This window comes from Bacillus cereus group sp. Bce041, assembly GCF_052646455.1.
In genome coordinates this window covers 400,924-492,376 of the sequence record NZ_JBQXON010000004.1, presented here as the reverse complement: position 1 = coordinate 492,376, position 91,453 = coordinate 400,924, and the positions used below count along the sequence as shown (strand labels likewise).

Here is a 91,453-nt window from a genome sequence, read left to right as displayed (position 1 = left end):
AGAGAAAGCAAGAGAAATAGCAAAAGCTAAAGAAGAAGAGAAAGCAAGAGAAATAGCAAAAGCTAAAGAAGAAGAGAAAGCAAGAGAAATAGCAAAAGCTAAAGAAGAAGAAAAAGCAAGAGAAATAGCAAAAGCTAAAGAAGAAGAAAAAGCAAGAGAAATAGCAAAGGCTAAAGAAGAAGAGAGAGCGAAAGAAGTATCTAAAAACAACATACAGTCTGCTAAACGTGAATTAACGGTAGTAGCGACAGCGTATACTGCTGATCCAAGTGAAAATGGTACATATGGTGGACGCGTATTAACTGCGATGGGGCATGATTTAACGGCAAATCCGAATATGAGAATTATTGCAGTTGACCCGAAAGTAATCCCATTAGGATCTAAAGTATGGGTAGAAGGCTATGGAGAAGCGATCGCTGGTGATACTGGAAGTGCAATTAAAGGTAATCGTATTGATGTTTTAATGGGTTCAAAAAGTAAAGCTATGAATTGGGGAAGACAAACTGTTAAAGTGAAAATTTTATAATAACAATAATTATCCAAATAGAAGTCAGTTCTCTTTATTGAGGCTGGCTTTTATTTTTTTAGTAGAAGGATAATAGGATTTTTAAAGGGCTTATTACTAAATCTGTAATTAAGTTACCAGCTTCATTACCAAAAACAACGGTAAAGCTTATAAATATGAAAAATGAAGATATACCTACAGATGAAGATAGTTACTGGGAAGCTTTTGACTTGTTCGGTTCTGAATATGTATGTAGATTATTAGGGGTACCGTTATATGATAATCTTCCAAAGGATTTGGCGTGTCCAACTTGTGCGAAAGAGATGAAATATGTTGCTACAATTACTCAAGATATTGAGGAACGTGGACTTATTTCAGTAGTTGATTTCCAGTTTGGGGAAATGAATATATACTATTATTTATGTATAGATTGTTCAATTATAAAAACGGAAACACAAAGTACATAACAAGACTAACATATTATATTAGTCTTGTTTTTGTATCGCAACATCATTAAGAATCGCATCAAATATATCTTTTTGCGTAAAGTTATCTGTAAAAATAGTTTCTCTGGCAACCTCAATTGTATCGTGCGGATTATACCATTTTTGTAGGGAATCCTCACCAAATTCATGTCGTTTGTCTCTTGTGTTATGTCGTCTAATAGTTTCCTCTAATGATAAATCAAAGTAATATGCAAGTGCATTTTCATCAAAATAACGAATTAATTCTTTTAACATCTCACCATACCTATGACTGTTCAATATACCTTCTAAAATAACAAATTCACATTTTCCTTTTCCGTACTTCGTAATTTCAAATAGTAAATCATGTGATAAATTACCCATTGTGTCGTGTACTCTAAGCATATCTCTACGTACAACATCCTGTGATACTAAAAGTGTTCCTTGTCCGAAATGTTCTTGTAGTTGTTTTGCAATCGTTGTTTTACCACTTGCGGAGTTTCCTCTAAGAATGATTAAAGTGGATGTAAGTATAGGATTAGACATAATGTATTTCCCCCCAACAGCATTAATTATATAGAAAATTTTAACAAATAAAGTGAGGAAAGTGTATAATTAATATGATGGATATTTAAGGAGGGGGTAAGATGGGAGATATATTAAAAAATGCACAACCTATATGGAAACGGACTTGGTTTCGTTATCTAGGGGCATTTTTTATTGTTCAGTTACTGTTTACCCCGCATTAAAGGGCAGTAAGACCCCCACCTCAAAATTCAGCGAAAGCGAAGAAGTTAGGTGGGGGGATCAACTGCCCGTAAAAGCCCGATTGGTTCAACTAATAATCAGTGGGGGATGAACAAAACCCCCACTGATTAAAGTTTCACTTTATTTTGTGTGAAATCACTGCGTGGGCGCCAAACTTTAGGCCAGGCGGAGAGTTTTTTAATAGAATATTAAATTCTCAATTTTTCACTGAATGGTTCACACTCTATACAATCCCGCAACTTAACGTATTTACAGCATTTTTTGCGATTACATTACTACCATATGCATTAGTAGGTGCAATGAAAGATGTAACAGCAAGAAAAAATATAAAGAAATAATAGAGGTATAATATGCTTTTTCAAAAAGAAGGTTTATTGATTAGATACGTAATGGAAGATGATGCATCTATCATTTCTAAATGGTTAACGGACCCAGCAGTCCTGCGGTATTACGAAGGACGAGATAATCCGCAATCTGTAGAAAAGGTGCTTGATCATTTTATACATAGTCCAGACAGTAATGAAAAAAGATGTTTAATAGAATTTGATACCATTCCGATTGGTTACATACAAATGTACCCAGTGGATTCAGAGTGGAAAGCGTTATATGGCTATAAAGAATCACAAAATGTATGGGGTATGGACCAATTTATCGGTGAACCAGCCTATTGGGGAAAGGGAATTGGAACAAAACTCGTTCAGGCAGCAATTACATATATTATGGGTGAAATGGGAGCAGAAGCAATTGCAATGGATCCGAAAGTAAATAATGAACGAGCAATAAAGTGTTATGAAAAAAGTGGATTTAAAAAAGTAAAGATTTTAAAGGAACATGAGTTGCATGAGGGGAAATTAGAAGATTGTTGGATGATGGAATATAAACAATAATAATGGCTTATACAAATAAAGGGGGATGTGTGAAATGAAAAAAGCATTAATCGTAATTGATGTGCAAGCGGGTATGTATACAGCTGGAATGCCAGTACATAATGGGGGAAAGTTTTTACAAACATTGCAAGAGCTTATTAGGGAATGTCGTTCAAATGATATTCCAGTTATTTATATCCAACATAACGGTCCTAAAGACCATCCGTTAGAAAAAGGTACGGATGGATGGCGAATCCATGCGGCCATCGCTCCGCAAGAAGGAGATAATATAGTTGAAAAGACAACTCCAGATTCATTCCATAATACAAACTTAAGCGAAGTGTTACAAGAGAAAGGAATTGAACATGTTATTCTTTCGGGAATGCAAACAGAGTATTGTGTAGATACGACAACGCGCAGAGCATGTAGTGAAGGGTATAAAGTAACGTTAGTGAGTGATGCGCATAGTACATTTAATACAGAAGTGTTACGTGCTGAAGATATTGTGAAACATCATAACGCAGTATTGGGAGCGTTTGCGGATGTTGTTGCAGTAAAAGACTTAAAAGTGGCTGCCTCTAAATAAGAGGCAGTTTTTTATTAGAAAAAATAGCGTCAAATATTGTTAGTAAGTCGGTATTTTGAAATAATCACTTATATAATTTCACGTACCATAATGAAAAAATACAAAAAAGGAGCACCACATAATTAAAAAGGGCGCTCCTGCATTAAAACGTTACTTTTTCTTATCTTTATCCAATATATTTTGTTCTTCAGCAAACTCTGTACCATATGCAAAGCGGCGATTAATACGAATGTTATCATTGTTGTGCCTTGTATGAGAGTTAGAGAAGCGATGAACGATTACTTCAGATAAAGTGAAGACGATGGCAGAAAGGATACTGCCCCATGCAATTTGCATATAGTTGTCTAATAAAATATTACCGAAAATCCATACGCTTAAATATGTTAATAAGAAATCCGACATAATGGCACCAGTATTGCCAATTCGATTTAAAATAATTTTATCAACGAACATGTAGGATACGATTGTAACAAAGAGACTGAATGAAATAATTTGAACAAACGTTGCAGGGAAAAATAAAGCAAGCCCAATGCTAAATGCGATAATGCACGATATAAACTTGATAAGCACTACTGTGAAATCATTCAAAATTTACACCTCCGATTTATACATAGTTTTTCAATAAATTCTGGAGTTCATACATTGTAACGGATTTATTTACATAAAACTTTTTCATGTTCGGAATTTAGTCTAAATATTATAAAAACAATGAAAAAATGTTATAGTAAAATGAGAGTGTATGACATTTTTAGGTAAGGGGGAATCCAAGATGTGGATTACTTCAGAAGTAGAAATTCCAGATGAGTTAATTGATCACCTTGAGCAAGGAAAGTTAGTGTTATTTGTTGGAGCGGGAGTTTCTATGAAAGGGAAATCAAACTTACCGAATTTTGATGATTTAGTTGATGAAATTGCAAAAACGTTATATGTCGAAAAACGTGAAATAACAGAGCCACATGATTATTATCTTGGCAAAATTGCGAAAACAAAAGATGTACATCAAGTCGCAAGAGATCTCGTTCATATAGAGAAATCAAAACCGAATCCATTGCATTATGCAATTCCAAGGTTATTTCCTTTAGATACAGATATCCGCATTGTAACAACAAATTTTGATCAACATTTTACAACTGCAATTAAAGAAATAAATAGAGATATCAATGTTTATTACGCTCCAGCTTTACCGACTGGGAGAGCTTTTAAAGGTCTTGCTTACATACATGGTAATGTAGAACAGGAGAAAGAGGCTTTAATTTTAACAGATGGTGATTTTGGAAGGGCTTACTTAACGGAAGGGTGGGCGAGAAGGTTTTTAGTTGATCTATTCTCAAATTACACCGTTTTATTCGTTGGATATAGTCATAATGACCCAGTAATGAAATATTTAGCAACTGGTTTACCACCAAGTACAAGACGATTTGCTTTTGTCGCACAAGGAGAAAATACATACCACTGGGAACATTTAGGGATAAGACCAATTGTGTATCCGAATAAGGTGAATAATCATCAATCCCTTGTAAAAGCGGTAAAACGCTGGGCTGAATTAATGGGTGATAATTATATTACGAAAAGAATGCGTATTCGGGATATTGTAACGGTTCCCCCGTCAGTAGAACAGGAACAATTATCATACATAAAGCAATCAATTAAAAAAATTGAAACAGTACGTTACTTTGTGGAATTTGCTCATGATTATGAATGGGTCGAATGGTTAGAAGCAGAAGGTAAATTACAAAATTTGTTTATGTTTACGCCAAACTATAATGAAGTAGATGAATTACTTGCAGAATGGTTAGTGGAACAATTTCTTTTTAGTCATCAGAAAGAATTATTTCAATTAATTTATAAAAACTATTCTAAAATATCACCGTTATTATGGAGAACAATTTGTAACTACTTAAACGAAACGAAGAGTAAGATGGACCCGTTGTTGTTTGCAAGGTGGACACTCCTTTTATTAGAAACAGCTGAAAAAGATAGTAGCTCTATAGAAAAGATTTCTAAGTTACTGCAAAAATGTTCTTTTCCTGAGCATAAAGAAATTGCCTTATTGTTACTAACTTTTATTTTAGACGGAAAACTGAAGTTGAAACGTGTAAGGAAATGGGGAAATGATACGCAAGAATCAATAGAACTCGAGGAATCGAGTCGCTTACCAGTATCTACATTTTCTCATGTGGAGCAAATTTGGAACGAAAAGATGAGGCCATATATCGCTTATTATGCTGTTCCAATTATGATGATTGGATTAGAAAAATTGAGAATGTTGTCGTTAAGACAAACGGCACTGAAAAAAAGAAATAAGGAAAATGTAGAGAAAGAGTTTCATCAAAATGACCTTGCATTTTTAATACGAATTGTAAAAGAGTGTCTAACTTATTTATGCGAAAACAATGAGAAAAAAGCGGATTATTATATTACAGAAATGATAGAAGCAAATAGTGTACTTCAAAAGCGAATTGCAATTGATGCGATGAATAAAAATATTTTTGTTCGTGTAGATGACAAAATGAAATGGTTGTTACATGAAGGACTTCTTTTAGATTTCACTTATAAACACGAAGTTTTTCAACTTTTAAAAAGGCATTATGCACATTGTTTAGAAAAAACAAAAGAAGAAGTCACTCGAACTGTAATAAAGCATCTTACAGAAGAGAGGGTATTTGATGCATGTCTCGTATTAGACTTATTATTCAAGTGTGATTCGAATAGCCCATCTACGGCAAATGGGTATGAGTTAATGAAGCAAAAGCATCCTCATTTTCATTCTGAACGATACAGTGTACAAAAGAAAGAGGATACAGCAGAAAGCATTACTTGTAATGTAACTGCTGACGGATTATTGCAGCTGAAAGATGTTGAAATTATGAAGCAAGTTCAGCAATTTTCGCAAGATGGTGTTTTTGAACAACGCCATTTTTTAGAGATGTTATCAAAAGCATGTAAATTAAACACAGAGTGGAGTATTTCATTTGCATACCAATTAGTAGGAGTGCAAGAAATAAGTAATGAAGTATGGTTTGTTTGTATTAGAGAATGGCGAAATAATCGGGGATTGACGAATGAGCAAATCCAAAAAATTATTCCGCTATTGCAGAAATTTGTTAGAAATACTGCTTTTCATTGGTTAATTAGTAGTTTTCTATATGAAATTAGTAATCGACTAGAAGAGTTAGAAGAGAATAGTATACGTGTTGTAAAACGATTTGCTTTTTCAGTGTTTCCTCAAGTTATGAAGAGTGATACAGACTTTAAGCTTGGGAAACAAGATTTTTATAATGAATCAATTCAGCATCCAGTTGGAAAAATGACGGCTGTATTATTAAAGTTGTTATCATATGATCATTTATACGATCGTAATGTATATGAATATTTATTTTTATTTGAAGAACAAGTAAGAGTTAATTCGGAACGAACAAACTTTATGTTTGCTCGTTTAATAGCAGATATTACATTCCTATATCATATTGAAAAACAATGGTGCCGAAAATATTTGTTACCATACTTAGATTTAAAAAAACAAAATGAGATTACGGAATATGCATGGGCCGGCTTATGTTACACGCAAATAAATCTACCTTTATTTACAGAAATGAAGCGATTTATTAAGTATGCGATAGAACATTTGGAAGTATTACATCCGAATACGAGAGAAGCTTTCTTGAAATGGCTTAGCTTTGTATTTATTAAATGTGTACTATATTGGGAGCAAAAAACAGATTGGTTATACCCGTTACTCATACTAGAAAATGAAGAAAATAAAATTAAGTTTATGCAGTTTTTATGCTATTACGTCAAAACATTAAGTGTAAAAGAACAACAAAAATTTTGGACAGCTTGGCTCAGTGTATTTTTGCGAGAACGACCAAAAATGGGTGAGATAACTGCAAGAGAATATGTAATGCTTTTACGTATTATTTTATACATGGATGAAATATTAGAAAAAGGATTATGTATTATGTCTCGTGCATTTTCAAGTGTACATGGTAAATGCGCAGGTGAGGAAATGAAGCAGTTATTGATTGAAATGCTTCATAAAAAAGAAAGTATGAAAGCGCATAAAGAAATATTTGCAAATGTGTTTTTTATTTTACTACAAACATGTCACGAAGCCGTTTTATTTGAAAAAGAAATCATAAAAATAAAAGAATTATTAGTTCAGTATGAAGTAGAGGAATATGTTTTACATTTACTAGAAAATGAAATAATTCGCATAGGAATTGTAATGGGTGATTTACAAAAAGAATTATAGGACGAAAGTGGAATTTTAAAAAATATATAAAAAGTTGTTGACAGTGTTTTGAAAAGCGTTCTATAATACGAATCATACTTATTCAATTTCAAAAACATTTGAATAAACAAAGTGCAATGAAGAGATCACAGTAGTGGTTAGTCTTACTGTAACAGAGAGCTGGTGGTTGGTGTGAACCAGTACAGGGATAATCATGAATTACAGTCTTGGAGCATCTTTTTCGTAATAAAGATAGTTTTTCTTTATGAGGAAAAAGCGGTCAATTGATCGTTAACAGTGAAGAGAGGTAGACGGAAAGTTAGTCTACAACTAGGGTGGTACCGCGATAAATATCGTCCCTACTGATTTATTCAGTAGGGACTTTTTGTATTTTAGTGGTCCAACTTGAAAATTAAATAGTCATGCATTGAAAGGAAAAGCAGTAGTTGTTGTTTCCCTGTAACAGAGAGCTGGTGGTTGGTGCGAACCAGTACATAAACAAGAGCGAATTACAGTCCTAGAGCATCTTTTTCGTAGTAAAGATAGTATTGTCTTTATGAAGGGAAAGACGGTCAGATGATCGTTAACAATGAAGAGAGGTAGACGAAAGAAGTCTACAACTAGGGTGGTACCGCGATAAATATCGTCCCTACTGATTGGATCAGTAGGGCTTTTTTGTACAAAAAAGTGGATTTTTAACTAGTAGTTTATGTCTGTGTACGAATTATTAGTTTAAAATAAGAAGAGGTATCGATTCCACTATAAATTTGTATAATTAGTCAGTTCAGAAAATAGAGAATTTTTTATTCTCTTACTATACTTTTAAAACATTAGAGGAGGATTTCCAAATGGCAAATCATGAATTAGATCAATTACGTAAACAGGTAGATGAAATTAATTTACAACTATTACACCTTTTAAACAAACGTGGTGAAATTGTTCAAAAAATTGGAGAGCAAAAGCAAGTACAAGGCACGAAACGCTTTGATCCAGTACGTGAGCGTGAAGTACTTGATATGATCGCAGAGCATAACGAAGGACCATTCGAAACATCAACAGTTCAACATATTTTCAAAACGATTTTCAAAGCAAGCTTAGAGTTACAAGAAGATGATAACCGTAAAGCGTTACTAGTATCACGTAAAAAGAAACAAGAAAATACAATCGTTGATGTAAAAGGTGAATTGATTGGAAACGGAACACAAACGTTCATCATGGGACCTTGTGCAGTAGAAAGTTTAGAACAAGTTCGTCAAGTAGGGCAAGCGATGAAAGACCAAGGCTTAAAATTAATGCGCGGTGGTGCATTCAAACCGAGAACTTCTCCATATGATTTCCAAGGTTTAGGAGTAGAAGGACTTCAAATTTTACGTCAAGTAGCAGACGAGTTTGACTTAGCAATTATTAGTGAAATTTTAAATCCGAACGATGTTGAAATGGCATTAGACTACGTTGATGTAATTCAAGTTGGCGCACGTAACATGCAAAACTTCGATTTATTACGAGCTGTAGGTAAAGTTAACAAACCAGTATTATTAAAACGTGGATTAGCAGCAACAATTGATGAGTTCATTAACGCAGCGGAATACATTATCGCGCAAGGTAACGATCAAATTATTCTTTGTGAGCGCGGTATCCGCACATACGAAAGAGCAACACGTAACACATTAGACATTTCTGCAGTACCAATTTTAAAGAAAGAAACACATTTACCAGTTATCGTTGATGTAACACATTCAACTGGACGCAGAGATTTATTATTACCAACAGCGAAAGCGGCACTTGCAATTGGCGCAGATGCAGTAATGGCTGAAGTTCATCCAGATCCAGCAGTTGCATTATCAGATTCTGCACAACAAATGGACATTCCAGAATTCCATAGATTCATGGATGAGTTAAAAGGTTTCAAAAATAAATTATCTTAATTCCATATCATATATGCGTTGAAGAGGAAACAGTAGTGCTTATCTCACTGTTAAAGAGAGCTGATGGTCGGTGTGAATCAGTACAAAGGTAAGCATGAATTACAGCCTTGGAGCATCTTTCCCGACAACTTTTGGAGGGGAAGACGGTCAAACGATCGTTAAAGAAGAAGAGAGGTAGACGAAAGAAGTCTACAACTAGGGTGGTACCGCGATAAACATCGTCCCTACTGAGCGCTCAGTAGGGACTTTTTTGTACAAAAAAATAGTAAAGGGGCAAGAGAAATGAGATACATTACAGCTGGAGAATCACATGGACCGCAGTTAACAGTTATTTTAGAAGGTGTACCAGCAGGTTTGACACTTACGGCGGAACATATTAATAAAGAATTATTAAGAAGACAAAAAGGTCATGGACGCGGAAGACGTATGCAAATTGAAACAGATACAGTTGAAATTGTAAGTGGTGTTCGTCACGGAATGACACTTGGATCACCGATTACGTTAATTGTAAAAAATGATGATTTCAAACATTGGACGAAAGTAATGGGTGCAGAGCCAATTTCGGAAAAAGAAAGTAAAGACATGAAACGTACAATTACAAAACCACGACCCGGACATGCAGATTTAAATGGAGCAATTAAATATGGTCATCGTGATATAAGAAACGTATTAGAGCGGTCATCTGCAAGAGAAACGACAGTTCGTGTAGCTGCTGGTGCAGTTGCAAAACAAATTTTAAGCGAATTAGGCGTGGAAATTGCAGGACATGTTCTTGAAATTGGTGGAGTAAAAGCAAAACATATTTCAAACTTATCAATTGAAGAAATTCAAACAATTACTGAAAACTCACCAGTTCGATGTTTAGATAAAGAAGTAGAGCAAGAAATGATGAATGCGATTGACAACGCAAAGAGTAGTGGAGATTCAATCGGTGGTATTGTGGAAGTCATTGCAGAAGGTATGCCGATTGGCGTCGGTAGTTACGTCCATTACGATCGTAAATTAGATGCAAAACTTGCTGGTGCAATTATGAGTATAAATGCATTTAAAGGTGCTGAAATCGGCGTAGGTTTTGAAGCGGCACGACAACCAGGAAGCAAAGTGCATGATGAAATTCTGTGGGATGAAGAAAAAGGATACACGAGAAGAACGAATAATGCCGGCGGTTTAGAAGGCGGTATGACAACAGGTATGCCAATTATCGTAAGAGGCGTGATGAAGCCAATTCCTACTTTATACAAACCGTTAGCAAGCGTTGATATTGATACGAAAGAAGCATTCCAAGCGAGTATTGAAAGATCTGATAGTTGCGCAGTACCAGCGGCGGGTGTAGTAGCTGAATCTGTTGTGGCATGGGAACTTGCAGATGCACTAGTCGAACAATTCGGAAAAGATCGTATGGAATTATTAAAACAAAACATTATGCAACACAATAACTACGCAAAAGAATTTTAATAAAAAGGTGGGTTTAACGTGCAAGTAAAAGATCAACTATCATCATTACAACCATATAAACCAGGTAAATCACCAGAACAAATGAAAGAAGTGTACGGAGATCATTCGTTTGTGAAATTAGCATCGAATGAAAATCCATTCGGCTGTTCGCCACGTGTTTTAGATGAGCTGCAAAAATCGTGGTTGGAACATGCTTTATATCCTGACGGAGGTGCTACAACGCTCCGTCAAACAATTGCAGATAAGTTGCATGTGCAAATGGAACAAGTACTTTGTGGTAGTGGTTTAGATGAAATCATTCAAATAATAAGCCGCGCCGTATTACGAGCGGGAGATAACATTGTAACAGCAGGTGCAACATTCCCACAGTATCGTCATCATGCCATTATAGAAGGTTGCGAAGTGAAGGAAATTGCGTTAAATAACGGTGTATACGACTTAGAAGAAATTTCTTCAGTAGTAGATAACGATACAAAAATTGTATGGATTTGTAACCCGAACAATCCAACAGGCACATATGTGAATGACCGAAAATTGACTCAATTCATTGAAGGTATTAGTGAAAATACGTTAATTGTCATTGATGAAGCGTACTATGAATACGTAACAGCAAAAGATTTCCCTGAGACATTACCGCTTTTAGAAAAACATAAAAACATTCTTGTACTTAGAACGTTTTCTAAAGCATACGGATTAGCTTCTTTCCGCGTTGGATATGCGATCGGACAGGAAGAGCTAATTGAGAAATTAAATGTCGTGCGTTTACCATTTAACGTATCTTCATTAGCGCAAAAAGCAGCTACGATTGCTTTTGGTGATAACGAGTTTATTGAAGAAATAGTTCGTGTGAATACAGAGGGATTACAACAATACGAAAGCTTTTGTAAGGAAAATGAAATTCCATTTTATCCATCGCAAACAAATTTCATCTTCTTGCCAGTTGAGAATGCAGGAGAGATTTATGAAGCTTGTGCACATGCAGGGTTTATTATTCGTCCATTCCCAAATGGTGTCCGTATTACAGTTGGAACAAAGGAGCAAAATGAAGGGGTGATTTCAGTGTTACAACAACACTTTGAAAATAAAAAAAGAAAGTCTCGAGATGAGGAAAATGCGTAAAAAGGTAGTATTAATTGGAACTGGTTTAATCGGAGGCTCTCTCGCATTAGCAATTAAGAAAGAGCACGATGTAACGATAACAGGTTATGATATATTTCAAGAACAAGTAGAGCGTGCAAAAGAATTACATGTAGTAGATGAAATAGCAATTAATTTACAGCATGCATGTGAAGAGGCACATTTAATTATTTTTGCTTCTCCAGTTGAAGAAACGAAGAAGCTATTACACAAACTTGCGTCATTCCGTTTACGAGAAGATGTTATAGTGACTGATGTTGGTAGTACAAAAGGCACGATTATGAATGAAGCAGAAACTTTATTTTCAAAGGAAGTATCTTTCATTGGTGGACATCCAATGGCAGGTTCTCATAAAACGGGAGTTGAAAGTGCAAAAGCGCATTTATTTGAAAATGCATTTTACATTTTAACACCTATGCATCATGTGCCAAATGAACAAGTGGAAGAGTTAAAAGATTGGTTAAAAGGAACGGGATCACATTTCCTTGTTTTAAATACAGAAGAACATGACTATGTAACAGGGATCGTTAGTCATTTCCCGCACCTTATCGCAGCAGGTTTAGTGAAGCAAGTAGAGAAACATGCAGGAGATAATCCGCTCATTCATCAGCTAGCTGCTGGAGGGTTTAAAGACATTACACGTATCGCATCTAGTAGTCCGAAAATGTGGAGTGATATTGTAAAGCAAAATCGAGAGCATTTAATGGTATTATTAAAAGAGTGGATCTCTGAAATGGAAGATTTATATAAAACAGTTTCTACCGGAGATGCAGGCGAGATTCAAAACTATTTTGCAGATGCGAAAGAATACCGTGATTCTTTACCAGTAAGAAAGAGAGGGGCAATTCCTGCCTATCACGACTTATACGTCGATGTATTAGATAAGGTGGGGGCATTGGCTCATATTACGAGTATTTTAGCGCGCGAGGAAATTAGTATTACGAACTTGCAAATATTAGAAGCGCGTGAAGGACTGCTTGGGGTATTACGTATTAGCTTCCAAAGGGAAGAAGATCGTATGAAAGCAAAGCTAGCGCTTGGAGAAGAAGAATACCAAACTTATGAAACAATTTAAATGAGAAGGTGAAAAACGTGAAAGAAAGAACAATACAACCTGTTAATAACGGATTGAATGGCAATATTACAATCCCAGGTGATAAATCCATTTCACACCGTGCTGTTATGTTCGGTTCTATTGCAGAAGGGAAAACAACAATTAAAGGTTTCTTGCCCGGTGCAGACTGTTTAAGTACGATTTCATGTTTTAAAGAAATGGGAGTAGAAATTACGCAAAACGGTGATGAGGTTACTGTAGTTGGTAAAGGATTAGAAGGTTTACAAGAACCGAAAGCTGTATTAGATGTTGGTAATTCTGGTACAACAATCCGATTAATGTCAGGTATACTAGCTAACACACCATTTTTCTCTTGCGTACAAGGTGATGAATCTATCGCAAAAAGACCGATGAAGCGTGTAACAAACCCATTAAAACAAATGGGCGCAAACATAGACGGCCGAGAAGAAGGAACATTTACACCGTTAACAATACGTGGCGGAGATTTAAAAGCAATTGAATATATTTCTCCTGTTGCAAGTGCACAAGTAAAGTCAGCTATTTTACTTGCAGGTCTTCGTGCAGAAGGTGTAACAGCTGTTACAGAACCACATATTTCACGCGACCATACGGAAAGAATGCTCGAAGCATTTGGTGTTAAAGTAACTCGCGAAGGGAAAACAGTGAAGCTGTCAGGTGGACAAAAATTAACAGCAACAGATATTCAAGTGCCCGGTGACGTATCATCAGCAGCATTTTTCTTAGTAGCAGGTGCAATCATCCCAAATAGTAAACTAGTATTACAAAATGTAGGAATGAATCCAACCCGTACAGGTATTATTGATGTTTTAGAAAAAATGGGTGCTACGTTCACTGTAGACCTAATTAACGAAGGGGCATCAGAACCAGCTGCAAATATTACAATCGAAACATCTTCATTAAAAGGAATTGAAATTGGCGGAGATATTATCCCTAGATTAATCGATGAGATTCCTGTAATCGCATTAGCGGCAACGCAAGCAGAAGGAATTACAGTAATTAAAGATGCACACGAATTAAAAGTAAAAGAAACAAACCGTATTGATACAGTAGTTGCTGAGTTAACGAAACTAGGAGCTCGCATAGAAGCAACTGATGACGGTATGATCATTTACGGAAAATCAGCTCTAAAAGGCAATACAGTAAATAGTTATGGTGATCACCGTATCGGAATGATGCTTGCAATTGCTGGCTGCCTAGCAGAAGGAAAAACAATTATTGAAGATGCAGAAGCAGTAGGTGTATCATATCCTACATTCTTTGACGAACTTCAAAAGTTAGCTAAATAAAAAGGGTGGAAAGCAGATACGTGATGTATCTGCTTTTTTGTTAAAACGTCCTTGTAATTTCACTTACCGAACTATAATAGTGAGAATTATGATACAATTCAAAAAGGGAATGGAGGAGAATTATATGAATGTCATACAATTAAAAGAAGATAAATTCAGAGAAGCATTACGTTTATCAGAATACGCTTTTCAATATAAAGTAGATGAGGAACGATTACAGCAGCAACTTACAAAAATGAAGGAAAGTCATGAAATATACGGCATTATGGAAGGGAAAGACTTAGCTGCAAAACTACACCTCATCCCGTTTCATATTTACATAGGTAAAGAAAAATTTAAAATGGGTGGCGTTGCAGGAGTAGCGACGTATCCAGAGTACAGAAGAAGTGGGTATGTAAAAGAGCTACTTCAACATTCACTTCAAAGAATGAAAAAAGATGGCTATACAGTCTCTATGTTACACCCATTTGCTGTTTCATTTTACCGTAAATACGGCTGGGAACTTTGTGCGAATCTACTCAAATGTCATATAAGTAAGAGCGATTTAGTGATGAAAAAACAAGTAAATGGTACTGTGAAACGTTTTAATAAAGAAAATCATCCAAAAGAAGTCGAGAAGCTCTATGAAGCATTTGCAGAACGTTTTTCATGTATGTTAGTTCGAGAGAAGAACTGGTGGTTACAAGCGGTTTATGATGATTTAACATTAGCGATTTACTATGATGAAAATAAAAAGGCAGCAGGTTACATGTTATACAAAATAGAAAACTATAAAATGACAGTAGAAGAATTTGTACCACTGCATAATGAAGTACGAAATGGTCTATGGAATTTTATTTGCCAGCATGATTCTATGATTAAAGAGCTTGAAATGACAGTAAGTGAAAACGAACAGTTGTTATATACATTGCAAGAACCACGTGTGAAAACAGAAATAAAACTATATTTTATGGGAAGAATTGTAGATGTAGAGCAGTTCTTAAAACAGTATGAGTTAAACTGGAACAATGTACAACAAGAAGTCATTTTACATATTACAGATTCATTTGCACCGTGGAATAATGTATCGGTGAGACTTGCAAATTATGAAATAGCAATTATAGAAGAACCAATGGATAAAGGGATCAAGCTAGATATAAATGCACTATCTACAATACTGCTTGGATACAAACGCCCATTAGAACTAAATGAATTAGAATTAATTAGCGGAAGCGAAGAGGAAATACGGGCATTTGAGAATGTAGTACCAGTGCGCAAGCCGTTTATTTATGATTTCTTTTAATTTGCATATAAGATGGAGTTGTTTCGAACAAAATTTTGGGATAGCTCCATCTCATTGTATTAATTTTTGTCGGTAAGTTGATATATCCTGAAAATCGCTGATATAATTTTATTCACATACAAGAGAATAGAATCGCAACTATACGTTGTCACGCACTTGACTTTTATTCCCTGTAATTTATAATTAAAAACGGAATGAATTTTCATTCCTGAAAATAGAGGTGGAAAAAATGGCTAAAAACAAACAAGAGGATATTTTTGATGCTGCGATGCAACTTTTTGCAGAGCGTGGTTACGATGGTACGACAATTCCAATGATCGCTGAAAAAGCAAATGTCGGTGCGGGTACTATTTATCGCTATTTTGAAAATAAAGAGGCGCTTGTTAACTCATTATTTTCAAAAAGTATGTTACAGCTTTCTGAAATGATAAAAACGGATTTTCCTGTTGAAGCAAATATTCGTGAACAGTTTAGTCATACGTATAAACGTTTATTTGAATTTGCGAGAAACAATGTGGATGCTTTTTTATTTACAAATTCTCACTGTGATAGTTATTTTCTTGATGAGCAGAGTAAGAAAATATTTGACGATTTTATAGGCTTCTTTATGAATATTATTGAAGATGGAATCGCAAAAGGTTTACTTCGTCCATTGCCTCCAGTTGCTTTAATTATTATTGTATATCAACCGTTAGAAAAATTAACGAAAGTAATTGCAACAGGGCAATTAGAATACTCGAAAGAGTTAGTAAAAGAATTGGAAGAAAGCTCTTGGAACGCTATTAGAATCATTTGATTCTATAGCTTTATAAGGACAGGAATGAATATTCATTCCTAAATAGAATTAAAAAATGAGAGTAGGAGAGGGTATTTGTGCAACTAAAGGAATGAATATTCATTCCGGAAAGACTAGTTTAATAGAGTTTACAAAATAATGTAATAGAATAATAGGAATGAATATTCATTCCGTAACTAACGTAAATTTTAATCGCGGGAGATGATGCAAATGAGCAAGCTGAAAAATTGGAGAAGTTTATCTTTTCTATTATGGATAGTTATTACCATTACAATGATTGTAACGATGCCTAATATGGATAAATTAGTGAAAGAAAAAGGGCACATTACGATTCCTAATACAGAACAAAGTAGTATTGCTGACAAAATGATAAAAGAAATGGATAAAGACGGGACAGAAAAGTATGACATTATAGTTGTTTTTAATAGTGACAGTAAAACAGCTTTAACGACTGAGCAAAAAGAGGAAATAATAAAAACAATCAACGCTTTGCAAAATGAAAAAGAACAATTAGGAATTAAAGAAGTTGTTTCACATTTAGATAATAAAGAATTAGAGAAACAATTAGTTTCTAAAGATAATACGACTATTTTAACGCAAATATCGATAGATAAAAAGCATGGTGAAATATCGAAAGTTACAAATAACCTTCATAATAAAGTGAAAACGAAAGGGGTAACAACGTACTTAACAGGAAGTGATTTAATAGCAGGAGATTTCCTTACATCTTCTCAAGAGGGAGTGAAAAAGACTGAAGTTATTTCAATCATTTTCATTCTTGTAATATTAATCATTGTATTCCGTTCACCTATTGTTCCAATTGTTTCTCTTCTTACTGTTGGGGTATCATATTTAGTTTCAATGGGGATTATTGCTCATTTAGTAGATCAATTTAATTTTCCATTTTCTAACTTTACACAAGTGTTTGTCGTTGTTGTCCTGTTTGGGGTTGGAACAGACTATAACATTTTATTATTTACGAGATTTAAAGAAGAATTAAGTAAACAAGAAAACGCATTTTTGGCTACGAAAGAAACATTTAAATCGGCAGGGAAAACCGTTTTATATAGCGGGATAGCAGTACTAATTGGTTTTGCATCTCTTGCTTTAGCGAGTTTTAAACTATATCAATCTACTTCAGCGGTAGCAATTGGTGTCGCAGTTTTATTACTAGTATTAACTACGTTAAATCCGTTTTTTATGGTGCTTTTAGGAAAAGGGATGTTTTATCCCGTTAAAACATTTAAAGGTCATGAAGACAGTCGTCTATGGGGATTCTTTGCGAATAACTCAGTAGTGAGACCATTTGTAGCTTTAATTATTGTATTCGTGATATCAATTCCTTTCATATCAAAGTATTCTAATACACTTAATTACAACGATTTATTTGAAGTAGACAATAAATATGAGTCGAAAATGGGGATTAACGTAATAGAAGAACATTTTCCACCTGGTTTTTCTTCACCAAGTACGTTAGTCATTCAATCGAATAACAAGTTAGATGAGGCGAGTTCGCTTCAAACTTTAGATGAACTAACTGATAAGATTTTGAAAGTAAAAGGTGTTTCAGAAGTATATTCACCGACACGTCCAACTGGTGATAGGATTAAAGAACTATATATAAATAAACAAGCGGGTGAACTAAATACAGGTTTAGGAGATGCCAATGGTGGTATAAAGGAAATTAATGATGGATTAACTACTGCGAAAGATAAGATGGGTAATAAGGACTCAAATAGTCTTGCGAACGTTCAAAAGTTAATTGATGGAACAAATGAAGCGAAAAGTGGTGTATCAGCATTAGGAACAGCTTTAAATCAACTATCCAATGGCATAAATGACGGAGCACAAGGTGCGCGGCAAATTGAGAGTGGGTTAACTTCAGTAAATGAAAATATAAGTGTATTATCTCAAGCAACTTCACAACTTCATGCTGGCTATACACAGTTAGAAAAAGGTTTAAGTTCTTACGATCAATACTTCGGAAGTATTTCTCAAGCGATTGACGGTGCGAAGAAAGGTTATGAACAAATTGAAATGTTAATGACCAATTTCATTCAAACGAAACCAGAATTAGCAAATGATCCTAACATTCTGCAGACGTTAGGAATTGCTAAAGAGGCTCAAAAGCAATTAGGTGGGCTTTCAAATGAATTAAATAAATTGAAAGCGCAGCATAATGCGGCGATGGGATCATTTAAAGAAGCGAATCAATCGTTATTGAAAGTGGATAATGGCTTAAAAGAAATGAACAATGGAGTTACTAAGTTACAAAAAGGAGCAGCTGATCTTAAAAATGGATTAAATGAAGGTGCTTCAGGTTCAAAACAAATTGCGAACAAGTCATCTGAGTTACAAACCGGATTAACGAAAATAAACGATGGGCAAGGTCAGCTATTAACCGGACTGAAAGACTTGCAAGAACAGATGGGTCAATTACAATCCGGACTAACTAAAAGTACAGAAGGCCTTGAAAAGGTAAGTAATGGCCTAGGGGATGCTCAGAAATATTTAGGAGAACTGAACGAATCAAAAAGCTCTGAGAAATTCTATATTCCAAAAGAAGTTTTGGAGGGAGAAGATTTCCAAAAAGCTTTGAATACGTACATGTCACATGATAGAAAGACTGCTAAAATGACAATCATTTTAGACGTAAATCCGTATTCAAAAGAAGCGATGCCAATTATTCAAGAAATCAATAACACAATAGATGGTACTTTGAAGGGGTCGGAATTAAATCATGCGAAAACAGCAATCGGAGGAACGACAGCTAGAAACGTTGATTTAAAAGAAGTAACTGGGCAAGATTTCTTACGTACAGCTACAATTATGTTAATTGGAATCGCGATTGTATTAATTGTGATTACACGTTCATTATTAAACACCATCTTTATTATTGGATCGTTACTATTAGCTTACTTTGCATCATTAGGGATAAGTGAACAAATTAGTACGCATATTTTACATGTAGATTCATTAAGCTGGAATGTTCCATTCTTTAGTTTCATAATGATTGTCGCTTTAGGAGTGGATTATAGTATTTTTGTAATGATGAGATACAATGAGTTAGAAGGGGACCCAGCGACGAAAATTGTAACTGCTTCTCGTCATATCGGAGGAGTCGTATTATCAGCGGCACTTATTTTAGGTGGTACATTTGCTGCATTAATCCCTTCAGGTGTATTAACGCTTATACAAGTAGCATCCGTAGTTGGCGTTGCACTTCTTCTATTAGCTTTAATTGTGATGCCGATATTATTACCGGCGTTAATAGGGTTAACGAGTAAAATGAAGAATTATGCAAAGAAATTAAGTGAAAGAAAATAAAAGAATCCCCTTTTAAAAGTAACTGTTTCAGTTATGGGAGAGAACATATAAAATAACACACAAATTAGGGATGTAAATCACATATGATTTAGAATCCCTTTTTTAATTGTTATTGCATTGTTTAAGTACTTTTATATAGTTAAATTGCAAAGGAAGAGAAAAAGAAAACAGTAAAAACACCAGCGCAACGATTGGGGATTACTGACAAAGTATTTGATTTAAAAAATATAATTTACTTTAGATAGTTCACTCAAATAATGGTGGACTATCTTTTTTAAAAGGTAAATGGAAATTTATGTTAAAATAATGATAGAGATTGTGAAAAAATGTTCTTAAACTAACGGTCAGGTTACTTTAAGAAGGATTTTTCAAAGGAAATGTTGAATATCGTATTTTGAAGGAGTGATTGCAGTGGAGTAAGTAATTTTTTAAATCTTGGTTAAATACTTTGAAGGAAGGGATTTATAAATATGAATACAAAACTAATAATAGTAGAAGGTTTACCTGGATTTGGAAAATCGACCACTGCAAAGCTAATAAATGAAATTCTAAGCCAAAATAAAATTGAAGTTGAACTATTTTTAGAGGGGAATTTGAATCACCCCGCCGACTATGATGGTGTATCTTGTTTTAATAAATTTGAATTCGATAGATTAGTATCTAACAGTGGAGATTTTAAAGAAGTGCTTCTTAAAAGAGTTTTAAAAAAAGGAAGCAATTATTTATTACCATACAGAAAGATAAAAAATGAGTTTGGTGACCAGTTTTCGGACGAATTATGTAATGATATTTTTAAAAACGATATATATGAATTGCCATTCGATAAAAATGTTGAATTAATTGCTGACAAATGGAATGACTTTGCTGAAATTGCTCTAGAAGATAATAAGGTTTATATTTTTGAATGTTGTTTCATACAAAATCCATTAACAATTGGGATGATTAAATACGGTGAACAAAAAGAAAAAATAATAAATTATGTAATGAAAGTTGCAAAAATCATAGAGAATTTAAATCCAATGTTATTTTATGTAGAACAAGATGATCTTGAATTTTCATTTAGGAAGGCATTAAAAGAAAGAAATCCAGAATGGTCCACAGGAATTGTCGACTATTACACGAACCAAGGCTATGGGAAAGAACATAACCATTCAGGGGTAGAAGGAGCGATAAAAGTTCTTGAAGCTAGAAGGAATTTAGAGTTAGAAATATTCGATATGTTAAAAATGAAAAAAGAAAAAATCAATAATACAAAATATGAAATTGACTCATATAGGTCAATGTTAAAAGATAAGTTAACAATACAAATGGTGAAATAGCTTTTTACACTACCTGGTGCTTTAGTTGGAGAAGGAAATGAAAACGCTCAGAATATTTTCTGAGCGTTTTAGTTTGCTATTTATAATGCGAAATGCATACAAATTATTGTGTTATTTCAATTGATAAACATAATGCTCCAATTATAAATGTTTTTTCAAAATGAATCCTCTTTAAAACGTGTATGTAACTTTAATCTAATTAAAAACAAAGGTTTTATTCGAGTTTGGAAAGAAATGAATAGCAATCAACCGTTGCTATTCATCCAGCTTCTACTATATAATAGCTATAGTCTACAATAATTGAGTCGTAATATGCGATTTTTTAAGACAATCGGTGAGAAAACGCTGAAATAAGCGGTATTAGTAGGAGGACACAAATGATTACAGTAAGTAACGTTAGTTTGCGTTTCGCGGATCGCAAATTATTTGAAGATGTTAACATAAAATTCACGCCAGGTAACTGCTACGGTTTAATCGGAGCAAACGGTGCTGGTAAATCTACATTTCTAAAGATTTTATCTGGAGAAATTGAACCATCAACAGGTGACATACATATTACGCCAGGTGAGCGTCTAGCAGTATTAAAACAGAACCACTTCGAATATGAAGAGTTCCCAGTATTAGAAACAGTAATTATGGGTCACACGCAACTTTACAAAGTAATGCAAGAGAAAAATGCTATTTACATGAAAGAAGACTTTAGTGATGAAGATGGTATGCGTGCTGCTGAACTTGAAGGTGAGTTCGCTGAGCTTAACGGTTGGGAAGCTGAGTCAGAAGCTGCAATCCTTCTTAAAGGTTTAGGTATTGGTGAAGATCTTCATGATAAGAAATTGTCAGAATTAACTGGTGCAGAGAAAGTAAAAGTATTACTTGCTCAAGCTTTATTCGGTCAACCTGACATTCTATTATTAGATGAGCCTACCAACCACTTGGACTTAAAAGCGATCCAATGGTTAGAAAACTTCTTAATGAACTTTGAAAACACAGTTATCGTAGTATCCCATGACCGTCACTTCTTAAATAAAGTATGTACGCACATGGCTGACCTTGATTTCGGTAAAATTCAACTTTATGTTGGTAACTATGACTTCTGGTATGAGTCAAGCCAATTAGCTTTAAAATTAACACAAGATGCTAATAAGAAAAAAGAAGAGAAAGTAAAAGAGTTACAAAACTTCATTGCACGCTTTAGTTCAAACGCTTCTAAAGCGAAACAAGCAACTTCTCGTAAAAAATTATTAGACAAAATTACATTAGATGATATTAGACCGTCATCACGTCGTTACCCATTCGTTGGCTTCACACCTGAGCGTGAAGTAGGAAATGACTTATTAACTGTTGAAGGTCTTTCTAAAACAATTGATGGTGAAAAAGTGTTAGATAATGTGTACTTCACTTTAAATAAAGGTGATAAAGTTGCATTTATCGGCCGTAACGATATTGCGATGACAACATTATTTAAAATTCTTATGGGTGAAATGGAGCCTGATAGCGGTTCATTCAAATGGGGTGTTACAACCTCTCAGTCTTACTTCCCAAGAGATAACTCTAAGTACTTTGAGAATAGTGATTACAACTTAGTTGAATGGTTACGTCAATTTTCTCCACAAGATGAGTCTGAAAGCTTCTTACGTGGTTTCTTAGGCCGTATGTTATTCTCAGGTGAAGAAGTTAAAAAGAACGTTTCTGTATTATCTGGAGGCGAAAAAGTTCGTTGTATGTTATCTAAAATGATGTTAAGTGGTGCGAACGTAATCACACTTGACGATCCAACGAACCACTTAGACCTTGAGTCAATCACAGCATTAAACAACGGTTTAATTGCATTCAAAGGTACAATCTTATTCACATCTCATGACCATCAGTTCGTGCAAACAATTGCAAACCGCATTATCGAAGTAACACCAAACGGTGTAATCGATAAAGAGGCTACTTATGATGAGTTCTTAGAAAATGAGGAACTTCAAAAACAAGTAGATGCAATGTACAAAGGTCAATAATATATAATGAAAAAACTCGCTCTTTTTAGAGCGAGTTTTTTTGTCGAGAAAACGTAACATCGCTGGTCGGTCAAATGAATAATTATTCAAATATAATATTAATGAACAGGAGAATTTTTTCATGTATGAAGGGATGTAATGACTTTAAGATTTAAAGAGTTAGTTGAAGAAGGGAAATGTAAGTGGAGTAATATAATCAAATCGTATTATTTTGTCATGTGAAATATGTACCAAATTTGGAGATAGAATAGTTTGCGAATGAGTTTATAAAGGTATATAGTATGGGGTGTCATAATTAGTGGATGAATCTTGGGAGAAAACAGGAAATGTTACAAATTTATTTTGTTAAATAGAAACCAAGGTCAAAATGTCTAGAAAGAAATAGTTGAATAAATACTAGCTTCAAATTATAATTACTAATATTCTTCATATAGTTAAATAAAGATAATCTATTTGAAGAAGAAAATTTGAATAGAGAGACAGACTTATAAAAAAATAAGCCTTGGATGATCAAAAGAGGTGGAGAAATGAAACAGTTCTTATTAAAGAGCAAAAGTGTGTTAAGCAATCATTTTGGATTCTTTCTGTTTGCCGTTATTTTATTGTGGCTCAAAACATATGCAGCTTATGTAACGGAATTCAATTTAGGAATTTCAAACACAATTCAAAAATTCTTGCTGTTTTTTAACCCGCTTAGTTCAGCAGTTCTATTTTTAGGACTTGCATTATTTGCAAAAGGGAAACGATCTTATATTTGGTTAATTATCATTAATTTGTTATTGTCGATTCTTTTATACGCAAACGTAGTATACTATCGCTTTTTCAGTGACTTTATTACGTTCCCGACATTAACACAAACGAATAACTTTGGAGATTTAGGTGGTAGTATTCTTGCGTTGCTACATCTTTATGATCCATTATACTTCTTAGACACGATTATATTAATTGTGTTAGTCGCAACAAAATTTGCAAATCCAAAACCAATTCGTGTTGCGAAGCATAAATTATCTCTAGTATTTGTAGCAGGTATTTTATTATTCAGTGTTAACTTAGGTCTTGCAGAGTCTGACCGTCCTGAATTATTAACAAGAACGTTTGACCGTAATTATATTGTGAAATATTTAGGTGCATACAACTACACAATTTATGATGGAATTCAAAGTGCGAAAGCATCGACAGAACGAGCATTAGCTGATGGCGATAATATGACAGAAGTACGAAATTATTTAACATCAACTTATGCAAGTCCAAATCCTGAGTATTTCGGTAAAGGAAAGGGAATGAACGTAATTTACATTCATTTAGAGTCATTCCAAAACTTCTTAATTGATTACAAATTAAATGGTCAAGAAGTTACACCGTTCTTAAACTCATTTACAAAAGATGCGAATACACTTTATTTTGATAACTTCTTCCATCAAACAGGACAAGGGAAAACATCTGATGCGGAGTTTATGTTAGAGAATTCAATGTTTGGTTTACCGCAAGGTTCTGTCTTTACAACGAAATCTCATAATACGTATCAATCAGCACCAGCTATTTTAGGACAACAAGGATACACATCAGCAGTATTCCACGGTAACTACAAAACATTTTGGAACCGTGACGATATTTATAAATCATTTGGTTTTAATAAATTCTTTGATGCGTCATACTACGATATGAATGAAAAAGACGTAGTAAACTACGGGTTAAAAGATAAACCGTTCTTTAATGAATCTATTCCGTTATTACAAACGTTGAAACAACCGTTCTATACGAAGTTTATTACGTTATCGAACCATTTCCCTTATCCAATCGATAAGGCAGAAGCAACGATTGAACCAGCAACAACAGGTGATTCATCAGTAGATACGTACTTCCAAACAGCACGCTATTTAGATGAATCTGTAAAAGGCTTCATCGATTACTTGAAACAATCTGGTTTATATGATAACTCAATTATTGTTATGTACGGAGACCATTACGGTATTTCAGATAATCATAACGCAGCAATGTCAAAAGTAATGGGTAAAGAAATGAACTCATTTGAAAATGCACAGTTACAACGTGTACCATTAATCGTTCGTGTACCAGGAGTGAAAGGTGGCGTACAACATCAATACGGTGGTGAAATTGACGTTCTTCCAACGCTATTACACTTACTAGGTACAGATACAAAGAATTATGTTCAATTCGGTTCTGATTTATTATCACCAGATCATAAACAAGTCGTTGCGTTCCGTAACGGTAACTACGTAAGCCCAACAGTTACTGCACTAAACGGCAAATACTATGATACAACTACTGGAAAACCTGTAGAATTTACAGATGAAATAAAGAAAAATGAACAAATGGTTCAAAACTCACTAAAATACTCTGACCAAGTCGTGAATGGTGACTTATTACGATTCTACACACCGGAAGGATTCACTCCAGTAGATCGTTCGAAGTATAACTATAACAACCGCGATAAAAACAAAACGAAGGTAAAAACGACTCCGGAAGGGGAAGCTAAATAAATAATAAAAGGCGCTATTCATATGAATAGCGCCTTTTATTTGTAAATATACCATCATTATGAGACAGAACCAGCTGTTGCTTTTTGTTTAGCCTTTCCGAAGAAAACTACGCCGATGATGATAATAATGATAAATGCCCATTTAACGAAAGGGTTACTTTCGAAAAATCCAGCGAACCATTTCTCATCTACAATCATTTTCGCGGCAGTATAAGCTAAAACGGCTGCTCCAATCGTAATGATGACAGGAAAACGATCTACCCATTTTAAAATCAATGTACTGCCCCATACGACTACTGGAATAGACACTAATAATCCGATGATTACTAAAGAAAAGTTACCATGGGCAGCTCCTGCAACAGCGAGTACATTATCGATGCCCATTAACGCATCAGCAATAATAATGGTTTTAATAGCAGACCAAAATCCTTCTTCGGCCTTAATATCATGATCTTTGCCTTCAGCAATTAATTTATAAGCAATCCATATAAGGAGTACACCACCAATTAGAAGTAGCCCTGGTATTTTTAACAACCAAACAACAACTAAGGTAGCGAGGGCTCTAATCGCGATTGCCCCGATAGTTCCCCATATAATAACTTTCTTTTGCTGATCTTTCGGTAATCTTCTTGCTGCTAATCCAATTACAATGGCATTATCACCGGCTAACACTAAATCAATTACAATGATGGCAAGTAGGGCGGACAAATATTCGGCTGAAAGAAAATCCATATACATATCACTCCTTAAGAGTAATATGTGCTAAAGTGTTGATAATATAAAAAATAGGATTGAATTTGTATATTCAATCCATAACTTCTTACTGTATTTTGATATATGTTTTAATTTCGTATAAGTCGCTTTTGTATTCTTTTTTGTTTATCGTTTCGCTTTCTTAAATTTCGATTCATCTTTTTAATGCGGTTTTCTTTTCTATTATCCCAGTTATCACTTCGGATTTTACTAATAGACTTATCTGTCTTAGCACGAAAACGTCTTACTTTTTTCACGAAGGAAAGGGGTATTTTGCCGATAACACCTTGTTTTTCTAACGAATCCTCTTTACCTAGACACCAATCAGGATGAGATAATAAATAGTCGAAATCAAATGTTATCCCGTATTCTTTATCCATATATGTATACCATTCATCTAAAGTACACTTATTTTTTGTATGTAAATATGTTGATCCATCAGTCATAGCACAGCACCAATAGTCAAAATAGCTCCATAGTACCCATTCTTTCGGTACATCTAGTGTTAAAATTACCATTTTTGAATTTGTTCTACCCCAAGCTTTATGATTTCGATTTGGGTAATTATTTGCTTCCCAGACCCAAATAGGATAGTTACCTTCGTAATGAGGCAATCTTGTTTTAGCGACGCGCACCATCCAGTCATATGAATATACATCGTCTGGATCGATGAATTCTTTATTACCTTCTAAATAACCAAGTTTCTTAAATTGTTTCCATGCTTCTTCAGTTTGTACTGTATATACGATCATATGGCACCTACTTATTTAAACTAAATTATAGTATAACATGTGATTTTGAATTTTTATTGATATTAGAGAAGGGGGAGTTTGAGTCGAATATACGAGGAGTAATTCCCAAAATGATAAAAAGACTTGATTCCCAGCTAAAGGAAATCAAGTCTTTTCATTACATACGATTATCATGCCAGAAGTTTAATGGGAAGTGTTCGTTCTCATTATATGCTTCTAATTCATATCCTTTTTCTTTCAGTCCTTTAATAATTCCAGGAACTGCTTTTACTGATTGTGGATGAATATCATGCATAAGGATAACTTCTGTTGGATTTGTAGCACCATGTAACACGTTTTCTACAATTTTAGCAGATGCAGCATCAACTTGCATTTTGTTATATTTCCAGTCTAAAGAATCAATTGTCCAATCCCAAACTTTTAAGCCATTTTCTACAACTTTGTTGCGAAGAGCTTCGTTTAATCCTGGCATAGAGCCGTAAGATGGACGAGTTAATACTGGTGATTTACCTAAAACACCAGCGATTAAGCCTTGGTCTTCCTTCATTTCATCTACGTAATGACCTTCAGTGTAAAGTTTCTTGTAGTTATGAGTCATACTGTGCATCCCAACGTAGTGACCTTCAGCATCTTCGCGTTTTACAAGATCAGGGAAAGCTTTTACGTTTGAACCAATTAGGAAGAATGTTGCTTTTGCATTTTCTTTCTTTAACATATCTAAAAGCTCAGCTGTGTATTTTCCAGGACCGTCATCAAATGTTAAATAAGCGACTTTTCTAACTTGCCCGTTATAATGTTTTGGAGCTTCTTTCGGAGCAAGAGATGTTTGAATCTCACTTACAAGTTGAACAGATTTTGCTTCATCCTCTGTACTAGCTAGAGCAGTATGTACTGATCCAAAAGCTACTTCGTATGTGAATAATACCCCCGCACAAACTAACATAGCCCTTTTTACTAAAGTTGTCATTCGAATTCCATTGTGCATAATTTTCCTTCTCTCTATAAAAGTTCTACTCTACTATATTAGCAATTATAGGTAGGGAAATGCAAAAAAACTTTTTTACAAGTGTAAAAAAGTTTACTCAAAAGTATGCAAGATTTTATATCAATTGCAGTTTTGAAAAATAGGATGAATTTAAACTTTATTATTTAAACTTTCAATCACCAAATCATACTTTCGTATCACTTCGTTTTCGTTCCAATTATTGATTCTAATATTTTTGTTTTTTATTAAAATATTGGTAAAGAAACAATTACATGAAAAAAGGAGTGGGAATATGGATAATTATATTTGCACTACATGTGGAGTACAGTATCCCGAAAATGAAGAAGCACCTTCTCGCTGTAAAATTTGTAATGAGGAAAGACAATATGTTAATCCAATTGGGCAGTCATGGACAACATTAGAAACGATGCAAAATAGCAATTTATACAAAAACGAAATAATAAAAGAAGAAAGCGGTTTGTATAGCATTACTACTAAACCTAAATTTGCGATTGGACAAACAGCATTTTTAATACAAAGTAAAACTCTAAATGTTATGTGGGATTGCATTAGTTATTTAGATGATAAAACGATACAACGTATATATGATTTAGGTGGTATTCAAGCAATAGCACTTTCTCATCCACATTATTACTCTACACAAGTTAAATGGGCGGAAACATTCAATGTACCTATTTATATTCATGAAGATGATAAAGAGTGGGTGGTTCGTCCGAGTAAGCAAATTAAATTTTGGTCTGGGGAGCATCTGATATTATCGGAAGAACTTACATTGCATCGCTTAGGAGGCCATTTTAAGGGTGGAACTGTTATACATTGGAAAGACGGTAATGAAGGGAAAGGTATTTTGTTATCAGGTGATATTATACAAGTAGTTTCGGATCGAAAATGGGTAAGTTTTATGTATAGTTATCCCAATCTCATTCCATTACCAGCGAATAAAGTTAGAGATATGGCAGAGAAGGTAAAAGATATCCAATTTAGTCGACTATATAATGCATTTCATGGTGTGGTGGAAGATGCGAATAAAGCTGTACAAAGATCTGCTGATCGGTATATAAAGGCCCTGCAAGGAGAACTATTTCATACGTAATAGCTTGTAATTCATCTCTATATTTATATAACTAATTTTATATAAATTTTATACTAAAGTCCTATTGTTTATTAACTAATAGGTCTTTCAACTTAGGAAGTTCACACTAATGAGGGATGTTAAAGGGAATATATGTAACCTATACTAATTACTATAAAGCTTTGGAAAATGAAAAGGAGGAGATTTGCATGAAGAATTGGGTTCAATTTAGAATTGCAAGACCAACAGATAAATTTGAAGAAGTGATAAGTTTTTATGAAACAGGATTAGGTTTAAAACGTATAGGGGAATTTCACAATCATGAAGGATATGATGGGGTTATGTTTGGCTTACCAGATGAAGAGTATCATTTGGAGTTTACTACACATGTTAATGGAAGTCCATGTCCGGCACCGACAAAAGATAATTTACTAGTTTTTTATATGCCTATTAAAGATGAAATTGAAAAGATAGTGAATCGATTAAGTAATATGGGCTATCATGAGGTAGAACCTGAAAACCCGTATTGGATAGAGAAAGGAACCACAATAGAGGATCCAGACGGTTGGAGAATTGTGCTTATGAATGCATCTGAATAAGAAAACTATTTTCATATGAAATAGAGTGTAACAAAATGATTTAGACATAAATCCCTACAGTGTTTGTAGGGATTTTTATATAAGAAATTTTTATTGAGAGAGTTATTAAAATGTAGAAAGTATTTTGGCTAAGAACAAATGTAGTAAACATAATTTATGAAGGAGGTATAAAAGTATGATAGTAAACCATTTTGAAGCGTTTTCTAAACATGTTGGAAATACACATCTTATTAAAAGTTCTTTCGTAGTTTATATCTTATTCTACGCAAAATTGATACCATCAAAAAACTGTATGATTAACATGTACAGTTTTTTGATGGTATAGCTGTGCAATGTTTAAAAATTTCACATACCGTATTTTAAAAATAAATATAGGAAAAACAAAAAGTAATGTAGAATATATCGTACATACATATATACAGTTAACATAAAAGATAAAGAGGTGGGTATATGTTACTTGAGGAAGTAATGCAGCAACTAGAGGAATATGGAACAGAACAAAATCGAAAAACGTATAAAAACCACGGAGCGAAAGAGCCGTTATTTGGAGTTAGTTTTGCGAATTTAAAATTGTTAAAAAAGAAGATAAAAAAAGATCACGATTTAGCAGTTGAATTGTGGGAAACGAAAAATATGGACGCAATGACATTAGCAACTTATATTTTAGACCCGAAAAAAATAACGACAGAACAGCTTAATAGTTGGATTCAGGATGTTGATTATTACTGTTTAATGGATGTTCTGATGACATCTATATGTACTTCGCCAATTGCAATAGAAAGAATGGAAGAGTGGATAAAGTCTAATGATGAATGGATTGGAAGAGCTGGCTGGTCTTTATTAGCAAATATAGCGATTAAAAATAAAACGTTACATGATGATTTCTTCTCTCCGTACTTAGAAGAGATTAAAGAAAATATACATAATGAAAAAAATAGAAAAAAAGAAGCGATGAATAGTGCTTTAATCGCAATAGGAATTCGTAATGAAGACTTAGAGCGACAAGCGATTGAAATTGCAAGTGAAATTGGAAAAATAGAGGTTGATCATGGTGCAACATCATGTAAAACACCAGATGCAGAAAGCTATATAAAAAAAGCGAGAGAAAGAGCTGAAAAAAAGAAAGTGAAATAAGAAAAGAGGATCGGTTATGAAACCAATTGAAGCAGCACAAAACATAATTACATTACAATTTCCGAATTGTGATGTAGCTTTACTCGGCGGAAGCGTTGCACGAGGAGAAGCGACGAAAACATCTGACCTTGACATTGTAATAGTCGATCAAAGTTTAACTTCTTGCTATAGAGAATCTTTCTATAGTAATGGATGGCCTGTTGAGGTGTTTGTTCATAATTTCGAAACATATAAAACCTTTTTCAAAATGGATTGTGATCGAGGGAGGCCGTCGTTACCACAATTAGTTTCAGAAGGGATTGCCTTAAAAGGGGAACAGGAAATTGTTGAGAAATTAAAAAAAGAAGCGAATGATTTACTACATAAAGGACCAGCTAAATGGACCGAAGAAACGATTAAGCAGAAGCGATATTTTATTACGGATACTTTAGATGACTTTATTGGTGCAACAAAAAGAGAAGAAGAATTGTTTATCGCTAATTTATTAGCCGATTTAGTACATGAATATGTATTAAGAGTAAATGGTAAGTGGCTTGGGAGTTCAAAATGGTTTATTAGAGTGCTAAAAAGATATGATGAGCAATATGCAAACAAATTTGTAGCCGCTTTTGATCATTTTTATAAAACGGGAGGGAAAAATGAATTAATTCATTTTATAGAAAAGACGTTAGAACAGTATGGTGGAAGAGTGTTCGAAGGATTTTCTATTGGTAAATAAAGAGAGGAGAAAAAAATGGATGTACCATATGTTCAATTAAGAGAATTGACACTAGATGATGTAGAAGATCGCTATCAATGGTCATTAGATAGAGATGTAACAAAGCATTTAGTTTTACCAGATCAATATCCTCCGTTCACTCGTGGAGATACGAGAAACTGGATTGAAGCTTGTATAAGCCGAAAAAATGGTTATGAACAAAGGGCAATCGTTACTGAGACAGGTATACATATTGGATGGGTAGACCTTAAAAATTTTGATAAAACAAATAAAAATGCTGAACTAGGAATTGCGATTGGAAATAAAGACTATTGGGGTAAAGGATTTGGAATGGCAGCTCTAAACAGCATGTTACAAATAGGTTTTTCTCAGTTTGAATTGGAGAAAATTTGGTTACGTGTAGATGAAGATAATACAAAAGCTAAAAAGAGTTATGAAAGTGCCGGATTTGTATGCGAAGGGTTAATGAGAAATGATCGATTGAGACAGGGAAAGTTCATTCATCGCTATCGTTACAGTATATTAAAAGAAGAGTATGAATCAAAAATTAATAACCTATAAAAATATTATGTAAATTAAAAAGGGGAAAATAAAATGATTCGATTACTTACAAAAGCGGATGCAAAAAAATATTGGGAGTTGCGTTTACAAGCACTACAAGTAAATCCAGAAGCATTTATAACGACTTATGAAGAAGCAGTACGTCAAGAAAACCCTCTTGAACGAGTTGCTAGTAATCTTTCATCCAACAGTAGTTTTACATTTGGTGCTTTTAATAATGAAAATCGTTTAGTTGGGGTTGTTACTTTATTAACAGAAGAAAAAGACGCATATAAGCATAAAGGACATATCGTTGCAATGTATGTAGATACTGAAAATCGAAGAAGTGGTCTTGCACGTGATTTAATACGTAAAGCAATTGAAAGGGCAAAAGAGATGAAGCTAGAGCAATTGAATTTAGGGGTTGTGTCAACGAACGAACCAGCCAAACGATTATATGAATCAATGGGATTTAAAACATACGGAATTGAAAAAAGGGCTATAAAAATGAATGGTGTGTATAGTGATGATGAACATATGGTGTTGTTCTTTTAAGAGAGGAAGTTTTGTATGAAAGATCTCCATTTAGAAAGAAAAATGGACCCTCAAGTAGCGATTTTGTATGCGACGGTTGCTGATACGTTTAATAGATTGCAAAGGTTAGTCGAAGGTACTGAAGAGAACGAACTATCCTATAAAGGGTCTGAAAATAATGAAAATAGTATTGGGCAGTTACTTCAGCATTTAGCAGTTGTTGATTTACATTGGGTGTATCGTTTCAAGGGAGAAGATGTTCCGCCAGCATTTGAAAATAAATATGGTCCTATATTAAATGAAGTAGGAGAATTACCAAGTTTAAGAAAAAACACATTGCAAGAGTTAATGCAAGATTATGAAGCAGTGCAAAAATTGTTTTATGAAGAATGTATGAAACTAACAGAAACTGATTTAACGCGGGAAGTTTTGTATGAAAAAGGCGAAACTGCGACAATAAGATGGGGAATATGGCATATAGCAGATCATAATCGGTATCATCAAGCTCATATAAGTCGATTGAGGAAATTATACAGAGAATATAAACTACATATTCTTTAATTTTTGAATGAACGAACGCCCCTAAATAATAATTAAAGGAGGCGTTTGTTTTTATTCGTTCGCTTTTCTTCCCAAGCTATCATTAAATTTTTATGATAATCTTTTGGTTTCTCAATAGAAAACCAGTAAATTGAATGTGCAATAGTTGGTAGCCATCTTTTATAGCGGATGCGTATATTTTCATGGTGAGTATAGTGGGTCGAGATTAAAGTAGATTTTGACCCTTGAAAATTTTGATATGTAATGGCTTCGATTTCATACCAATGCACTTTATTCCCATGTAAATCTACTACAATTCCTTCATCATCCTAAAGTGAAATGTAAGTTTGAATGTAGATTTTTCATCGCGTATACTAAAATATAGGTCATAGAGATAAAAAATTAAATACAAGGGGTTTTACAATGAAAGCAATTGTTATAGGAATACTGGCATCATTTTTCTTTGCCTTTACTTTTGTTTTGAACAGGGCAATGGACTTAGAAGGTGGAAGCTGGATTTGGAGTGCATCATTACGGTATTATTTTATGGTTCCAATGCTATTACTTATTGTTATGTATAGAGGGAACTTAAAGCAACTCTTTCAATATATGAAAAACAATCCGATAGAATGGTTAGTGTGGAGTATCGTTGGATTTGGTCTCTTTTATGCACCGCTTAGTTTTGCTGGAGCGTTCGGACCAGGTTGGCTCGTTGCATCAACATGGCAAATTACAATCGTTGCAGGGATTTTGTTAACACCATTTTTTGCGGTGGATCCACTACATAAAAAACTTCCGATGAAGGAATTAGTAATGTCGGGCATTATTTTATTTGGTGTCGTTCTCATGCAAGTAGAACATGCTTCTTCATTAGGTATTCGTGAAACCGTTTTATGTGTAGTTCCTGTACTTATTGCAGCATTTGCGTATCCTCTTGGAAATAGAAAAATGATGCAAGTTTGTAAAGGGGAATTAGATGTATTTCAGCGAGTACTCGGTATGACATTAGCAAGTTTACCATTTTGGTTTTTATTATCTGGTTACGAAGTATCAACAGGCGGATTACCGTCAAGTAGCCAAGTTTTTCAATGTTTTATTGTAGCAGTTAGCTCTGGGTTAATCGCGACAGTATTATTTTTCTTTGCAACAGATCTTGTGAAAGATGATCCGCAAAAATTAGCAACAGTGGAAGCGACGCAGTCTGGTGAAGTTTTATTTGCGCTAGTAGGAGAGTTGATCTGGTTATCTGCACCAATCCCATCATCATTATCTTGGATTGGTATGAGTCTCGTTATTATTGGAATGATACTTCATAGTTATGTGGCTGTCGTTGTAAAAAAAGAAGAAAAAATAACGGCGTAATGAGATTAGCTCTTTTTATTAAGAGCTAGTCTTTTTTCATAGAAAGGGATGAAAGTATGAATTTACAGTGTGTTAAACAAATTGAGAAAGATTCAATATTAAATGTGCTACAATATGCCGTCGGTCCAAATGAAATAAGCTTAAAGAAGGCAGTAATATTTTATCAAAGTAATAAAGGGACTTTGTACAAATATGAAGAAAAAGCTTGTCTAGGTATTGAAATAATCGGAGAAACTAAAGCACGCATATGTCATATAGCAGTGGCTCCAGATTATCGTCAAAAAGGAATTGCACTGCAAATGATTAAAGAAGTGGTAAGGATATATCAATTGACTTATATAGAAGCGGAGACAGACGATGGGGCGGTAGAATTTTATAAAAGAATTGGTTTTCAAGTTAAAAGTTTAGGAGAAAAATATCCAGGGATAGAATGACTTCATTGTTACATGGAAAAATAGTATAAAATATGCATATGGAGTATAGTTAGAAAAAATAGGATTTACATTTTTCTTCATTTCAAAAAAACTCTCGCTCATCATTATCTACGATTTTAATAGAGTTTTGAGGCTTCAGTATAATAATATACATATTTTTGTAGTAATGAATATGATTAAGTTAAAAATTAAGAAAAATATGATAATATATTTATATAAAAGTTTAAATTTACGTGGCTAGTGGGGGAACCAATATGAAAATGAATGAAATAGTAGCAAGTACACAATTTCCAAATACAATCGAAACAATAACAAAAGATTTAAAAGCATTAGGAGTCGAAAAAGGAATGACAATTATCGTTCATTCATCACTAAGTTCTATCGGGTGGATATCTGGTGGTGCCGTTGCTGTAGTAGAAGCATTAATGAAAGTTGTTACGGAAGAAGGAACGATAATAATGCCAACGCAATCTTCGGATTTGTCCGATCCGAAACATTGGTCAAGACCACCTGTACCGGAAGACTGGTGGCAAATTATCCGAGATAACGTCCCAGCATTTGATTCACGTATAACCCCAACAAGGGGAATGGGTGAAATAGTTGAATGTTTTCGTACATATCCGAATGTAGTACGTAGTAATCATCCGTTAGGAAGTTTTGCTGCATGGGGAAAACATGCAGTAGAAATAACAATGAACCATTCGTTATCAATGAGCTTTGGAGAAGAATCTCCATTAAGAAAAATATATGATTTAGACGGGTACGTATTATTAATTGGTGTTGGATATGATTCCAATACGTCTGTTCATTTATCCGAGGTGCGTTCTGGTGCATGTGAGTTAATACAAGTAGGAGCACCTATTATAGAAAACGGTGAAAGAGTGTGGAAAGAGTTTGTTGAAATGGATTACGAATCTGAGAAGTTTGTAGAAATTGGTGTGGAGTTTGAGCGGAAAGGAACTGTAAAAAATGGGAAGATAGGAAATGCAACGTGTCGTCTAATGAAACAGCGTGATATAGTTGACTTTGGAACAGAATGGTTTCGTAAGAAAAATTAGTAAGGGATGGTTACAATGAAGGGGAAAAAGGTATTAATTACGAGCGGTGGTTGTCTAGAAAAATGGGATCAAGTACGCGGGCATACGAATATGGCCAAAGGTACAATCGGAAGGATAATCGCAGAAGAACTTCTAGCTAAAGGGGCACATGTTATATATTTACACGGTTATTTTGCGGAGAAACCGAGTGATGTACATAGAGGGTTAGAATTACATCCATTTGAAGGAATCGTTGATTTACAAGATAAAATGAAAAGTATCATATCACATGAAAAGGTTGATGCAGTCATTATGGCAGCGGCTGGATCAGATTGGATTGTAGAGAAAATTTGTGATCAAGATGGTAATGTTCTTAATATGAACGGAAAAATTTCAAGTGATATAGCACCGATTATTCACTTTCAAAAGGCTCCAAAGGTATTAAAACAAATAAAAGAATGGGACCCAGAAACAGTACTTGTTGGTTTTAAACTTGAAAGTGATTTAAATGAAGAAGAACTGTTTGAAAGAGCAAAAAATAGAATGAAAGAAGCAAGGGCGAATGTAATGATTGCGAATTCACCACATTCTTTATATTCGCGCGGGGCTGTGCATTATGTAATTGGACAGGATGGTAAAGGGAAGTTGTGTAATGGGAAAGATGAAACAGCGAAAGAAATTGTCAAAAGCTTAGAGGTATTATGTAATCGTGTCACTGCTTTTTAAAATTAAGTTTTTAGATGAGAATGAATCCGCATAGTAATAAGTAAGCGAAACTTTAATTGGTGGGAATTTTACTTTTACACGAATGTGAAGCGTATACCAATCAAGAGCTATACACAGAATAATTGGTGAGGAGTGGATTCTATGGAACATTTATTAAAGCAAGCTATTAAACTTAGAAATGAAAAGAAATATGCGCAGTCTAAAGAGATGCTTATAGGATTAACAAACTTTACAAAGGATGCAGAAGTACTGTATCAGTGTGCGTGGATACATGATGTAATGGGGCTAGAAACAGAAGCAGTTCCGTATTATGAGCAGGCAATCGCAAATGGACTTGATGGCGAATCGCTTTGCGGTGCTTATATTGGTTTAGGAAGTACATATCGTTGTATAGGGGAATATGAAAAGGCAATTACAGTATTAGAAGCTGGGGTGAAAAAATTTCCAGAGAACGCTCCGATGAAAGTATTTTTATCATTAGCAAAATATAACGTAAACGATCACGAATCAGCGATGAAATTATTACTTGAAACTGTCGTGAAAGTAGAGGAAGTAAAAGAATTTGAACGTGCCATTTCATTTTATAAAGACCATTTAAATGAGGTTTTTAAATAAAGGAGTGAACGTATGAATACACTATCACGAAGGCGAAAAGGTATTTGGATTGGACTCGTCTCTTTAATTATGCTATCAAACTATTTATTGTATGCCCTTCCAATTGTACCAGTTGCGCCGAAAGAAGTTGTGCTTGGGTCATTATTAGATTGCATGTTTGTCATTCCAATCATCACGTATTTCTTCATTATTCGAAAAAGATACTCGTTAACATATATAGTTCCTGTTGTAATAGCTGGTTATATTTTTGCAAGATTTATTATTCCAAGTGATTATTTACAAGCTTTTTCATTCATCTCTTATATTATTGTTGCGGCTGAAATTGCATTTGTAGGTCTAGAATTATTCCTTCTCTATAAAATTGTTAGAGTGCTTCCTAAAATAATAAAAAAATATAAAGAATATAGAAGAGAAAATTATTCCTTTTCTTATGCAATTGATGCAGCGTTTGACGCTACTATGAAAAGAGGTAAGTTAATAGATGTCATTCTAACAGAGTGTAAGTTAATCTATTATGCGTTTTTATCGTGGCGTGAAAAAGTACCAACAGGTAAATCTGTATACTCATATCATAAAAAGACTGGTGCTATAGGTGTGTATATCATGATTATTCATGCAACAGCAATTGAAAGCATTGGTTTTCATTATTTACTACATCAGTGGAATCCAGTAATAGCATGGATTTTACTTATTTTAAATGTATACGCGATGATTTATTTTATAGCTGAAATACAAGCGATGCGCAAAAATCCACTTGTCGTAACAGAAGAACAAGTAATCATTCAAATCGGATTAGGAAAGAAAATTGTTATGCCATTTACACAAATTGATAATATTGCGTTCTACAAGGGTGAATTGCTAACGGCAAAAGAAGGGAGACAGGTATTGGATGCAACTGTTATGGAGTTCATAAAAGAACCTGCTACTTTTGAAATAACATTAAAAGAGTCAGTGAAAGCGCAGTTGTTATACGGCTTTTCTAAAACAGTAAGTCGTGTTTACTTAAATGTTGATGAAGAACGAAAATTTTATGATGCGGTTAAGGAAAAGTTAAAACATGAGTAATAGTACTGTTAGTTGCATGAAAACAAATGAGTTTCCGTTAGAAGTGAAAAAATATGAAACATGGATAGTGAAAAACTCTTTCTAAATAAGAAGGAGTTTTTATTATGTACTTGTATAAATCATTATATAAAAAACTATACACTTCTTTATCACTACATAAATAGATATAATTGAGGATAGAACTAGCATAAGGGGAAACAAAATAATGAATAAGTTACTTACATCGAAAATTGAAATTATAGAAAGAAAAATCCGGTATAACTCAACAATAGTAGATCACAATTGCTTATTACTTGAAAAGCAATCACAAAGTATCGTTTTATTTCACGAGGTGCAGTATTCATTTACAATGACTGCAAATGATACTAAGTTAACAATCCCAAAAGGGAGTTATACAATCGCATATTACTGGAGAGATCGTCCGTACAATTTATACGTATGGAGAGATATAAAAGGAAAGTATTTAGGTTCCTATTTTAATATCGTAAAAAACACACAAATAAAAGATGAAGTGGTTTCCTTTGAAGATTTAATCATCGATATTATGGTACTTCCAAATGGAGAATATTTCATATTGGATGAGGATGAATTACCAGAACCATTAGGAAATTTCGAAGGTGGTTATGTGAAGAAAGCTCTTTATGAATTAAAAGAAATCATTCAAAAAGAGCTTCCACCAATAGTTTTGGAGACAGCCAGGGTGCGGAGGAAATAAAATTTAATTACATAAATATTTTGAATGGAAATGAGTAGTCTCAAGTTATATGATCTAACTTTTTTGATCAATCTAAGGTTAGTAGCATATCTCTTGAGATTACTCTTTTTTTGTAGAAATTTCGTCGCTTAGTTATTAAATCGATTTTAAATTTATGAAATAATATTGACTGAATCAAGTTCAGTCGTTTATGATTGAATCAGATTCAGTCGTGGTGAAAACATTGTAGGAGATGACGTATGAAAAGAATATCAAAAGAACCAGATGTAAGACGCCAAGAGTTAATGGATATTGGTTTTGAACTATATATGAAAAATGGTATGAAAGGATTTGGCATAAAAGATGTTGTGAATCATGCAGGTGTAGCAACGGGCTTATTTTATTATTACTTCAAGTCTAAAGAGAATTTTGTTGATGAAGTTTTAAATGACTGTATTGTGAAAAATATGGAGTTAATTGAAGAAATACTTGTTTCAAATGAACGGTCTGTCATGCAAAAGATGAAAGATTCACTAGATATATTTTGGACATTTATTGAAAAGTTAGCACCCTATAAAAATGTGAGTTCGTTTCAGACGGAACAACATTTTCAACTGGAACAGAAATTATTCGCACGTATGCAACCGTTAATTAGACAAGTAATTGAAGAGGGAGTAAACATAGGGGTTTTTTATACTGATAACTCATTATTAGCTTCTGGGTTTATTCTATACGGTCTTAGCAGTATTGCTCATTCAGAAGTAAAGTTGAATCTAGATACAAAACATGAAATGGTTAATTTAGTATTAACTACACTACGATACAATCAAAAGGAAGGAGAAAGTTTATGAAAATTATTATCGATGGAAATAATATCTCACAAGAGCAACTTATAAAATGGAAAAGAGAACGGATAAAAAAAGTATTATATATATTAGGACATAAAGAGCCTGAAATAAATGATACAGACGTCATGATAAAACAGCTAACGGAAATAAAGTTGCGATATACATACAATGAAATGTACGAAAAGTTGAAATCAAAACTTAGATTAAGTGCAATAGGTATGCGTATCTGTACTCTTTTATCTGGCGATAGACGAAAATTTTCAAAAACTAGTATTTATTTAGATGGGATTACAGCAGAAGAAGCCATACATGGAATTGATAGTTTGATGCTTGAACAATCACGTGAAAATAACAAAGTGAATTTATCTGCTTGTCCTGATCACTATGTACTAAGACCCTTTGGGGAAAATGAATTAGAGGTTATCGAAACTACTGGTAATTCTCCGTTTCCAGTTCAATTTTTCATTGTTTTTGGTGACGAAACCGGATTGAAAACACCGAGAGATAAATCTTATCAATACCAATCAACAGGTGTTGCACGTATGAAAGATGGTACTACTATTGGTGGAGTTCGACATCAATTTAAAGATACTGATACAGGGATAGAAGTAAGTCTAGTTGTTGAGTTCCCAGCCCTTTGTCCTAATAGTCTAATTAAATCCCATCAAATGCATTTAGCGTGTGAGTTTTCTTATTGGTTACAGTGGATTAAAGATCAGAAAAAATAGTAAGTAAACGTCGTTTAAATAAACAAAAGTAAAATGTTCAAACAAATCATATGTATGTTTTAATAAAACCCAGTTGACTTATTGGAAATATTTGTATAATATGTACTTAATTCCATAACGTATTGCTGATTGGAGAAACCAAAGGCATTTTATCAACAGATAAAATGCCTTTGGTTTTTTTATTGCACAAATACTGAATCTGTTCATTTATATGAATCATTTTAAGGGGGGGAAGAAATGACTGTTTCAATTGATGGGGTATCAAAATATTTTTTGAAACAAACTGGTACGGTTCAAGTGCTAGAGAATATTAATTTTCAATTAGAGGAAGGGGATTTTGTTACAGTAATTGGTCCGAGTGGGTGCGGAAAAAGTACATTACTAAAAATTGTTGCAGGTCTAGATAATGATTTTGAAGGTGAAGTTGTTATTGACGGGGAGCCTATCTTAAAAACGAGCAAGAAACAAGGTTTTATTTTTCAAGAACATAGGCTTTTTCCATGGTTAACAGTTGAAGAAAATATAGCGGCAGATTTGTCGTTAAAAGATAAGTATGTGAAAGATAAGGTGAGAGAATGGGTTGAAATCGTTCGGTTAGATGGCTTTGAAAAATCGTATCCGAAAGAAATTTCAGGCGGGATGTCACAACGTGTTGCGATAGCGAGAGCGTTATTAAGAGATCCAAATGTATTATTACTTGATGAACCTTTTGGAGCGCTGGATGCTTTTACTCGAAGTCATTTACAAGAAGTATTGCTAAATATTTGGGAGCAGAAGAAAACAACAATGATATTCGTTACACATGATATAGACGAAGCGATATATCTTTCAAACCGAATCATCATTATGAGTGCAAAACCAGGGAAAATACATAAAGTGATTGAAAATAATTTGCCTTATCCGCGAAATAAAACTTCTCAATCGTTCCAACAACTTCGAACGAAAGTATTACAGCAGTTTGAATATGGAGGGTTGATTCAAACAAGTATATAGGAAAAGAGTGATTTTATATGTATAAAAAATTTAAAATTCTTTCTTTTGCTTTAGCTATATCAGTATGTTTATTAGGATGTGAAAAAAGTACAGCAAGTAGTAAGAAAGAAGATGTAACAATACAAATTGGTATACAGCAAGGGTTAAGCCCGCTATTACTAGCAAAGAAAAAGGGGTGGTTTGAAGAGGAGTTTAAAAAAGAAGGAGTTAAAGTGAAATGGACAGAGTTCCAAAGTGGACCTCCTTATTTTGAAGCAATCGCATCAAACCGATTAGACTTTGGTGAAGTAGGGAATTCTCCAGTCATTTCAGCGCAAGCAGCAGGTATTGGATTTACCGAAATCGCCAATACAAGTTATGCGAGAAAAGGAACTGGAATTCTCGTTCAAAAAGATAGCAAGATTGCGAGTGTAAAAGAGTTAAAAGGTAAAAAAATTGCAGTAGCAAAAGGAAGTAGTGCCTTTAATTTATTGTATCGAGCACTTGATAAAGAAGGGATTGATGCAAAAGAGGTAAATGTCATTCAATTACAACCAGATGAAGCGCAGCCTGCATTTGAATCAGGATCAGTAGATGCATGGGCGATTTGGGACCCTTTCATATCATTACATACGTTAAATAAAGGTGCGAAGGTGATTGCAGACGGTGAAACATTAAATGTCTCTTCACCAGAATTTTTAATTACGAGAACAAAATTTGCGAAAGAACATCCAGAATTAGTTGAGAAATTCCTCAAAGTTTATGAGAAAGCACGTGTATGGCAAGATGCTAACTTAGATGAAGCAATAAAAGTATATACTTCTGTAAAAAAGATAGATGCGGAGATCGTAAAAGAAGTGTTTAATCACGACAAACCAATTTTAGTTCCGGTAACGAAGGAAATAATAGCAGAACAACAAAAGACAGCGGATTTTCAATATAAGCTCGGTTCTATAAAGAAAGAAACTAAGGCGGAAAAAGTTGTAGATAATTCTTTCGTAGAAAAAGCATTGAAAGCGAAGTGAAAAGAGGTTTTGTAAAGTGGAAAATACGAAAGCTGTTATGAAACCAGCGAGTATAACGATTGAGAAAAACAGAGTTAAGAATGTGCGAAAGTTAAATGTAAAAGTTTTAGTAAGGGCAATTACTATACCGGTTATTATATTAATAATTTGGCAGTTAGCTGGCGTATTCGGCCTTGTTTCTAAAACAGTTTTACCAACACCATTAGATATTTTTTTAGCTTTCCAAGAGCTTATTAAAACAGGAGAGTTATTCGGCCATTTAAGTATTAGTGTATTCAGGGCTGCGGCTGGTTTCTTTATTGGTGGGGGCTTAGGAATCATTTTAGGAACGATTGTTGGATTTTCAACGAGAAGTGAGCAATATTTAGATCCATCTGTGCAAATGTTAAGAACTGTACCTCATCTAGCTGTTGCGCCACTTTTCGTATTATGGTTCGGTTTTGGTGAAACATCGAAAGTGTTATTAATTGCAGATGGTGCATTTTTTCCTTTATACGTAAACGCATTTTTAGGTATTAGAGGTGTGGATTCAAAGTTATTTGATGTAGCGAGAGTGTTAGAGTTTAGCAAAAGAAAACTAATTACGAAACTCATTTTACCATCTGCATTGCCTAACCTTTTACTAGGAGCAAGGTTATCGTTAGGTGTTGCATGGGTGAGTTTAGTAGTAGCAGAACTTATGGGATCTACAGAAGGTATTGGTTATATGATTATGGATGCAAGGCAATTTTCAAATACAGATATCGTATTTGTCGGCATAATTATCTTTGCATTTGTTGGGAAGTTTTCTGACTCTCTAGTACGTTTACTAGAAGCGAAGTTTTTAAGATGGCGAGATAATTTTAAAGGTGAGACTGGGAATTAACATATAAATTATTAGGGGTAATTTATATAGAATGTGTTAGTATACGATTCAAAATAAATAAGGGGTGTGTAAAGGCATGGAATTATTATGGTTTATTCCGGCTTATGGAGATGGTCGATATTTAGGAACGACAAAACGAGGAAGAGCAGCTGAATATGGTTATTATAAGCAAGTTGCTGCGGCAGCTGATTATTTAGGATATACGGGTGTTTTACTTCCAACTGGTCAAGGATGTGAAGACCCTTGGGTGTTAGCTTCAGCTCTTGCTGCTGAAACAGAAAAATTAAAATTTTTAGTAGCAGTGAGACCAGGACTAATGTCCCCTACAGTTGCAGCGAGGATGGCATCTACATTTGATAGAATTTCAGATGGGAGACTGCTTATTAATGTAGTAGCTGGAGGAGATCCAGTTGAACTACAAGGAGATGGATTATATCTTGATCATGATGAAAGGTATGAAGCAGCGGATGAATTTTTAAAAGTTTGGAAATCGACATTGCAAGGTGAAACGATCTCTTTAGAAGGAAAACATATTCAAGTTACAGATAGTAAAGTTGTATTCCCACCAGTTCAAACGCCATATCCTCCTATATATTTCGGAGGATCATCAGCTGCTGGAAAAGAAGTAGCAGCTGAACATAGTAATGTATATTTAACGTGGGGAGAGCCGCCAGAGCAAGTAAAAGAAAAAGTAGAAGAAGTAAGAAAACTTGCAGAAGAGAAGGGGCGTACAGTCCGATTTGGCATTAGATTACACGTAATTGTAAGAGAGACAGAAGAAGAAGCATGGGAAGAGGCCGAACGTTTAATTCAATATGTGGATAATGAAACAATTGAGCTTGCTCAAAAGACATTTGCAAGATATGATTCGGTTGGTCAAAAACGGATGACACATTTAAATAAAGGTACGAGAGAGTCGTTAGAGATAAGCCCTAATTTATGGGCTGGTATCGGACTTGTAAGAGGTGGGGCAGGTACTGCACTTGTAGGCGATCCGCATACAGTAGCAGAAAGGATAAAAGAATATGAATCGTTAGGAATTGATACGTTTGTTTTATCAGGATATCCGCATTTAGAAGAAGCGTATGAAGTGGCAGAATTGTTATTCCCATTATTGAAAGACAAGAAGAAAGAAGAAAATAAAATTGTTGGTGAAATGATTGCTGATGCATATGCATTAAAAAAATAGTGAGAAATAAAGTTTCACTTATTTATTGCTTCATTTTGTTTACTGCCTGTTAATAGGGTATAAAAAATCCGCAAGTTATTCGCTTGCGGGTTTTCATCGTAAATTATTAGAAAATATGGTAAAATCAAAGGGTAACTTAAGGTGCGGTTGGTTGTTCAATTATCACTTCTCCGAGTAGGAGGGGGGTGATAATACGTGAGTGAAATAGCGTTGCTACTGCAGGGTGGACTGTTTCTCGTTGCATTGTTAACGTTCGTCGTCGTTTTAATAGACAAGCTCAAAAAATAACAACCCACCTATGCCTATAGAATGTGGGTTGTTTTGTTTGTAAGAAACAAATAGGATAAATGAACAATCCAATCTGCTAAGTTACGTGGACTAGTGTGTAGCCGCACACTAGTCTTTTTTATTTATATACAATTTATAATTGGTTTATGTGATTGTATTGTTCTTTTCATACTCATTATAACACAGTGTCTTTTCATCAAGAAAGGAGACCGTATGTTCTGGTATCTATTATATAGTAGGTGCTTTTTCTTTGAACAGCCCATCCATATACTGTTTTAAACTTTGGACATAAAATTTCTGTGTATTCACATTATTTACACCGACAATGGGTGATGGAAGGTCAAATCTTTTTTCTGATAAATGAACGACAACATCAAAGATGTCAAACAAACGAATGAAGCAAAACAGACCGTCTTTATCGCTAAGTAAAATAAAGTAATGATTTTCACTACTTGTATTTAACGTATTCCATAAAGAACTTTTGCTTAAATCACGTACAATACTTTTTTCTTTTAGTTCCACGAAATCTGCATTTGAGAGAATGGTAGAAATATCAATCGCATCTTGATCTTCAAAGTAGCCATCAACTGCTTGTACAGCGAATGTATAAGCCATTTTTAATATACTCATTTTATATTTACGGTTATCTAATAGTAATTCCCGTTGAATAGAACTCGCTACTTTCGTTACACGTTCCTCTTTCCAAATTTCATTATGTAAGGAAATATCGTGCTTTTTACATAGTTTCATAATTAATGCATTAGAATAAAGAATTTCGTCGCTTACTTCGACAACATCAGTCTCAGCAGCCGCAAGTTCCTCACCGTGCTCATTCGTATAGAGTGGGGAATCAATTTGTCTTTTCATTTGTTCAATCTTAAATTGACTCAATTTATGCCTAATTAAAGGACGATCAATATTTGTTGTCATTTGTTCATGACAAGTATCACAAATTGAGTTTGTGAAATAATATCCACATAATATTTCTGGAATGACATATTGTTCACTAAGTTCTTTCGTATCTTTTCTGCATATGATGCATTGTGTCATTTTTATCACCTTTACCTGCAAATTTGTATGTAATCTCATTGTAGTGTATTTATCGGTATTTTGGAATATTGTAAAGGAAAATATTATGTGAAATTCATACTTATTTTGGTACAATGAAGAGAAGTGCTAGTTTAAAGGAGGCCGTTTTTTTGAAATCAAAAGTGCACTTTTGGACATTAGAAGTGCTAATGGTTGTAGGAATCATATTTATTTGCACAAAAATATCATTTTTATTTCAACCGATTGGTATCTTCATATCAACATTATTTTTCCCAATCTTAATCGCGCTTTTTTTATACTTCATATTTAATCCTGTATTAATCTTTTTGGAGAATAAAAAAGTACCTAGAAATTTAGCGATATTGCTGTTATATCTTTTTATCATAACATTAACTGCGGTTGGCGTTGGAGTAGTTGTTCCTACGATTTCACAACAGCTAATGGACTTAGTAAAAAATATGCCAGGCTACATAAAAGAGGGAAAAGTATACATACAAGAATTATCACATCATAGGTTGTTTGAATGGTTATCTACACAAAACTACGTTTCCATTGAAACAATTGAAAAAAATGCGATTGAATACTTAAAAGATATACCAAATACAATTACGTCGAGTGCAACGGCTTTATTTGGTATTATCACGAACGTTGCATTAGTTGTATTTACTGTACCGTTCATTTTATTTTACATGTTTAAAGATGGACATGCCTTTCCAGGAAAAGCGGTAAGTTTATTACCAGAATCTTACCGTGAAGAGGGGCTTCGTATCATTAAGGAAACGAACGAAACATTATCTGCATATATTCAAGGGCAAGCGCTCGTTTGTATATTTGTAGGTGCGTTTACTTTTATGGGTTATTTAATTATTGATTTACCGTACGCTTTCGTTTTAGGAATTATCGCAGCATTTACAAACATCATTCCTAACTTAGGTCCATTTATCGGGGCAGCACCAGCTGTTATTGTAGGACTGTTCGTATCTCCGATGCAAGCCTTATACGTAATTATTATCGTAACAATTGTACAACAGTTTGAAAGTAATATTATTTCACCACGTATTATGAGCTCGAAATTAAATATTCATCCACTAACAATTATTATTTTAATTTTAGGGGTAGGTAACTTTGCGGGAATTATCGGAATGATTTTAGCAGTACCAGTTTATGCAGTAACAAAAACAGTTGTTTCGAACTTAGTGAGATTGTTTAAGACGAAGAGAAGTAACCGAAAATAGTAAAAACTGAGGAAGATACACCGCTTTTTAAGTGGTGTATCTTTTGTTTATAAATAAATAATTAAAAGTGGGTTGATTTGATTTTATTATATATTTTTTATACATCAAATTCAGTGATAAACTTGTGTGATATAAGCTCTATAAAACTATGTGGAATCCCTCTGAACTATCCAAATCATTTCCTTACAGCGTGCTATCAACATCATAATCGACTCCTTTCAATTCTATATAGTTAAACGATTAAAGGTGAGTGTAGTACTTGCTTCTACGATCTCGAATTTCATCAATAACTTGTTTATATTGTCTTTCTTGTTTTAATTCATTTTGAGATATTGTTTCTTTTTGAATCGTAATCGTTAAAAAGAAAAGGTGAAACTTCATATGTGAATTCCTCCTTTCGAATTGGAATTACAGATGACTACAGTAATGACTTTGTCTTTCTTTTACAGAATTCATAGCCTGATTAATTTGTCGTTCATGAAGCATTTCAGACTCAGAAAATTTATTTTTTTGAATGGTAATGGTTAAAAAGAATACTTTAAATTTCATAAAATAATTGCCCCTTTATAAATGATTTAGAAAAAACGAGTGTAATAAGAAATTATAGGTGACTACAGTAATGACTTTGTCTTTCTTTTACAGAATCCATAGCCTGATTAATTTGTCGCTCATGAAGCATTTCAGACTCGGAAAATTTATTTTTTTGAATGGTAATGGTTAAAAAGAATACTTTAAATTTCATAAAATAATTACCCCTTTATAAGTGATTTAGAAAAGACGAGTGTAATAAGAAGATTGGCGCTCTTTTACTTCGTCCATAATGCTTTGGATGTGTTGTTCACGTAAAATCTCTTTCTGTGAAAGCTTACGTTTTTGAATGGTGATGGTTAAAAAGAATGCTTTAAATTTCATGAATATATGACCCCTTTAAAATATATTTTTAATACATTTGAGTGTAGTATGAACTTTTAATGTCAGTTATTTTATCAGTCAGTTGTTTTAACTGTTGTTTACGATTGATTTCAGTTTCAGATAAAGTATGTTTTTGAAGCATAGTCGTAAAAAAGAAAATATGAAAAGTCATAAATGAATTCCTCCTTTCAAAAAGGAATTACAGGTGATCACAGTAAAGTGCTTGGCGCTCCTTAACATCATTCATAGCTTTTTCAATTTGCTCATTATGAAGAATTTCATCTTTGGAAATTGTATTTCTTTGAATCGTAATACTTAAAAACAATACGCTAATAGTCATTGAATGTTGCTCCTTTCTTAGAAAAATAATGTAAGAGACTAAAAAATCGCGCAAAAAAACCACAGGAAGATACAGTTCTCCTATGGCTGGGCGTGAAAAAGCCACAGGAAAGTATACGACCTCCTGTGGCGAATTTATGAATTAAATGAAATAAATTACGATTTTCAATTCTCCATTAGGGTGGTCGAATTCATATTTAATTGTCCAGAAAACACAGGTGCAGTTAACGCTAAAGTTAATGCATGTAATTGTAATTTCATCATTTCCTTCGACCTCCTTTTAGAATTTTTTTCTTACGTTAGTAAGTATATACAATTAATGGATAATTGTAAACATAAAAAATGAAAATTTTTAATTTTGATTAAAATGCGTATATTTAAAAAGGGATTTGAAAGTAAATATTGTAATTAACGAAATATCGATAAAAATGGGGGATGCTAAATGAAATATATGCATCATAACATAATCGTTATGCTAACAATTTTTTTATTCATTACGGCTTGTTCTAACGGGGAAAGAATAAAAGATATATATGATGTTAGGTCAGATGATTTTAAGAAATATACTGGGACATACGTTGGTAATAATTCAGATGTGGTTGCAATTATTAATCATTTACCTGGTGGTGGAACAGTTCAAAGTATAAGTTTAGAAAATGAAAATATAAAAGTGAAATATGGTGCAAAAGAGAGTGGAGCTCTTACAGAAGAAATGATTGAGACGTATTGGTTTGATGAGAAAGATACGATGAAGAAGAATTTTCTCTTTAATGCTATATATTTAGTGATTTTAGTGCCAAATGCAAAAAGTTATGAGTTTCAGGTAGAGAATAAAAATTTTAAGATAACGAGGGAAGAAATGTTATCAATTTTGCATAGGATATTCGATGATTTTCCAAAAGAAAAAGATATATGGGATAAAAATAAAGTTATAAAGTTCTTTAACGGCAATGAAGAAAAAATTAAAATGCTTGTGGAAGATAAAGATTTTCGGAAATCTTTATTCGCTAAATATCAAGTGAACCAGTTGAAATAATGGAGGGGAGAAGATGGAGTTAGTATACAAAATTTCTTATCATAGAATGCAGGATCATTATTTACCTAAGTTAGTACAGGCAATTAGGCTCGTTAGTGAAGAAGATTTGTGGAAACAAGAGACCTCTGTTAATTCAATTGGTGGAATCGTACTACATATTTGTGAACATTTACAGAGAAATACAAGGCGTTATAAGGATCCAAATATAGTTTTTGAAAATGGAATTGAAGAATATTTTCCAGTGAAACAAATAAGCTCTGAAGCTTTGTTAAAAACTGTTGAAGAAATATTTGATGAGTGGGGAAAAGCATATATACAGGTCTGGGAAGAAAAAAGGCATATTGATCTTCAAAGTCTATTACATTTGGTTGAGCATACAAGCTATCATTTAGGGCAAGTAGTAGATCGTACAAAATGTATTGAGGGACAACAGTTTAATTTTTGTCAAAATGGTATAAATGAAAAGAATTTGAGAACAAGAGTTGAAACTTCGAATTTTTAGAAAGAGAGACATTCTTAATTGAATGACTCTCTTTTTTGTAAAAGAAATTTATGGAAAAAAATAATTCTATGTGATATGGTTAATTACATAAGTAATGAACCTATGAACCTAAGGTGGTGAAAATGTGAAGCCGACTCTAGAACAAAATAAATTAATATACATACAAATTGCAGAAACGATTGAATCTGATATTTTAAAAGACATATTGCTTGAAGAAGAACAAGTTCCATCGACAAATCAATTTGCGAAGATGTTACAAATAAATCCGGCTACCGCAGCTAAAGGGGTGAATGTATTAGTGGATGAGGGGATTTTATATAAAAAGAGAGGGATCGGGATGTTTGTTGCAAAAGGAGCAAAAGAAGTTGTACTAAAAAAAAGACAAAATACTTTTATGACTGAATATTTACCTAAAGTGTGGGAAGAAGCGAAAGTACTAGAAATATCAAAAGATGAATTGATGGATATGATTCAAAAGATTACGAAGGAGGGGAAAGAGGGATGATTGCACTTGAAACGAAAGATGTAACGAAAAAGTATAAAAAGAAAATAGCTGTAAATGAAGTAACGATTTCATTGGAAGAGAATAAAATATATGGTTTGCTTGGAAGGAACGGAGCAGGGAAAACGACTTTATTAAATTTACTAGCAGGACAAATTACTTCAAGTAGTGGAAGTGTATCAATATTTGGTGAAGATGTTTTTGAAAATAGTAAAGCGATGCAAAATATTTGTTTCGTTAGAGTAAAAGAAGAGTCTCATTTAAGTTATAGCGTAAAAGAAATTTTTAAGATATGTAACATGTTTTATAAAAATTGGGATCAGAAGTTTGCTGAAGAACTTGCGGGTAAATTTCAGCTTAATATAACAGAGAAATACCATAAACTATCTCATGGCATGCAAACAGTTGTAGGAATTATTAAAGGGTTAGCAAGCAGAGCGACAATTACTATTTTTGATGAACCAACTACAGGATTAGACGCAGCACATCGTGAGTTATTTTATAGTTTACTACTAGAAGATTACGGGGAGTATCCCAGAACAATTATATTATCAACACATCTGGTAGAAGAAGTAACCCATGTTATTGAAGAAGTAATTATCATAAAAGAAGGTGCACTGGTTGTTCAATCAACAGTGGAAGATTTATTGCAACAAGGTCATATTATTTCAGGGCAAAAAGGTAAAGTGGAGGAGTTCTTGATTAATAAAAAAGTTATAAATAAAGAAATTTATGGGAATAAAGGTATTGCTGTTATATGGGAAGGGCTTTCTAATGAAGATTGTTACTCTCTTGAAAAAGAAGGTTTAGTAATTGATAGAATTACATTACAAAAACTATTTATTCACATGACTGGTGGTGAAGTGGAATGACGATGTTAATGAAACAATTGAGGTTACATATAAATTTTCATTATAAAGCAATTTTAATATTTTGGATTGTAGCTTTATTAATAAAAGGAGCTTTATATGCTGCTCATTTAAATGAAGCGAAAGTTGGTTATTTACCCGAAATTATCAATAATCCTTCAATTGCAATTATGATTTTTATAGTAGGGAGTGTTTTCATTGTTCAAGATGATTTATTTCGTTTAGCAGTTTCATTTGGTATAACGAGAATACAATATTTTATCGGAGCGATTTGTTATATTGTGTTGCAATCCGCATTGTTTTCATTCCTTCAAATACTGTTTTTACAAGATATAAAATATAACTTAGTAAATGTTAACTTTGGAGAGCAATTAATACAACAGTTTATTTTACAATTTTTATTTTATGTTACGATATCATGTTTCTTTCAAGTAGTAGTAATTTTTAAGCAAAGATTTCAATGGTTTGGTCTCATGATTGGTGGGTCGCTTTTCCTTTCAACAAATAGTGTGCTGTATGGAGAAGTAGGGATAAAAGGATTGTTATTTACAAATGATGTATCTTTAATAGATATCCCTTATTTTATTGTTATTTCAATTGGATTAACAATTCTTTATATCATAACTAGTAGTATATTTATTCGTAAAGTATTATTTGAACGAACAGTTTAAAATAGTGATAGATTATTCTTTTAGGGAGAAGGAAAATATATGGGAGACACGTCCTCACTAATAACCGTCTTTTTATGCATTGCACTACTGATATTTTGGCGTCGTTATCGCTCCATGCATAAGCCAATAAAGGGATCGGGAAAACGTATTTTATGGCCATTACTATTTTTAACACCAGGTATTGTATGGTTTTTAGGTCCCGTACATCCAGCTATATTACAAGTAATTATAGCGGTATTCATTGGTGTACTTTTTGCTGTACCGCTTATAGTATTAACAAATTATGAACGAAGAGATGATGGGAATATTTATACGAAAAAAAGTGCAGCTTTTTTAATTACTTTTATTGCACTTGTCGTTTTGAGATACGGTTCAAGAAAATATATTGTTGACTTAGATCAGCAAACAATAGGTTTATTATTTTATGTTGTTGCAGTATCGTATATTTTTCCTTGGAGAATTGCCTGTTATATAAAGTTTAGAAAAGTTTGGCGGGAAAATAATAATCATGCTATATGAAAACTTCTCATTTGAGAAGTTTTTTTATTTTTACAGGTAAGCAAAACAAGTTGTTGAAGGGCAGGCTGTCATAGAATATGATACATATTATAATAAGGAAAAGTTGAGGGGATAAAAATGCGTACAATTTTACTTTTTCTAAACAACATGTTCATTAGCGAAATCGAGGACATTAGGCAAAAACATGATCCTTTATTTGGATTAATTTCACCGCATATTACAATTGTATTCCCATTTGAAAGTTCGATTTCAAATGATGAGCTGAAATTACATATTATAAATGTATCAAAACCGATACAGAATATAGAAATTGAATTTACGAATCAAATTACAAGTGAAAGAGAATATTTGTTTTTACGAGTTGAAAAGGGGAAAGAACAAATAGAGGAACTACATAATATTCTATATACAGGACCTTTATTACAATTTTTGAAAGAAGACATTCCGTACATCCCGCATGTAACAGTCGGAAGAAAAGAAAGTGCCGAATTAGCTGCTGAAGTAGTGAAGGAGATTCCTAGTTTTCATGGGAAGTTAAATTGTGTGATTGATAGAATAAGCGTGGAGCGAATTGGAGAGAACGGGGAATCAATTATTGAATTTGAAGTGCCATTTCTAAAAAGCTGACAAAAGTCAGCTTTTTATTTCGTAGCATGAAGTAATGCACCAATTGCACCGCTATTACCACCATCTTGTAAAAAGATTGGTGTTTTATTTTGATATTCGGTGTAGCTACTAATAATATGTTGAAGTTGTACGTTATTACATAAAGTCGAACCAATATAAATAATATGTTCAATGTTTTTTGTTTCAGCGAATTGAAGGCTTAATGCAGTAACGACTTCACCGACAAGTCCTTGTACAGTAGCTAGTATATCGGAGCTACTATTATTTGATTCTGTAATGGCTGCTTTTCCGAAGTTACTAGCAGTTAAGTTATTATCGATAGGGGAAAGAATAACACCATAAATATCTCCAACCGTAATATCTAGCTCTTTTCTAGATCCTACTTTTGTTAGAGGTATTATATCTTCAAAATGATCTATATTTGTTAACAATTTTGAGAGTCCCATAATAGTCCCACCGCCAACTCCGGTTCCACCAGCGCGAATATATTGTTCATTATAAACGTAATGGATAGAAGTACCTGTACCGATATTGGTTAAAATAAAATTGTTTATAGTATGTTGTTCTTCTTTTAATATGAATTGGACACCTGCAAGAGTAGCTTCAAATTCGCTTAGCTCTATTATTTTATATGAACCTGTAAGCAGTTGCTGTAATAGTTTCGATTTACCACCCGTAATACATATTTGTTTTATGCCATTGTTGTTTTTAATCCAATCTATTATTTTATGTTGTTCATGCGAATAAAATTTTTCAAAAGTTAATAGCTTTTTTTTGTTAAAATAAGCTATTTTCGTTAATGTGCCTCCAGCATCGATACCGATAGTACGTTCCATTTTCCTGCTCCTAACTACGTAATATGTTTTCCTATTTACTTAATCGGTTGAGAATAGATATTTCCAACTGATATAAGGAACACTTTAATCTGCTTGATATATTAATAGTTTTTCTATAGTTACAATAGGCTGGTCGTTTACAGTTGCAATACCTTTACCAAGAACAAAACCTCGGCGATTGCGCGTTAGCTCATAATGTAAATCAAGTTTATCACCGGGATATGCTTTTCCGTGGAATTCAACTCCATCTAAAGAGGAGAGGAATCCTAGTCCTTCAGAATCACTTGTATGTACAAATGCACTAAGTTGAGCAAGTGCTTCTACAATTAACATATGAGGCATATGTTTGTGACTATCATTTATAAACCATTCGTTATTTGTAATGAGTTTATATCCTGTAACGAATTCATCTTGTTTTACATTTGTTACTTTATCAATCATTAAAAATGGATAACGATGGGGAAGTGTGTCTTTAATATGCATATGAAAGTACCTCCAATTAATAATACCCCTGCTAAAGTTAAGCAGGGGAGCCGGAATTAATTTTTAACTAATTCATTTACTTTTTCAAGGACGAAAATGCCGCTATTTCTAATGTTTTCAACAACTTGTTGCAACACTTCTTTATCTTGAACGAGTGCAATACGTACGAAGCCTTCTCCGTGAGGTCCAAATGCATGACCAGGTGTAACAACGACATTCGCACGATCCATTAATGCATAAGCGAAGTCTAGAGAAGTCCATCCTTGTGGAATTTCTGCCCAGACAAACATACTACCAGCTGGCTTATCGACATTCCAGCCAAATGTTCGGAATCCATCGACTAAAGTATCTCTCCGTTCTTGATAAATATTGCGGTTTTTCTCACAAAATGCAGCGCCATTTCTTAGTGCTGCAGATGCTGCTTTTTGAATTGGTAAAAATACACCGTAATCGGTATTAGATTTAAATTGAGTAAGTGCACGAACAATTTCTTCGTTTCCAATCATATATCCAATACGGCTACCTGCTAAACTATAACTTTTTGACAAAGAATTGATTTCTACACCAACTTCTTTAGCACCAGGTACAGAGAGGAAGCTAATTGGCTTATTACCATCGAAATAAAATTCAGCATAAGCAAAATCATGGACAACGATAATATTATGCTTTTTCGCGAATGCGATTACTTCTTTAAAGAAATCTTCATGAGCCATTGCTGGAACGGGATTCCCTGGGAAGTTTAAAATCATCATCTTCGCTTGATCGGCAATTTCTTCAGGGATGACTTCTAAGTCTGGTAAGAAATCATTCTCTTTCTTTAAAGGCATGTAGTAAGATGTTGCACCAGCCATTTGAATACCTGTTTCATAAGCTGTATATCCTGGATCAGGAACTAATATAATATCACCTGGATTTGCATAAACCATAGGTAAATGAACGAGCCCGTCTTGTGAACCCATTAATAATAAAACTTCTTTATCCGCATTTAATAAAACGTTATGAGTATTGTTGTAATATTCAGTTACAGCTTCGTGAAATTCTTGAATACCTGATAATGTATACCCGTAGCTCTCTTTCTCACTCGCTGTATGTACCATTGTTTCTCTTACAAAATCAGCGGGCGGCATATCAGGATTTCCGATGCTCAAATCAATCATGTTATGACCTGCTGCAATTTTTTCTTTTTTATAGGCTCCTAATTCACTAAATATAGAAGATTGGAATGCTTTCATTCTAGTTGCTAACGTGTAAGTCATCAAAACCCCTCCTAAAACAGTGCTTTCATTCTGCATTTTTAATTATTCTGAAAACACATGTTTATATTTTATCATTTTTTTATGAAAATTAAAATGATTGACAAATTTAGAGGAAGGATTAGCCTATTTTGAAAAGTATCGATGTAAATAGCGTAGATGCGTTAATTGAAATGTCTATTATAGGATTCATTTTATATAACTTAAGGTATTCTCTAGTTTTTATTAAGTATATTTCTCATGTTTTGAATGAAAAAGAATACGAAAACAAGGGCTATTTTTGTGGCCGATTTCTAAAGTGAAATAACGCAGAAAATATTTTCTGCGTCTCCTCTGAAATGTAATCATTTCTTTTTATATGTGCATAATTTTTCGGCTGTCAAAAAGTATACATTTAGTGTACCGTCGGCAACTTTTAAAGTTTGGTCCGATGTAAATGAATTACCATAATCAATGTGATATACATTAGAATTTTTGACAAATGAGCCTTTATATAAATCGTCTTTATTCTTTGTGGTTTGCATTTCTACTAAATTTTGCACAATTTCCTCTTTATTTTCTTTTTTGACAACTGTTTCAAATTTATAATATACAGGGCATTCACCATTTTTATTGTCAACGACTTCCCAAGAACCGTATATATCGTTATTGCTGCATCCACTAAGTAGGATGATTAGTATAGGAATTGTAAGTAGAACCTTTTTCATTTTGTGCTCCTTTCTTTTAAATTTGAATAAACGTGCGAATACGATAGGGATATTATAATAAATAAAGTTTAAATTTTTTTAAAGAATTATTTAATTTCATATAAAAATTTAGGAGAAATTAAATAAGCATGAATCTAGTGTAAAGTCAGATTCATGCTAGTACCATAGCCTATGTTATGTCTTTTTTGAGGATAAATAAAGAGGAAAGCAGAATCACTATTCCATTTAATATATATACGCTTGCGATCATAAAGGCTAACGTACCTGCGCCAAATCCTGCTTTATCGAATATAGAAGCAAATGTTGCGATAGTCAAAAAGATAATGGGAGTCAGTAGTAAAAATATGAAACCTGCCACGATTCTTTTTTTAAAACTATGTCCAGATAAGGAAATGGCTAAAAAGTTTAGGATGCTAAACAGCGCAATTGCAAAGAGCAGGACAATAAATACTTGGATGCTATCAGACATTTTACCACTCCTTTTATAAAGAGTACTTTTTATAATCTATTCGAAATTAAAGGAGGATACTCCTTTAGGTAATTTCAATAAACGTAATAAATAGGCGTATTATAAAACAAAGAAGTATGGATTCAATATTAGATCCATACTTCTTTGTTTATTTTATAAATTCGCAGATTGCGAATGCTGTTTTTCATAATGTTTCTGCTTAGAGAGGGAAATAGAAATAATCAATAATGAAACGACTCCGAAGATGAGAACCATATATTGTAACCCAATTGTATCTAAGAAGAAGCCTGTGCCAAGTAAGACGATTTGGAACATAACCCTCTCAAACATATTACGGAATGAGAAGAGGCGACCGTGATAACTTTTTTCCACTTTCGTTTGGAAAATCGTCGACATAATAGGGAAGAAGCAGCCAACACTAAACCCAAACAACCCAAATGATGTAAGAGCCATCCATTTTATATCGCTAAAGAACAATGACAGATGTGCAAAAGCAGTACAAACTGCGAAGAAATATAGTAATTTTTCAGGTTTGAAATGATCAGATAGACGTTTAATTACGAAGGCACCTATCATAAATGCGACACCTTCAATTGTATATATGAACCCTTTAATCGTAGGATCATGTTGCATTTCGCTAATGTTAATAACCATTAAATTAAACCCAGCTATAAATAATAGAGGGATGATACTTAATATAAGTGCTGTAAAAGCAATAGGAATTCCTTTTAAAATACGAAATACTTCCATAAAGCTATTATCTTTTGCAGCTTGTTTACTTGGTGTTGTTGATTTCTTGTCTTCGAATTGTAGGAAGAAAGTCGAGAGGAATAATAAGGCGTATGCTGCCATTGAGAAGGCATACATGTACTGTAAACTCATCACAACTAAAAGAATTCCACCTAGTGAAGTACCTGCAATACGAGCAATTGTACCAACATTCATATGTACACCGTTCATTTGTAATAACTCATACTCACGTACGATGAGTGGAATTACAGATTGTAATGCAGGGAAATAAAATGCTGCTGAAATTTGAAGAGCAACCATAAATGCAATCATAAATGCGATACTTTCAAATTGAATAGCAAAAAACATGAAAATAACACTTAAAACTCGACCAAACCCAGCGTAAAGAAGAACTTTTTTCTTTTCATACTGATCGATGACACGGCCAGCCATAGGTCCAACTAGAACACCGGCTAATAGTCCGATAAATAATATAACTGATTTCATGAAATCAGAAGGGACATATTTTTGCATAAATTCAAGGTTGCCAAGAATACCAAGCCATAATCCTAGACCTGCAATAAACTCCCCAATTAAAACAATCCAAACGTTTTTATTACGCCACATAACATAAAACCTCTCCGTCTTTTAAAATGAAAAACGCGTATATAAAACCTCCTTATTTATGTAGTGTTTTTATACGAACTTTTTTAGAGTCAGAGTCTATATTACGTGTTTCATAAGTGGATTTCAATCTTTTTGATTTGTCAAAAATTTGATGTGTTAAGTGCTGAAATAAGTGAATCAAAACGTGAAAATTTTATGATTAAAGCTAATAGAAAGTAAGAATATATATATAAAAGCAAGAACGATAACTACGCCTCGCTTTTCTCAAGTACAAAATTAAATATTAGATTCACTTAGCAACATTTTTGCTCTTTTTCAATAGCTAAAGCGCTAAAAGATAGAGGACCAACAACTTCTGCACTAGCACCACTAGTAAGGTTTTCTACAGTTAATGAATATTCGTGTGTTCCACTGCTAACGTTTTGATCTATAGCTTGAAATGTTTGTACGTAAAATTGTTCAGAATCTGTAGATTCAATACCTACTTGTGCATTAAAAATTTCAATATTATCACGGAAAATTCGGAATAAAACTTGTGAAGTCCCAGTTATTCCTTCTACACCAATTGTAGCGATTAATTCTACTCGATTATTACGTGAATCTCTACTTGAAATTCTCAATTTCAAATTTGCTAAAATTGCTTTATTTGGAGAAGCTGGGATTGCAAAAGTTGTTTCACCAGTTTTACTAATAGGTTGAGTAGCTTGGTAATCAATGATATGAGTCATATTCTTCACCTCCTTATATACTAGAATATGAAAATAGTGAAGAATTAGCTTGGACAAATACTAGATTATTTAATAGAGTCAACAACAATTATTGAAAAGAAGAAATTCACATAAAAGCATTAAGAATATATCACAATAAGATGATATTTTTCTTAATGCTTTTTGTAATTAAGCAGAGTATTCTTCTTTACGTACTTCAAAAAATTCATTACGTCGTAAGTAATTATAAATTTTCTCTGAAACCTCTTCTTCTTCAGACACCAAGAAACGATGATCAAAAGCGTAGAAAGATTGACCTTTAATTAATTTTACGTAATACATATTAAACGCCTCCTGACACTAGATTATTACTTGCTTCATATTTATGATGGCCTATATGTCTGCTAAAAATACTTGGAGTTTCAAAGGGGATAAGCAGAGGGATGAAAGAGCTTACAATTCTGTAAGGTTTATGTCACCTTTTTCGATAGTTTACATTCGCTAATTTCTTCTATACTACAAATAAGTTACATAAAATAAGGGGGTAAAAAGATGGATGAAGTAATTGGAGAAGTTGTAGCAGGCATTTGTGAATTTGTAGTAGAAGTAACAGCGGATGCTATAGGAAGTTTAGTTTCCGGAAATGATGAGGAAAAAGAAACATTATAATAATTTGTAAAAGTATAAAGTTGATCGAATTAAAAAAGCTGATTTCCAAAGGGAAGTCAGCTTTTTTATTTTTTACATTATATTAACTTATTTTGAATATTCATTTGTTATTATATAGAAGAAACCGATATAAGGAGGTGAATAAACAAATATGTCGAATTTGGAGTGTGATTTATCTGTTTCTCGTTTGATTGTGGTAAATATAGAGGAAAAAGAATATCATTTTATTGTTCGTGAACATCCGATTGTAGGGGATTTTATATCGCTATTTGAAAATGGAAAAGAATATGGTTTAATAGATAAACAAATCGCTAATAAAGATAAATTTATTACATCAGAGCTTACTAAGTTAGATTATTTTAATATAGATGTTTTATATCTTACACCTGGGTGGATATGGATTGGTATGGATCAATTTGGTTTACATGCTCGTGAGGCTACTTATAACGAAGTAGATGTTATTATGAAGTTGAAAGAGGATTTATATTATATAGATATATACGAAGAAATAAAAATATAGTCAATATTTAGTCAGGTTAGGGGGAAAGTTCCCGTAGCCTTTTTTTTGTTTAATGAAATAACGTATAATCATATTATTTTGATTATAAGGGAACGTGATGAGAAGTGAGATGAAAAGAGGATTTGAAAATACATGAAGAGAATTGTAATAATTATATGAGTCGTATATGTAAATAACAATAGAAAGAAGATGATAATATGAGTAAAGAAGAGCTTGTGAAAAAACAGTTTGGCAGTAATGCAGATAAATATGTAAATAGTAAAATACATGCTAAAGGACTGGATTTACAATATGTAGTTCAACAAGTTGAGTCTCGTCATAATAATCGTCTTCTTGATGTTGCTACTGGTGGCGGACATGTGGCAAATATGTTAGCACCCATGTTTGAAGAAGTAGTTGCACTTGATTTAACAGAACAGATGTTAGAAAAAGCAAAAGTTTTTATAAAGCAGAATGGGCATGAAAATGTATCTTTTGTAGCAGGAAACGCAGAGGATTTACCATTTGCAGACCATTTTTTTGATACAATCACATGCCGGATTGCAGCCCATCATTTTATGAATCCGGCTCAATTTATTTATGAAGTAAATCGTACATTGAAGGATAATGGATTATTCATCTTAATAGATAATGTTTCGCCAGAAAATAATGAATATGATACATTTTATAATTTTATAGAAAAAAAGCGAGACCCAAGTCATGAACGAGCTCTAAAAAAGACAGAATGGCTTACTTTATTAGAAAAAAACGGTTTGCAAATGCAGTCATGTCTTACTTTTGATAAGAAGTTTGATTTTGACTGGTGGTGTAATATGATGGATGTCCCTTTACAAAAGCGTGAAAAATTAACAGAATGTATGATGAAAGCACCAAACGAAATGAAGGGATATTTTAATATTCAATTTAAAAATAATAAAGTAGAATCGTTCTATACTGAAATGGCTATGTTTATATGTAAAAAAAGTACAACGTTAAAAAGATAAATGTGTTGCAGTCTTTCTGAAGTACGATATACTTAGTACAGAGAAACTGAGAATTGAGGAATAGTTATAATGATTCGTGTACGCATTGAAGGTTCTGAGGAAGAAATGCTTGAATTTATGGGGAAAATGCCAGACATTCCTGGATTTGAAAAGACACATATGAGAGAGCCGAGAAAAGGAAATAACCCGAAATACGATTCAAGTAAAAATGTACTTGCATATTTGTCTTATAAAAAGATTGAAGTCGCCAATAAATAGGCGACTTTTTTAGTTTGCGCTGTTTCACCGCCTTGTCTTTTTCACATAATAATAATAGTAGATTATGCTGAAGAGGGGTGAGAATAGTTAATAAGAAAATTATCTTTTTTGGAGACTTTGGTATTGATGACGCCGTAGCGTTAATTTATGCAAATAAAACATGTAAATTAGATATTCTAGGTATTGTTGCTGAGTACGGGAATGTATCACGAGATATCGTTACGGAAAATGTTTATTTTTTAGAAAGGTACTATGCTACACAAGTGAAAATTATTGAAGGTGCGAGTAGACCGATGACAGCTGAAGAGCCTTTGTTTTTCCCTGAAATCCACGGGGATCACGGTTTAGGTCCTATTATTCCACCTGAGATGAGAATTTGTAAACGAGAAAATTTTTGTGAATTAATCAAATTAATCGAACCTTGTCCAGAAGATATTATAATTGTGGCGACAGGGAGACTAACGACGCTTGCTACGTTATTTTTATTGTATCCAAATATAATGGATCGTATTTGTTCGTATTATATAATGGGCGGCGCTTTCCTATTTCCAGGTAATGTTACACCAGTATCTGAAGCGAATTTTTATGGTGATCCAATTGCAGCAAATATTGTTATGAAATATGCGGAAAACGCTAGCATATACCCGTTAAATGTAACACAGGGCGCGCTTATTACGCCTGAAATGGCCAATATAATAGATAAACAAGGAACTGGACAGGCGAAACTCATTAAACCAATGATTGATTTTTATTATGAGAATTTCTATAAAAAAGAATATCCGGGTATTGGTGGAAGTCCTATACACGATTTACTACCGTTTATCTCGTTTATAAATGACAGTATTTTCGAATATAAAAAATCGGCAGTGTGGATTAGTACGACAAATGATGTGACTAGGGGCCAAAGTGTAGCAGACTTTAGAAAAATAGCTGAGCCAACAAGGTTTGATGATCGGCCGATTCAAAGAATTGCTGTTGGTTTTAACTATGCAGCTTTTAAAGAAGAGTTTATGCGAACAATATTGAAGCCAGATTGTTCTTAATGTGTGTAATAACAAGTCGGATAAATCGTTAGTTCAAAAAAAGGTTTAATCTGTGTGTATTATTCTCAAAAATCTTAAAGTTGAACAACATGAATAACTTATGAAAAATGTCACATAACTAATGGTAAGCAATTGTTTCTAATTATATTTTGATTGGTGAAATGTAAAGGAGGTTATTATATGATTTGGTCTTTAATCGTCGGTGGTATGTTAGGATGGCTTGCGAGCTTAATTACTGGAAAGGACGTACCTGGTGGTGTAATTGGTAATATTATTGCTGGTATTATCGGTTCTTGGGTTGGTTCGAAATTACTTGGTAGTTTTGGTCCAGTCATTGGCGGATATGCAATTATTCCAGCTTTAATCGGTGCGATCATTTTAATTTTCATCGTAAGCTTCTTATTACGAGCAATGCGAAAATGAATGTAAGGACTGTTTACATTTGTAAGCAGTCCTTTTTATATGTTATGCTAGTATTATACAATCAGGAGGTGTCAGCATTGAAATCATTTACAGTAAATTTCCATCAAGAAGATAATGCAAAAGCGACAACAGTACATAAATTAAGTGAAGAGGACTTCAATAAAGCAACTGAAAAAGGTACTCGTCATTTATTTGATTTAGATACAAACGTTGGCTTCTTCGTATTCTTTGATGCAGAAGATGCAGAAGGAAATGATCAATACTTAATGTTACAATATGAAGGGGATCATGAAGAACCAACTGCATGCTACGGATTTGATTTAAAACTATACTATCAATTTTTAGCACTATACTTAAACGATCTTGAATTCCAAGGCGAAACAGATGAGGAAGAGGAAGAATACGGTCCAATTCATCATTTAGCGCATTTACTTTATCATATTGTTGAAGATGGTAAATCAATTGAAGTGTAATATACATATTTGAAGCTGCTCTTTTTGGGCAGCTTTTTTATATGACATTGAAATGGTGTACTGTAAGCTAAATAAGGTGAAATTTTAATCAGTGGGGGTTTTGTTCATTCCCACTGATTATCAGTTCTCACCAATTTAGCTTTTACGGGCAGCAGGGCCCCCACCTAACTTCTTTGTTTCCGCTGAATTTTGAGGTGGGGATCTTACTGCCCGGCAAATAGCGGGATAAATTAATAATAGAAATTTATTTATTACTTTCATGTTAGCGTCGTAAAACACCTGTTATAATGATTGTAATTAAATTCTTGGAGGCTAATTCTATGCTTGTAGATGTAAAAGCTTTTATTAAAGCTGCAGGTTTAACATGTATTTCATCATTAAGTGGAGATAACACGTTTGCTTATAATTTTGAAACAGTAAAAAACACTATCGCTACATTTTTTAAGAAGCTAAGATTTACCGTTTAATTTCATTTCAACCAGTAGGAAAAGAGTAATCACTTCCTACTGGTTTTTTTGTTTCAAGGAGCTGTTGTGACAGCATGTTTTAAGTTATAGATAGAGGATATTATCATCGAGAAGAGAAGGTTTAAAGAAGGAGATGAATACGATGATTAACAATATAATTCCAAGTTTTTTAAAATTATGGGAAAGTGACGATTTAGAATTAGAAGTCCTTAATTCATACTATACTTCGCATCCGGTTGATTATCGAAATGAATAAAATACAATAGGGGGTAAAAATGATGAAAGTATATTTCAAAATAGTTATGTTATTTCTTGCTTTTACATGCACATTTGCATTAGCAGCATGTAAAGGGACAGACGAAAAAAAGGAAGCAAATCCAGCCTCGGAAAATCATAAAAATGAACAAAGTAATTCTTCAGAAGAAAAGAAAAATCTTGAAGCAAAACCAAGTAATGAAAAAACAACAAAACCATCAGCTGAGCAAGATTCGAAAGATAGAACACTTAATCAAAAATCAATTAACCACGTTAAAGATTTGTTTGAACTAGCAAAAGAAGGAAAGGTACCTAATGTGCCATTTGGAGCCCATACAGGGGATATTGAAGAAATTGAAAAAGCGTGGGGGAAAGCAAATAAAACCGAATATGCAGGGAATGGAATGTACGCAACTTTTACAAATAAAAATGTTGTTTTCGGATTTAATAAAGGGTCACAAGTTTTTGATGTACGCTCATATCATGCGGAACTAAAATTGATTACATTACAAGAAATTGAAAAAGCATTAGGAAAACCATCTTCAGTTAAAGAGAATGGTGAAGATAAAATATATGTATACAAAGTAAATAACCAGTATGAATTGAAATTTGTCATTCCAAAATCGACTGGTAAGGTCGATCATATTTCCGTATTTTCGCCAGAGGATAGTATTAATAAAATGGCAGGATAAGAAATTAAGTGATTTCAAAAACACCTCACTTTCTTGAAGTGAGGTGTTTTTAGTTGTAAACAAGGAATGTCTCCTGTCATATAAAACATACTTTCATATGCGAAATACTTCACTTTTATTTTTTAGCATTTATCCAATAAGAAATGTTGATCTACTGAAAAAGTAGTAACCTATAAATTATGTGTAGGATGGTTCACGATTTTTTTACGTTCCAAACTTTGAACAAATAGCGCTTGAACAATACCTCCAACTAATAAGAAGCTAGCACAAATATAAAACAGCATACTTCCATTTAACTTACTTAATATAACTGCGCCAATAACTGGTCCACACGTTCGAGATATATCCCAGTGTATACCGTAAATTGAAAAATATAAACCACGTTTATCATGAGGTGCAATTTCTGAAACGAATCGTAATAAATGGTTTAGAGCAATACTTTCTCCAATGACTAAAAAGAGTAAGGTGAAGAATAACGACAATATCGTCGTTGAATAACTAAAGCCAACTGCAGCTATTGTATAGCAGGCGTAAGAAATAAGGATGATTTTCGCCATAGAAAATCGTTCAGACCATTTTACGAGGAAGATTTGTAGAATGATTTCCAAAATGGCTTTGCATGTTGAAATAAATGCGAGTATGAATACGAGATTAGGAAATACATGTTCTGCAAAAATACGATAATTCGTCTCAGTTTGTGCATAAAAAAAGCTAATAGGAAGTGTAGAAACCATAAGACCGAATATGGCGTAATGTTTAAAAACAAATTGCTTTGGTGAACTTGCCTCAACTGTTTGTTTCGACTTACTTATAGGTGGAACAGTTTCTGGGAGCTGGGTCCAAACAACAACAGCATATATCGTAAGAGTTACACTTTGCACGATAAATAAATATTCTGGGTGAGTATTATAAAAACTTGCACCGATTAAAGGGCCGACTACGGATCCGATTGCTCCCATCGTTTGTAGGAGAGCAAAAATCTCTGCTTGCTGCTCTTGTTTTGTTAAATCAGCAATTTGTGCACGCTGAGCTGGAATGTATAAGGAACGGCCAATACCATTAATGACATATAACAGTGCAAATATAAAAACGGATTGAGCGAAAACGAAACTACCGATTGCAACACCTTGTAGTAATAATCCGAGTAACATAATCTTTTTTCGGCCATATTTATCAGTAATTCCTCCAGCAATAAGTGTAAATAAAATGTCTGAAAGTGGCTGCAGTCCGAAAATCAGCATAGTTATTATTACATTGCCGTTTAACATTTTATTGACGTAAATAATCATAATGAGAGCTAACATAGATTCAGTCGTTCGGGTTAATAATTCACCGCACAGTCTAATAAAAATAGGTTTATTGTAACGAAGTAAGAGATAATTCAATATTAATTCCTCCTTTCTATATTGAAATGATAAGATGAAAGGAGAGTTGGAAAAAGGGTAGAAACAATAGGGAGTATTTTTCACCTTTTAGGGGGAGTATGATGTTTATTTTAGATCAATACATTGAACTATGGATTGCTTATGGAAAAGGGAAAAAAGAGGGAGAACGATTGGAAGTAACAGTGCAAAATATATCTAGAACACTATTTTGTACAGAGCGTAATAGTAAATTAATTATAAAAAAATTAGATGAGTTAAATTGGATTAAGTGGTTTCCAGGTCGCGGCAGAGGAAATCGTTCTAAGTTAATATTTCAAAAGCACCCGATGTCTTTAATTTTAGATAGAGGAAAAGAAATAACGAAAAAAGGGGATGTGAAAAGCGGAAGCATATTTGTGGAACGCTATAGCTCACATTTTCCATCGGTAAAGGGAGAATATCACTCCTGGGTGGATTCAATATTTGGTCATAAGGTTGAAATGACATCTGAAGGGAGAAGAGATGTACTCCGGTTGCAAGTACAAATGAATTTAGATATCACATTAGATCCTGTATACGCTACAATGCGTTCAGAATGCCATATGGTAAAACATATATTCGACACACTCGTGTATGTAGACGGTAATACAAACATTATAGAGCCAAGACTTGCATTTCACTGGGAATATAATGACGCTGAAAAAATATGGACGTTTTACTTACGAAAAGGAGTTCACTTTCATAATGGAAAACAACTTACTGCACATGATGTTATATACTCGTTGAATCGATTTATGAAGCTGGAAAATAATGCACACGCATGGATGTTACAACACGTTGAAAATATCCGTTCAGTGGATGACTACGTTTTCGAAATTCAATTACATACGGAAAATCGAATGTTTTTACATATGCTAAGTGCAGAACAGTGTTCTATCGTGAATGAAGATGAAGCAGGAGGGTTAATTGGAACAGGGCCTTTTCAATTATATAAAAGTAATGAAAATCTGTTCATTTTAGAAGGACATCCTTTATATTTTCGTGAAAGACCTTTTTTAGATCGTATTGAGTTGTGGAATGTAGAACAAGGTGTAAGTACATACGATGTTTTAGTAAAGGCGCAGTATAAAGATAAAGAAAAATATAATAAAGAATTGTCTCGGCTTGAGTCGAACGTGACATATATAACATGTAATCTTACGAAAGAAGGACCAATGCAAGATGCGTTATTTCGGAAAGCGTTATATCAAATCATTCATGGTTATACAATCGTTCAAGAACTCGACGGAGAACGTGGAGAAGTGGCAAAGAAACTAATATTAGCAAATGAAAGCATAGTAGATATTGACGAAGATATCGAAAGTTTAATTAAAAGGAGTACTTATCATAGTGAAGTGCTACAACTCTACACATTTACAGGACGAGATCATGTTGAAGATGCACAATGGATACAAAAAGAGTGTGCGAAGTACGGGATTCGTGTAGAAAATAATTTTCTTGAGATAGAAGAGCTATTGGAAGTAAGTACGATACAAAAGGCCGATATGATGCATGATAGTGCCACAATAAGTGAACGAATAGAAGATAGTTTATTATATATGTTTCTTACAAAAAATAGTTTTATTCATGGACAAAGCAGCATGGACTTTCATGAAAAGTTGTCTCCTTATTTTAGACAAGAAGAATTAGAGAAAAGAGTTACACTGTTACGCGATATCGAGGATACTTTGTTACGTCAAATTCATATTATTCCTTTATATCGTAATAAACAAGAGGTAAGTACACATGAAAAAGTTCAAAATATAATGATTAATTCACAAGGTTGGATTGATTTTTATAATATTTGGTTTAAATCTTGATATATAAGGGCTTTTGCACATTTTCATAAGATGTGTAAGAGCCTTTTTGTATGTGAGAATAGGTTTGTTTTACACATTGTTACGCTACTTGTGATAAAAGTCTATTTACAGCGTAACAGTGTTATGTTACATTGTTATCAGGAAGGAGTGTTATACAGTTGAGTACAGATTTAATTTCAAAAAAAGATTTATTAGAACTAACTGGTATTTCATACGGACAGTTATATAGGTGGAAAAGAAAAAATTTAATTCCGGAAGATTGGTTTGTACGAAAATCAACGTTTACAGGTCAAGAGACATTTTTTCCGAAAGAAAAGATATTAGAGCGTATCGATAAAATCCAAACGATGAAAGAGGATTTATCACTTGATGAACTAGCGAACATGTTTTCACCGAGTGTGAGAGAAATTCTTTTAACAAAGGAAGAGATTTTACGCAAGGGGATTGCATCAGAACCAGTTTTACAATTTTTCATAGAACAAACGAATAAAACAGCAGAGTTTCAATTTGTAGACATTCTTTATGTGTACATGTTAGAAGAATTACTACAATCAGGAGAGATTAGTTTAGAAGAAGGAAAAATGGTCTTGCAAGTTTTACGTGAAAATTATGAAGCAATGAAACATAAAACTTGTGACTTAATCATCGTCCGAAAGTTAGGGATTTCTACATGTTTATTAGTTTCAAACGTGGACGATTTAATTTTTGAAAAAGGCACCAAAATCGTTTTACGCGAAGCGATTATGAAATATACCGAAGCATTAAAAACTAAATTGTTGTAGTGGAGGAGAAAGTATGCGTACAGATAATTTGATTATAAATGGTTACGGTTCATCGAATGGCGGCGAGTTTCATAAAGTGCAATTAAACGGAAAAGGAACTGTGAATGGAAATGTTGAATGTGAGCAATTTGAATGTAACGGTTACGGTGCAGTTACTGGTGATTTGAAAAGTAGCAGTGCACGAATTAGCGGATCTGGTAAAGTTGATGGTACAGTTCATGCTGAAACGATGCGAATTGATGGAAAAGCAACAATTACGCAAAATGTAAAAGCAAACAGTTTGAAAATTGCAGGAAAAGGTACGATAGGTGGAAATGTCACTGGTGAAGAATTTAAAGTCAATGGTCAAGCTACAATTGACGGTAATTGTGAAGTGGATACTTTTTCTTCAGAAGGACAATTTACAATCGGTGGTTTATTAAGCGCAGATGAAATTAATATAAATATTCACGGTACATGTCGAGCGAAAGAAATTGGTGGTCAAACGATTAAAGTAAGACATAGATCAGGTACATTTAGTAGGTTATTTAAAACAGTGTTTGGCTTGCAGTTAGAAGCTGAACTATTAGAAGGTGACAATATCGATATTGATTATGCTCACATAAGAACGGTAAGAGGAAACAATGTTACAGTAGGAGCAAACTGTGAGATTGAACTGATTGAATATACCGGTGTTCTTACTGTTGATAAAAATGCAAATGTAAAAGAAATTAAGCAGGTTTAACGGAAGGGAGAAATCAGTATGGAACATCCACATAGTCTCACAGTAAATGGTTCTGGTAATTCAGCAGGCGGAGATTATAATAAAGTGAAGATTCGCGGTGAAGGAACAATTACGAATGATATGAGTTGCAATGAGTTTAAAACGTACGGAACGAGTGATGTACACGGTAATGTGAAAGTGAAAAACTATGTCGTGTATGGAGATAACGAAGTACAAGGAAATGTAGATGCGGAATATGTAAAAGTATATGGTAATACACAAATTCATGGTGATGCTCATATTGAAAAAACAAAAGTTAGAGGTATGATAGATATTGAAGGAAAGTTTTCAGGTGATTTCGTAGATGTAAAAGGTGCTTTAAATGTAAAGGGAGATATTGAAGTAGAAGATTTATCATTAACTGGTGGTCTTGAAAGTGATGGATTACTTAATGCTGAAAATATTCAAATCTCACTTCGTTATGAAGGCAGTAAGGTAAGAGAAATTGGTGGTAAAAAGATTACTGTTCGTAAAAAAGCGAGATTTATTCCTTTTACTAGTCATGCTGGAAACCTCCAAACTTCGATTGTTGAAGGAGATGATATCTATTTAGAACATACGATTGCTGAAGTTGTAAGAGGCAACAACGTCACAATTGGTCCTGGATGTGAAATTAGTGTTGTAGAATATCATACTAGTTTTAATCAAAAAGGTAATGCAGTCGTAAAAGAACATAAACAAATATAAGTAGTATGAGGGAGAGCAAGAGATATGGTTGAGAAGAATAATAAGCTCGGCTTTGTTGTGGCGGGCTTATTGCTAGGTATTTTAATGGCATCGATGGATAATACCATTGTCGTAACGGCGATGGGAACAATCGTTGGTGACTTAGGAGGCCTCGAAAACTTTGTATGGGTCGTTTCTGCCTATATGGTCGCAGAAATGGCAGGCATGCCGATTTTCGGTAAGCTATCAGATATGTATGGTAGAAAGAGATTCTTTATTTTCGGTTTAATTGTCTTTATGATTGGTTCGGCACTTTGTGGTACTGCTGAAAATATTACACAGTTAGGTATTTATCGTGCCATTCAAGGTATTGGCGGCGGGGCATTAGTGCCAATCGCGTTTACTATCGTTTTTGATATTTTCCCACCTGAAAAACGCGGGAAAATGGGTGGTTTATTCGGAGCGGTATTTGGATTATCTAGTATTTTCGGGCCATTACTTGGCGCATATATTACCGATTACATTAGCTGGCACTGGGTATTTTATATTAACTTACCACTTGGCATTTTAGCACTTATTTTTATTACATTCTTTTATAAAGAATCACGCGTTCATAGAAAGCAAAAAATTGATTGGTTTGGCGCAATTACTTTAGTTGGTGCAGTAATTTGTTTAATGTTTGCTTTAGAACTAGGTGGACAAAAATATGATTGGGATTCTAGCTTTATTTTAAGCTTATTTGGTGGATTCGCCATTTTAATCATCGCATTCATTTTTATTGAACGAAAAGTAGAAGAACCAATTATTTCATTTGAGATGTTTAAGCAGCGCTTATTCGGAATGAGTACAATTATTGCTTTATGTTACGGTGCTGCATTTATGTCAGCAACTGTGTACATTCCGTTATTTATTCAAGGTGTATACGGTGGTACCGCAACAAACTCAGGATTATTACTTTTACCGATGATGTTAGGATCAGTCGTAACAGCGCAGTTAGGCGGATTTTTAACAACTAAACTTAGCTACCGAAACATTATGATTATTTCTGCGGTTAATATGCTAATTGGACTATTCTTATTAAGCACGTTAACACCAGAAACAAGTCGTGCATTATTAACAGTTTATATGATTATTATCGGATTTGGAGTCGGTTTCTCATTCTCTGTACTAAGTATGGCAGCTATTCACAACTTCGGTATGGAACAGCGCGGGTCTGCGACTTCAACGAGTAACTTCATTCGTTCATTAGGTATGACACTAGGCATTACAATCTTCGGAATGATCCAAAGAACAGGTTTCCAAGATCAATTAGAAGAAGCATTTAAAGGGATGAGCGGGGGAATGAATACAAACGCTTTAGGGGATTCAAGAGCTATTCTATCAGAATCGGCAAGATCTCAAATCCCTCCGCAAATATTAGATAAGATTATTGACGCTCTTTCTAGTTCAATTGTTCAAACATTCATGTGGGCATTGGTACCAGCTGGATTAGCATTCATATTCATTTTCTTTATGGGAAATGAGCGCATGGTAATTAAGAAACAACAAACGAATAAAAAGAGTGAAACATCAAAAGCGTAATGAAAAAGCTCCTTTCTAATTGGAAAGGAGCTTTTTCGTATGTACGGATTTAGATTAGCCTTCGATAATTTCGTATTCTTCGTCTGCTAATAGTAAAATTTGTGTTTTCTTACCTTTGTTTTGAACTTCGATTACATCGTAAGCACCTAAGTCTCTTACTTTGCTTTGAGAAGCGTTAACCATAACTTCAATAGAATCAATTAAGATATCTTCTTCAATGTATGATTCAGGCAATGCCATATCTTCAGTATCTAATACACATGCGTATAGATTTTGTAAGTTTTCAGCAGTTGGGTTTTGTTCCTCAACATCAATGATGTTTTTTACTGCTTCCATATTTTCCTCTTTTGCTTGGTATACTTTAATTTTAGCCATTGTTTTAATCTCCTTTATAACGTAATCGTAGAGGCTACACCTTATTATAACGTTTTTTTCATGAAAGATGAAATTGTTATATGTATTTATAGTAAAAATTATGTGTCCTTACTCAAAAATGGTGTGATTTCCATATAAATGTACGATTAGGTAACGATATTGCTACGTTAACGTTATATTGTCCAAGCTTTTCTTATTTTCTTCTCATATATATGTAGTAGCAATTCTATATAGAGAAGGGATGGAGTGTAAGTGGGGTGTGAACCGAAACGTGATTGTGGGTGTTGCCAAAATAGTATATGTGAGTTTTTACAGAGTCTAGAACCGTATACAAAAGTTGAAAGTATCATAATAGCAGGAAACGAAATTGCTGTATCTTATTTTCTTTCATTTAATAAGAAAACAGGTATCGTATCATTCGTACAAGAAGACAATGAGGTTATATTTGTCGATTGTTCAAAGATTGATGCAATTCGAATAGGGAAAGTATGTAGTTGCAAAACAAAAGTTAAATATATTGAAGAGGACTTTAGCTTGCTAGGAAATGTTTGCCCGCATTGTTTAACGGAGGGGAGTACAATCTTTTTCGATTTTAACAATCCTGAATTAAATGTGTCTTTCCAAGCAACAACAATTAATCCACCTAGATGTACTGAATTTACAGATGATCTCGGGAATGTAGTAAAGCAAATTACTATAGTAGGTGAGGCGAGAGTTTCTAGAGATTTTGTTCAAGTACCTGAACTGGTAGGTTTTCGATTACTTTTATCACATCCAGCTGGAGACCCTTTAAACTACGGATTATTATTTATTAATTTTCCTGATACGATTTTTATTTTTATATTGGCATCAAGCGGATACCTTTCCATTTCGAACTGTTTAAAAATAGAGGGCGGAACTGGTGATGCCGAAATAGAAGAGATGAAAAAAATGATAGAGGATGACGTTAACACGTACAAATCAGTTGTTAAATTGACTAAAGTATATAAGAACGGTGAGACGGAATCTTTTATTTATAAAAATGAGTTATAACACATGTATTTAAATGCACCCTCAAACTATTGTTGAGGGTTGTTACATAATTAATTATGTTGGTCCTTCAAACCGTTTGTTAACGGGTAAGAAATATATTTATTGTTGACTTATTTTATATGTTGATCATTTCATAGTTAGTAGATGTTATAATCATTTTATGTTTACTGATATTTTATAAATATTCGAAGTTTTAATTTAATAGTCAATTGCTTTTATGATGAACAGGTGGGTATGTATATGAATACGAATTATGGAGCGCTCATGAAAATGTTAAGAGTAGTTGATTCTAAAGAAGGCGGGAATGTAAATGATATATGAAGCGAATATACATACAAGAAAAAAACTAGTTTCTATGTTTGAGGATTTCAATAACGTTGTTTTACTTTCTTATTTACAAGGGCATATGGGTACTGCTTGGGTAAATGATCTTGAAAATCCAAAAGTAGCACAAGTTACGGTAGGGATTTTTACATTTTACGCTGGAGACCCAAATACGAAAGAAACAGAAGAGTTATTACGTAATATTCCAGAAAGAATTTTAGTTATCGTAAATAGTGAAGAGTGGAAACAACGCTTAGAAACATTCCATGAAAGAAAAATAGATAAGTTTTTACGTTATAAATTCAAACGAAATCCAGAAGTTTTTAATCGTTCAAAATTAAAATCTTTTATATCAGCACTTCCAAAAGAATATGAGTTAAGAAGAATAGACGAGCATATCGCAAATAGCCCTACATTACATAAGATATCTGAAGATTTCACAAGTCAATTTCATTCGGTAGAAGATTATATAAACCGTGGTATAGGTTATAGCATTTTATATAACGGAGAAGTTGTATGCGGTGCATCCTCGTATAGTATTTATAATGATGGGATTGAAATTGAAGTTGCGACTGATCACAATCATAGAAGAGAGGGCTTGGCAACTGTAGTAAGTGCAGCTCTTATATTGGATTGCTTAGAAAATGGAAAGTATCCAAACTGGGACGCAGCGAATACTACATCTGCTAAACTAGCAGAAAAGTTAGGATATGAATTTGATAAGGCATATGATACTTATTTTGTGGATAATAGATGAGTGAAGGGTTACATACTAAAAAATAAATGCGCCCTAGTACGTAAGTCTAGGGCGCATTTATTAGTTGGTAAATATCTTCATAACAATCATATCATATTTTATCTTTTGAATGTTTGGAATTAAAGATATTTATGTGACTTTTTGAAAAAATAAAAGAGCAGCTAGCAAAAGCCAACTGCTCCTCTCCAAGGGGAAAGGGAGAAGTACAATCATCTTATCTATAGTATTGACGGAACATAGAGTTTTAATCAAAGCCCGATTGGTGAGGGATTTGATTAAAACTCCCACTGATTAAAGTTTCACTTTATTACATTTACAATTTAAATAGTAGAACGTGTTTATCGTAGTTCTCCAAACACCAATTATATTTTTTTAGAATAATTGGATGGACTGCTTCTGTCGTAGTATCGACTTCAGTATATCCATATTTCTTATAAAAGTTTTCTAATTCCTCAAAAGGAAGACAATATACATTTTGTATTTGTGATTTTTTCGCAGTTTCTACTAAAAATGAAACAAGCTCACCAGCTAATTGAAGCCCTCTAAATTGAGGCAGAATAAAAATCCCGCCCATTTCTAAAGTATCTTCATCTATTTGGACTAATCGGCCAACACCTGCATACTCGTTGTTATATGTAATAATTGCAACTTTATCTCTCTTTAAATCACTTCGTACAAATCCTATTGAGTCATATTGACTATTAATCCATTTTAAATCGTTAGATGTGGCCAATTGAATACTCATATATATCCTCCTTCGGAATACTAGCGCTCTCTTCATTGTATAGAACATAAGATACTATATCAAAGGAACCTTGAGGTAGCCTATTTGTTTAAGTTATTAGTTAAAAGTGTGGGGTTGCTGGCATTGAATTGATGGCTTCACCAAACATAGGATAATAATCTTGTGAATTTAGTGTTACATAGTCAAAATAAAAATTAATTCATGCGTTCGGTAACGCACGATGGTTTAAGTGTAGAGAAGATCATAGGGGTATTTTAATTAGTAGCTACTATATTCATTGAAGTTATTAAGGAAATGTCGTAATCCCTAGCCTTAGTGATACAAATCATATTAGGGTTTAGTAAAAAAACTCTTCCTGAAAAAGAGGGGGATTAAAGATAAGAGCACTTCGAAAAGTGCCCTTCAGTAAACGACTACTTATTCTAAAAAGAAAGGATGCAATATATTATATGAAGTTTAGTGTATTTAAGTATGGGTCTTTTATATAAAAGTTTTATTTTGTTCCGAATAAAAAGGCGGTTGTTTCCGCAACCACCTTTCAGTAAAACAAAGCACTTTTTATGAAATAAATTATGGATGGTCCCTAAAAAAGGTATAGGATATACCCACATTTTTATAACTAAAGTGACGAACTCAGGTTATAAGGAAGGAACAATTATATTGTATGAAATCTATTCTAGAGTAGTCACAAAGAAAGTTGTCTTCTTATTAGAAGGCAGCTTTTTTTATTAGAAAAAGAAGTAGAAGATTAAGTTACTTGTCCAAACAAATTTTAAAAAAATACATAAAATGCTATTAGTTAGTCAATATTTTAATATTGCTAATTTTTAAGACTAAAAGGGGTGATTTTATGTGTGAATGTGAAGTTTGTAGACGAAAGAAAAATCGGGATCCATTAAACCGGGAGTTTGAGCCAAAAAAAGAGGATTGCGAGCCGAAAAAAGAAGATTGCGAATCATTAAATTATTATTCGTTTAGTAAAAATGCAAATTTTTTAGAGGAAGCTATACAAACAGATGAAATCGATCAAATTTCTGAGGAATATATTGAAATAGTTGATTCAGCAGATGTACAAGTTACTACTACAGATACAAAAGCTGCGCTATCTATCCAAGCGGCATTACAAGCAGCTATCGTAGTTGTAGTAAGTATTTCTATAGCAGATAGTGAAAAGGCAGATAAAATAACACAAGAATTATTTCAAAAATCAGCTATTAAACAAATTAATAGACAAAAAACATTTATTAAAAATTCTAGAAACGTAACCGTAACAACTACTGATACAGATATTGCAGTGAATATTCAAATTCTTCTTCAAATTTTATTAGCTTTATTAGTTAAACTAAACATTTTATAAAGTGTCTATCCTATTGATATTTAGCTATAAGTTTTCACTCTAAGTAAATGTTTTTTGTTGTAATACGTGGTACAAGCTTGGACTTTTTATTATGACTGAATTAATATTCAAGATTAATGGTAAGGCAAGTGTGGAAAACTACAAATAAAGATAAAATACATGATTTAACAGTAATGAAACTTATATTTATGTGAAGTGAAGGAAAGCTGTCTTCTTATTAGAAGTCAGCTTTTGATTTTATTAGCAAAAAGAAGTGAAAATAGAAGATTAAGTTACTTGTCCAAGCAATTTTTATTTCATTACATATAATGCTCGTAGATATTTAAAATTTTTATAGAAAATTGATTGGAGTGAATATTGTAAATGGATGATTTAAATAAATTTTCTTCCTTTAAGTTTGATAAGGATCAAAAGAATATAATTATAGACCTTTTACTCTCAGATATTTTTAATAGGCATGGGATAAATGAAGAAAAACTAAAAAATTTATCACCAGAAAAAAAGCAGCAAATTAAAAGTATTGTTTCTGAAATACAATCACAAGTTAATAATTATTTAGATTGAAAGGGGGTGAACACATGGACAAAACATGTCATTCAGATGAAAATAAAAAGTGGAGTGCATTAGATTCCTCAAATCCTCATCCATCTTTTAAAAATGCTAGCGTTTCAGAAGCAGCTGCGCAAGAAAGTAAAACGTATCAAATTTCTGAAGAATCTATTACAATTGTAGATTCCGCAGATGTAGAAGTTACTACTACAGATACAAAAGCTGCTTTATCTATTCAAGCAGCATTACAAGCAGCTATCGTGGTTATAATAAGTATTTCTATAGCAGATAGTGAAAAAGCTGACCGTGTAGCACAAGAATTGTTTCAAAAATCATCTATTAAACAAATTAATAAACAAGAAACTGTTATTAGAAATTCTAGAAATGTTACAGTTACGACTACGGATACAGACATAGCAGTAAATGTTCAAATTCTTCTCCAAATTTTATTAGCTTTACTAGTAAAATTAAATATTTTATAAAATGTTTAACTTGTTTTTATCTAGTGATTCTTACAGGTGAATATTCACTGTTTTAATTATAGTACAGGCTATAAATATTTATCATAACTGGACTAATATTCAACATCACCAAAGTATGAATTTGAAAAGATTATATTAAGATAAAGAATTAAAATATAATGATACAAAATACTTATAAAATTATTCGTGTTTTAGAAAAATAATAAGAAAAAGGTGTTTAAAATAGAATCATTTTCATTAATAGTTCAAGTTTTGAAGAATAGTGCATACAATATAAAGTGTTTTCCTTTCTTCATTTAAGTTTTACGTATATAATTTAAAAGTACTATTTTTATTTTATTATTTTATATTTATAACAGAATAGAGGTTTAAAAATGGGTGTTAAAATCATTACAGATAGTGCGGCGGATTTACCAGTAGAATTGCTGCAAGCATATGATATTGATTTAATTCCACTCCGTGTATATGATGAAGCAGAAACAGAGTATTTAGATGGAGTAACATTAGAGTCAGTTACATTATTGCAAAAAATGAGAGAAGGCGCTGTTTATAGAACGTCATTGCCTTCACTTGAAACGTTCCAAGAAAAATTTGTTTCTTATGCAAAAGAAGGTAATCCTTGTATATATTTAGCTTTTTCATCTGAACTGTCTGGTACATATCAATCATCAGTTGTTATTAAAGAGGAAGTAAAAGAAACATATGCTAACTTAGATTTAGAAATTATTGATACGAAATGTGCTTCGCTTGGTCAAGGTCTTGTCGTTTTAGAAGCTGCTAAAATGGCAAAAGACGGCGCATCAAAAGAAGATATTTTAAAGCGTGTTGATTTTCTAATGAGCCATATGGAACATATCTTCACTGTAGCTGACTTACAGTACTTAGTGAGAGGTGGACGTTTAAGCAAAGTCGCAGGATTTATCGGTGGTTTACTAAACATTAAACCGATCTTAAACGTGGAAGAAGGAAAACTTGTACCACTTGAAAAGGTACGAGGGAAAAAGAAAGTATTAAGCCGTATTGTTGATATTATGGAAGAACGTGGTAAAGACCTTAAAGGTCAAACAATCGGTATGACTCACGGTGACGATTTAGAAACAGCGGAAGCATTAAAATCATTAATTATGGAAAGATTTGGCTGTGAAGTATTTATCGTAAATACAATTGGTGCAGCAATCGGTGCACATACAGGACCTGGCGTTATAACGTTATTTTTCTTAAATGAAGTAGAGTAAAGGATTGATCTTTTGATCAATCCTTTTTTATTTTTTAATCTGTGATAATCGGTCGATATGGTATTGATGAAGATAAAATCTTTGAAGTTTTCCTATATCAAATGCAATCTTGTAGAGGAAGTATTTTTTATATGTGTAATGATACTTAATGGTAGAAGAAAAGAGTATAAATAAGAATATATTTATAGGAATTTAAATATTTGAAGATATCAAAATTTTTCCATTTCATATATAATTGTGTGGGGAGAAATATCTGTAACTATTTGTAAAAATAGGAGGCGGCTATAAAAATGCAAGAAAGTGCTAGATGGGATTTAAATCGCTTGTATTTGAATGAGGATATTCTATTTCCGATTTTGGAGTTGAAAGAGCAATATTTTGTAACAAAAGATGTAGAGATTCTTTCAAAGCTTATACAAGTTATTGAAAAAGCAGAATACTATTTGTACTGTCGATCGGTTGAAGAAAGTGTTCCATCTGACCTTACTAAATTGACCGTGAAAGTGAAGGAACTAAAAAGTGAATTACAGCAAGTAATAAAACATAATGAAGTGGAAACTTCAGATAATACTAAGTTAATAAAAGATGAACTTAATGCGTGGGAAAATATGTACATACAATTACGGGATAGGATAGAAATAGAGCACAATAATAAACTATTATCCTTTGGACAAGCAAATACTATTGCAATGAATAGTGATAATGAAAAGGAAAGATTAGAAGTATTCGATTCATTAACATGTGCTTTACATAAGGAAAAAGAAATCTTTGCTACTGTATTAAATCAAGTAGGGAGATTGCGTAATGCAAAGAGTGATGAAATAGAAGATAGAGAGATTTTAACACAATCTTTTCATGCGAATGGCATTTCAGAAACTGTATTATTCCAAATGTGGAATGCGACAGAAGAAAACCTTGATAAATTAGTAAGTGCTTTAAACGTGTATAAGAAAGGGAAAGCTTCGATTACATGGCATGAACTTATGACAGTAAAGGAAAGTAATGAGGTCATGATTCCTTTTTCAGTAGCAATACAAAACGTTTATGATGCATGGAAGAATATTGATGAAGAATTAGCAGAATTTGCACGTAATGCGATAGAAAGTGGTTGGGTAGATGCTGAACCGAGAGAGAATAAACCACCAGGCGGGTTTTGTGCTCCATTTTTCAGTGAGAAAGAATCGCGAATTTCCATTCGTTATGATGGGAGTATAAATAGTGTAAGAGTGCTCGCTCATGAATTAGGACATGCTTGGCATTTTTATAATATGAGTTTTGAACAATCTACATCTTTTTTAGATGATTATTTGCCAATGAGTACGGCTGAATCAGCATCTATTTTCTTTGAAACGGTACTCTTAAATTATCTAATTGAAACAACGGATAGTAAAGATACGAAAAAGTCATTACTTAGCTGGAAAATAAGAAATAGTTTTAATTATGTAATGGCAATACGAGCATCGTATCAGTTTGAAAAAACATTTTATGAAAAATGTAAAGAGGGTCCTTTAAGTGCTGATGAAATTGAGAAATTATCTATAATTGCACAAAAAGAAGCTTATGGAAATGCTTTAAGTGAATACCAGCTGTTTGTATGGATGAAATATATTCAATTTTATATAGCAGATGTTCCTTTTTACAATTATCCATACACGTTTGGATATTTAGTAAGTTTTAGCTTATTAGAAATAGCTCAAGAAGGTAAAAGTACTTTTCATTCGAAATATAAAGAGTTCTTACGAGAAACAGGAAAGGCTTCAGTAGAGGAGCTTATGAAAAAACATTTTGAAATAGATATAAGAAATTATGAATTTTGGAATAAAGCTTTTATTCAAATTTCTAAAGACATTGATGAATATTTGCAGCTTATATAAGGGGAGAGTACAGTGGATCAGCAATTTATAAAAGGTATACCTTTTTCAACTTTAGAATATGCAAAAGCTATAAGTTTATTAAAAGGTTGGTTATATGAACAACAAGAGAAACCAAGGTTTGTAGTAACTGCAAATCCTGAAATTGTTATGTCTGCAAAGGAAAATACGGAAAAATCAAAGGAGTTTAAAAAGATGTTACTATCTGCGGATTTAATAACAGCGGATGGGATTGGTGTCATAATTGGCTCGAAAATATTAAAAGGAACTTTGAAAGAACGTGTTACTGGGGCGGATTTAACTCACGATTTAATAAAATATTGTAACGACAATGAATATCGTGTCTTTCTTTTTGGAGCTGCGCCAGAAAGTAATAAAAAGGCATTAGAAAAATTAAATGAGCAGTTCCCAGGAGCACAATTTAAAGGACAGCATGGATTTGTAAATGGTGAAGAAATAGAAGAAATAAAAATGAAAATTAAGCAATTCAAGCCGCATTTATTACTTGTAGGACTAGGTTCACCAAAACAAGAAGAGTTCATTTATGAAAACATACAAACATTAAACATTCCGCTATCTATTGGTATCGGAGGAATGATTGATATAATATCTGGTACTGTAAAAAGAGCACCGAAAATAATGAGGGATACTGGAACTGAATGGCTGTATAGGTTACTCTCACAGCCGAAAAGATTAAAGAGACAACTTGTACTTCCGAAATTTTTATTGTCGGTTATGTCAGAGAGGATTAAAGGGATTAATTAATAAAGGGGACTACATACATGAACAGAATCGGCATTATCGGAGCAATGCAAATTGAAATAGATTTACTTTTAGAAAAGCTAGTAATACAAGAAGAACAGACAATAGCGGGAATGCCATTTTATATTGGAGAATTCATGGGAACAGAAGTAATTATTGCACGTTCTGGTGTAGGGAAAGTAAATGCAGCTGCATGTGCGCAAACATTAATTCATAAATTTAATGTAGACTCTATCATCAATACGGGCGTTGCTGGTGGATTACATCCAGATGTAAAAGTTGGTGATGTAGTTATTTCAACTAATGTTACCCATCATGATGTAAGTAAAAATCAAATGAAAAAATTATTCCCGTTTCAAGAGGAGTTTATTGCAAGTAAGGAATTGATAGAGTTAGCACGTAAAGCATGTAACAGTAATAGTTCAAATATTCAAGCTCACCAAGGAAGAATTGTAAGTGGTGAATGTTTTGTTGAAGATTCAAAGTTAAAGGCAAAATTAATAGACGAATACGCACCTCATTGTACAGAAATGGAAGGTGCAGCAATTGGACATGTTGCCTACATAAATGATATACCGTTTCTTGTTATACGATGTATTTCTGACAGTGCAGATGATGAAGCTCAAGTTTCTTATGATGATTTCGCGAAAACTGCTGCAAATTATTGCTCAGAAATTATTATTGAGATTCTTAAAAATATATCTGGTAAAACTATAGTCCAAAAGGAGAGATAAGAATGTTACAAGCATTAATTTTTGATATGGATGGAACATTATTTCAAACAGATAAAATTTTAGAATTATCGTTAGATGATACTTTTGATCACTTAAGATCACTTCAATTATGGGATACGGTAACACCGATTGAAAAATACCGTGAAATTATGGGTGTGCCGCTACCGAAAGTTTGGGAAGCTTTATTACCGGAACATTCTATTGAAATAAGAGAACAAACAGATGCATATTTTTTAGATAGACTAATTGAAAACATAAAAAGCGGAAAAGGCGCTTTATATCCAAATGTAAAAGAAATATTTACATATATAAAAGAAAATAATTGTTCCATTTACATTGCTAGTAATGGTTTGAAAGAATATTTACGAGCAATCGTAACTTATTATGCTTTAGACAAGTGGGTGACTGAAACGTTTAGTATCGAACAAATACAATCGCTAAATAAAGGTGACTTAGTTAAAAGTATTATGAACAAATATGATATAAAAGAGGCAGCCGTAGTTGGTGACCGGCTATCTGATATAAATGCAGCGAAAGACAACGGTTTACTGGCAATTGGATGCAATTTTGATTTTGTGCAAGAAGATGAACTTGCTCAGGCTGATATAGTAATAGATGATTTAATAGATTTAAAGCGGATACTGCCTGCTGTACAGAGATAAATAAAGTGTGTGCATTTTTTTCGAGTCCTATATGTCTTATTTTATGGAGGGGAATATGCTTAAAAATATTTTTAAAATTAGTAATATTCCTGCGGTTTTGTGGGGAGATAAGAGTGAAAAAATTTTTATTGCAGTACATGGAAATATGTCAAATAAGGAAGATGCAGTTATTCAAATATTAGCTGAAGAAGCCGATCGAAAAGGTTATCAAGTATTAAGCTTTGATTTACCTGAGCATGGAGAAAGAAAGAATGATAACACTCCTTGTAAAGTACAGTTTTGTGTTAATGAATTATCTATAATTATGAACTACGCAAAAGAACATTGGAAAGAAATAAACGTGTTTGCATGTAGTATGGGAGCATATTTTAGCCTTTTAGCTTTTCAAAATGATGTGATAGAAAAGGCATTATTTTTATCACCAGTAGTTAATATGGAACGAATTATAGAAAATATGATGAAATGGTTTAATGTAACACCGGAGCTTTTACAAAAAGAAATGACTATAGAGACACCTATTGGTCAAAAGTTATATTGGGATTATTTATGCTATGTAAAAGAGCATCCTATTAGTACATGGAATACAGATACATATATTATGTACGGAGCTAAGGATGAACTGTGCGAATTTGAAACTATTAACTATTTTACAAAAAAACATCGTTGTGAATTAGAAGTTATGGAGACGGGTGAACATTACCTTCATACTGAAGAACAGTTAAAAATATTTGAACAGTGGTTACACAAACATATCGATTAACAAATTATAATTTAACTTATACTTGCTAGAGAAGAATGGTGAATTTATAAACTGATATTATATTTGAGAGACATTATAAATGTATATGTATTCATTTAAGTAAACAGGTGCTTTAGTTCAATAAGAATTACACAACTTTAAAGAGCCTTACCACATACTAGATTGTAGCAAGGCTCTTATATTTTCATAATAAAATTAATTAACTGTATTATCGATTTACATATGAAGTGAAGTATATGCATACTATGAATTAAATAAAGTAACAACCATAAAAATGCTCAGAATAAATGATTCTCGAGCATTTTTATGTATTTTCGTACTTAGGGGGAATGGACTTGAAAGATATACATATTCAACAAATAGAAAATTTAATGGAATATGAATTCAGTCATCTCGTTCAAGACAGTGAAGAAGAAGGGTTTAATTTCCTTATAAGACTAATAAATGGATATAAAAACAAAGTAAATGTATTCAATAAAACTGGAGAATGTTTATATGGTATTTTTCAAGGTGATATGTTAATTGGAGTTGGAGGTTTAAATGAGGATCCGTACACAAAAGACAATAAGATTGGGCGGTTAAGGAGATTTTATATTTCAAGGGATTATCGGCGTTTAGGGTTAGGGAACTTATTATTAAACCAACTATTATGTCATGCGGAAAAGTATTTTGAAGTGATTGTTTTACATACTGACACGAAGCAAGGGGATGTGTTTTATACTGCGAATGGATTTGTAAAAGGGGGATTATATAAGGGATCGAGTCACTACAAACTATTATAGAGATTGCTATCCAAATAATAGCTACGAACAGGTTTTTTGTTGGTAAATCGATATATCTTAAAAATCGCTGATATATGAAGTTGCGATCCTTATATTAAAAACCAACTTTTATAATTTCATTTACTAAATTGTTATTATAAAAAAGAGCACCTTAGCTTTTAAAATTTAGCTTATAAGGTGACTCCTTTTCAGTCAATTACGTTTTAACCTGCATTTGTTTCAATAATAATCCTGGTTTACCTTTTACATAATAAAAATGCGGATTATTTTCATCATCATAAAGCATAATATAAGGCTTTTCATTTAGTGGGAGCAGTATAAGTACTTCGTCTATTGTAGTGTGTAACCATTGATTAGTAATAGAAACCGGCTTAGATAATGGGATTTTTATCATATAGCCATCTTTTGGAACGACATTTAAGTTTTTAAATGGACCAGTAATTGCTTTAGCGTATTGAACTGCTTCTTTTTGGATTACTGGATCTAAAGATTGTTTTTGAATGACCATTTCTTTTTGACAATCAAATACTTCAATTTGTTGATTTGTATTTGCAAACACATTTGTTGATAATAGAAATAAAATAAGAGAAATGACCCCGATTTTTTTTATCATAATACAACACCTCAACATTACTATCCCCTCAAAAGCTTTAAATATTTTTCTGTCACATTCATGTAACAAAGATGTTGTATGATACAATTGGTTTTTGTTTAAAAGCAATGGAGGAAAAAATATGAAAGTATTAATTGCAGATGACGAACAAGATATGTTAAGGATTTTAAAAGCTTATTTTGAAAAAGAAGGCTTTGAAGTATTATTAGCGAAAGACGGAGAGGAAGCACTTCAAATATTTTATGATGAAAAAATTGATTTAGCTATTTTGGATTGGATGATGCCGAAACATAGTGGTATTACTGTCTGTCAGGAAATAAAAAAGAATTCAAGCGTAAAAGTATTAATGCTTACGGCGAAAAGTGAAAGTGAAGATGAATTAGCAGCGCTTCAAAGTGGGGCAGATGAGTACGTAAAAAAACCATTTCATCCAGGAGTACTAATTACGCGAGCGAAAAAACTTATTCAGCATGATGATATTATTCAAGTACAAGATGTAAAGATAAATTTCGCCAAAAATAAAGTATATAAAAATGATATAGAGTTAGAAATTACAAAAACAGAGCTCGAATTAATAAAATGCTTTTTAAATCATAAAGGAACGATTTTAACTCGTAAAAAATTGTTAGACATTGTATGGGGATTTGACTATTTTGGAGAAGAGAGAACGGTTGATACACATGTAAGAAGGCTGCGTAAAAAAATTGGAGAAAATATTATTAAGACGCATCGTGGGCTGGGTTATAGTTTGGAGGAACAAAGTGAATAAACTTGGGAAAAAGCTATTTCTCAGCATTTCTTTAACCGTTATTCTTATATTTACAATTTCTTTATTATTAATTAACTTTCTCCTGCCGAAATATAATATTTATAAAACACGTGAAAACTTAAATGAATTTACAACTCAAATACAAAATGCGCCAGTCAATGATTTAGAAGATGTTATTCATACAATTGAAAGTGAAAATAACGTTACAATTGCGTATACGCCAATTAATCAGTCAGAAGATGCTATGAACGACGCGTTACGCATGCAACTTACGAAAAAGAAAGTAACGTTAAATAAGCTCTGGATTACGAAAGACGAAGTTATGAAAGTGAAGACGGAAGGGCAATCGAATAAACTGTATGATCAAGGAAAGGTAAAAGCGAGTTTTTTTGCTAAATATATTGCGAAAGATGATACGATAATTTTAATTGGGACTTCCATTGCGAATTCAAATGAAATTATAAATACGTTAAATACATTTTACTTATATATCCTATGTTTCTCGCTCCTTCTTATTATTTTACTTGTGTGGATACTTTCAAAGATAATAACGACACCACTGAAAGAGTTAAGTGATGTGGCTCAGGATATTTCACATTTGCAGTTTAAAAGAACGAAAGTGAAAACGAATGATGAAATAGGAGAGTTGGCCAATAGTATTAATATCATGAGTGAAAAACTACATGAAGCACATCAAGACTTAACTGATCGTAATGAACATTTAAAACGATTTATGGGTGATGTAACGCATGAATTAAAGACACCGATCGCATTAGTAAAAGCATACTCTATGGGGATTAAAGATGGATTAGATGATGGGACTTATGTAGATACAATTATTAAACAAACAGATCAAATATCAAACTTAATTGAAGAACTATTACGATTTTCTAAACTAGAAAGAGATATTTTACAAAAAGAAGAATTCCCCATTGAACCACTGGTTCAGAGTATATTAGATAAGCATCAGATTGAACTGGATTCGAAAGAAATTAACTTGCAAGTAAATTGTAATGCGGGCAATACAATCGTTTATGCAGATTTAAATAAAATGAGAATGGTGTTTCAAAATTTAATTTCTAATGCGATAAAATATACAGCAAATCAAAACATAATAATTACATTAGAAGATAGAAATAAAAGTATATATTTCCAAATAAAAAATGGCATTCCTACGGATAAAATTAAGGATATCGAGAAAATCTGGGAGCCTTTTTACGTACTAGAATCTTCTCGTAGTAAAGAAAAATCAGGTACAGGATTAGGACTAGCGATAGTGAAAAGTATTTTAGAAAGGCATGGTTTTGAATATGGAGTTTGCTCTATAGATGGAGAAATTCAATTTTATATAAATGTGAAAAAGGACTAATGAAAATATTAGTCCTTTTTGCAGCTTTAGAGATTAGCGATATAGGATGAATCACCATAATTTTCGAAATTGATGTATTAAATGGAGAATTAGCAAATGTTCTACTTTCATTAAATTCACGTGAAGTTCACAGGAAAACGTTATATTTACATAGTTATATTTGAATTTAATGAAGTGAGGTATTCAGATTTGAAAAGAAAGAAATTAGTAATTGGTAGCATTTTAATGGGTATGACGTTATCTTTATCTGCATGTGGTTCATCAGATAATATTGTAACGACAAAATCAGGAAGCATTTCAGAAAGTGATTTTAACAAAAAATTAAAAGAAAACTACGGTAAACAGAATTTATCTGAAATGGTAGTAGAAAAAGTATTACATGATAAATATAAAGTTACGGATGAAGAGGTAACGAAACAACTAAAAGAATTAAAAGACAAGATGGGCGATAATTTTAATACATATATGGAATCCAATGGTGTGAAAAATGAAGATCAGTTGAAAGAGAAATTAAAGCTTACTTTTGCTTTTGAAAAAGCTATTAAAGCAACCGTAACGGAAAAAGATATTAAAGATCATTATAAGCCAAAGCTTCAAGTTAGCCATATTTTAGTAAAAGATGAAAAGACAGCAAAAGAAATTGAAGAAAAATTAAATAGTGGCGAAGATTTCGCGGCATTGGCTAAACAATATTCAGAGGATCCAGGTTCTAAAGAAAAAGGTGGGGAACTATCTGAATTTGGACCTGGTATGATGGTGAAAGAATTTGAGGATGCTGCGTATAAGTTAGAAGTTGGTCAATTGAGTGAACCTGTTAAATCTTCTTTCGGATATCATATTATTAAGCTAACGGATAAAAAAGAGCTTAAACCGTATGAGGAAGAGAAAGAGAATATTCGTAAAGAATTAGAACAGCAACGTATACAAGATCCTCAATTCCATCAACAAGTTACTAGAGAACTGCTTAAAAATGCAGATATAAAGGTATCTGATAAAGACTTGAAAGATACCTTTAAAGAGTTAGAAAAATAATAAATGGAATGTAAGGCAAGCGATAGAAATATCGGTTGTCTTTTTCTCTATTTGCCGGGCAGTAAGACCCTCAACTCAAAATTCAGCGGAAGCAACGAAGTTAGGTGGGGCCCTGCTGCTCGTAAACGCCCGATTGATGAGGGCTGATTAAATTTTCACTTTAAAGAAGGTGGGAGTGGGAAAATAATTTCACACCTCCATTAAATTTTACTTAATAAGAAATCTTTGAGTTTCTCAACTTTTATATAAAAATAAAACTGAATTTTCAGTTATTTTGTTATATAGTAAAAGAGAACGAATAAGGGGAGGGAATATTTTGAGTAAAAAGAAAATGGCAATTACACTGTCAGCAATGCTATCTGCAACAATTATACCTAGCTTTACTATGGATGTGCATGCAGAGAAGAAGGAAGAGACTAAAAATACGAAAATTGAATTAGAAAATGGGATGACAAAACCGATTTATTCTCTCGATGAAGCTATTATCGAAAATTTATATGTAGAGACAGAAGTTGATAGTGATCGAGACGGTAAGAAAGACAGAGTATCGATAAAAGTTATGCGTCCAAAGACAGATCCGAATGTGAAAGTTCCTGTTATTTATGAAATGAGTCCATATCGATCTGGATTAAAAGATGTTCCTGTATATAATGTAGATGAAGAATTGTATGCGTATGAAGGAAAACCGTATGGAGCGATTAATCTTGGTTCGTATGGGAACTATTACGTGCCAAGAGGTTATGCAGTTATTTTAGGCGAAAGTATCGGTACTGGAAAATCAGATGGATGCCCTACAACTGGAGATGAACAAGAGATACTTGGGACAAAATCTGTTATTGATTGGGTAAACGGTCGCGCGAAAGCATTTACAGAACAGGGTGAGGAAGTTCAGGCAAATTGGTCTACAGGCAATGTAGGTATGACTGGAGTTTCTTATAATGGTACATTACCAAATGCTGTTGCGACTACTGGAGTTGAAGGTTTAAAAACAATTATTCCAATCGCAGCAATTAGTAGTTGGTATGATTATTATCGTGCAAATGGTGCAGTCATTGCTCCAGGCGGGTATCAAGGAGAAGATACAGATAATATGGCAGAAGCAGTACTGACAAGGGAAACCCCTGAAGTTTGCGGACAAGTTATAAAAGAGTTAACGGCTGGACAAGACCGAAAAACAGGTAATTATAATGATTTTTGGGATAAACGTAACTATGTAAAAGATGCTAAAAATGTAAAAGCGAGTGTATTTGTTGTTCATGGTTTAAACGATTGGAATGTTAAAACGAAACAGTTCGCGCAGTGGTGGGAAGCACTTGGAGAAAATAATGTTCCGCGTAAAATGTGGCTACACCAAGGTGGTCATGGTGGGACATCTGTCTGGTATACTAATAGCGACAAAGATGCATATAAATAAAAAGCAGGAGCTTGTTTCAAACAAAAGCTCTTGCTTTTTATAGATTTAGAAATTGTATGTAGAAAAGGAGTTGCTTACAAAATTGTTCTCGTTGTGATTCATCCATGCCTGCGAAAACCGTTTGGATGAATCGAGAATGGTTTTTAATTGTTCTTCAGATTCGGAATATTTCTTCCTAAAAGTGCATGGACCGATGTGTTAAAGAAATTGGCGATACGATCTAAAGATTTTGAGCCAGGTTCATTAAAGTGGGGCTCTAAGTTACTAACCTGACTACGACTTAATTGGACCATATCTCCAAGTTCCGCTTGTGTTAAAGAACGATTTGATCTAAACTTTTTTAAATTTTCTCTAAATGTGTTCATGCCTATATTATAAATAAGGCATTATTTTTAAATTATAAATACCAAGAAATTCAGCTTAAATACAACATTTGATAATTTTTCGGATAAAATCAGAATATAAACTAGAACAGTTGTTCGTTTAGTGGTAAGATATTTTTGCGGGAATTCTGGAAGATTTAGAAAAAACTTTCTCAATATGGTTTGAGAAAAGAGTGAAACGAATGTTCTGAATCTTATGATAAGATGAAAATAATAAAATAAAAGAGCAAAAAGACCCACGGCGTTACAGTAGTGCGGCAACACTGTTGTAACGTTTTACCCTAGTGTATGTAGGGAAAACTTTCCATGAGTCAGCATTAAGTATAACATACTTCTCAAGCATACATAATTATTGTGAACGTTTTCCTGTTGAGAAAATCAGGGGCTGTGTCTTGTGTTCTATTTAGGAGGATACGGATGAGGACTTTGATGAATGAAGTAAATAACACGATCCAGTCAAAAAATATGAGTACAAGAAAATTAGCGAAAGATACAGGTATTAGTAGAACAACAATTACAAATGGTCTATCTTTTGTTACTGGAGAAATGAAATTTGATGTTTTTGAAAAATTGGTTCGTCATGTGTATAAAAGTCCCATAGAACAAACAAAAAGGATTAAAGATTTTATTTTAAAATGTGGAACTAGCTTGAATGTAAGAAAAGGATTGAGTTATTGCCAGGTTGCAGGGGAATATGACCTTATAGATGCGCTAATTGAAAAGTTCAAAGCGGAAACAGAAGATCCAGACTTAAAAAAGCTTCAAAAAGATGTACGTAAATATTTAAGTGTATATACGCTATATAACCATCGGAATATGAATCGGAAAAAGGGTCAAAGTCTACTAGAAGAAATATATGAGACACGTGTTTCATCAGATTTTGAATGTCAGGTATTATTAAATACATTACTAATGGCAGCAGAATATGATAAACAAAGGTATAGTGCTATGTCATCATACGCGGAAGCTGCAGAAGCTTATATTGCTAAGATGGATAACGGTTATATCAAAGATTGTTTACGTATGCAGCATATGGAACGAATTGCTTACACTCAGTTGCATGCCAATGAAATTGATAGCTGTAGAGCTACGTGCCATGCCATTATAAATTCCGAATTGAATTTCACAGTTGTAAAGGCTACAGCATATTGTTGTTTGGGGGAAAGTTATATTTTTGAGAATCCATTAATGGCAGAAAAATATATTTTGAAAGCTATTCAATGTCTTGAAGGCATAAGTTCACCAAAAGGAACTCAAAAATATAACTCTTTTAAAACGACTCTTGCCTTTTTATATATTGAGTTCGGATTTAATTTAGATAATATTGATTTTGATTTTATTAGTGATGGTGATCTTGCTTATTATGAGTGTTTATATGGTGATAAGCAAAACGGTTATAAAATTTTTGAAAAGCTAAAAGATCAAGGTTTATCTGCTTTTCAAATGTACTATCTTTCTAGAATTGAAAATGATACAATAATTGCGAGGGAATCTTTAGAAGAATTTGAAAAAACGGGAAATATAATATATGCG

General features: G+C 33.2%; 99 protein-coding genes, 3 pseudogenes and 3 other annotated features (1 of these 105 cut by a window edge). Of the genes and pseudogenes, 77 read left to right on the top strand and 25 right to left on the bottom strand.

The genetic code is table 11. The features are described from left to right. Together ACUN13_RS16890 and ACUN13_RS16885 are read left to right on the top strand one after the other, a co-directional pair. The coding region (locus ACUN13_RS16890; RefSeq protein WP_242300371.1) for a 3D domain-containing protein at positions 1 to 526 on the top strand (526 nt) is incomplete at its 5' end. 110 nt (positions 527 to 636) lie between these two features. Then, positions 637 to 972: pseudogene (locus ACUN13_RS16885) on the top strand (hypothetical protein); the annotation flags it as partial. Positions 973 to 990: 18 nt separating this feature from the next. On the opposite strand, the gene ACUN13_RS16880 reads toward ACUN13_RS16885, so the two are convergent. Further along, on the bottom strand, positions 991 to 1,515 hold the full coding sequence (locus ACUN13_RS16880) for a kinase (RefSeq protein ID WP_088345540.1): 525 nt from the start codon (positions 1,513 to 1,515) through the stop codon (positions 991 to 993). Positions 1,516 to 1,616: 101 nt separating this feature from the next. Between ACUN13_RS16880 and ACUN13_RS16875 the strand changes: the two genes are divergently transcribed. The 4 genes and pseudogenes from ACUN13_RS16875 (at position 1,617) to ACUN13_RS16860 (ending at position 3,189) form a co-directional block, all read left to right on the top strand. Beyond that, the gene (locus tag ACUN13_RS16875) at positions 1,617 to 1,718 is read left to right on the top strand and encodes a YfzA family protein (RefSeq protein ID WP_000502345.1); all 102 of its coding nucleotides are present in this window, start codon (positions 1,617 to 1,619) and stop codon (positions 1,716 to 1,718) included. A 138-nt stretch (positions 1,719 to 1,856) separates the two neighbouring features. Beyond that, positions 1,857 to 2,075 (top strand): annotated as a pseudogene (locus ACUN13_RS16870) (YfzA family protein); the annotation flags it as partial. A 12-nt stretch (positions 2,076 to 2,087) separates the two neighbouring features. Continuing rightward, positions 2,088 to 2,624 (top strand): GNAT family N-acetyltransferase, encoded by a 537-nt coding sequence (locus tag ACUN13_RS16865; protein ID WP_000898768.1) that lies wholly within the window; start codon positions 2,088 to 2,090, stop codon positions 2,622 to 2,624. 34 nt (positions 2,625 to 2,658) lie between these two features. After that, a complete protein-coding gene (locus ACUN13_RS16860; RefSeq protein ID WP_000709539.1) occupies positions 2,659 to 3,189 on the top strand; it encodes a cysteine hydrolase family protein in 531 nt (176 codons plus the stop codon). Between the two features lie 150 nt (positions 3,190 to 3,339). Here the strand turns inward: ACUN13_RS16860 and ACUN13_RS16855 are convergent, their stop codons facing one another. After that, positions 3,340 to 3,777 (bottom strand): YndM family protein, encoded by a 438-nt coding sequence (locus ACUN13_RS16855; protein WP_000997702.1) that lies wholly within the window; start codon positions 3,775 to 3,777, stop codon positions 3,340 to 3,342. A 181-nt stretch (positions 3,778 to 3,958) separates the two neighbouring features. Between ACUN13_RS16855 and ACUN13_RS16850 the strand changes: the two genes are divergently transcribed. The 12 genes from ACUN13_RS16850 to ACUN13_RS16795 all read left to right on the top strand — a co-directional run bounded on the left by ACUN13_RS16850 (position 3,959) and on the right by ACUN13_RS16795 (position 25,547). Then, entirely contained in the window at positions 3,959 to 7,441 is a 3,483-nt protein-coding gene (locus tag ACUN13_RS16850) for a DUF4020 domain-containing protein (protein WP_257115421.1), read from the top strand. A gap of 107 nt (positions 7,442 to 7,548) precedes the next feature. Then, positions 7,549 to 7,784, top strand: a binding site (T-box leader). A gap of 54 nt (positions 7,785 to 7,838) precedes the next feature. Next, positions 7,839 to 8,074 (top strand) — a binding site (T-box leader). Positions 8,075 to 8,268: 194 nt separating this feature from the next. Continuing rightward, positions 8,269 to 9,345: a bifunctional 3-deoxy-7-phosphoheptulonate synthase/chorismate mutase gene (locus tag ACUN13_RS16845; RefSeq protein ID WP_001273575.1), complete on the top strand. Its 1,077-nt coding sequence runs from the start codon at positions 8,269 to 8,271 to the stop codon at positions 9,343 to 9,345. A gap of 9 nt (positions 9,346 to 9,354) precedes the next feature. Next, positions 9,355 to 9,574, top strand: a binding site (T-box leader). Between the two features lie 53 nt (positions 9,575 to 9,627). Then, complete coding sequence (gene aroC / locus ACUN13_RS16840; protein ID WP_001269425.1) at positions 9,628 to 10,800, top strand: chorismate synthase; 1,173 nt, start codon at positions 9,628 to 9,630, stop codon at positions 10,798 to 10,800. 18 nt (positions 10,801 to 10,818) lie between these two features. Next, the gene (hisC, locus tag ACUN13_RS16835) at positions 10,819 to 11,919 is read left to right on the top strand and encodes a histidinol-phosphate transaminase (RefSeq protein WP_075677196.1); all 1,101 of its coding nucleotides are present in this window, start codon (positions 10,819 to 10,821) and stop codon (positions 11,917 to 11,919) included. Next, entirely contained in the window at positions 11,912 to 13,012 is a 1,101-nt protein-coding gene (gene tyrA, locus ACUN13_RS16830; protein WP_025687153.1) for a prephenate dehydrogenase, read from the top strand. Before hisC ends, tyrA begins: the two co-directional genes overlap by 8 nt. A gap of 17 nt (positions 13,013 to 13,029) precedes the next feature. Beyond that, positions 13,030 to 14,319 carry a 3-phosphoshikimate 1-carboxyvinyltransferase gene (gene aroA / locus ACUN13_RS16825; RefSeq protein WP_000664630.1) on the top strand — a complete coding sequence of 430 codons (1,290 nt, stop codon included), beginning with the start codon at positions 13,030 to 13,032 and terminating at the stop codon, positions 14,317 to 14,319. A 124-nt stretch (positions 14,320 to 14,443) separates the two neighbouring features. Next, complete coding sequence (locus ACUN13_RS16820; protein ID WP_409532144.1) at positions 14,444 to 15,601, top strand: GNAT family N-acetyltransferase; 1,158 nt, start codon at positions 14,444 to 14,446, stop codon at positions 15,599 to 15,601. 229 nt (positions 15,602 to 15,830) lie between these two features. After that, a complete protein-coding gene (locus tag ACUN13_RS16815) occupies positions 15,831 to 16,397 on the top strand; it encodes a TetR/AcrR family transcriptional regulator (protein ID WP_075677192.1) in 567 nt (188 codons plus the stop codon). 210 nt (positions 16,398 to 16,607) lie between these two features. Then, on the top strand, positions 16,608 to 19,724 hold the full coding sequence (locus ACUN13_RS16810; protein ID WP_142292953.1) for an MMPL family transporter: 3,117 nt from the start codon (positions 16,608 to 16,610) through the stop codon (positions 19,722 to 19,724). A gap of 470 nt (positions 19,725 to 20,194) precedes the next feature. Then, entirely contained in the window at positions 20,195 to 21,043 is an 849-nt protein-coding gene (locus tag ACUN13_RS16805; protein ID WP_001093195.1) for a hypothetical protein, read from the top strand. A 377-nt stretch (positions 21,044 to 21,420) separates the two neighbouring features. Beyond that, on the top strand, positions 21,421 to 23,046 hold the full coding sequence (locus ACUN13_RS16800; protein ID WP_000633864.1) for an ABC-F family ATP-binding cassette domain-containing protein: 1,626 nt from the start codon (positions 21,421 to 21,423) through the stop codon (positions 23,044 to 23,046). A 527-nt stretch (positions 23,047 to 23,573) separates the two neighbouring features. Then, the gene (locus ACUN13_RS16795; RefSeq protein ID WP_000808770.1) at positions 23,574 to 25,547 is read left to right on the top strand and encodes an LTA synthase family protein; all 1,974 of its coding nucleotides are present in this window, start codon (positions 23,574 to 23,576) and stop codon (positions 25,545 to 25,547) included. 56 nt (positions 25,548 to 25,603) lie between these two features. Here ACUN13_RS16795 and ACUN13_RS16790 read toward each other — a convergent pair whose 3' ends face one another. The 3 genes from ACUN13_RS16790 to ACUN13_RS16780 all read right to left on the bottom strand — a co-directional run bounded on the left by ACUN13_RS16790 (position 25,604) and on the right by ACUN13_RS16780 (position 28,036). After that, a complete protein-coding gene (locus ACUN13_RS16790; RefSeq protein ID WP_000346930.1) occupies positions 25,604 to 26,278 on the bottom strand; it encodes a TerC family protein in 675 nt (224 codons plus the stop codon). 110 nt (positions 26,279 to 26,388) lie between these two features. Then, the gene (locus ACUN13_RS16785; RefSeq protein ID WP_088345548.1) at positions 26,389 to 27,051 is read right to left on the bottom strand and encodes a DUF3841 domain-containing protein; all 663 of its coding nucleotides are present in this window, start codon (positions 27,049 to 27,051) and stop codon (positions 26,389 to 26,391) included. Positions 27,052 to 27,208: 157 nt separating this feature from the next. Beyond that, on the bottom strand, positions 27,209 to 28,036 hold the full coding sequence (locus ACUN13_RS16780) for a peptidoglycan-N-acetylglucosamine deacetylase (RefSeq protein ID WP_000551452.1): 828 nt from the start codon (positions 28,034 to 28,036) through the stop codon (positions 27,209 to 27,211). A 292-nt stretch (positions 28,037 to 28,328) separates the two neighbouring features. Between ACUN13_RS16780 and ACUN13_RS16775 the strand changes: the two genes are divergently transcribed. The 21 genes from ACUN13_RS16775 (at position 28,329) to ACUN13_RS16675 (ending at position 45,042) form a co-directional block, all read left to right on the top strand. After that, entirely contained in the window at positions 28,329 to 29,150 is an 822-nt protein-coding gene (locus ACUN13_RS16775; protein ID WP_000371021.1) for an MBL fold metallo-hydrolase, read from the top strand. A 188-nt stretch (positions 29,151 to 29,338) separates the two neighbouring features. Further along, positions 29,339 to 29,728, top strand: coding sequence for a VOC family protein (locus ACUN13_RS16770; RefSeq protein ID WP_000800667.1), 390 nt, complete (start codon positions 29,339 to 29,341; stop codon positions 29,726 to 29,728). 450 nt (positions 29,729 to 30,178) lie between these two features. Further along, the gene (locus ACUN13_RS16765) at positions 30,179 to 30,862 is read left to right on the top strand and encodes a DNA alkylation repair protein (RefSeq protein WP_000923448.1); all 684 of its coding nucleotides are present in this window, start codon (positions 30,179 to 30,181) and stop codon (positions 30,860 to 30,862) included. A gap of 16 nt (positions 30,863 to 30,878) precedes the next feature. Continuing rightward, complete coding sequence (locus ACUN13_RS16760; RefSeq protein ID WP_000802424.1) at positions 30,879 to 31,580, top strand: nucleotidyltransferase domain-containing protein; 702 nt, start codon at positions 30,879 to 30,881, stop codon at positions 31,578 to 31,580. A gap of 15 nt (positions 31,581 to 31,595) precedes the next feature. Next, entirely contained in the window at positions 31,596 to 32,141 is a 546-nt protein-coding gene (locus tag ACUN13_RS16755; RefSeq protein ID WP_409532138.1) for a GNAT family N-acetyltransferase, read from the top strand. Positions 32,142 to 32,174: 33 nt separating this feature from the next. After that, positions 32,175 to 32,675 (top strand): GNAT family N-acetyltransferase, encoded by a 501-nt coding sequence (locus ACUN13_RS16750; protein WP_000620314.1) that lies wholly within the window; start codon positions 32,175 to 32,177, stop codon positions 32,673 to 32,675. A 15-nt stretch (positions 32,676 to 32,690) separates the two neighbouring features. Next, positions 32,691 to 33,215, top strand: a complete 525-nt coding sequence (locus ACUN13_RS16745; protein ID WP_088345552.1) for a DinB family protein — start codon at positions 32,691 to 32,693, stop codon at positions 33,213 to 33,215. Between the two features lie 402 nt (positions 33,216 to 33,617). Continuing rightward, positions 33,618 to 34,556, top strand: coding sequence for a DMT family transporter (locus ACUN13_RS16740; RefSeq protein ID WP_409532137.1), 939 nt, complete (start codon positions 33,618 to 33,620; stop codon positions 34,554 to 34,556). 56 nt (positions 34,557 to 34,612) lie between these two features. Then, positions 34,613 to 34,990, top strand: coding sequence for a GNAT family N-acetyltransferase (locus ACUN13_RS16735; protein ID WP_409532135.1), 378 nt, complete (start codon positions 34,613 to 34,615; stop codon positions 34,988 to 34,990). A gap of 254 nt (positions 34,991 to 35,244) precedes the next feature. Beyond that, entirely contained in the window at positions 35,245 to 36,048 is an 804-nt protein-coding gene (locus ACUN13_RS16730; RefSeq protein ID WP_000783346.1) for an aminoglycoside N(3)-acetyltransferase, read from the top strand. Positions 36,049 to 36,063: 15 nt separating this feature from the next. After that, positions 36,064 to 36,753 (top strand): phosphopantothenoylcysteine decarboxylase domain-containing protein, encoded by a 690-nt coding sequence (locus ACUN13_RS16725; RefSeq protein WP_000676726.1) that lies wholly within the window; start codon positions 36,064 to 36,066, stop codon positions 36,751 to 36,753. A 141-nt stretch (positions 36,754 to 36,894) separates the two neighbouring features. Next, positions 36,895 to 37,368, top strand: a complete 474-nt coding sequence (locus tag ACUN13_RS16720; RefSeq protein ID WP_000400636.1) for a tetratricopeptide repeat protein — start codon at positions 36,895 to 36,897, stop codon at positions 37,366 to 37,368. A 12-nt stretch (positions 37,369 to 37,380) separates the two neighbouring features. Next, positions 37,381 to 38,433, top strand: a complete 1,053-nt coding sequence (locus ACUN13_RS16715; RefSeq protein WP_445423882.1) for a hypothetical protein — start codon at positions 37,381 to 37,383, stop codon at positions 38,431 to 38,433. A gap of 205 nt (positions 38,434 to 38,638) precedes the next feature. Next, positions 38,639 to 39,148 carry a DUF402 domain-containing protein gene (locus ACUN13_RS16710; protein ID WP_001037883.1) on the top strand — a complete coding sequence of 170 codons (510 nt, stop codon included), beginning with the start codon at positions 38,639 to 38,641 and terminating at the stop codon, positions 39,146 to 39,148. A 239-nt stretch (positions 39,149 to 39,387) separates the two neighbouring features. Next, positions 39,388 to 39,978 carry a TetR/AcrR family transcriptional regulator gene (locus ACUN13_RS16705; protein ID WP_000822621.1) on the top strand — a complete coding sequence of 197 codons (591 nt, stop codon included), beginning with the start codon at positions 39,388 to 39,390 and terminating at the stop codon, positions 39,976 to 39,978. After that, the gene (locus ACUN13_RS16700; protein ID WP_000691330.1) at positions 39,975 to 40,703 is read left to right on the top strand and encodes a hypothetical protein; all 729 of its coding nucleotides are present in this window, start codon (positions 39,975 to 39,977) and stop codon (positions 40,701 to 40,703) included. The genes ACUN13_RS16705 and ACUN13_RS16700 overlap by 4 nt, the downstream gene beginning before the upstream one ends. Positions 40,704 to 40,940: 237 nt before the next feature. Further along, on the top strand, positions 40,941 to 41,696 hold the full coding sequence (locus ACUN13_RS16695; protein ID WP_000218576.1) for an ABC transporter ATP-binding protein: 756 nt from the start codon (positions 40,941 to 40,943) through the stop codon (positions 41,694 to 41,696). 17 nt (positions 41,697 to 41,713) lie between these two features. Continuing rightward, positions 41,714 to 42,700: an aliphatic sulfonate ABC transporter substrate-binding protein gene (locus ACUN13_RS16690; RefSeq protein WP_060852027.1), complete on the top strand. Its 987-nt coding sequence runs from the start codon at positions 41,714 to 41,716 to the stop codon at positions 42,698 to 42,700. A 16-nt stretch (positions 42,701 to 42,716) separates the two neighbouring features. Further along, entirely contained in the window at positions 42,717 to 43,565 is an 849-nt protein-coding gene (locus tag ACUN13_RS16685; protein ID WP_000432128.1) for an ABC transporter permease, read from the top strand. Between the two features lie 76 nt (positions 43,566 to 43,641). After that, the gene (gene ssuD, locus ACUN13_RS16680) at positions 43,642 to 44,754 is read left to right on the top strand and encodes an FMNH2-dependent alkanesulfonate monooxygenase (protein ID WP_000422246.1); all 1,113 of its coding nucleotides are present in this window, start codon (positions 43,642 to 43,644) and stop codon (positions 44,752 to 44,754) included. 195 nt (positions 44,755 to 44,949) lie between these two features. Beyond that, entirely contained in the window at positions 44,950 to 45,042 is a 93-nt protein-coding gene (locus ACUN13_RS16675) for a putative holin-like toxin (RefSeq protein ID WP_001289320.1), read from the top strand. 228 nt (positions 45,043 to 45,270) lie between these two features. Here the strand turns inward: ACUN13_RS16675 and ACUN13_RS16670 are convergent, their stop codons facing one another. Next, on the bottom strand, positions 45,271 to 46,092 hold the full coding sequence (locus tag ACUN13_RS16670; protein ID WP_000189709.1) for an HNH endonuclease: 822 nt from the start codon (positions 46,090 to 46,092) through the stop codon (positions 45,271 to 45,273). A 149-nt stretch (positions 46,093 to 46,241) separates the two neighbouring features. On the opposite strand from ACUN13_RS16670, the gene ACUN13_RS16665 reads away from it, so the two are divergent. Further along, a complete protein-coding gene (locus tag ACUN13_RS16665) occupies positions 46,242 to 47,327 on the top strand; it encodes an AI-2E family transporter (RefSeq protein ID WP_409532132.1) in 1,086 nt (361 codons plus the stop codon). 240 nt (positions 47,328 to 47,567) lie between these two features. Here ACUN13_RS16665 and ACUN13_RS16660 read toward each other — a convergent pair whose 3' ends face one another. Genes ACUN13_RS16660 through ACUN13_RS16635 form a run of 6 tightly spaced genes read right to left on the bottom strand, consistent with a single transcriptional unit; the run spans position 47,568 to position 48,579 of the window. Beyond that, positions 47,568 to 47,708 carry a YrzI family small protein gene (locus ACUN13_RS16660; RefSeq protein ID WP_000668497.1) on the bottom strand — a complete coding sequence of 47 codons (141 nt, stop codon included), beginning with the start codon at positions 47,706 to 47,708 and terminating at the stop codon, positions 47,568 to 47,570. 27 nt (positions 47,709 to 47,735) lie between these two features. Next, positions 47,736 to 47,876: a YrzI family small protein gene (locus tag ACUN13_RS16655; protein WP_000669806.1), complete on the bottom strand. Its 141-nt coding sequence runs from the start codon at positions 47,874 to 47,876 to the stop codon at positions 47,736 to 47,738. Between the two features lie 52 nt (positions 47,877 to 47,928). After that, positions 47,929 to 48,069, bottom strand: a complete 141-nt coding sequence (locus ACUN13_RS16650; protein WP_000669805.1) for a YrzI family small protein — start codon at positions 48,067 to 48,069, stop codon at positions 47,929 to 47,931. Positions 48,070 to 48,095: 26 nt separating this feature from the next. Further along, positions 48,096 to 48,239 (bottom strand): YrzI family small protein, encoded by a 144-nt coding sequence (locus tag ACUN13_RS16645; RefSeq protein WP_000668965.1) that lies wholly within the window; start codon positions 48,237 to 48,239, stop codon positions 48,096 to 48,098. A gap of 28 nt (positions 48,240 to 48,267) precedes the next feature. After that, entirely contained in the window at positions 48,268 to 48,411 is a 144-nt protein-coding gene (locus ACUN13_RS16640; RefSeq protein ID WP_000142710.1) for a YrzI family small protein, read from the bottom strand. Positions 48,412 to 48,438: 27 nt separating this feature from the next. Next, positions 48,439 to 48,579: a YrzI family small protein gene (locus ACUN13_RS16635; protein ID WP_000156193.1), complete on the bottom strand. Its 141-nt coding sequence runs from the start codon at positions 48,577 to 48,579 to the stop codon at positions 48,439 to 48,441. A 441-nt stretch (positions 48,580 to 49,020) separates the two neighbouring features. Between ACUN13_RS16635 and ACUN13_RS16630 the strand changes: the two genes are divergently transcribed. The 7 genes from ACUN13_RS16630 to ACUN13_RS16600 all read left to right on the top strand — a co-directional run bounded on the left by ACUN13_RS16630 (position 49,021) and on the right by ACUN13_RS16600 (position 53,304). Beyond that, positions 49,021 to 49,614: a DUF4825 domain-containing protein gene (locus ACUN13_RS16630; protein WP_088345558.1), complete on the top strand. Its 594-nt coding sequence runs from the start codon at positions 49,021 to 49,023 to the stop codon at positions 49,612 to 49,614. A 13-nt stretch (positions 49,615 to 49,627) separates the two neighbouring features. Further along, on the top strand, positions 49,628 to 50,116 hold the full coding sequence (locus tag ACUN13_RS16625; RefSeq protein ID WP_000424643.1) for a DinB family protein: 489 nt from the start codon (positions 49,628 to 49,630) through the stop codon (positions 50,114 to 50,116). A gap of 124 nt (positions 50,117 to 50,240) precedes the next feature. After that, entirely contained in the window at positions 50,241 to 50,621 is a 381-nt protein-coding gene (locus ACUN13_RS16620) for a GntR family transcriptional regulator (RefSeq protein WP_000805185.1), read from the top strand. Further along, positions 50,618 to 51,490 carry an ABC transporter ATP-binding protein gene (locus ACUN13_RS16615; protein ID WP_000560923.1) on the top strand — a complete coding sequence of 291 codons (873 nt, stop codon included), beginning with the start codon at positions 50,618 to 50,620 and terminating at the stop codon, positions 51,488 to 51,490. Before ACUN13_RS16620 ends, ACUN13_RS16615 begins: the two co-directional genes overlap by 4 nt. Beyond that, positions 51,487 to 52,158, top strand: coding sequence for a DUF4052 domain-containing protein (locus tag ACUN13_RS16610; RefSeq protein WP_445423881.1), 672 nt, complete (start codon positions 51,487 to 51,489; stop codon positions 52,156 to 52,158). Before ACUN13_RS16615 ends, ACUN13_RS16610 begins: the two co-directional genes overlap by 4 nt. A 39-nt stretch (positions 52,159 to 52,197) precedes the next feature. Next, positions 52,198 to 52,677: a CcdC family protein gene (locus ACUN13_RS16605; RefSeq protein ID WP_000502965.1), complete on the top strand. Its 480-nt coding sequence runs from the start codon at positions 52,198 to 52,200 to the stop codon at positions 52,675 to 52,677. A 117-nt stretch (positions 52,678 to 52,794) separates the two neighbouring features. Continuing rightward, complete coding sequence (locus ACUN13_RS16600) at positions 52,795 to 53,304, top strand: 2'-5' RNA ligase family protein (protein ID WP_001259199.1); 510 nt, start codon at positions 52,795 to 52,797, stop codon at positions 53,302 to 53,304. Positions 53,305 to 53,318: 14 nt separating this feature from the next. Here ACUN13_RS16600 and coaW read toward each other — a convergent pair whose 3' ends face one another. From coaW to ACUN13_RS16560, 8 genes are all read right to left on the bottom strand, one after another. Next, a complete protein-coding gene (coaW, locus tag ACUN13_RS16595; RefSeq protein ID WP_000442503.1) occupies positions 53,319 to 54,140 on the bottom strand; it encodes a type II pantothenate kinase in 822 nt (273 codons plus the stop codon). An 84-nt stretch (positions 54,141 to 54,224) separates the two neighbouring features. Next, positions 54,225 to 54,623, bottom strand: a complete 399-nt coding sequence (locus ACUN13_RS16590; protein ID WP_000547649.1) for a 3-hydroxyacyl-ACP dehydratase FabZ family protein — start codon at positions 54,621 to 54,623, stop codon at positions 54,225 to 54,227. A gap of 56 nt (positions 54,624 to 54,679) precedes the next feature. Beyond that, positions 54,680 to 55,879 (bottom strand): LL-diaminopimelate aminotransferase, encoded by a 1,200-nt coding sequence (locus tag ACUN13_RS16585; protein ID WP_000222697.1) that lies wholly within the window; start codon positions 55,877 to 55,879, stop codon positions 54,680 to 54,682. Between the two features lie 341 nt (positions 55,880 to 56,220). Further along, positions 56,221 to 56,583: a hypothetical protein gene (locus tag ACUN13_RS16580; RefSeq protein ID WP_000757022.1), complete on the bottom strand. Its 363-nt coding sequence runs from the start codon at positions 56,581 to 56,583 to the stop codon at positions 56,221 to 56,223. A gap of 169 nt (positions 56,584 to 56,752) precedes the next feature. Beyond that, positions 56,753 to 57,052: a hypothetical protein gene (locus tag ACUN13_RS16575; protein WP_127064012.1), complete on the bottom strand. Its 300-nt coding sequence runs from the start codon at positions 57,050 to 57,052 to the stop codon at positions 56,753 to 56,755. Between the two features lie 153 nt (positions 57,053 to 57,205). Next, complete coding sequence (locus tag ACUN13_RS16570; RefSeq protein WP_409532129.1) at positions 57,206 to 58,408, bottom strand: MFS transporter; 1,203 nt, start codon at positions 58,406 to 58,408, stop codon at positions 57,206 to 57,208. Positions 58,409 to 58,701: 293 nt separating this feature from the next. Next, positions 58,702 to 59,136: an exosporium protein ExsC gene (gene exsC, locus ACUN13_RS16565; protein WP_257115417.1), complete on the bottom strand. Its 435-nt coding sequence runs from the start codon at positions 59,134 to 59,136 to the stop codon at positions 58,702 to 58,704. A 168-nt stretch (positions 59,137 to 59,304) separates the two neighbouring features. Next, positions 59,305 to 59,457, bottom strand: a complete 153-nt coding sequence (locus ACUN13_RS16560) for a YqbF domain-containing protein (RefSeq protein WP_000291905.1) — start codon at positions 59,455 to 59,457, stop codon at positions 59,305 to 59,307. Positions 59,458 to 59,935: 478 nt separating this feature from the next. Here ACUN13_RS16560 and ACUN13_RS16555 point away from each other — a divergent pair, with 478 nt between their 5' ends. From ACUN13_RS16555 to ACUN13_RS16520, 8 genes are all read left to right on the top strand, one after another. Beyond that, positions 59,936 to 60,304, top strand: a complete 369-nt coding sequence (locus tag ACUN13_RS16555; RefSeq protein WP_445423880.1) for a hypothetical protein — start codon at positions 59,936 to 59,938, stop codon at positions 60,302 to 60,304. A gap of 197 nt (positions 60,305 to 60,501) precedes the next feature. Beyond that, on the top strand, positions 60,502 to 61,287 hold the full coding sequence (locus ACUN13_RS16550; RefSeq protein WP_257115415.1) for a class I SAM-dependent methyltransferase: 786 nt from the start codon (positions 60,502 to 60,504) through the stop codon (positions 61,285 to 61,287). A 69-nt stretch (positions 61,288 to 61,356) separates the two neighbouring features. Beyond that, positions 61,357 to 61,545 carry a DUF3970 family protein gene (locus ACUN13_RS16545; protein WP_000621873.1) on the top strand — a complete coding sequence of 63 codons (189 nt, stop codon included), beginning with the start codon at positions 61,357 to 61,359 and terminating at the stop codon, positions 61,543 to 61,545. A gap of 77 nt (positions 61,546 to 61,622) precedes the next feature. After that, positions 61,623 to 62,588 (top strand): nucleoside hydrolase, encoded by a 966-nt coding sequence (locus ACUN13_RS16540; protein ID WP_409532127.1) that lies wholly within the window; start codon positions 61,623 to 61,625, stop codon positions 62,586 to 62,588. Positions 62,589 to 62,768: 180 nt separating this feature from the next. Continuing rightward, on the top strand, positions 62,769 to 63,011 hold the full coding sequence (locus ACUN13_RS16535; RefSeq protein ID WP_445423879.1) for a GlsB/YeaQ/YmgE family stress response membrane protein: 243 nt from the start codon (positions 62,769 to 62,771) through the stop codon (positions 63,009 to 63,011). A gap of 77 nt (positions 63,012 to 63,088) precedes the next feature. Next, a complete protein-coding gene (locus ACUN13_RS16530; RefSeq protein ID WP_000834883.1) occupies positions 63,089 to 63,484 on the top strand; it encodes a hypothetical protein in 396 nt (131 codons plus the stop codon). 320 nt (positions 63,485 to 63,804) lie between these two features. Then, positions 63,805 to 63,951 carry a hypothetical protein gene (locus tag ACUN13_RS16525; RefSeq protein ID WP_000959548.1) on the top strand — a complete coding sequence of 49 codons (147 nt, stop codon included), beginning with the start codon at positions 63,805 to 63,807 and terminating at the stop codon, positions 63,949 to 63,951. A 275-nt stretch (positions 63,952 to 64,226) separates the two neighbouring features. Further along, positions 64,227 to 64,898, top strand: coding sequence for a YjgB family protein (locus ACUN13_RS16520; RefSeq protein ID WP_002025942.1), 672 nt, complete (start codon positions 64,227 to 64,229; stop codon positions 64,896 to 64,898). 170 nt (positions 64,899 to 65,068) lie between these two features. Here ACUN13_RS16520 and ACUN13_RS16515 read toward each other — a convergent pair whose 3' ends face one another. Beyond that, positions 65,069 to 66,283 carry an MDR family MFS transporter gene (locus ACUN13_RS16515; protein WP_001108464.1) on the bottom strand — a complete coding sequence of 405 codons (1,215 nt, stop codon included), beginning with the start codon at positions 66,281 to 66,283 and terminating at the stop codon, positions 65,069 to 65,071. Between the two features lie 101 nt (positions 66,284 to 66,384). Here ACUN13_RS16515 and ACUN13_RS16510 point away from each other — a divergent pair, with 101 nt between their 5' ends. The 5 genes from ACUN13_RS16510 (at position 66,385) to ACUN13_RS16490 (ending at position 71,913) form a co-directional block, all read left to right on the top strand. Further along, positions 66,385 to 68,121 carry an ABC transporter substrate-binding protein gene (locus ACUN13_RS16510; protein WP_088338525.1) on the top strand — a complete coding sequence of 579 codons (1,737 nt, stop codon included), beginning with the start codon at positions 66,385 to 66,387 and terminating at the stop codon, positions 68,119 to 68,121. 158 nt (positions 68,122 to 68,279) lie between these two features. Next, entirely contained in the window at positions 68,280 to 68,903 is a 624-nt protein-coding gene (locus tag ACUN13_RS16505; RefSeq protein ID WP_000102257.1) for a YhbD family protein, read from the top strand. Between the two features lie 13 nt (positions 68,904 to 68,916). Next, positions 68,917 to 69,627, top strand: coding sequence for a bactofilin family protein (locus ACUN13_RS16500; RefSeq protein ID WP_001258384.1), 711 nt, complete (start codon positions 68,917 to 68,919; stop codon positions 69,625 to 69,627). An 18-nt stretch (positions 69,628 to 69,645) separates the two neighbouring features. After that, positions 69,646 to 70,353 carry a polymer-forming cytoskeletal protein gene (locus ACUN13_RS16495; protein WP_000400903.1) on the top strand — a complete coding sequence of 236 codons (708 nt, stop codon included), beginning with the start codon at positions 69,646 to 69,648 and terminating at the stop codon, positions 70,351 to 70,353. Positions 70,354 to 70,377: 24 nt separating this feature from the next. Beyond that, complete coding sequence (locus ACUN13_RS16490; protein WP_438906186.1) at positions 70,378 to 71,913, top strand: MDR family MFS transporter; 1,536 nt, start codon at positions 70,378 to 70,380, stop codon at positions 71,911 to 71,913. 54 nt (positions 71,914 to 71,967) lie between these two features. Here the strand turns inward: ACUN13_RS16490 and ACUN13_RS16485 are convergent, their stop codons facing one another. Next, positions 71,968 to 72,288, bottom strand: coding sequence for a hypothetical protein (locus tag ACUN13_RS16485; protein WP_001062733.1), 321 nt, complete (start codon positions 72,286 to 72,288; stop codon positions 71,968 to 71,970). Between the two features lie 252 nt (positions 72,289 to 72,540). Between ACUN13_RS16485 and ACUN13_RS16480 the strand changes: the two genes are divergently transcribed. Both ACUN13_RS16480 and ACUN13_RS16475 read left to right on the top strand, forming a co-directional pair. Next, positions 72,541 to 73,320: a BC_2878 family exosporium-associated protein gene (locus ACUN13_RS16480; RefSeq protein ID WP_000501710.1), complete on the top strand. Its 780-nt coding sequence runs from the start codon at positions 72,541 to 72,543 to the stop codon at positions 73,318 to 73,320. 310 nt (positions 73,321 to 73,630) lie between these two features. Continuing rightward, positions 73,631 to 74,401, top strand: a complete 771-nt coding sequence (locus ACUN13_RS16475) for a GNAT family N-acetyltransferase (protein WP_000638727.1) — start codon at positions 73,631 to 73,633, stop codon at positions 74,399 to 74,401. 313 nt (positions 74,402 to 74,714) lie between these two features. Here ACUN13_RS16475 and ACUN13_RS16470 read toward each other — a convergent pair whose 3' ends face one another. Continuing rightward, complete coding sequence (locus ACUN13_RS16470; RefSeq protein WP_000027166.1) at positions 74,715 to 75,146, bottom strand: GNAT family N-acetyltransferase; 432 nt, start codon at positions 75,144 to 75,146, stop codon at positions 74,715 to 74,717. Between the two features lie 850 nt (positions 75,147 to 75,996). Here ACUN13_RS16470 and ACUN13_RS16465 point away from each other — a divergent pair. From ACUN13_RS16465 to ACUN13_RS16420, 10 genes are all read left to right on the top strand, one after another. After that, positions 75,997 to 76,503, top strand: a complete 507-nt coding sequence (locus tag ACUN13_RS16465; RefSeq protein WP_257115413.1) for a spore coat protein — start codon at positions 75,997 to 75,999, stop codon at positions 76,501 to 76,503. Between the two features lie 363 nt (positions 76,504 to 76,866). Continuing rightward, on the top strand, positions 76,867 to 77,067 hold the full coding sequence (locus ACUN13_RS16460) for a spore coat protein W (protein ID WP_000342253.1): 201 nt from the start codon (positions 76,867 to 76,869) through the stop codon (positions 77,065 to 77,067). Between the two features lie 14 nt (positions 77,068 to 77,081). Then, positions 77,082 to 77,534 (top strand): spore coat protein, encoded by a 453-nt coding sequence (locus tag ACUN13_RS16455; RefSeq protein ID WP_000361676.1) that lies wholly within the window; start codon positions 77,082 to 77,084, stop codon positions 77,532 to 77,534. A 374-nt stretch (positions 77,535 to 77,908) separates the two neighbouring features. After that, positions 77,909 to 78,769 carry a DegV family protein gene (locus ACUN13_RS16450; RefSeq protein ID WP_103622442.1) on the top strand — a complete coding sequence of 287 codons (861 nt, stop codon included), beginning with the start codon at positions 77,909 to 77,911 and terminating at the stop codon, positions 78,767 to 78,769. Positions 78,770 to 79,059: 290 nt separating this feature from the next. Then, positions 79,060 to 80,643, top strand: coding sequence for a M3 family metallopeptidase (locus ACUN13_RS16445; protein ID WP_257115411.1), 1,584 nt, complete (start codon positions 79,060 to 79,062; stop codon positions 80,641 to 80,643). 12 nt (positions 80,644 to 80,655) lie between these two features. Continuing rightward, positions 80,656 to 81,405 (top strand): WecB/TagA/CpsF family glycosyltransferase, encoded by a 750-nt coding sequence (locus ACUN13_RS16440; RefSeq protein WP_059303736.1) that lies wholly within the window; start codon positions 80,656 to 80,658, stop codon positions 81,403 to 81,405. A 17-nt stretch (positions 81,406 to 81,422) separates the two neighbouring features. After that, positions 81,423 to 82,136, top strand: a complete 714-nt coding sequence (locus tag ACUN13_RS16435; RefSeq protein WP_257115410.1) for a 5'-methylthioadenosine/adenosylhomocysteine nucleosidase — start codon at positions 81,423 to 81,425, stop codon at positions 82,134 to 82,136. Between the two features lie 2 nt (positions 82,137 to 82,138). Then, complete coding sequence (locus ACUN13_RS16430; RefSeq protein ID WP_257115409.1) at positions 82,139 to 82,798, top strand: HAD hydrolase-like protein; 660 nt, start codon at positions 82,139 to 82,141, stop codon at positions 82,796 to 82,798. A gap of 55 nt (positions 82,799 to 82,853) precedes the next feature. After that, complete coding sequence (locus ACUN13_RS16425) at positions 82,854 to 83,558, top strand: alpha/beta hydrolase (protein WP_088345574.1); 705 nt, start codon at positions 82,854 to 82,856, stop codon at positions 83,556 to 83,558. A 287-nt stretch (positions 83,559 to 83,845) separates the two neighbouring features. Continuing rightward, positions 83,846 to 84,340 (top strand): GNAT family N-acetyltransferase, encoded by a 495-nt coding sequence (locus tag ACUN13_RS16420; protein WP_002195629.1) that lies wholly within the window; start codon positions 83,846 to 83,848, stop codon positions 84,338 to 84,340. A 196-nt stretch (positions 84,341 to 84,536) separates the two neighbouring features. Here the strand turns inward: ACUN13_RS16420 and ACUN13_RS16415 are convergent, their stop codons facing one another. Further along, positions 84,537 to 84,953 (bottom strand): hypothetical protein, encoded by a 417-nt coding sequence (locus ACUN13_RS16415; protein ID WP_059303739.1) that lies wholly within the window; start codon positions 84,951 to 84,953, stop codon positions 84,537 to 84,539. A 121-nt stretch (positions 84,954 to 85,074) separates the two neighbouring features. On the opposite strand from ACUN13_RS16415, the gene ACUN13_RS16410 reads away from it, so the two are divergent. The 4 genes and pseudogenes from ACUN13_RS16410 to ACUN13_RS16395 form a co-directional block, all read left to right on the top strand. Next, positions 85,075 to 85,722, top strand: a complete 648-nt coding sequence (locus ACUN13_RS16410) for a response regulator transcription factor (protein ID WP_000865979.1) — start codon at positions 85,075 to 85,077, stop codon at positions 85,720 to 85,722. After that, positions 85,715 to 87,091, top strand: coding sequence for a sensor histidine kinase (locus tag ACUN13_RS16405; protein ID WP_059303740.1), 1,377 nt, complete (start codon positions 85,715 to 85,717; stop codon positions 87,089 to 87,091). Before ACUN13_RS16410 ends, ACUN13_RS16405 begins: the two co-directional genes overlap by 8 nt. A gap of 189 nt (positions 87,092 to 87,280) precedes the next feature. Further along, positions 87,281 to 88,123, top strand: coding sequence for a peptidylprolyl isomerase PrsA (locus ACUN13_RS16400; protein ID WP_088322515.1), 843 nt, complete (start codon positions 87,281 to 87,283; stop codon positions 88,121 to 88,123). Between the two features lie 316 nt (positions 88,124 to 88,439). Next, positions 88,440 to 89,498 (top strand): annotated as a pseudogene (locus ACUN13_RS16395) (CocE/NonD family hydrolase); the annotation flags it as partial. Between the two features lie 182 nt (positions 89,499 to 89,680). Here ACUN13_RS16395 and ACUN13_RS16390 read toward each other — a convergent pair. After that, positions 89,681 to 89,830, bottom strand: a complete 150-nt coding sequence (locus ACUN13_RS16390; protein WP_256933800.1) for a hypothetical protein — start codon at positions 89,828 to 89,830, stop codon at positions 89,681 to 89,683. Positions 89,831 to 90,349: 519 nt separating this feature from the next. Between ACUN13_RS16390 and ACUN13_RS16385 the strand changes: the two genes are divergently transcribed. After that, on the top strand, positions 90,350 to 91,453 hold the 5' portion of the coding sequence (locus tag ACUN13_RS16385; RefSeq protein ID WP_086395786.1) for an AimR family lysis-lysogeny pheromone receptor. 42 nt of this gene lie beyond the right edge of the window; only the first 1,104 of its 1,146 coding nucleotides appear in the window; its start codon is at positions 90,350 to 90,352; its stop codon lies beyond the right edge, outside the window.

What these genes read in the sequence shown, in the direction of transcription:
- ACUN13_RS16420 (WP_002195629.1), top strand. Translation starts at nt 83,846, where the DNA reads ATGATTCTCGAGCATTTTTATGTATTTTCGTACTTAGGGGGAATGGAC.
- ACUN13_RS16710 (WP_001037883.1), top strand. Translation starts at nt 38,639, where the DNA reads ATGAATAAGTTACTTACATCGAAAATTGAAATTATAGAAAGAAAAATC.
- ACUN13_RS16430 (WP_257115409.1), top strand. Translation starts at nt 82,139, where the DNA reads ATGTTACAAGCATTAATTTTTGATATGGATGGAACATTATTTCAAACA.
- ACUN13_RS16725 (WP_000676726.1), top strand. Translation starts at nt 36,064, where the DNA reads ATGAAGGGGAAAAAGGTATTAATTACGAGCGGTGGTTGTCTAGAAAAA.
- ACUN13_RS16755 (WP_409532138.1), top strand. Translation starts at nt 31,596, where the DNA reads ATGGATGTACCATATGTTCAATTAAGAGAATTGACACTAGATGATGTA.
- ACUN13_RS16875 (WP_000502345.1), top strand. Translation starts at nt 1,617, where the DNA reads ATGGGAGATATATTAAAAAATGCACAACCTATATGGAAACGGACTTGG.
- ACUN13_RS16730 (WP_000783346.1), top strand. Translation starts at nt 35,245, where the DNA reads ATGAAAATGAATGAAATAGTAGCAAGTACACAATTTCCAAATACAATC.
- ACUN13_RS16750 (WP_000620314.1), top strand. Translation starts at nt 32,175, where the DNA reads ATGATTCGATTACTTACAAAAGCGGATGCAAAAAAATATTGGGAGTTG.
- ACUN13_RS16570 (WP_409532129.1), bottom strand. Translation starts at nt 58,408, where the DNA reads ATGTGGCGTAATAAAAACGTTTGGATTGTTTTAATTGGGGAGTTTATT.
- ACUN13_RS16770 (WP_000800667.1), top strand. Translation starts at nt 29,339, where the DNA reads ATGAAGAATTGGGTTCAATTTAGAATTGCAAGACCAACAGATAAATTT.
- ACUN13_RS16550 (WP_257115415.1), top strand. Translation starts at nt 60,502, where the DNA reads ATGAGTAAAGAAGAGCTTGTGAAAAAACAGTTTGGCAGTAATGCAGAT.
- ACUN13_RS16700 (WP_000691330.1), top strand. Translation starts at nt 39,975, where the DNA reads ATGAAAATTATTATCGATGGAAATAATATCTCACAAGAGCAACTTATA.
- ACUN13_RS16690 (WP_060852027.1), top strand. Translation starts at nt 41,714, where the DNA reads ATGTATAAAAAATTTAAAATTCTTTCTTTTGCTTTAGCTATATCAGTA.
- ACUN13_RS16575 (WP_127064012.1), bottom strand. Translation starts at nt 57,052, where the DNA reads ATGTCTGATAGCATCCAAGTATTTATTGTCCTGCTCTTTGCAATTGCG.
- ACUN13_RS16490 (WP_438906186.1), top strand. Translation starts at nt 70,378, where the DNA reads ATGGTTGAGAAGAATAATAAGCTCGGCTTTGTTGTGGCGGGCTTATTG.
- coaW (WP_000442503.1), bottom strand. Translation starts at nt 54,140, where the DNA reads ATGGAACGTACTATCGGTATCGATGCTGGAGGCACATTAACGAAAATA.
- ACUN13_RS16810 (WP_142292953.1), top strand. Translation starts at nt 16,608, where the DNA reads ATGAGCAAGCTGAAAAATTGGAGAAGTTTATCTTTTCTATTATGGATA.
- ACUN13_RS16425 (WP_088345574.1), top strand. Translation starts at nt 82,854, where the DNA reads ATGCTTAAAAATATTTTTAAAATTAGTAATATTCCTGCGGTTTTGTGG.
- ACUN13_RS16470 (WP_000027166.1), bottom strand. Translation starts at nt 75,146, where the DNA reads ATGAGTATTCAATTGGCCACATCTAACGATTTAAAATGGATTAATAGT.
- ACUN13_RS16640 (WP_000142710.1), bottom strand. Translation starts at nt 48,411, where the DNA reads ATGACTTTTCATATTTTCTTTTTTACGACTATGCTTCAAAAACATACT.
- ACUN13_RS16485 (WP_001062733.1), bottom strand. Translation starts at nt 72,288, where the DNA reads ATGGCTAAAATTAAAGTATACCAAGCAAAAGAGGAAAATATGGAAGCA.
- ACUN13_RS16625 (WP_000424643.1), top strand. Translation starts at nt 49,628, where the DNA reads ATGGAGTTAGTATACAAAATTTCTTATCATAGAATGCAGGATCATTAT.
- ACUN13_RS16525 (WP_000959548.1), top strand. Translation starts at nt 63,805, where the DNA reads ATGCTTGTAGATGTAAAAGCTTTTATTAAAGCTGCAGGTTTAACATGT.
- ACUN13_RS16765 (WP_000923448.1), top strand. Translation starts at nt 30,179, where the DNA reads ATGTTACTTGAGGAAGTAATGCAGCAACTAGAGGAATATGGAACAGAA.
- ACUN13_RS16510 (WP_088338525.1), top strand. Translation starts at nt 66,385, where the DNA reads ATGTTTATTTTAGATCAATACATTGAACTATGGATTGCTTATGGAAAA.
- ACUN13_RS16660 (WP_000668497.1), bottom strand. Translation starts at nt 47,708, where the DNA reads ATGAAGTTTCACCTTTTCTTTTTAACGATTACGATTCAAAAAGAAACA.
- aroC (WP_001269425.1), top strand. Translation starts at nt 9,628, where the DNA reads ATGAGATACATTACAGCTGGAGAATCACATGGACCGCAGTTAACAGTT.
- ACUN13_RS16605 (WP_000502965.1), top strand. Translation starts at nt 52,198, where the DNA reads ATGGGAGACACGTCCTCACTAATAACCGTCTTTTTATGCATTGCACTA.
- ACUN13_RS16795 (WP_000808770.1), top strand. Translation starts at nt 23,574, where the DNA reads ATGAAACAGTTCTTATTAAAGAGCAAAAGTGTGTTAAGCAATCATTTT.
- ACUN13_RS16635 (WP_000156193.1), bottom strand. Translation starts at nt 48,579, where the DNA reads ATGACTATTAGCGTATTGTTTTTAAGTATTACGATTCAAAGAAATACA.
- ACUN13_RS16390 (WP_256933800.1), bottom strand. Translation starts at nt 89,830, where the DNA reads ATGGTCCAATTAAGTCGTAGTCAGGTTAGTAACTTAGAGCCCCACTTT.
- ACUN13_RS16615 (WP_000560923.1), top strand. Translation starts at nt 50,618, where the DNA reads ATGATTGCACTTGAAACGAAAGATGTAACGAAAAAGTATAAAAAGAAA.
- ACUN13_RS16580 (WP_000757022.1), bottom strand. Translation starts at nt 56,583, where the DNA reads ATGAAAAAGGTTCTACTTACAATTCCTATACTAATCATCCTACTTAGT.
- ACUN13_RS16645 (WP_000668965.1), bottom strand. Translation starts at nt 48,239, where the DNA reads ATGAAATTTAAAGCATTCTTTTTAACCATCACCATTCAAAAACGTAAG.
- ACUN13_RS16845 (WP_001273575.1), top strand. Translation starts at nt 8,269, where the DNA reads ATGGCAAATCATGAATTAGATCAATTACGTAAACAGGTAGATGAAATT.
- tyrA (WP_025687153.1), top strand. Translation starts at nt 11,912, where the DNA reads ATGCGTAAAAAGGTAGTATTAATTGGAACTGGTTTAATCGGAGGCTCT.
- ACUN13_RS16520 (WP_002025942.1), top strand. Translation starts at nt 64,227, where the DNA reads ATGATGAAAGTATATTTCAAAATAGTTATGTTATTTCTTGCTTTTACA.
- ACUN13_RS16785 (WP_088345548.1), bottom strand. Translation starts at nt 27,051, where the DNA reads ATGATCGTATATACAGTACAAACTGAAGAAGCATGGAAACAATTTAAG.
- ACUN13_RS16455 (WP_000361676.1), top strand. Translation starts at nt 77,082, where the DNA reads ATGGACAAAACATGTCATTCAGATGAAAATAAAAAGTGGAGTGCATTA.
- ACUN13_RS16735 (WP_409532135.1), top strand. Translation starts at nt 34,613, where the DNA reads ATGAATTTACAGTGTGTTAAACAAATTGAGAAAGATTCAATATTAAAT.
- ACUN13_RS16495 (WP_000400903.1), top strand. Translation starts at nt 69,646, where the DNA reads ATGGAACATCCACATAGTCTCACAGTAAATGGTTCTGGTAATTCAGCA.
- ACUN13_RS16410 (WP_000865979.1), top strand. Translation starts at nt 85,075, where the DNA reads ATGAAAGTATTAATTGCAGATGACGAACAAGATATGTTAAGGATTTTA.
- ACUN13_RS16805 (WP_001093195.1), top strand. Translation starts at nt 20,195, where the DNA reads ATGAATACAAAACTAATAATAGTAGAAGGTTTACCTGGATTTGGAAAA.
- ACUN13_RS16535 (WP_445423879.1), top strand. Translation starts at nt 62,769, where the DNA reads ATGATTTGGTCTTTAATCGTCGGTGGTATGTTAGGATGGCTTGCGAGC.
- ACUN13_RS16445 (WP_257115411.1), top strand. Translation starts at nt 79,060, where the DNA reads ATGCAAGAAAGTGCTAGATGGGATTTAAATCGCTTGTATTTGAATGAG.
- ACUN13_RS16720 (WP_000400636.1), top strand. Translation starts at nt 36,895, where the DNA reads ATGGAACATTTATTAAAGCAAGCTATTAAACTTAGAAATGAAAAGAAA.
- ACUN13_RS16555 (WP_445423880.1), top strand. Translation starts at nt 59,936, where the DNA reads ATGTCGAATTTGGAGTGTGATTTATCTGTTTCTCGTTTGATTGTGGTA.
- ACUN13_RS16435 (WP_257115410.1), top strand. Translation starts at nt 81,423, where the DNA reads ATGAACAGAATCGGCATTATCGGAGCAATGCAAATTGAAATAGATTTA.
- ACUN13_RS16670 (WP_000189709.1), bottom strand. Translation starts at nt 46,092, where the DNA reads ATGACACAATGCATCATATGCAGAAAAGATACGAAAGAACTTAGTGAA.
- ACUN13_RS16450 (WP_103622442.1), top strand. Translation starts at nt 77,909, where the DNA reads ATGGGTGTTAAAATCATTACAGATAGTGCGGCGGATTTACCAGTAGAA.
- ACUN13_RS16460 (WP_000342253.1), top strand. Translation starts at nt 76,867, where the DNA reads ATGGATGATTTAAATAAATTTTCTTCCTTTAAGTTTGATAAGGATCAA.
- ACUN13_RS16545 (WP_000621873.1), top strand. Translation starts at nt 61,357, where the DNA reads ATGATTCGTGTACGCATTGAAGGTTCTGAGGAAGAAATGCTTGAATTT.
- ACUN13_RS16775 (WP_000371021.1), top strand. Translation starts at nt 28,329, where the DNA reads ATGGATAATTATATTTGCACTACATGTGGAGTACAGTATCCCGAAAAT.
- ACUN13_RS16465 (WP_257115413.1), top strand. Translation starts at nt 75,997, where the DNA reads ATGTGTGAATGTGAAGTTTGTAGACGAAAGAAAAATCGGGATCCATTA.
- exsC (WP_257115417.1), bottom strand. Translation starts at nt 59,136, where the DNA reads ATGACTCATATCATTGATTACCAAGCTACTCAACCTATTAGTAAAACT.
- ACUN13_RS16780 (WP_000551452.1), bottom strand. Translation starts at nt 28,036, where the DNA reads ATGCACAATGGAATTCGAATGACAACTTTAGTAAAAAGGGCTATGTTA.
- ACUN13_RS16865 (WP_000898768.1), top strand. Translation starts at nt 2,088, where the DNA reads ATGCTTTTTCAAAAAGAAGGTTTATTGATTAGATACGTAATGGAAGAT.
- ACUN13_RS16705 (WP_000822621.1), top strand. Translation starts at nt 39,388, where the DNA reads ATGAAAAGAATATCAAAAGAACCAGATGTAAGACGCCAAGAGTTAATG.
- ACUN13_RS16560 (WP_000291905.1), bottom strand. Translation starts at nt 59,457, where the DNA reads ATGTATTACGTAAAATTAATTAAAGGTCAATCTTTCTACGCTTTTGAT.
- ACUN13_RS16585 (WP_000222697.1), bottom strand. Translation starts at nt 55,879, where the DNA reads ATGACTTACACGTTAGCAACTAGAATGAAAGCATTCCAATCTTCTATA.
- ACUN13_RS16475 (WP_000638727.1), top strand. Translation starts at nt 73,631, where the DNA reads ATGATATATGAAGCGAATATACATACAAGAAAAAAACTAGTTTCTATG.
- ACUN13_RS16715 (WP_445423882.1), top strand. Translation starts at nt 37,381, where the DNA reads ATGAATACACTATCACGAAGGCGAAAAGGTATTTGGATTGGACTCGTC.
- ACUN13_RS16790 (WP_000346930.1), bottom strand. Translation starts at nt 26,278, where the DNA reads ATGGATTTTCTTTCAGCCGAATATTTGTCCGCCCTACTTGCCATCATT.
- ACUN13_RS16815 (WP_075677192.1), top strand. Translation starts at nt 15,831, where the DNA reads ATGGCTAAAAACAAACAAGAGGATATTTTTGATGCTGCGATGCAACTT.
- ACUN13_RS16745 (WP_088345552.1), top strand. Translation starts at nt 32,691, where the DNA reads ATGAAAGATCTCCATTTAGAAAGAAAAATGGACCCTCAAGTAGCGATT.
- ACUN13_RS16600 (WP_001259199.1), top strand. Translation starts at nt 52,795, where the DNA reads ATGCGTACAATTTTACTTTTTCTAAACAACATGTTCATTAGCGAAATC.
- ACUN13_RS16500 (WP_001258384.1), top strand. Translation starts at nt 68,917, where the DNA reads ATGCGTACAGATAATTTGATTATAAATGGTTACGGTTCATCGAATGGC.
- ACUN13_RS16590 (WP_000547649.1), bottom strand. Translation starts at nt 54,623, where the DNA reads ATGCATATTAAAGACACACTTCCCCATCGTTATCCATTTTTAATGATT.
- ACUN13_RS16800 (WP_000633864.1), top strand. Translation starts at nt 21,421, where the DNA reads ATGATTACAGTAAGTAACGTTAGTTTGCGTTTCGCGGATCGCAAATTA.
- ACUN13_RS16695 (WP_000218576.1), top strand. Translation starts at nt 40,941, where the DNA reads ATGACTGTTTCAATTGATGGGGTATCAAAATATTTTTTGAAACAAACT.
- ACUN13_RS16415 (WP_059303739.1), bottom strand. Translation starts at nt 84,953, where the DNA reads ATGATAAAAAAAATCGGGGTCATTTCTCTTATTTTATTTCTATTATCA.
- ACUN13_RS16655 (WP_000669806.1), bottom strand. Translation starts at nt 47,876, where the DNA reads ATGAAATTTAAAGTATTCTTTTTAACCATTACCATTCAAAAAAATAAA.
- ACUN13_RS16740 (WP_409532137.1), top strand. Translation starts at nt 33,618, where the DNA reads ATGAAAGCAATTGTTATAGGAATACTGGCATCATTTTTCTTTGCCTTT.
- ACUN13_RS16850 (WP_257115421.1), top strand. Translation starts at nt 3,959, where the DNA reads ATGTGGATTACTTCAGAAGTAGAAATTCCAGATGAGTTAATTGATCAC.
- ACUN13_RS16880 (WP_088345540.1), bottom strand. Translation starts at nt 1,515, where the DNA reads ATGTCTAATCCTATACTTACATCCACTTTAATCATTCTTAGAGGAAAC.
- ACUN13_RS16820 (WP_409532144.1), top strand. Translation starts at nt 14,444, where the DNA reads ATGAATGTCATACAATTAAAAGAAGATAAATTCAGAGAAGCATTACGT.
- ACUN13_RS16860 (WP_000709539.1), top strand. Translation starts at nt 2,659, where the DNA reads ATGAAAAAAGCATTAATCGTAATTGATGTGCAAGCGGGTATGTATACA.
- ACUN13_RS16760 (WP_000802424.1), top strand. Translation starts at nt 30,879, where the DNA reads ATGAAACCAATTGAAGCAGCACAAAACATAATTACATTACAATTTCCG.
- ACUN13_RS16630 (WP_088345558.1), top strand. Translation starts at nt 49,021, where the DNA reads ATGAAATATATGCATCATAACATAATCGTTATGCTAACAATTTTTTTA.
- ssuD (WP_000422246.1), top strand. Translation starts at nt 43,642, where the DNA reads ATGGAATTATTATGGTTTATTCCGGCTTATGGAGATGGTCGATATTTA.
- ACUN13_RS16610 (WP_445423881.1), top strand. Translation starts at nt 51,487, where the DNA reads ATGACGATGTTAATGAAACAATTGAGGTTACATATAAATTTTCATTAT.
- ACUN13_RS16650 (WP_000669805.1), bottom strand. Translation starts at nt 48,069, where the DNA reads ATGAAATTTAAAGTATTCTTTTTAACCATTACCATTCAAAAAAATAAA.